105 protein-coding genes and 1 tRNA gene (2 of these 106 cut by a window edge) are annotated in these 115,343 nt (G+C 43.4%); 51 read left to right on the top strand and 55 right to left on the bottom strand.

All coding sequences use genetic code 11. From position 1 onward, the window contains the following. From NH462_RS06755 to NH462_RS06745, 3 genes are all read left to right on the top strand, one after another. On the top strand, positions 1-743 hold the 3' portion of the coding sequence (locus NH462_RS06755; RefSeq protein WP_010374031.1) for a LysR family transcriptional regulator. It extends 196 nt beyond the left edge of the window; the window shows 743 of its 939 coding nt (coding positions 197-939); its start codon lies beyond the left edge, outside the window; its stop codon occupies positions 741-743. Between the two features lie 99 nt (positions 744-842). After that, positions 843-1,226, top strand: a complete 384-nt coding sequence (locus NH462_RS06750; RefSeq protein ID WP_017219128.1) for a hypothetical protein — start codon at positions 843-845, stop codon at positions 1,224-1,226. A 273-nt stretch (positions 1,227-1,499) separates the two neighbouring features. Then, positions 1,500-2,108, top strand: a complete 609-nt coding sequence (locus NH462_RS06745) for a MarC family protein (protein WP_253105020.1) — start codon at positions 1,500-1,502, stop codon at positions 2,106-2,108. Positions 2,109-2,145: 37 nt separating this feature from the next. Here NH462_RS06745 and mltG read toward each other — a convergent pair whose 3' ends face one another. The 9 genes from mltG to yceD all read right to left on the bottom strand — a co-directional run bounded on the left by mltG (position 2,146) and on the right by yceD (position 9,277). Continuing rightward, on the bottom strand, positions 2,146-3,117 hold the full coding sequence (gene mltG, locus NH462_RS06740; RefSeq protein ID WP_253105017.1) for an endolytic transglycosylase MltG: 972 nt from the start codon (positions 3,115-3,117) through the stop codon (positions 2,146-2,148). 14 nt (positions 3,118-3,131) lie between these two features. Further along, positions 3,132-3,962: an aminodeoxychorismate lyase gene (pabC, locus tag NH462_RS06735; RefSeq protein WP_253105014.1), complete on the bottom strand. Its 831-nt coding sequence runs from the start codon at positions 3,960-3,962 to the stop codon at positions 3,132-3,134. Between the two features lie 33 nt (positions 3,963-3,995). Next, positions 3,996-5,234 (bottom strand): beta-ketoacyl-ACP synthase II, encoded by a 1,239-nt coding sequence (gene fabF / locus NH462_RS06730; protein ID WP_010374022.1) that lies wholly within the window; start codon positions 5,232-5,234, stop codon positions 3,996-3,998. Between the two features lie 86 nt (positions 5,235-5,320). Next, positions 5,321-5,557, bottom strand: a complete 237-nt coding sequence (gene acpP / locus NH462_RS06725) for an acyl carrier protein (protein ID WP_010374019.1) — start codon at positions 5,555-5,557, stop codon at positions 5,321-5,323. Positions 5,558-5,773: 216 nt separating this feature from the next. Continuing rightward, a complete protein-coding gene (gene fabG, locus NH462_RS06720; protein ID WP_017219124.1) occupies positions 5,774-6,520 on the bottom strand; it encodes a 3-oxoacyl-ACP reductase FabG in 747 nt (248 codons plus the stop codon). A 13-nt stretch (positions 6,521-6,533) separates the two neighbouring features. Next, positions 6,534-7,460, bottom strand: coding sequence for an ACP S-malonyltransferase (gene fabD, locus NH462_RS06715; protein ID WP_039497519.1), 927 nt, complete (start codon positions 7,458-7,460; stop codon positions 6,534-6,536). A 53-nt stretch (positions 7,461-7,513) separates the two neighbouring features. Next, the gene (gene plsX / locus NH462_RS06710) at positions 7,514-8,560 is read right to left on the bottom strand and encodes a phosphate acyltransferase PlsX (RefSeq protein ID WP_010374011.1); all 1,047 of its coding nucleotides are present in this window, start codon (positions 8,558-8,560) and stop codon (positions 7,514-7,516) included. An 11-nt stretch (positions 8,561-8,571) separates the two neighbouring features. Further along, positions 8,572-8,742 (bottom strand): 50S ribosomal protein L32, encoded by a 171-nt coding sequence (rpmF, locus tag NH462_RS06705; RefSeq protein WP_010374010.1) that lies wholly within the window; start codon positions 8,740-8,742, stop codon positions 8,572-8,574. Between the two features lie 10 nt (positions 8,743-8,752). After that, a complete protein-coding gene (gene yceD / locus NH462_RS06700) occupies positions 8,753-9,277 on the bottom strand; it encodes a 23S rRNA accumulation protein YceD (RefSeq protein WP_010374009.1) in 525 nt (174 codons plus the stop codon). 119 nt (positions 9,278-9,396) lie between these two features. On the opposite strand from yceD, the gene NH462_RS06695 reads away from it, so the two are divergent. After that, positions 9,397-9,999, top strand: a complete 603-nt coding sequence (locus NH462_RS06695) for a nucleoside triphosphate pyrophosphatase (protein ID WP_253105012.1) — start codon at positions 9,397-9,399, stop codon at positions 9,997-9,999. On the opposite strand, the gene NH462_RS06690 is transcribed toward NH462_RS06695, so the two are convergent. Continuing rightward, positions 9,985-10,629 carry an HAD-IIIA family hydrolase gene (locus tag NH462_RS06690; protein WP_253105009.1) on the bottom strand — a complete coding sequence of 215 codons (645 nt, stop codon included), beginning with the start codon at positions 10,627-10,629 and terminating at the stop codon, positions 9,985-9,987. The genes NH462_RS06695 and NH462_RS06690 overlap by 15 nt on opposite strands. A 1-nt stretch (position 10,630) precedes the next feature. Then, entirely contained in the window at positions 10,631-11,581 is a 951-nt protein-coding gene (gene rluC / locus NH462_RS06685) for a 23S rRNA pseudouridine(955/2504/2580) synthase RluC (RefSeq protein WP_010374006.1), read from the bottom strand. Between the two features lie 610 nt (positions 11,582-12,191). Here rluC and rne point away from each other — a divergent pair. Next, positions 12,192-15,593, top strand: a complete 3,402-nt coding sequence (rne, locus tag NH462_RS06680) for a ribonuclease E (RefSeq protein ID WP_253105006.1) — start codon at positions 12,192-12,194, stop codon at positions 15,591-15,593. Positions 15,594-15,741: 148 nt separating this feature from the next. Beyond that, a complete protein-coding gene (locus NH462_RS06675) occupies positions 15,742-17,400 on the top strand; it encodes a SulP family inorganic anion transporter (protein WP_253105003.1) in 1,659 nt (552 codons plus the stop codon). Here NH462_RS06675 and NH462_RS06670 read toward each other — a convergent pair. After that, entirely contained in the window at positions 17,387-18,262 is an 876-nt protein-coding gene (locus NH462_RS06670) for a LysR substrate-binding domain-containing protein (RefSeq protein WP_253105001.1), read from the bottom strand. The genes NH462_RS06675 and NH462_RS06670 overlap by 14 nt on opposite strands. Positions 18,263-18,357: 95 nt before the next feature. Here NH462_RS06670 and NH462_RS06665 point away from each other — a divergent pair, with 95 nt between their 5' ends. Further along, positions 18,358-19,479: an S-(hydroxymethyl)glutathione dehydrogenase/class III alcohol dehydrogenase gene (locus NH462_RS06665; protein ID WP_253104996.1), complete on the top strand. Its 1,122-nt coding sequence runs from the start codon at positions 18,358-18,360 to the stop codon at positions 19,477-19,479. Positions 19,480-19,535: 56 nt separating this feature from the next. Next, the gene (fghA, locus tag NH462_RS06660) at positions 19,536-20,378 is read left to right on the top strand and encodes an S-formylglutathione hydrolase (RefSeq protein WP_010374002.1); all 843 of its coding nucleotides are present in this window, start codon (positions 19,536-19,538) and stop codon (positions 20,376-20,378) included. A 365-nt stretch (positions 20,379-20,743) separates the two neighbouring features. Here fghA and NH462_RS06655 read toward each other — a convergent pair whose 3' ends face one another. Next, a complete protein-coding gene (locus tag NH462_RS06655) occupies positions 20,744-22,642 on the bottom strand; it encodes a beta-ketoacyl synthase (RefSeq protein ID WP_253104993.1) in 1,899 nt (632 codons plus the stop codon). Between the two features lie 117 nt (positions 22,643-22,759). On the opposite strand from NH462_RS06655, the gene NH462_RS06650 reads away from it, so the two are divergent. Further along, a complete protein-coding gene (locus NH462_RS06650) occupies positions 22,760-23,752 on the top strand; it encodes a helix-turn-helix domain-containing protein (RefSeq protein WP_253104990.1) in 993 nt (330 codons plus the stop codon). 30 nt (positions 23,753-23,782) lie between these two features. On the opposite strand, the gene NH462_RS06645 is transcribed toward NH462_RS06650, so the two are convergent. Together NH462_RS06645 and NH462_RS06640 are read right to left on the bottom strand one after the other, a co-directional pair. Then, the gene (locus NH462_RS06645) at positions 23,783-24,259 is read right to left on the bottom strand and encodes a hypothetical protein (RefSeq protein WP_010373999.1); all 477 of its coding nucleotides are present in this window, start codon (positions 24,257-24,259) and stop codon (positions 23,783-23,785) included. Beyond that, positions 24,256-24,690: a hypothetical protein gene (locus tag NH462_RS06640; protein ID WP_010373998.1), complete on the bottom strand. Its 435-nt coding sequence runs from the start codon at positions 24,688-24,690 to the stop codon at positions 24,256-24,258. The genes NH462_RS06645 and NH462_RS06640 overlap by 4 nt, the downstream gene beginning before the upstream one ends. A gap of 306 nt (positions 24,691-24,996) precedes the next feature. Here NH462_RS06640 and ccoN point away from each other — a divergent pair, with 306 nt between their 5' ends. From ccoN to uspE, 10 genes are all read left to right on the top strand, one after another. After that, a complete protein-coding gene (gene ccoN, locus NH462_RS06635; protein WP_010373997.1) occupies positions 24,997-26,430 on the top strand; it encodes a cytochrome-c oxidase, cbb3-type subunit I in 1,434 nt (477 codons plus the stop codon). A 12-nt stretch (positions 26,431-26,442) separates the two neighbouring features. Beyond that, positions 26,443-27,117 carry a cytochrome-c oxidase, cbb3-type subunit II gene (gene ccoO, locus NH462_RS06630; RefSeq protein WP_010373994.1) on the top strand — a complete coding sequence of 225 codons (675 nt, stop codon included), beginning with the start codon at positions 26,443-26,445 and terminating at the stop codon, positions 27,115-27,117. A 5-nt stretch (positions 27,118-27,122) separates the two neighbouring features. After that, entirely contained in the window at positions 27,123-27,308 is a 186-nt protein-coding gene (locus tag NH462_RS06625; protein ID WP_010373992.1) for a cbb3-type cytochrome c oxidase subunit 3, read from the top strand. Further along, on the top strand, positions 27,305-28,270 hold the full coding sequence (gene ccoP / locus NH462_RS06620) for a cytochrome-c oxidase, cbb3-type subunit III (RefSeq protein ID WP_010373990.1): 966 nt from the start codon (positions 27,305-27,307) through the stop codon (positions 28,268-28,270). The genes NH462_RS06625 and ccoP overlap by 4 nt, the downstream gene beginning before the upstream one ends. 118 nt (positions 28,271-28,388) lie before the next feature. Continuing rightward, a complete protein-coding gene (locus NH462_RS06615; RefSeq protein ID WP_010373987.1) occupies positions 28,389-28,880 on the top strand; it encodes a FixH family protein in 492 nt (163 codons plus the stop codon). Positions 28,881-28,886: 6 nt separating this feature from the next. Beyond that, positions 28,887-31,262, top strand: coding sequence for a heavy metal translocating P-type ATPase (locus NH462_RS06610; RefSeq protein ID WP_253104987.1), 2,376 nt, complete (start codon positions 28,887-28,889; stop codon positions 31,260-31,262). Continuing rightward, the gene (gene ccoS, locus NH462_RS06605; protein WP_010373983.1) at positions 31,259-31,459 is read left to right on the top strand and encodes a cbb3-type cytochrome oxidase assembly protein CcoS; all 201 of its coding nucleotides are present in this window, start codon (positions 31,259-31,261) and stop codon (positions 31,457-31,459) included. Before NH462_RS06610 ends, ccoS begins: the two co-directional genes overlap by 4 nt. Before the next feature lies 1 nt (position 31,460). Then, positions 31,461-32,132, top strand: coding sequence for a sulfite exporter TauE/SafE family protein (locus tag NH462_RS06600; protein ID WP_017219107.1), 672 nt, complete (start codon positions 31,461-31,463; stop codon positions 32,130-32,132). Between the two features lie 185 nt (positions 32,133-32,317). Then, complete coding sequence (locus tag NH462_RS06595; protein WP_010373979.1) at positions 32,318-33,052, top strand: FNR family transcription factor; 735 nt, start codon at positions 32,318-32,320, stop codon at positions 33,050-33,052. 118 nt (positions 33,053-33,170) lie between these two features. Beyond that, a complete protein-coding gene (gene uspE, locus NH462_RS06590) occupies positions 33,171-34,094 on the top strand; it encodes a universal stress protein UspE (protein WP_010373977.1) in 924 nt (307 codons plus the stop codon). Positions 34,095-34,147: 53 nt separating this feature from the next. On the opposite strand, the gene NH462_RS06585 is transcribed toward uspE, so the two are convergent. From NH462_RS06585 to NH462_RS06560, 6 genes are all read right to left on the bottom strand, one after another. Continuing rightward, a complete protein-coding gene (locus NH462_RS06585; protein WP_253104984.1) occupies positions 34,148-35,344 on the bottom strand; it encodes a PepSY-associated TM helix domain-containing protein in 1,197 nt (398 codons plus the stop codon). A 74-nt stretch (positions 35,345-35,418) separates the two neighbouring features. After that, positions 35,419-37,572, bottom strand: a complete 2,154-nt coding sequence (locus NH462_RS06580) for a TonB-dependent siderophore receptor (RefSeq protein WP_253104981.1) — start codon at positions 37,570-37,572, stop codon at positions 35,419-35,421. 289 nt (positions 37,573-37,861) lie between these two features. Then, entirely contained in the window at positions 37,862-38,755 is an 894-nt protein-coding gene (gene ttcA / locus NH462_RS06575) for a tRNA 2-thiocytidine(32) synthetase TtcA (RefSeq protein ID WP_010373971.1), read from the bottom strand. 163 nt (positions 38,756-38,918) lie between these two features. Further along, a complete protein-coding gene (locus NH462_RS06570) occupies positions 38,919-40,055 on the bottom strand; it encodes an ABC transporter permease (protein ID WP_010373969.1) in 1,137 nt (378 codons plus the stop codon). Then, complete coding sequence (locus NH462_RS06565) at positions 40,052-40,786, bottom strand: ATP-binding cassette domain-containing protein (RefSeq protein WP_010373966.1); 735 nt, start codon at positions 40,784-40,786, stop codon at positions 40,052-40,054. The genes NH462_RS06570 and NH462_RS06565 overlap by 4 nt, the downstream gene beginning before the upstream one ends. Positions 40,787-40,789: 3 nt before the next feature. After that, positions 40,790-42,274 (bottom strand): alpha/beta fold hydrolase, encoded by a 1,485-nt coding sequence (locus tag NH462_RS06560; protein WP_253104978.1) that lies wholly within the window; start codon positions 42,272-42,274, stop codon positions 40,790-40,792. An 89-nt stretch (positions 42,275-42,363) separates the two neighbouring features. Here NH462_RS06560 and NH462_RS06555 point away from each other — a divergent pair, with 89 nt between their 5' ends. The 3 genes from NH462_RS06555 to NH462_RS06545 are packed head-to-tail and all read left to right on the top strand — an operon-like array spanning position 42,364 to position 44,818. Continuing rightward, positions 42,364-42,735, top strand: coding sequence for a GntR family transcriptional regulator (locus NH462_RS06555; protein WP_010373963.1), 372 nt, complete (start codon positions 42,364-42,366; stop codon positions 42,733-42,735). Continuing rightward, positions 42,735-43,568: an ABC transporter ATP-binding protein gene (locus tag NH462_RS06550; protein WP_253104975.1), complete on the top strand. Its 834-nt coding sequence runs from the start codon at positions 42,735-42,737 to the stop codon at positions 43,566-43,568. The genes NH462_RS06555 and NH462_RS06550 overlap by 1 nt, the downstream gene beginning before the upstream one ends. Further along, positions 43,565-44,818, top strand: a complete 1,254-nt coding sequence (locus NH462_RS06545) for a hypothetical protein (RefSeq protein ID WP_253104973.1) — start codon at positions 43,565-43,567, stop codon at positions 44,816-44,818. The genes NH462_RS06550 and NH462_RS06545 overlap by 4 nt, the downstream gene beginning before the upstream one ends. A 132-nt stretch (positions 44,819-44,950) precedes the next feature. On the opposite strand, the gene NH462_RS06540 is transcribed toward NH462_RS06545, so the two are convergent. Continuing rightward, positions 44,951-45,511, bottom strand: a complete 561-nt coding sequence (locus tag NH462_RS06540; RefSeq protein WP_253104969.1) for a TIGR00645 family protein — start codon at positions 45,509-45,511, stop codon at positions 44,951-44,953. Between the two features lie 173 nt (positions 45,512-45,684). Between NH462_RS06540 and NH462_RS06535 the strand changes: the two genes are divergently transcribed. Beyond that, complete coding sequence (locus tag NH462_RS06535) at positions 45,685-45,927, top strand: hypothetical protein (protein ID WP_010373953.1); 243 nt, start codon at positions 45,685-45,687, stop codon at positions 45,925-45,927. A 362-nt stretch (positions 45,928-46,289) separates the two neighbouring features. Here the strand turns inward: NH462_RS06535 and topA are convergent, their stop codons facing one another. Continuing rightward, the gene (topA, locus tag NH462_RS06530; RefSeq protein ID WP_010373951.1) at positions 46,290-48,935 is read right to left on the bottom strand and encodes a type I DNA topoisomerase; all 2,646 of its coding nucleotides are present in this window, start codon (positions 48,933-48,935) and stop codon (positions 46,290-46,292) included. A 251-nt stretch (positions 48,936-49,186) separates the two neighbouring features. Next, positions 49,187-52,180, bottom strand: a complete 2,994-nt coding sequence (locus NH462_RS06525; protein ID WP_253104967.1) for a hypothetical protein — start codon at positions 52,178-52,180, stop codon at positions 49,187-49,189. Positions 52,181-52,351: 171 nt separating this feature from the next. Here NH462_RS06525 and NH462_RS06520 point away from each other — a divergent pair, with 171 nt between their 5' ends. After that, positions 52,352-53,686, top strand: coding sequence for a dicarboxylate/amino acid:cation symporter (locus NH462_RS06520; RefSeq protein WP_010605027.1), 1,335 nt, complete (start codon positions 52,352-52,354; stop codon positions 53,684-53,686). A 341-nt stretch (positions 53,687-54,027) separates the two neighbouring features. Here the strand turns inward: NH462_RS06520 and NH462_RS06515 are convergent, their stop codons facing one another. The 3 genes from NH462_RS06515 to NH462_RS06505 all read right to left on the bottom strand — a co-directional run bounded on the left by NH462_RS06515 (position 54,028) and on the right by NH462_RS06505 (position 58,470). Next, a complete protein-coding gene (locus tag NH462_RS06515) occupies positions 54,028-56,694 on the bottom strand; it encodes a TonB-dependent receptor (protein ID WP_253104964.1) in 2,667 nt (888 codons plus the stop codon). Between the two features lie 314 nt (positions 56,695-57,008). Next, the gene (locus tag NH462_RS06510) at positions 57,009-57,629 is read right to left on the bottom strand and encodes a DUF2987 domain-containing protein (RefSeq protein ID WP_253104962.1); all 621 of its coding nucleotides are present in this window, start codon (positions 57,627-57,629) and stop codon (positions 57,009-57,011) included. A gap of 19 nt (positions 57,630-57,648) precedes the next feature. Further along, on the bottom strand, positions 57,649-58,470 hold the full coding sequence (locus tag NH462_RS06505) for a glucosaminidase domain-containing protein (protein ID WP_010373940.1): 822 nt from the start codon (positions 58,468-58,470) through the stop codon (positions 57,649-57,651). A 255-nt stretch (positions 58,471-58,725) separates the two neighbouring features. On the opposite strand from NH462_RS06505, the gene NH462_RS06500 reads away from it, so the two are divergent. Continuing rightward, on the top strand, positions 58,726-60,021 hold the full coding sequence (locus NH462_RS06500; RefSeq protein WP_253104959.1) for an anti-phage deoxyguanosine triphosphatase: 1,296 nt from the start codon (positions 58,726-58,728) through the stop codon (positions 60,019-60,021). Positions 60,022-60,164: 143 nt separating this feature from the next. Next, complete coding sequence (locus NH462_RS06495; RefSeq protein ID WP_253104956.1) at positions 60,165-61,823, top strand: hypothetical protein; 1,659 nt, start codon at positions 60,165-60,167, stop codon at positions 61,821-61,823. A gap of 8 nt (positions 61,824-61,831) precedes the next feature. On the opposite strand, the gene NH462_RS06490 is transcribed toward NH462_RS06495, so the two are convergent. Both NH462_RS06490 and NH462_RS06485 read right to left on the bottom strand, forming a co-directional pair. After that, a complete protein-coding gene (locus NH462_RS06490) occupies positions 61,832-63,220 on the bottom strand; it encodes a HAMP domain-containing sensor histidine kinase (protein ID WP_253104953.1) in 1,389 nt (462 codons plus the stop codon). After that, entirely contained in the window at positions 63,217-63,894 is a 678-nt protein-coding gene (locus NH462_RS06485; RefSeq protein WP_253104951.1) for a response regulator transcription factor, read from the bottom strand. Before NH462_RS06485 ends, NH462_RS06490 begins: the two co-directional genes overlap by 4 nt. Before the next feature lie 204 nt (positions 63,895-64,098). On the opposite strand from NH462_RS06485, the gene NH462_RS06480 reads away from it, so the two are divergent. The 3 genes from NH462_RS06480 (at position 64,099) to NH462_RS06470 (ending at position 68,089) form a co-directional block, all read left to right on the top strand. After that, positions 64,099-66,000, top strand: coding sequence for an LTA synthase family protein (locus NH462_RS06480; protein WP_253104948.1), 1,902 nt, complete (start codon positions 64,099-64,101; stop codon positions 65,998-66,000). A 75-nt stretch (positions 66,001-66,075) separates the two neighbouring features. After that, a complete protein-coding gene (locus NH462_RS06475) occupies positions 66,076-67,719 on the top strand; it encodes a phosphoethanolamine--lipid A transferase (protein WP_253104945.1) in 1,644 nt (547 codons plus the stop codon). Beyond that, complete coding sequence (locus NH462_RS06470; RefSeq protein ID WP_010605037.1) at positions 67,709-68,089, top strand: diacylglycerol kinase; 381 nt, start codon at positions 67,709-67,711, stop codon at positions 68,087-68,089. The genes NH462_RS06475 and NH462_RS06470 overlap by 11 nt, the downstream gene beginning before the upstream one ends. 67 nt (positions 68,090-68,156) lie before the next feature. On the opposite strand, the gene NH462_RS06465 is transcribed toward NH462_RS06470, so the two are convergent. After that, the gene (locus NH462_RS06465; protein WP_253104943.1) at positions 68,157-69,392 is read right to left on the bottom strand and encodes a DEAD/DEAH box helicase; all 1,236 of its coding nucleotides are present in this window, start codon (positions 69,390-69,392) and stop codon (positions 68,157-68,159) included. Positions 69,393-69,554: 162 nt separating this feature from the next. Here NH462_RS06465 and NH462_RS06460 point away from each other — a divergent pair, with 162 nt between their 5' ends. Continuing rightward, a complete protein-coding gene (locus NH462_RS06460) occupies positions 69,555-69,839 on the top strand; it encodes a hypothetical protein (protein WP_010373926.1) in 285 nt (94 codons plus the stop codon). Positions 69,840-69,880: 41 nt separating this feature from the next. On the opposite strand, the gene NH462_RS06455 is transcribed toward NH462_RS06460, so the two are convergent. Then, positions 69,881-70,315 (bottom strand): hypothetical protein, encoded by a 435-nt coding sequence (locus tag NH462_RS06455; protein WP_010373924.1) that lies wholly within the window; start codon positions 70,313-70,315, stop codon positions 69,881-69,883. Between the two features lie 265 nt (positions 70,316-70,580). On the opposite strand from NH462_RS06455, the gene xthA reads away from it, so the two are divergent. The 3 genes from xthA to rlmA all read left to right on the top strand — a co-directional run bounded on the left by xthA (position 70,581) and on the right by rlmA (position 72,892). After that, the gene (gene xthA / locus NH462_RS06450; RefSeq protein WP_010373922.1) at positions 70,581-71,390 is read left to right on the top strand and encodes an exodeoxyribonuclease III; all 810 of its coding nucleotides are present in this window, start codon (positions 70,581-70,583) and stop codon (positions 71,388-71,390) included. Between the two features lie 81 nt (positions 71,391-71,471). Next, positions 71,472-72,095, top strand: coding sequence for an energy-coupling factor ABC transporter permease (locus NH462_RS06445; RefSeq protein ID WP_010373920.1), 624 nt, complete (start codon positions 71,472-71,474; stop codon positions 72,093-72,095). Next, positions 72,092-72,892, top strand: coding sequence for a 23S rRNA (guanine(745)-N(1))-methyltransferase (gene rlmA / locus NH462_RS06440; protein ID WP_010373918.1), 801 nt, complete (start codon positions 72,092-72,094; stop codon positions 72,890-72,892). The genes NH462_RS06445 and rlmA overlap by 4 nt, the downstream gene beginning before the upstream one ends. 67 nt (positions 72,893-72,959) lie before the next feature. On the opposite strand, the gene yfbV is transcribed toward rlmA, so the two are convergent. Beyond that, positions 72,960-73,406: a terminus macrodomain insulation protein YfbV gene (yfbV, locus tag NH462_RS06435; protein WP_253104940.1), complete on the bottom strand. Its 447-nt coding sequence runs from the start codon at positions 73,404-73,406 to the stop codon at positions 72,960-72,962. A gap of 152 nt (positions 73,407-73,558) precedes the next feature. On the opposite strand from yfbV, the gene NH462_RS06430 reads away from it, so the two are divergent. The 8 genes from NH462_RS06430 (at position 73,559) to NH462_RS23005 (ending at position 80,738) form a co-directional block, all read left to right on the top strand. Continuing rightward, positions 73,559-74,758 carry an acetate kinase gene (locus tag NH462_RS06430; RefSeq protein ID WP_017219084.1) on the top strand — a complete coding sequence of 400 codons (1,200 nt, stop codon included), beginning with the start codon at positions 73,559-73,561 and terminating at the stop codon, positions 74,756-74,758. A gap of 2 nt (positions 74,759-74,760) precedes the next feature. Further along, complete coding sequence (gene pta, locus NH462_RS06425; RefSeq protein ID WP_026001076.1) at positions 74,761-76,908, top strand: phosphate acetyltransferase; 2,148 nt, start codon at positions 74,761-74,763, stop codon at positions 76,906-76,908. Between the two features lie 148 nt (positions 76,909-77,056). Next, entirely contained in the window at positions 77,057-77,437 is a 381-nt protein-coding gene (locus NH462_RS06420; RefSeq protein ID WP_010373910.1) for an ACT domain-containing protein, read from the top strand. Continuing rightward, a complete protein-coding gene (locus NH462_RS06415; protein ID WP_010373908.1) occupies positions 77,434-77,946 on the top strand; it encodes a PTS glucose transporter subunit IIA in 513 nt (170 codons plus the stop codon). The genes NH462_RS06420 and NH462_RS06415 overlap by 4 nt, the downstream gene beginning before the upstream one ends. Further along, positions 77,943-78,290: an ArsC family reductase gene (locus NH462_RS06410; RefSeq protein ID WP_010373906.1), complete on the top strand. Its 348-nt coding sequence runs from the start codon at positions 77,943-77,945 to the stop codon at positions 78,288-78,290. The genes NH462_RS06415 and NH462_RS06410 overlap by 4 nt, the downstream gene beginning before the upstream one ends. Then, positions 78,290-79,417: a succinyl-diaminopimelate desuccinylase gene (gene dapE, locus NH462_RS06405; protein ID WP_010373904.1), complete on the top strand. Its 1,128-nt coding sequence runs from the start codon at positions 78,290-78,292 to the stop codon at positions 79,415-79,417. Before NH462_RS06410 ends, dapE begins: the two co-directional genes overlap by 1 nt. Beyond that, positions 79,410-80,102, top strand: coding sequence for a M15 family metallopeptidase (locus tag NH462_RS06400; protein ID WP_010373902.1), 693 nt, complete (start codon positions 79,410-79,412; stop codon positions 80,100-80,102). The genes dapE and NH462_RS06400 overlap by 8 nt, the downstream gene beginning before the upstream one ends. Positions 80,103-80,495: 393 nt before the next feature. Continuing rightward, positions 80,496-80,738, top strand: a complete 243-nt coding sequence (locus NH462_RS23005; RefSeq protein ID WP_366033427.1) for a hypothetical protein — start codon at positions 80,496-80,498, stop codon at positions 80,736-80,738. Here NH462_RS23005 and NH462_RS06395 read toward each other — a convergent pair. Beyond that, entirely contained in the window at positions 80,660-81,547 is an 888-nt protein-coding gene (locus tag NH462_RS06395) for an NAD(P)-dependent oxidoreductase (RefSeq protein WP_029215781.1), read from the bottom strand. The genes NH462_RS23005 and NH462_RS06395 overlap by 79 nt on opposite strands. A 128-nt stretch (positions 81,548-81,675) precedes the next feature. Here NH462_RS06395 and NH462_RS06390 point away from each other — a divergent pair, with 128 nt between their 5' ends. Both NH462_RS06390 and NH462_RS06385 read left to right on the top strand, forming a co-directional pair. After that, a complete protein-coding gene (locus tag NH462_RS06390) occupies positions 81,676-82,191 on the top strand; it encodes a glutathione peroxidase (protein ID WP_010373899.1) in 516 nt (171 codons plus the stop codon). Continuing rightward, positions 82,157-83,137 (top strand): 2-hydroxyacid dehydrogenase, encoded by a 981-nt coding sequence (locus NH462_RS06385; RefSeq protein ID WP_253104937.1) that lies wholly within the window; start codon positions 82,157-82,159, stop codon positions 83,135-83,137. Before NH462_RS06390 ends, NH462_RS06385 begins: the two co-directional genes overlap by 35 nt. A 78-nt stretch (positions 83,138-83,215) precedes the next feature. On the opposite strand, the gene NH462_RS06380 is transcribed toward NH462_RS06385, so the two are convergent. Both NH462_RS06380 and NH462_RS06375 read right to left on the bottom strand, forming a co-directional pair. Continuing rightward, positions 83,216-83,803 carry an ABC transporter substrate-binding protein gene (locus NH462_RS06380; RefSeq protein ID WP_010373895.1) on the bottom strand — a complete coding sequence of 196 codons (588 nt, stop codon included), beginning with the start codon at positions 83,801-83,803 and terminating at the stop codon, positions 83,216-83,218. A 322-nt stretch (positions 83,804-84,125) separates the two neighbouring features. Next, the gene (locus tag NH462_RS06375) at positions 84,126-85,106 is read right to left on the bottom strand and encodes a zinc-binding dehydrogenase (RefSeq protein WP_253104934.1); all 981 of its coding nucleotides are present in this window, start codon (positions 85,104-85,106) and stop codon (positions 84,126-84,128) included. Between the two features lie 155 nt (positions 85,107-85,261). On the opposite strand from NH462_RS06375, the gene NH462_RS06370 reads away from it, so the two are divergent. Beyond that, positions 85,262-86,233, top strand: a complete 972-nt coding sequence (locus NH462_RS06370) for a LysR substrate-binding domain-containing protein (RefSeq protein WP_010605058.1) — start codon at positions 85,262-85,264, stop codon at positions 86,231-86,233. Between the two features lie 61 nt (positions 86,234-86,294). Here the strand turns inward: NH462_RS06370 and NH462_RS06365 are convergent, their stop codons facing one another. Together NH462_RS06365 and NH462_RS06360 are read right to left on the bottom strand one after the other, a co-directional pair. Continuing rightward, a complete protein-coding gene (locus NH462_RS06365) occupies positions 86,295-87,797 on the bottom strand; it encodes a bifunctional diguanylate cyclase/phosphodiesterase (RefSeq protein ID WP_232288107.1) in 1,503 nt (500 codons plus the stop codon). A gap of 252 nt (positions 87,798-88,049) precedes the next feature. Continuing rightward, a complete protein-coding gene (locus NH462_RS06360; RefSeq protein ID WP_010373888.1) occupies positions 88,050-88,292 on the bottom strand; it encodes a DUF465 domain-containing protein in 243 nt (80 codons plus the stop codon). 386 nt (positions 88,293-88,678) lie between these two features. Between NH462_RS06360 and purM the strand changes: the two genes are divergently transcribed. From purM to NH462_RS06345, 3 genes are read left to right on the top strand one after another with little or no spacing between them, the layout of a single operon-like run. Next, entirely contained in the window at positions 88,679-89,731 is a 1,053-nt protein-coding gene (purM, locus tag NH462_RS06355) for a phosphoribosylformylglycinamidine cyclo-ligase (RefSeq protein ID WP_010373886.1), read from the top strand. Further along, complete coding sequence (gene purN, locus NH462_RS06350) at positions 89,731-90,381, top strand: phosphoribosylglycinamide formyltransferase (RefSeq protein ID WP_253104931.1); 651 nt, start codon at positions 89,731-89,733, stop codon at positions 90,379-90,381. Before purM ends, purN begins: the two co-directional genes overlap by 1 nt. A 13-nt stretch (positions 90,382-90,394) precedes the next feature. Continuing rightward, positions 90,395-91,090: a DUF3108 domain-containing protein gene (locus tag NH462_RS06345; RefSeq protein ID WP_019647394.1), complete on the top strand. Its 696-nt coding sequence runs from the start codon at positions 90,395-90,397 to the stop codon at positions 91,088-91,090. Positions 91,091-91,154: 64 nt separating this feature from the next. Here the strand turns inward: NH462_RS06345 and NH462_RS06340 are convergent, their stop codons facing one another. From NH462_RS06340 to NH462_RS06320, 5 genes are all read right to left on the bottom strand, one after another. Next, positions 91,155-91,919: a class II glutamine amidotransferase gene (locus tag NH462_RS06340; RefSeq protein WP_010605063.1), complete on the bottom strand. Its 765-nt coding sequence runs from the start codon at positions 91,917-91,919 to the stop codon at positions 91,155-91,157. A 332-nt stretch (positions 91,920-92,251) separates the two neighbouring features. Then, positions 92,252-92,452 carry a YbaK/EbsC family protein gene (locus tag NH462_RS06335; protein ID WP_253104928.1) on the bottom strand — a complete coding sequence of 67 codons (201 nt, stop codon included), beginning with the start codon at positions 92,450-92,452 and terminating at the stop codon, positions 92,252-92,254. Positions 92,453-92,483: 31 nt separating this feature from the next. Beyond that, entirely contained in the window at positions 92,484-92,684 is a 201-nt protein-coding gene (locus NH462_RS06330; RefSeq protein WP_253104925.1) for a hypothetical protein, read from the bottom strand. Between the two features lie 198 nt (positions 92,685-92,882). Continuing rightward, positions 92,883-93,167, bottom strand: a complete 285-nt coding sequence (locus NH462_RS06325) for a hypothetical protein (RefSeq protein WP_010373877.1) — start codon at positions 93,165-93,167, stop codon at positions 92,883-92,885. Between the two features lie 119 nt (positions 93,168-93,286). Then, a complete protein-coding gene (locus NH462_RS06320) occupies positions 93,287-94,174 on the bottom strand; it encodes a LysR family transcriptional regulator (protein WP_010373875.1) in 888 nt (295 codons plus the stop codon). Positions 94,175-94,321: 147 nt separating this feature from the next. On the opposite strand from NH462_RS06320, the gene NH462_RS06315 reads away from it, so the two are divergent. Together NH462_RS06315 and NH462_RS06310 are read left to right on the top strand one after the other, a co-directional pair. Then, entirely contained in the window at positions 94,322-95,038 is a 717-nt protein-coding gene (locus NH462_RS06315) for a haloacid dehalogenase type II (protein ID WP_010373873.1), read from the top strand. Positions 95,039-95,152: 114 nt separating this feature from the next. Next, on the top strand, positions 95,153-96,796 hold the full coding sequence (locus tag NH462_RS06310; protein WP_253104922.1) for a HAMP domain-containing sensor histidine kinase: 1,644 nt from the start codon (positions 95,153-95,155) through the stop codon (positions 96,794-96,796). Between the two features lie 61 nt (positions 96,797-96,857). On the opposite strand, the gene NH462_RS06305 is transcribed toward NH462_RS06310, so the two are convergent. Then, a complete protein-coding gene (locus NH462_RS06305; RefSeq protein WP_253104919.1) occupies positions 96,858-98,378 on the bottom strand; it encodes an aldehyde dehydrogenase family protein in 1,521 nt (506 codons plus the stop codon). Between the two features lie 158 nt (positions 98,379-98,536). Here NH462_RS06305 and NH462_RS06300 point away from each other — a divergent pair, with 158 nt between their 5' ends. Next, positions 98,537-99,448, top strand: a complete 912-nt coding sequence (locus tag NH462_RS06300) for an AraC family transcriptional regulator (RefSeq protein ID WP_253104916.1) — start codon at positions 98,537-98,539, stop codon at positions 99,446-99,448. Here the strand turns inward: NH462_RS06300 and NH462_RS06295 are convergent. From NH462_RS06295 to NH462_RS06285, 3 genes are all read right to left on the bottom strand, one after another. Next, on the bottom strand, positions 99,384-100,901 hold the full coding sequence (locus NH462_RS06295; RefSeq protein WP_253104913.1) for a trehalase family glycosidase: 1,518 nt from the start codon (positions 100,899-100,901) through the stop codon (positions 99,384-99,386). The genes NH462_RS06300 and NH462_RS06295 overlap by 65 nt on opposite strands. Positions 100,902-100,909: 8 nt before the next feature. After that, positions 100,910-102,172, bottom strand: coding sequence for an MFS transporter (locus tag NH462_RS06290; protein ID WP_253104911.1), 1,263 nt, complete (start codon positions 102,170-102,172; stop codon positions 100,910-100,912). Positions 102,173-102,301: 129 nt separating this feature from the next. After that, complete coding sequence (locus NH462_RS06285) at positions 102,302-103,303, bottom strand: substrate-binding domain-containing protein (RefSeq protein WP_010373864.1); 1,002 nt, start codon at positions 103,301-103,303, stop codon at positions 102,302-102,304. A 253-nt stretch (positions 103,304-103,556) separates the two neighbouring features. On the opposite strand from NH462_RS06285, the gene NH462_RS06280 reads away from it, so the two are divergent. Next, complete coding sequence (locus NH462_RS06280; RefSeq protein ID WP_253104907.1) at positions 103,557-105,809, top strand: TonB-dependent receptor; 2,253 nt, start codon at positions 103,557-103,559, stop codon at positions 105,807-105,809. 123 nt (positions 105,810-105,932) lie between these two features. Here NH462_RS06280 and NH462_RS06275 read toward each other — a convergent pair whose 3' ends face one another. The 9 genes from NH462_RS06275 to rlmE all read right to left on the bottom strand — a co-directional run. Next, a complete protein-coding gene (locus NH462_RS06275) occupies positions 105,933-106,337 on the bottom strand; it encodes a PaaI family thioesterase (protein ID WP_223193607.1) in 405 nt (134 codons plus the stop codon). Positions 106,338-106,634: 297 nt separating this feature from the next. Then, the gene (locus NH462_RS06270) at positions 106,635-108,878 is read right to left on the bottom strand and encodes a TonB-dependent receptor (RefSeq protein ID WP_045990182.1); all 2,244 of its coding nucleotides are present in this window, start codon (positions 108,876-108,878) and stop codon (positions 106,635-106,637) included. Between the two features lie 554 nt (positions 108,879-109,432). Continuing rightward, positions 109,433-109,517 (bottom strand) — tRNA-Leu (locus NH462_RS06265). Between the two features lie 23 nt (positions 109,518-109,540). Beyond that, positions 109,541-109,888 carry a preprotein translocase subunit SecG gene (secG, locus tag NH462_RS06260; protein ID WP_010373860.1) on the bottom strand — a complete coding sequence of 116 codons (348 nt, stop codon included), beginning with the start codon at positions 109,886-109,888 and terminating at the stop codon, positions 109,541-109,543. Positions 109,889-109,892: 4 nt separating this feature from the next. Continuing rightward, a complete protein-coding gene (gene tpiA, locus NH462_RS06255) occupies positions 109,893-110,633 on the bottom strand; it encodes a triose-phosphate isomerase (protein ID WP_010373859.1) in 741 nt (246 codons plus the stop codon). Positions 110,634-110,712: 79 nt separating this feature from the next. Continuing rightward, positions 110,713-112,053: a phosphoglucosamine mutase gene (gene glmM / locus NH462_RS06250; RefSeq protein ID WP_253104905.1), complete on the bottom strand. Its 1,341-nt coding sequence runs from the start codon at positions 112,051-112,053 to the stop codon at positions 110,713-110,715. Continuing rightward, complete coding sequence (folP, locus tag NH462_RS06245; RefSeq protein WP_010373857.1) at positions 112,050-112,895, bottom strand: dihydropteroate synthase; 846 nt, start codon at positions 112,893-112,895, stop codon at positions 112,050-112,052. Before folP ends, glmM begins: the two co-directional genes overlap by 4 nt. 147 nt (positions 112,896-113,042) lie before the next feature. After that, positions 113,043-114,995: an ATP-dependent zinc metalloprotease FtsH gene (gene ftsH, locus NH462_RS06240; RefSeq protein WP_010373856.1), complete on the bottom strand. Its 1,953-nt coding sequence runs from the start codon at positions 114,993-114,995 to the stop codon at positions 113,043-113,045. A 67-nt stretch (positions 114,996-115,062) separates the two neighbouring features. After that, positions 115,063-115,343, bottom strand: partial view of a 23S rRNA (uridine(2552)-2'-O)-methyltransferase RlmE gene (rlmE, locus tag NH462_RS06235; protein ID WP_095728537.1) — the end only. 349 nt of this gene lie beyond the right edge of the window; only the last 281 of its 630 coding nucleotides appear in the window; its start codon lies beyond the right edge, outside the window; it ends in the stop codon at positions 115,063-115,065.

The raw sequence follows: 115,343 nt of genomic DNA, 5'->3' as shown, positions 1-115,343 counted from the left end.
CGCTTGAGCTGCAGCCTGTGATCCGTGGCATACTCATGACTTTGGAAGAAACCTTAGCCCCTAACAGGGAGTTTGAGGCAGCGAGTAGTAATCGAGTATTTAGGATTATGGCCAGCGACTATGCTGCAAGTACGCTTGCGCCAAAACTTCTAACTAAACTTCATGAAGAAGCCCCAGATACAACCCTTGATATTCTCACCCCGAGTGATGTTACTTTTCATGATGTAGAAAATGGCAAGGTAGACATGGCAATTAACCGCTTCGAAAACCTACCGCAATCGTTTCACCACAAACGAATTTGGAAGGATAGTTTTTGCTGTCTGGTGAAATCCGATAACCCCGTTATTACCAACTTTACGCTTGATGCCTATTTAAAATCTCGCCATATTTGGGTAAGTAAAACTGGATTTGGCGTTGGGGTCGGAATGGATCCTGCAGATGTACAGAAGCTTGGCTGGGTTGACGAAGCGCTTGCACACTTTGGAAAACATAGAAACATCGCAACTTTTACACGTAATTATCATGTTGCAATTCATTTAGCAAAAGAGCAGAACTTAATCGCAACATTGCCGTCAAAAGCCGCGAATATCTATCGTGATGATCCGACCTTAGCGGTTCTGGAGCCGCCATTCCCTATTCCGCCGTTTGAGTTAGATATGATTTGGAGCCCGCTATTACACCGCGATGCGAGCCACATTTGGTTGAGACAAAAAATTGCCGAGGTAGCTGAAGAGCTAGCATAGCGATATAACTAAGCTTTGCTTTGGTGCGCTTTTTGAAATTGGTATCGCCAGCTAATTGAACTATCCTTTTATCTATATGCATAAAAGGTGCAATAGAGCATGGCGAAATTCTCTTATAGAGCAACGGTTGATAGTAAAGAGAAACTTATCCACGCAGCCGCATACGGGGAATGCGTGGAAGCCAATATTATTGAGATGTACAAAAATTTAGGGCTTGCACTTAAATCGAATCAGCTAAAGAGTTTAGTTATCGACGTATCTCAATTACATATCACCTACGATTACCCAAGCGTCCTAACCGTTTTACAAAAACTCAATCAATTTGTCGATGGGATCACTCTTGCTCGAGTTATCTCCCCCTCAGACACCAAAAGTGGATTAATTGAAGCATTTGCTGACAAGCACGGTTTAACGATTAAGAACTTCGAGAACTACAACGACGCAGTGGCTTGGGTACATACTGTGAATCCAAAAAATAATTAAGAATATTCAGAATAAAGTCATGATATCAGTGATATTATTTTCCGTTGGTCAATAACAAATGGCCAACCATAAGTAATACCAATTGAATTAATTCTCTAATCAATTTGAAGGGTGAAATAGCATATTAGCTTCGTTAAAAATTTCTCATTTAGAACAACTAAATAGCAAAATTTTTGCCTTGCTACTAAAGCTATTTCCCCGCTTCAAGATAGATCATTTACTTAATACAACTGGTATAATTTGTGAACAACCTTTATTTCATAATAGGGAACTATGGAACACTATATCTCAACGTTCATTTTTTTCTTTGCGGTCATCGACCCCATTGGCACTATACCGGTATTTATCGCAACTACCACAGGCTTTGATATCGCGACAAAACGAAAAATAGCGGTTAAAGCCACACTGGTTGCAGCCATTGTATTGCTATTTTTTATTATTGCAGGTGAAATCATTTTAAACGCAATTGGTACTCCCCTACCTGCATTCGCGATTGCCGGAGGCATCGTACTGTTCATCTTTGCCATGACAATGATTTTTGGCGAGGGTAAGCCAAGTGAAGAAATTAAGTTAGACAGTAAAGCATCCGACACCGCTATTTTCCCTTTAGCAATGCCTTCTATCGCAAGTCCTGGGGCTATGTTGGCAGCCGTTTTGCTTACCAAAAACAGCGAAAACAATGTATTTGAACAACTCCAAACCTCGATTATTATGCTCAGCGTATTGGCTATCGTGTTGATATTTTTACTGGTTGCGACAAAAATTCACCAATGGATTGGTGATAGTGGCGCAAGTATCGTCAGCCGAGTAATGGGACTTATCTTAGCTTCCGTTGCAGTATCTAGTGTATTGGCAGGTATTAAAGAGTATTTTATGTTGTGATAGAGAGTAACGAGAGGGTTAGCCCTCTCTTTCGATGTCATTGTTTCAAAATAAATTTCTTCACCGCTTTATTATGTTCAGTCAGTGTTTTCGAAAAGTGATGTCCACCATCTCCTGATGCAACAAAGTAAAAGTATTCGGTTGTTGCTGGATTAAGTGCCGCATGGATAGCAGCACGAGACGGCATTGCAATGGGTGTCGGTGGCAAGCCATCAATTCGATAAGTGTTATATGGCGTCTTTTCACGGATATCTTCACGTTTAATATCACCATCAAAGTGCTCACCAATACCATAAATAATGGTTGGATCTGTCTGTAAACGCATACCTTTACGTAAGCGATTGATAAAAACGGAGGCTACTTTATCTCTTTCTGCAACTACGCCCGTTTCTTTCTCAATAATCGAAGCCAAGATCAAGGCTTCATAAGGCGTGTTTAAAGGAAGATCAGGCATTCTATTTTGCCATTCCTTTTCAAGCACACTCTGCATTTTGGTATGAGCACGTTTAAGTAAGCGCAGCGCTGAGTCATTTCCATGATAGTGGTAGGTATCAGGGTACAACCACCCTTCAGCTGAACTCTGCGATATATTCAGTTGTGCTGTCAGCTTATCAATGTCTTGCTTTAAGTAGGGGGCACTGAGGAGCTTGTTTTTGACTTCCCAAATGGGCATCCCTTCAATGATTGTAAAGCTAAAGTTGTGTTGATCCCCGCGACTAATCTTGCTGATGGCATCAAGCACAGTTAACCCTTTAAGATCGTAAAAGCCCGCTTGTAACGCGAATAATTTAGGCTCTACCTTACTATAAAGTTGGTAAGGAAAGCAGCTAGATAATGCCCCGCTACGCTGCCATAGATGACATAGCTGATTAAATGTTTGCCCAGCCTTTATCTCAACTAATGCCTCAGAGATATTAAGTGGTTCAAATTTAACCTTATTTATTTGTTGAGATAACCACCATGACGCTGCTGCTATCAAAAATGCGACTATGATAAACAGTTTTTTCATTTATATTACTTCCCTTAAAATCGCCTTTTCAAATCATGTAAGTCGGCGATATCGAAATGTTTATTCTCAATTCTTACTACGGGTACCAACTGCATTAAACTATTACAAATAAAGACACCATCAGCTGCTTTTAACTCGTCAAAAGCAATATTTTTGACCCTAATATCGTGCTTACTTTCAAGTGCGGTTAAAAACACACCTTTAATGCCTGAGCCACTAAGATCTGGCGTATATAGATTGTTTTCTTTAATCATGATGATATTTGCCGCTGACGCTTCAATCACCCTATCATTGATATCCGTCACAATGACATCGTCGCAAACCAATGTCTGTGCATCTTGTTTAATAAGTACTTGTTCTAACCGATTCAGTGTCTTTAATCCGGCTAATAACGGCTGAATACCCAGTTTAACTCGGCTTAATCCGACCTCAATCCCATTCTGCTGCCAAGTTGTATAGTGTGAAGGATAAGGTAACACCTGAATACTCACACTCGGCTGAGGCGTCTCAGGAGCTTGGTAACCTCGACCCCCTTCCCCTCGAGTAATAAGGATCTTCAGAACTGCTGCCGCTTTATCTTTAACTTGCTCTTGAACCAAAAACTCGATTTCGTCTAGTCGTAACTCAGGAAAGCCCAATCGCTGCTGACATTCCACCAGTCGATTTCTATGAAGTGGCCACAAATCAACATTTCCATCACGGACTAACGCAGTGGTAAAAAAGCCATCGCCATAAGCCAATCCTCTGTCAGTGTTAGAAAAAAGCTGTTGATTATCCACATCACTTTCCTTTTTAAGGGTTTCCAAAACATAAAAAAACTCGGCAATGCCGAGCTTTTTTATCATAACCTACTTTGCTATCAGATTACTAAGGCTAATCTACACCTTTTTAAATAGCAACGAACCGTTTGTTCCACCGAAACCAAACGAGTTACACAAAGTGTACTCTAGTTTCGCATCACGGGCAGTATGAGGCACATAATCTAAATCACAGCCTTCATCTGGGTTATCCAAGTTAATGGTCGGCGTTACTTTTTGGTCTTGCAGCGCAAGAATCGAAATAATAGATTCAACTGAACCCGCAGCACCAAGTAAGTGACCCATCATTGATTTAGACGAACTCACCATTACATCTTTTGCCGCAGAACCAAACACCGACTTAACAGCATGCGTCTCTGCAACGTCACCCGCTGGAGTGGAAGTGCCGTGTGCGTTGATATAGCCAACCTGCTCTGCATTGATCCCTGCGTCGTTCAATGCATTAACCATGGCCTGTGCAGCGCCAGCACCATTTTCTGGTGGTGATGTCATGTGGTATGCATCACCACTCATACCAAAGCCAACTAGTTCAGCGTAGATCTTCGCACCGCGTGCTTTCGCATGCTCATACTCTTCTAGTACGATCACACCGGCTCCATCAGCTAGCACAAAACCGTCACGGTCTTTATCCCAAGGGCGAGAAGCCGCTTGCGGATCATCGTTACGCGTAGAAAGCGCACGAGCCGCGCTAAAACCGCCCATACCAATTGGGGTTGACGCTTTTTCAGCACCACCGGCTACCATCGCATCTGCATCGCCGTATGCAATCATACGGGCCGCATGACCAATATTATGAAGGCCAGTTGTACATGCAGTCACAATCGAAATATTTGGACCTCTCAAGCCATGCATGATGGACAAGTGACCAGAGATCATATTGATAATGGTAGAAGGAACGTAAAACGGAGAAAGCTTGCGTGGACCGCTATTTAATAGCTTGACGTGGTTTTCTTCAATTAGCGTCAAGCCACCGATACCAGAGCCGATGGCTACACCAACTCTAGCGGCATTCTCTTCGTTAACTTCAAGACCTGAGTCTTTTAAAGCCTGTACACCTGCAGCGATACCATACTGGATGAAGACATCCATTTTTTTAGCATCTTTAGGGGAAATGTACTCAGTGACATCAAAGTCGTTAACTAAACCAGCAAACTTAGTTCCGAAACCTTCTGTGTCAAAATGCGTGATATTGCGAATGCCACTACGGCCTTCTAATAAGCCCTGCCAGGTAGATGCAACATCATTACCCAGCGGCGTCAACATACCTAAGCCAGTTACTACGACTCGACGTTTAGCCACGGTGTCCTCCAAAAAGGGATTATTATAATAATTGGGGGGTCTAGAAAGAGTTAGGGCAGCGAGTGCTGCCCTAATAGAAAAGCTAGTTACTCAGCGTGAGCAGTAACGTAGTCGATAGCTGCCTGAACAGTAGTGATTTTCTCAGCTTCTTCATCAGGGATCTCTGTATCGAACTCTTCTTCTAGCGCCATTACAAGCTCAACAGTGTCTAGAGAGTCAGCACCTAAATCATCAACGAAAGACGCTTCTGATTTAACTTCTTCTTCTTTAACACCTAGTTGTTCAACAATAATTTTCTTTACGCGTTCTTGGATGTCGCTCATTCTTCTTTCCTTTATTTAAACGCTACTGCGTTAATTTTCAGATTGCGGCGCAGTTTACGACGCATCATTCTGGGATTCAAGGATTGACCCGTACTTTTTTTTCTGGTCAAACCTGTTACAAAGCTTTGGATCTTTTTATCGCCTATTTTCGCGACGATTTCAAGTACGTTGTCGACAAGATCACAAAAATTTCAATTGATTTGTGATCTTAGCGGGTTAAACCATGTACATCGCACCATTTACGTGCAAAGTTTCACCAGAAACATAAGCTGCCGCATCTGATGCTAAATAAACCACAGCCGCTGCGATTTCTTCAGGCTGACCTAAACGACCTGCTGGTACATTTGCCAAAGTCGCTGCTTTTTGCTCATCAGTTAGCTCATCCGTCATGTCTGTCTGAATGAAGCCAGGTGCTACAGTATTTACCGTAATACCACGAGATGCAACCTCACGCGCCAATGATTTTGTAAAACCAATTACACCCGCTTTTGCAGCAGCATAGTTAGCTTGACCCGCATTACCCATAGTGCCCACTACTGAGCCAATGTTAATGATACGGCCATTTTTCTTCTTCATCATTGGACGAAGTACCGCTTTTGATAAGCGGAAAATGGATGACAAGTTAGTATCGATGATGTCATCCCACTCTTGATCTTTCATGCGCATCAGCAAGTTATCGCGTGTGATACCAGCATTGTTTACCAACACATCAATATCACCTAAATCTGCTTTGATTGCATCCAAAGTTGCTGTGATTGAGTCGGCATCTGTCACGTTTAGCGCATAACCTTTACCATTTTCGCCTAGATACTCTGAGATACGCTCTGCACCAGACTCACTCGTTGCAGTACCCGCAACTTTTGCACCTTGCGCTACTAAGGCGTTAGCGATTGCTTTACCAATACCACGGCTAGCACCCGTTACTAGTACAACTTTTCCTTCTAAAGAAAATAAATTACTCATAATGCTCTCGTTATTATTCTGCTGCAGCAATGGCAGCTAAATCATTTACCGACACACACGACACTGAGCGGTCGATGCGTTTCACAAGACCCGAAATCACTTTACCAGGGCCGAACTCAAAAGTTGTTGTAACACCTTCTTTCGCAACCGCTTGTACAGTTTCAGTCCATCTTACTGGACTATAAAGCTGACGAATAAGCGCATCTTTTATTGCTGCAGCATCTTTTGCAACAGCAACGTCAACATTGTTGATCACATCAAACTTTGGCTCTGAAAATGCAAGTGCTTCAAGATCTTTCGCTAATTTATCAGCCGCAGGTTTCATTAATGCACAATGAGAAGGAACGCTAACTGCAAGTGGTAATGCGCGCTTAGCTCCTGCTTCTTTACACGCTTCAGAAGCTCGATTTACTGCTTCGACGTGACCCGCAATCACCACTTGACCTGGTGAGTTGTAGTTTACCGGCGAAACAACATCCCCCTGTGCAGATTCGGCACAAACTTTAGCAATCACGTCATCATCTAAACCAATAATTGCCGCCATTGAACCCGTACCAGCAGGAACTGCTTCTTGCATGTATAAACCACGTTTTTCCACTAATTTAACGGCATCAGCAAGGGTTAATACTTCTGCACATACCAATGCAGAGTATTCACCTAGACTATGGCCAGCTAGTGTCAGTTCAGCTTCAACACCTTTCTCTTGCCACGCTCTAAAGATAGCGACACTTGCGGTTAATAATGCCGGTTGAGTACGGTGCGTTTGGTTTAATTCTTCTTCAGGACCGTTTAGCACAAGTTCGGCTAAATCGTAGCCTAGTGCTTCTGACGCTTCAGCGAAAGTCGCTTTAACGATATCAGAAGATGCTAATAATTCAGATAACATGCCCACGCTTTGTGAGCCCTGTCCTGGGAAAAATAATGCGATTTTTTGTGACATATTGTGCTCTTATTTTCTCTGTTGTCGCCACGTCCTCATGTCACTTAGCAGTGTTAGGGATGCGGACCTGACGGTTGTTTTTCTGTGTCGACCTGAGCAAACACCGCTTGGATCTTTTCAGGGATCTTGCGTTGTACTTCTTGCGCAGCTTCTTCAATCGCGGCTAAAAATGCCTTCGTTGTGGCATTTCCGTGACTTTTCACAACAATACCGCGCAATCCTACCAGACTTGCGCCGTTATACTGGTCGGGGTTCACCCTTCTATACAATTTTTTTATAACGGGTCGAAGTAAAAAGGCCAACGCTTTATAAAAAAAGTGCTTTTTTAACGCTTTGCTAAACTTATGCATGATGAGTTTGGCAATCCCTTCACAGGTTTTCAAGGCGACGTTACCGACAAATCCCTCACATACAATTACATCGGCTTTGCCAGAGAACATATCGCTCCCCTCACAATAGCCTTGATAATTAATAACAGATGAGGATTTCATTAATTTTGCAGCTTGCTTGATACCATCATGGCCTTTGATTTCTTCAGAGCCAATGTTTAACAAACACACTTTAGGTGAAGGAATATTTAAAGCCTCTCCAGCTACGATTGAGCCCATAATACCAAACTGATAGAGGGTTTCAGGATCACAATGCACATTCGCACCAAGATCAAGCAAATAAACGGGCTGCTTTTTCTCTGTTGGAACGGCTGAAATTAATGCGGGACGCTTGATGCCAGGCAACATTTTTAACACATAGTGGGCCATAAAAAAGAGCGCACCTGTATTTCCTGAACTAACACAAGCCTGCGCTTCGCCAGATTTCACCAAATCAAGCGCAATACGCATTGAGGACTGCTTTTTATTTCTAAGTGCAGAGGCAGGTTCACAACCGTTAGTGACGACTTCTTTACAGTGTTTAATTTTGAGTCTTGGATGATCCAGCATATTTGCTTTAGTCAAAGCACTTTCAATAACTTGCTGATTACCACAGAGGATTAAATTTAGATTTGGGTGCTTAAGCACAGCAGCGATAGCTGCGGGGATAGATGAACGGGGGCCGTAATCGCCCCCCATCATATCTAACGCAATGGTTAGATCGGTCAGCATAAAGTAATCTCTTACTTAGAAATTACTTTAACGCCTTTGTAGTAACCGTCAGCAGTCACGTGGTGACGACGATGAGTCTCGCCAGAAACCTGATCTACAGTTAGAGCTGGTCCACTGATCGCATCGTGTGAACGACGCATACCACGACGTGCGCGTGACTTCTTGCTTTTTTGTACCGCCATTAGCCTTCTCCTAAGAATCTTTCTTAAGTTGTTTCAAAATTTCAAATGGATTTGGTTTGCTATCTTCTGCTTCAATTTCACCAAAGCTCTTTGGCTTATCAGAATAAGAGCATAGTGCTTCATCATGCGTCGGGACTATCGGAATTGCGAGTAATAGTTCATCTTCGACGATCTGTCTTAGATTAACCTCACCCTCTTCATCCAGTTCCAACACATCATAACGCTCGGGAAGATCATCCGACTCTGCACCTAATCCGACTGGCGAATACGCAAAGTCTTGTTCCAAATCCAACCCTAATTCATCATTACAACGCTGACATACAACAGTTAGATGGGCTCGGACTTTGCCTTGCACAACAACCAAACCTTGTTCGTCGATGTTGAAATGAATGTCTACCGCTATTTCACTATTTTGATCACGCACAACTTGCTGCAATCGAGAAAGTTCTTCAAGCATTACAACACCGTCATAAGATGCTCGACGTTGCGCTGCTCTGCATGGATCAATAGTGATGGGAATTTTCACCTTTTGCATAGGGGCTGCATCATATAGATAGTTACTGTGTTAGTCAAAGTAAAAATACACTTTCCCTTTGTTTTTCGCGTTATTGCGCATTATCCTGTTGGCAATGTTGTCACAAATATAAAAATCTCATGAAAACGCCCCTTATTCTAGCCTCAAGTTCGCCATTTAGGCAGTCAATTTTGAAAAAATTAATGCTTCCTTTTGCATCTTTTTCACCGGATGTAGACGAGCAAGCACTCGAAGGTGAATCAGCACAGCAACTTGTTGCACGATTGAGCGAATCAAAAGCCAAAGCAGCAATAGCAAAATATCAACAAGGTGTGGTGATTGGTTCAGACCAAGTTGCGCTATTCAACGGTGAGATCCTAGGAAAGCCACATAATAAAGAAAACGCGATTAAGCAACTAAGCCTATTTAGCAATAATCGCGTGACTTTTTTGACTGGTTTAACCGTTTTTGACATAGAAAGCGGCAAAACGGTCACTGAAGTGGTACCGTTTCATGTTTACTTTCGCCAACTTACCCAAACACAGATCAGTAACTATTGTGATGCGGAAACACCTTACGACTGTGCTGGAAGCTTTAAAAGCGAAGGATTAGGGATCTGTCTGTTTGATAAGCTTGAAGGAGAAGACCCCAATACCCTGATTGGCCTTCCCCTTATTCAACTCACTAAAGCACTGCTCACGTTTGATATTGATGTGCTCGCCGAGCAATCAGGCCAACAATAGGTTAGACAAGTCATGATAGTTATCGCAAATATGGGCAGCCGACGTTTGCGATAGCTGCTCTCTTGTTGCAACACCCATAGTGACGCCGATCGCGTCAATGCCTGCATTTTTCGCTAAATTCATATCAATAATCGTATCGCCTACCATGACAGCCTCTGTAGCTTCCACATTTAGTTCAGCCAAAATCTGAAGCAACATATCGGGATGCGGTTTAGACTCCGCCTCACATGCTGTCCGTGTCGTAACGAAAATATCACTCAACCCGCTTTCTGCCATCAGGCGGTCAAGTCCTATTCGGCTTTTTCCTGTTGCAACCGCAACTTTGATACCACTGCCATGTAATTGCTTTAAAAGCGTTTCAGCACCTTCAAATAGAGGCGCTGGGGTTTTGTCTTGATGCTTATAGATATATTTATAAGCCGCAATTAAAGACGCTAATTTGTCTTCATGATTTGGAAAAAGTGTCAGTATCGCTTTATCGAGAGACAGGCCGATAATACTTTTCGCCGCTTCGTTACTGACGGGTGCAATTCCACAAGATTCAGCAGCCAAATGAATGGTATTTACGATTTTTGGCACAGAGTCCATGACGGTGCCATCCCAGTCGAAAATCACACACTTGTACTGCATGTTACTTCCTTAATTTAACTAAGCATGCTTCCAAAGCCCCATCCAATGGTGCCTCTACATGGTGTGTCGTTTCTGTTTTCGGGTGCATAAATCTGAGTTCTTTAGCATGCAAAAACAGCCTATTTAATCCCACTTCACGCATTTTGGCATCAAACACCTGATCGCCATACTTATCATCACACGCAATCGGATGTCCTTTACATTGAGTATGCACTCGGATCTGGTGCGTTCTACCTGTTACTGGTGACGCCTGCACTAAAGTTGCGGACTCAAAACGCTCGACGACTCTAAAACGAGTATGAGAAGGCTTGCCTTGCTCATGATCCACTCGCACCACTCGCTCACCTGACTTTAAGGTATTTTTACGTAGCGGTTCGGTGACATTTTTATGTTTGGCATCCCATTGCCCTGAAACCAGCGCAAGGTAATTTTTCTCCATGGTCTTTTCTCTTAGCTGCTCATGAAGTCCTTTAAGCACAGCGCGGCGCTTTGAAATCAACAAACAACCCGACGTGTCGCGGTCCAAACGGTGCACCAACTCCAAGCTTTGCTCTTGTGGGCGTAATGCTCTTAATGCTTCAATTAAGCCATAGCTTAAGCCGCTGCCACCATGTACCGCCATACCGGCTGGCTTATTTATAACTATCAGATACTTATCTTCATAAAGAATGGCATCTTCTAGGTTTGCGACTTTATCTAGGTTTTTAGGCACAAACTCTGTTTTCTCTGCAACACGCACAGGTGGGATACGGATTTCATCATTGATCTGTAGTTTATATACAGGCTTCACCCGCTTTTTATTTACGCGCACTTCCCCTTTGCGAAGAATTTTATATACGGCGCTTTTTGGCACCCCTTTCAAATGCGTAACTAAAAAGTTATCGATCCTTTGGCCTTCTTGGTCTTCAGTCACGGTAACGAAGCTAACTTGTAATGCGGGTTTCTCTGACATTGCCTAATCACTGATTTGAGTAATAATTTAGTTGCTATCTCGACATTATTAGTGGGATAATCAGGCCGCAAATTTTTGCGAGGTGCTTTTTATCGCAAAAACAATGTCGTGATGCACATCTTGGATGGCAGATCATACAGATTAGAGCTAATATTTCCAAAGCTTTTATCATGCATCTAAGATAAACACGTGCGAACAGTCAGTGCGAAGCGCGTAATATTTCGTTTAATGACTGGACACGATGAACAAACCAAAAAGCAAGAAATTAAAATTTGTCTGATACGTTTACCACAGTTGCAGTAATACCCGTGCATAGCAGGCCGCAACTCGTGAATAATCACAAAGCAATCAAGTCAAAAGATGGTGATAGCCAAGCTTGGCAAACCAAGCTCAACTTACCCCGTGCATGACTACTTTGTGAAACGAATAAACGTGCAAAAAGCGAACGATGGATCAGTGATTTTACCCTGATTTAAAGCGGAAACTGTGAATATGTTCCCTTTCCCCCAGTCGTGAGACTGCATCATTTAATAGGAACATCCAAGGCGTAGCACGCTGTCGCTGGCAAGACGTATCAGGCGCTGTAAATAATTAAGTAGAGAATTACAATATGAAACGTATGCTGATCAATGCAACGCAGCAAGAAGAAATGCGCGTGGCACTGGTTGACGGCCAGCGTCTATACGATCTAGATATAGAAAGCCCTGGTCACGAACAGAAAAAAGCCAATATCTATAAGGGTAAAATTACCCGTATCGAACCATCCCTAGAAGCCGCATTTGTTGATTATGGCGCCGAGCGTCACGGATTCCTTCCTTTAAAAGAAATCGCTAAAACGTATTTCCCTGATGGTTATACATTCAATGGTCGCCCTAACATCAAAGACGTGATCAAAGAAGGTCAAGAAGTCATCGTTCAGGTTGATAAAGAAGAACGTGGTCAAAAAGGCGCGGCACTCACAACGTTTATCAGCGTCGCTGGTAGTTACTTGGTATTAATGCCTAATAACCCAAGAGCTGGCGGTATTTCACGTCGTATCGAAGGTGACGAGCGCATTGAGCTAAAAGAAGCATTGAGTCGCTTAAACGTACCTAAAGGTATGGGTCTTATCGTTCGCACCGCGGGCGTAGGTAAATCTTTCGAAGAACTAGAGTACGATCTTAAGGCGCTACTTGTTCATTGGGACGCAATCCAAAATGCGGCAAATAGCGGTAAAGCACCTTTCTTAATTCACCAAGAAAGTAACGTTATCTTCCGTGCAATTCGCGATTATTTACGTCGTGATATCGGTGAGATCCTAATTGATAAACCGCGTGTTTTTGAAGAAGCGAAGGCGCATATCGAGCGTTTCCGTCCAGATTTCATCAATCGTGTTAAGCTTTATCAAAACGATGTGCCGTTATTTACGCATTATCAAATTGAGAGTCAGATTGAGTCAGCTTTCCAGCGTGAAGTGCGTTTGCCTTCAGGTGGTTCTATCGTCATTGATCCAACAGAAGCACTCACTTCTATCGATATCAACTCGTCAAAAGCGACAAAAGGTGGCGATATAGAAGAGACGGCGCTGAACACTAACTTAGAAGCGGCTGACGAGATTGCGCGCCAGTTACGTTTACGTGACTTAGGTGGACTAATCGTTATCGACTTTATCGATATGACTCCGCCTCGCCATCAACGTGAAGTAGAGAACCGCTTGAAAGAAGCCGTTCGTACTGACCGTGCTCGCGTGCAAATCGGTAAGATTTCTCGTTTCGGCCTGTTAGAAATGTCGCGTCAACGTTTGCGTCCGTCGTTAGGTGAAGCGAGCCAGCATACGTGCCCACGCTGTGACGGCCAAGGCACCATTCGCTCAAACGAATCCATTGCTTTGTCTATCTTGCGTCTAATCGAAGAAGAAGCGATCAAAGATAATACCGCTCAGGTCAACGCCCAAGTGCCTGTCGCTGTTGGTGCTTATCTGTTAAATGAAAAGCGTCGTTCTGTGCAACGCATCGAAAAGCGCCATGAGTGCCACGTTGTTATCATTCCTAACCAACATCTAGAAACACCGCACTATGAAGTGGTTAGATTGCGTAAAGATGAAACAACAGAAGCAGCAAGCTATGAGCAGATCATCGCGCCTGAGCCTGAAGTCGTTGAAATTGCTCGAGCTCAAGCGATTGTGAAAGAGGAGCCAGTGTTAAAAGGTGTCGTTATGCCTGATGCACCAGCGCCTGCGCCAGCCCCTACTCCAACTCAAGCTGCAAAACCACAAGCACGTAAGCCACAAGCACAACCAGCTCAAAACGGCACCAGCCTGTTTGCAAAGATTGGTCAATGGTTCAAGAGCCTATTTGCTAGTGACAGCGATAACAAAGAAGAAAACAAATCTTCTGAAGAAAAATCATCACGCGATAACAACCGTGATAATCGCCGTCGCAATAATAACAATCGTCGTCGTAACAATAACCGCCGTCGTAACGATCAACAAAAAGAAACAACGGTTGAATCGAAAGACGAAAACAACGGTAACGAGCAACGTGGTGATAACCGCAAACGCCGTCGTCCAAATAACAGAAAGCGCCAAGATCAGGACAAAGCAAACCGTCCGGCTAAGGAATCTGTAAACGATAACGTTGAAGCGGTCGAGGCTAACGACGCGCCAGTTAAAGAAGCGACAGTAAAACCACGCAGACAAAGACGTAATCTTCGCAAGAAGGTACGTGTGGAAGAAACCAACGCACAGGATACTAACACATCAGAGCAAGCTAGCACTGAAGAAGTGAAAGTAGAAGCAAAGCCGCTTGAACAACCAGCGAAAACGGCGGCTGAGCCTAAAGCTGAACAAAAGCCGAGGCAAAGAAAAGCGAAACCTGTCGCGGATAAGTCAGAGCAAGAGTCTGCAACGAACGAACAAGTAGCTGCACCTTCTGAACAAGCTGACGTACACGCTCAAGCAAAGCAGCAAGAAACTGCTAACACTGAGCGCCACGAACAAAACGATGTTACCGAGGTGGTATCTGCTGAACTTTCAGAATCGCAAATTGATGATGAAAATAAAGAAGGCCGCACTCGCTCTAGACGTTCTCCGCGTCATCTGAGAGCAGCTGGTCAACGTCGCCGTCGTCAGGATACGCCTGAAAAAGGTCAAGCTGCTGCATTTGTGCCCGTTGCAGATCAAGCCGCTGCAGAATACGAAGCAGAGCTAAAAGCAAAATCTTCTTTTGACACTGACGTTCAAGAAGGTGTACAGCAAGAAGCAAGTACGATTGAGACTCAGTCGTCACCTGAAACGGTAACTGAAGATAATGCACCAGCGGCAGAAGCGACTGTTTCTGAGACGCACACTGATGCAGAGCAAGATGTCGCAGCTAAGCCAGCCGAAGCACCGGTTGACGAAAATGAAGCACAAGAAATAGAGCCTGCAAACGAAGTTGAGGCAACCACAGCTGAAGCACCAATGCAACAAGCTGCACAGCCCGAAACGTCTGCAAGCGCTGACGAAGTAGTCGCAGAAGAAGTAGAAGCTGCACAGCCAGAAGAAGCAAAAGTGGTTAAAGCTGAGCCAATCGCTGACACAGTAGAGACTGAACAAGTTGAAACTGCGAAGGCTGAAGATGAAGCTGAAACTGCAATTGTAGAAGAAACTCAGGCTTCTGACACTGAGGCAACACCTGAAGTTCAGGAGCCAGCAGTCGAGGCACAGGCAACAGAAGCGGTTGTGGAAACAACAGCAGTTGAAGCAGTTACTGAATCTTCAACTGAAGAGACTCCAGCCGCTAACGCTATTGAGGCACCTACTCAACAGGTAGTAAACGGCAACTCTGTACAAAGCCGTGTACGCTTCAACCAAACGGCTGCAGCGCCAATGACAAAAGCACAAAGCGTGATTGAGGATGTCGTGGTAGAAACACCGTCTGCGATGCCACATGAACAGCGTCAGGCTGTGGCGAATAGCGGCTTGGGTGTTGGCTCTAAGTCACCAACAGGCAGAGCAAGCGCCGACATGGCCTCTCCTGCTCAGGTTGACTAAGCAGTAATTGAAAAGCCAGTCTCTTAAGACTGGCTTTTTTGTGTCCGAATTTTACTGAGCAGACAAATGGTAATACCAGTCCTTCGTAGCACTCCGTGCTATTTATCAGTAGAATGCCGTCAATTCTTTGATCGTTAAAGTCAAAAGTATGATCACACTTAAGAGATTTAAAAACGCCTCTTTAAAAGGTGACCTATTCGGTGGTGTAACCACTGCGATTATTTCTTTACCACTCGCACTCGCTTTTGGTGTTGCCTCTGGTGCTGGCGCAGAAGCTGGGATGTGGGGCGCAATTTTGGTTGGCTTATTTGCCGCACTGTTCGGTGGTTCAACCTCCCTCATTTCTGAACCAACCGGCCCAATGACTGTTATCATGACAGCAGTACTCACCGCCATGATGAGCAAGTATCCCGAAAATGGTCTTGCGATGGGCTTTACTGTTGTCATGATGGCAGGTGCTTTTCAGGTTTTACTCGGTACGCTCAAGTTAGGTAAATACGTTACCTTGATGCCTTACAGCGTCATCTCCGGATTTATGTCTGGTATTGGTGTTATCCTCATTATTTTGCAGCTTGCTCCTTTACTTGGACACCAAGCGCCTGCAGGTGGTGTTATTGGCACTTTATCTAACTTGCCCAGCCTGCTGATGGACTTACACTTTTCTGAGTTGTTCCTCGGGGTGATCACACTTGCAATCTTATTCAAAATGCCAAGTAAGTGGCGTCAATACGTCCCCGCTCAGCTGGTCGCACTCGTCGCCGTTACACTGCTTTCAATCATTATTTTTGATACAGATAGTATTCGCCGCATCGGTGAAATTCCAAGTGGCCTACCAAGTATTATGTTTCCAGTATTATCACCAGAGCTATTAGTTGAAATGCTTATCGATGCACTGGTATTGGGCACTTTGGGCTGTATAGATACGTTGCTAACAGCAGTAATAGCCGACAGTTTAACGCGAACCGAGCATGATTCTGATAAAGAGCTCAGAGGCCAAGGTATTGCCAATATGATAGCTGGCCTTTTTGGTGCATTGCCAGGTGCTGGCGCAACGATGGGAACAGTGGTCAATATCCAAGTGGGTGCTCGCTCGCCAATTGCTGGGATATTCAGGGCACTCATTTTAATGGCAGTAGTCTTTATCGCGGGCAGTTTGACCGAGCCAATCCCAATGGCGGTGCTTGCTGGTATTGCAGTGTATGTTGGTTTTAATATTCTGGATTGGAGTTTTATCCAGCGTGCTCATAAGCTTAGTGTCAGTCAAATGGCGATTATGTATGGCGTAATGCTACTTACCGTTTTTGTTGACCTGATTGTTGCTGTGGGCCTTGGCGTATTTATCTCTAATGTGATGATCATAGAGAGATTAAGCCGAGTGCAAGCTAATCACGTTAAAGCAATTAGCGACAGTGATAGCGATGAAGATGTACCACTGACGAAAAAAGAAAGCGAGCTGTTAGATAAAGCCAACGGTAAACTATTATTCTTTTATCTTTCCGGGCCAATGATTTTTAGCGTCTCAAAAGCAATCGCAAGACAACACCGCAAGATTAGTGAATACAAAGCCATGGTATTAGACTTAAGCGACGTAGCTATGATTGACGTCACCGTGGGCTTAGCCATTGAAAATGCGATTACAGATGCGCTTGATGCGAACTGTAGCGTGTTTATCTATTCACCGAATCTGGAGACCACCGATAAACTCAAGCGCTTAAACATTCATGACCGTCTAGGCGACCGTGCGTTTTGTGATAGTCGCGAGATAGCGCTCAGCCAAGCCATTGATACTATGGCTAAAACTTATTAAAGTGCGCACTTAGGTGATCTAGTAACAATCGTAAACTGGTCGCGACAAATTGTCTGGGTGGATACAGCGCCCAGACGCCCTCTTCCTCAGGTCTAAAGTTGGTGAGTACCTCTGTTAACTCTCCACTCTCTAGCGCCTCTTGCACGTAATAATGCGGTAACTGTACCAAACCTAAGCCTTGCTTTGCTGCTTCCAAAAGCCCCCAACCACTGTTGCAACGAAGTGGCCCCGCCACTTTAATTTGTCGCGCTTTACCGTGCTCAACAAAGCGCCATTCGCTACTATTGCCAATCAAACATTTATGATTGCTAAGCTCAGCGAGCGTATGCGGTTGGCCAAATTGATTTAAATAGATATTTGCACCACACACCATGGTTTTACGTGTGGTTAGCCGTTTGGCGCGCAGTGATGAATCCTGTAACTTACCGAGTCGAATTGCCAAGTCAAAGCCTTTATCGAGTAAGTCGACTTGGTTGTTCGTCAAATGCATTTCAACCTCAACTTTGGGATACAAACGCATAAAGTCAACTACGGCAGGCATGACATAAGATTCGCCGTACATTACTGGTGCGGTAAGCTTAAGTTTGCCTGTTGGCTGTCTATCACGTTGACGGATTGCAGCAGTGGCGTCATCTAATCCATGCTGTAAATGCTTTGCGTGAGATAAAAACACTTCACCTTCCTGAGTCAGCGCTAATTTTCGGGTGGTGCGCGTCAAAAGTTGTATGTTGAGCCGCTCCTCTAACATTTTCACTCGGCGACTAATTTGCGCAACCGAAGTCTTTAACTGAGTTGCAGCCCCACTAAATGAGCCATTACTTGCGACCGCAACAAACTCATCAATGCCAATCCATCTATCCATTATTACATATACGTAAAAGTCTTTATGATTTTTATAGATTATCAAAAATCATAATGTAGTTATACTGCTATCAACTTTTAAGAAAGGAACAAACCATGTCTGAATTTATTAAATCTAAAGCAGCAATCGCTTGGGGCCCAGGTCAACCGCTTAGTATTGAAGAAGTTGATGTTATGCCACCCAAAAAAGGCGAGGTCTTAGTTAAAATCACCGCAACGGGCGTATGTCATACCGATGCTTTCACTTTGTCTGGCGACGATCCTGAGGGCGTGTTTCCTGCAATTTTAGGTCATGAAGGCGCAGGTATTGTTGAAGCAGTTGGTGAAGGCGTTACTAGCGTTGCCGTTGGTGACCACGTGATCCCATTGTACACACCGGAGTGTGGCGAATGTAAGTTCTGTAAGTCTGGTAAAACGAACCTTTGTCAGCAGATCCGTGAAACCCAAGGTAAAGGCTTGATGCCTGATGGCACAACCCGCTTTTATAAAGACGGCCAACCAATTTATCACTACATGGGCACGTCAACGTTCTCTGAGTACACTGTACTGCCAGAAATCTCTTTGGCTAAAGTAAACAAAGCAGCGCCTCTTGAGGAAATCTGCTTGCTTGGCTGTGGTGTTACCACGGGAATGGGCGCAGTAATGAATACCGCTAAAGTGCAAAAAGGCGATACCGTTGCCATTTTCGGCCTAGGTGGGATCGGCTTGTCTGCTATCATTGGCGCGACAATGGCTGGCGCGAGTCGGATCATCGGTATCGATATCAATGAAGATAAGTTTGAGCTGGCGACAAAGCTTGGCGCAACCGATCTTATCAACCCGAAAAAATTCGACAAACCTATCCAAGAAGTGATCGTTGAAATGACCGATGGCGGTGTGGATTTCTCATTCGAATGTATCGGTAATGTAGATGTCATGAGAAGTGCCCTTGAGTGCTGTCACAAAGGCTGGGGTGAGTCGGTGATCATCGGTGTTGCAGGCGCAGGACAAGAGATTTCAACACGCCCATTCCAATTGGTTACTGGTCGCGTATGGCGCGGTAGTGCTTTTGGTGGCGTAAAAGGTCGCTCAGAGCTTCCTGAGATTGTTGAACGCTATATGGCTGGTGAATTCAAGCTCAATGACTTTATCACTCATACCATGAAGCTCGAAGATATTAATGAAGCCTTTGATTTAATGCACGAAGGCAAGAGTATCCGCTCGGTGATCCATTACTAGTACCCGCTCAAGGACGCACAGGTTGCGTCCTATTTCACTTAATTAAGGAGCACTTGATGGAACTGATTTCCAGCAACAAAGTATCCGGCGGTTGGCATAAGCGCTACACACATACCAGCCAGTCGACACAGTGTGAAATGACCTTCGCCATTTTTTTACCTGAAATCGTCAATGAGGGACAACAAGTCCCGGTTTTATATTGGCTCTCAGGGTTAACCTGCAGCGATGAAAACTTCATGCAAAAAGCAGGCGCGTTTAAAAAAGCCAACGAGCTTGGCATCGCGATTGTCGCACCAGATACAAGCCCGCGCGGAGAAGGCGTTGCAGACGACGAAAATGGTGCTTATGACTTTGGTCTAGGTGCGGGGTTTTACGTCAATGCGACACAGGCGCCGTATAGTCAACATTATCAAATGTATGACTACGTGACAGAAGAGCTGCCTCAGTTAATCGAAACGCACTTCCCTGTTAGCCCACAAAAAGCTATTAGTGGTCACTCCATGGGTGGGCATGGTGCGTTAATTATTGGGCTTAGAAACCCTGACGCCTATACGAGTATCTCTGCGTTTAGCCCAATCGTTAACCCAAGTAACTGTCCCTGGGGTCAAAAAGCGCTAACAGGATATTTAGGGGACGACAAACAGTGTTGGCAACAATATGACGCGACCGAACTATTGTCGCACTATGTTAGTCCAACAAAACGTCCGATACTCATTGAGCAAGGTTCAAGTGACCAGTTTTTAGACGAGCAGCTAAAGCCTTGGTTATTCGAACAAGCTGCAGAAAAAGCAGGCTACCCTATCACGCTAAACATGCATGAAGGTTACGATCATAGCTATTTCTTTATCTCGAGCTTTATTGAAAATCATCTTGAGTTTCATGCTAACTATATGAGGTGAGCCTGACTGACGTTTGCGCATTTAAGCACTAAGCTAAAAATAAAAAAGGCGTACTCCCTGTACGCCTTGCTTGCTTAACATTAGGGCCTGTTTATCTTTCAAGTTTGTTTTTGCAGCAGTTTGATTGGTATTAATACAAGGCAGAGCCTGCGTAGCATAGTTGTTCTATGTGAGTCAGGCGAGAACACAGTAGAAATGCCAAGCAATCGCTGCCCTTTGGGTTCACCTGAGTGCGCTTTGTTCATTGTTGCTCAACTTTTGTCTAGATTACTAGGCGGCAAGTCGAGCGCCGCGACCAAAACACACTCAGGAGAACAAAAATCAAACAGCAAAGGTCAACAGGCCCTATTCTTTGTATCAAATCATCAGATTAAATCGCCGTATGGATTCGTTGGACAAAGCTGTATGCTTTGCTCGAACCCAGGAATGGCTAACTCTTGCTGACTTAAATTCAATTCAGACTCATCAATCATGCCATTGCCAAAACGATAAATCAGCTCGTATTGGCCATAATCGGCCGCTTGCTGATATGCAATTTGTCTTTGTGTTGTAATCGCAAGTTGTTGCTCGTAACTTGCAAACTCAGCTTGGCTATAACGCTTGCTTAGTAGCTGCTTCGTAAGATTTGGAGAAAGTACTGTTGCTGTTGCATTGTTACCACCAAAGCCCTTTGAATTTATAAAGGCGATATCCATTGGCTCGCACTCATAGTGCTCGGTACGAATATCTAAATGCTCGGCGTGAACATCCTCTGCTACTGCATTGATTGTAGTGATCCCAGGCATAATATTGTATTCAAACACCCCAAGTGCCATCGCTAGCTGATCGCCAGATGCCGGCGCGATGGTATGACCAACATAGGCTTTTGGCGCCGCCACTTTCCAACCATTAATCGCAAAGGTTTCTGCAATTTTGTGGTAGATGAGCGACTCTGTAACCCGGTTTTGTGGTGTACTTGAGCCATGTGCCAAAATAAAGCTGCGTTTCACTAACGCCTCGGTGCCTGCGATTTGCTGAGCCAGTGCGACCGATTTTGCCATGGTAATATAGTTACCAGGTCCGGGTGCCGTAATCGACTTTTTCACGCCGTCTGCGTTGACATATACATCGGCCACAGAACCCATAATCTGCGCGCCAAGCTCAAGTGTTAAGGCGTCATCCATCAAAATCGCCACTTGTGCCCCTTCACCAATTGTAAAGCCACAGTTTTCACCAAAAGGACGACTTGTTTTGCGATAATCTACACACTCAGTATCATCAAGTTTACGCAAGCCTTCTTCATTTGCGAGTGCGCCCATATTACCGAAGCCTTCGATGATCTCTGGTGTAATAGCACACTCGACACTGGCTACAATCGCCACTCGAGTACGGCCAGCCTGAATATCATTCACTGCAGCGCGAAGGTTATATAGAAACGTTGCACAGGCACCTGATGTCGTAAACGTTGTGCCAACGCTGCCAGTAACATAAGCATTGATAAAGTCAGTGGACATGGTATTGAGTCCTAACGCCAACTGCTTAGTGCTTACTCGGTCGCCACGTAAACGACTACCTACTAATCCACCTAAGCCCTCATCATTCATTTGCCCCGCCACAGAGGCAGAGTAAGTGCCGATTTGGTCCGGTCGTACGCTGTTCATTATCTTATCCCACTCAAGACCCGTTGAGCGGATAGCGTCGGTTGCAGCAAAAATCGTCGCCTGAAGGCCGCGTGGTTGGTAACGGCTGTTATACATGAGCGACGGCTCAAAGCCCGTTGGTAATTGGCCTGCGGCTTTAATTGGATTGTCTCTATAGCTATCGTGCTTAACTTCAATCTGGTCCGCAATGGTTACCTCAACCGTTTTTGGATCAAGCTCAATCACTTGCCAAGCTGCAGGGACTGGCTCTGGTAAGTCACGCTTACGACAACTGAATACTATCTTGCTGTCATCATTTGCTTTCATTGTGAGCTTTTGCTGCCAAGGGGTCGCATCTACATCAAAATGGTTTTTTTCGATTTTACGGATCAACGTACCCGCTAAGATCTGCTCACCAAAACGCGACTCAATCTCCACCTCTGGAATGACTTGGTCGTTTTGGTCAATTAGCTGGCCATCTTCATAACGCACTAAGTTCATTAAACTCGCAAGGCCCAAATAGGTCTCTTGTCGGTCTTTAGCATTTAGCTTATCAAGTACAATACGTTTGTAGCCTTGATGGAAAGAGGTGCGCCCCGCGGCGTTAATACCCCCCATTCCTACAATAATTGGCAATGCTGTCATGTCGTTCCTACTTCTGAACTAAGATAATGACTTGATTTTAATTGCATTCGAATTTAAGTTTTTACAAAATACGCCACATATAAATCATTTTTCGCCAAACCAAAGAGGTCGGAGCAGATGAAATCCTGTACAAAGGTCGCCATTGTGCTTTACAAGCATATGCTCGTTACCAGTGTCACCTTACCGCTGGAAATGCTCAAAGCCGGACAAGCCTTTGCTAAAGTGCATCTAAAAAAGGCTTATGTTCCTTTAGAAGTTCTCCTTTGCAGCAGCCAAGGCGAGGCAGTCAACGCCGATAATTACATGACACTTGAGGCACAAAGTGACTTTAGCTCCTTGCCTTTATATGACTACATTATTGTGCCAAGCATATGGCGAAATCCAAGACCTATTGTAAGACAAAACCAAGCGCTGAGTGAGTCACTTGCCGATGCATGGGGAGCAGGAAGCACACTGATAGGTGTAGGTACGGGTGTTTGCTTTTTAGCAAGTTCTGGCCTGCTTGACGGGCATTCAGCAACGACCCACTGGCATTTTGCCAAACAATTTTCTCAGCTATATCCCAATGTTGAATTAAAACCGGATTACTTTATCACTCAATCAGAGCGGATCTACACTGTAGCCAGCTTAAATGCGCTGGCCGATGTGATTGTTCATATTATTGAGTTACTGTACGGGATAGAAGCCGCACACCATGTGCAGCAAAACTTCTCTCATGAAATTCGTAAACCGTACGAAGAACAGCGCTATTTAGAGGGTGCTGTTGACCGTCATGCTGACGAGCAAATTGCTGCAATTCAATTTTGGCTGAAAAATAACGCCGCATCGGAAATCTCTTTACCTGCTGTTGCGGCGCAATTTGATTTAAGTTATCGCACCTTTAACCGCCGCTTTAAACAAGCAACAGGACAAACTGCCGTTGCCTACTTACAACAGGTGCGTATTGAAATGTGTAAAGAGCTGCTCGCAAGCAGTAATCTCTCCATTCAAGATATTGCTCTTGCTTCTGGATTTAATTCACAAGGGCAATTAAGCAGAGTATTTAGGCAATTAATGGGAAGATCACCAAGCACATATCGGGCAATAGTAAGAAAGAAATTGTTCTCGTAGCAACTCGTAGCAAAACGAGAGTAAACCACTCTACAGTATTTGCATCACGGTTAACGTTTGCTGTTGGCCGTTGAAGAAAAACGAAATATCTTCGTCTACCGTTAACCCCTTTAGCCGCTTGCCAAGAGGCGCATCAAACGTTAACACCAACACAGGTATTTCTTTATATTGGATTTTTAGCCCGCCTTCGCAAGGCGCAAAATAGAACCAATGACAGTTGCCCTGCTCGTCTTCAATTTCAACTAGTGCGTTATGTGCAATTGTATTGCTCACAGCTAGAGCCAACTGATTCAATATTGTTTGTTTTGCCAAATGCATGGCATCAACGCGCTCACTTTGCCCTTCTGCTAGGTAGCCATACTCGATACTCAACGAGTCGTATTGTGTTTCAGCAGCACTTTGCTCGTGAGTCGCGTCAGCACGAGCACTGTTTGCCGCTTCAGTGGCTTCAATCAGCTTTTGTTCAAGTGCAAACTTGAGATATTCGATAAAAACAGATTTATTCATTGGTAGTTTACAGCTATTGGATGACTGGTAGTAACAGACTGGCCGTTAACGGTTAGCGCCAAACGTAAAATCCAACGCATAGATTTATCCGTGCAAACACCGACCATGGTTTTTGCTATCAGTGTGTTTTTGTCAAAGAACACGGGAATTCTCCCCATGTTCATATTTTCTCCCTCAAGCCATGCCGAAACGACCTCTACTTTAGTCGCACTTTTTAGCCCAATGGTAAATTCTGTTTCAGGTTGAACCTGCTTTGAGCCTAGATAAATCTGCACTTGTGGAGTTAAATCACAGGGCGTTGAAAAATTACAGACATTTCTTGTTACTGAACTTTCACTTTTTTCTGAACTTTCATGTATAATAATAGTCGGGTCTGAACAGGCCACGAGGAAAACACCTAGCAACCCGATTGTTAATTGCTTTGCAATCATGAGGGATTTACCGTCACTTCTGAATCCTGCGCAGTGTACGCAAGTTTCAGGGCAAATGCTAGGTTGCTTAAGAAGCGAACAAAAAGCGCGTGAAAACTTGATTGATGTCATAATTTTAGGCGTTTTAGGTATCTTTTCATAAGCAAAAAAATTATCATTTCCTCGCAAAAATAAAGGTTTCTCGGGCTGGTTAGGTTTTCACTCATCTTTTGAGTTAAAACATGACGGGCTTGAAGAAATATAACTAGGGCCTGTAATTCAGGTAATTCATTTCTAATCGCAATAAATTGCAGCGGAATCCAGAAAATGAGCCAAACAGTAGCATCACAAACTGAGTACAATTATAAAGTTGTACGCCAATTCGCTATCATGACAGTGATTTGGGGCATTGTTGGCATGGGTGTAGGTGTATTTATCGCAGCGCAACTTGCGTGGCCTGCGTTAAACTTCGACATTCCATGGTTAACTTACTCTAGACTTCGTCCGTTACACACGAACGCAGTAATCTTTGCATTTGGTACAAGTGCACTATTTGCAACCTCTTACTATGTTGTTCAGCGCACGTGTCAAACGCGCCTGTTCTCTGACAAACTTGCCGCATTTACCTTCTGGGGTTGGCAAGCCATCATCGTATCTGCGGCTATCACGCTTCCTCTAGGTATTACTTCTTCAAAAGAATACGCTGAACTAGAGTGGCCGATTGATATCGCAATCGCGGTAGTATGGGTTACTTATGCTGTAGTATTCTTTGGTACTCTTATCAAGCGTAAAGTGTCACACATCTATGTAGCAAACTGGTTCTACGCTGGTTTCATTATCACTGTTGCAGTGCTTCACATTGTAAACAGTATGGCTATTCCTGTATCACTTACTAAATCTTATTCAATCTACGCAGGTGCAGTAGATGCGATGGTTCAGTGGTGGTATGGTCACAACGCAGTAGGTTTCCTACTTACCGCTGGTTTCTTAGGTATGATGTACTACTTCGTACCAAAACAAGCAGGTCGTCCAGTTTACTCTTACCGTCTATCGGTTGTTCACTTCTGGGCACTTGTTTCTCTATATATTTGGGCAGGTCCTCACCACCTTCACTACACAGCACTACCTGACTGGACACAGTCTCTAGGTATGGTGATGTCAGTTATCCTATTCGTTCCTTCTTGGGGCGGTATGATCAACGGTATCATGACGCTGTCTGGCGCTTGGCACAAACTACGTACTGACCCTGTACTGCGTTTCTTAGTTGTATCTCTATCGTTCTACGGTATGTCTACGTTTGAAGGCCCAATGATGGCTATTAAGTCTGTAAATGCGCTTTCACACTACACAGACTGGACAGTAGGCCACGTACACTCGGGTGCACTAGGTTGGGTTGCGATGATTTCTATCGGTGCAATTTACCACCTAATCCCAGCCCTATTTGGTCACGGTAACATGTACAGCATAAAGCTAGTTAACACGCATTTCTGGCTACACACAGTAGGTGTTGTGCTTTATATCGTTGCAATGTGGATCTCTGGTGTTATGCAAGGCCTAATGTGGCGCGCAGTAAATGCTGACGGTACATTAATGTATAGCTTTGTTCAGTCACTAGAAGCTTCTAAGCCTTTCTATATCATGCGATTCCTAGGCGGTGTATTCATCGTAGTTGGAATGCTGGTAATGGCTTACAACGTATTCCGTACGGTTACTGCAAAAAGTGGTCAACTTGCCACTGATGCAAACCCGCAAGTGGCTTAAGGGGTATTGAGTATGAGCAACAATAACTCAACAAACAAACACGAAATCGTTGAAAAGAACGTTGGCCTGATGGCTATCTTAACGGTATTCGCAATTAGCTTCGGTGCACTAGTCGAAATTACTCCACTAATGTTCCAAAAAGATACCACTCAGCCAGTAGAAGGCTTACGCCCGCTGACCGCGCTTGAAATGGAAGGTCGTGATATCTTCGTACGCGAAGGTTGTTACAACTGTCACTCACAGATGGTTCGTCCATTCCGTGATGAAGTTGAGCGCTACGGTCACTACTCTGTAGCCGGTGAGTCGGTATGGGATCACCCATTCCAGTGGGGTTCTAAGCGTACAGGTCCAGATTTGGCTCGTGTTGGTCAGCGTTATTCTGACGACTGGCACTATGCGCACTTAATGGATCCTCGCTCGGTGGTACCTGAGTCAAACATGCCAGGCTACCCTTGGCTTGATAGCACTAAAGTAGATACCACTTATACTCTGAAAAAATTACAAGTGTTCCGTGATGCATTTGGTATTGATAAGTCGTCAGACCGCTACAATGGCAAAGGCTACGGTGATGATGCTGAACTACAAGCGCAAGTGGATGAAATCCACGCGATGAACGGTGGCGAAGGTGCAACAGAAATGCAAGCACTTATCGCTTACTTACAACAACTTGGCACACATTTGAAGTAATTGTTATGGATTACGGCACATACAGAGGCATTTTGACTCTGGTAATTTTGGTACTGTTTATAGTGATTGTTGTGTGGGCATATAGCAAGCGGTCTAAGCGCCGTTTCGACGACGCTGCTAATGCCATTTTTGAAGATGAGAAAAAACATAACAACACTATCTCTAACGAGGAAAAGGAGTCTGAAAAATGACTAGCTTTTGGAGTATTTGGGTTATCGTACTAACCCTAGCGTGTCTAGCTCTGATTTTCGGCCTGCTAATTTGGAACCTGAAAAACTACACAGGTGTCAAAGAAGGCGAAAGCTGTGGTCACGAGTTCGACGGAATTGAGGAATTAAATAATCCACTACCAAAGTGGTGGACTTACATGTTCTTCGCGACTTTTGTTTGGTCAGTATATTATCTTGCTGCTTACCCAGGTCTTGGTAACTTTAAAGGTTTCTTAAACTGGACGAGCTCTAACCAAGGTATTACTACCTTGGCAGAGTCTAAGAAAGCAGTCGCTGAAGCACATGAAAATGGCCAGTGGGTACAACTTGATAAAGAAGTTGAAGCTGCTGAAGACCGTTTTGGCCCTATCTTCCAAGAATTTGCAAAGCAAGACGTACTTGCGCTTGCAAAGAATGAAGAAGCCCTAGAAATCGGACAGCGTTTATTCTCGCAAAACTGTGCTCAGTGTCATGGCTCTGACGCTCGTGGTGGCGCAGGCTTCCCTAACCTAACTGATAAAGATTGGTTATATGGTGGCACGCCTGACAAGATCAAAGAAACACTGCTTAACGGTCGTGTTGCAGCGATGCCAGCTTGGCAAGATGCACTTGGTGATCAAGGCGTAAAAGAAATGACTGCTTATGTACTAAGCCTTTCTGGACGTACCGTTAACCAAAAAGATGCTGATGCAGGTAAAGCTAAGTTTGCAATGTGTGCGGCTTGCCATGGTATGGATGGTAAAGGTTCTGTTGCACATAACCTTCCGTTCGGTGCACCAAACTTAACCGATAATATCTGGCTATACGGTGGTTCTCAACGCGCAGTTGAAGACACACTTCGCCACGGTCGTGCGGGTGTAATGCCAGCATGGAAAGATATCTTAGGGGAAGATAAAGTACACCTTCTAACAGCGTATGTTTATAGCTTGTCACAAGACCAATAAGCTTAGCTTTTAGAACATTATTTGAGATCAAAAAAGCCTCCATTTGGAGGCTTTTTTTTAGGTATTTACCGCAACTTACGGTAGAATACGGGCAAGTTTTATAGCCATGTGAGCAACTATGACCCCTACCCCTTGGTATAAGAATTTTTGGCCTTGGTTTTTAATTTTTTTCCCACTCGTTACTGTCGTTGCCTGTGTTTTTCTCATCACGTTTGCAGTCGGTAATGGTCCTGATATGGTCGTTGATGACTACTACAAAAAAGGTAAAGCCATCAATCTAGAGCTGAGTAAGTTTGATAAAGCAAAAGCGCTCTATTTACATGGTGACCTGCAAGTAGCAGAGCAAAAAGTCACCTTTAAATTTACCAAGGGCGACGCTTCTAAAGTTCATGCATTAAAGCTCTCGTTTTACCACCGCACTATTGAGAAATACGATTTTGCAGTCACACTGACTAAAAACGCCAGCGGCGAGTTTACTGGTTTATTTGATGAACCACATAGCGGTGTGTTCTCGGTATTTATAGAGCCTATGGATAACAGTTGGAAAATGAAAGAAAAAATCCAACTGCCACATGATGGTATTATCGCGGTCACTCCACAGTATAAGTAAGCTGCCATGGCAAATTCGTGTTTTCATTGTTTGGAGCCTATTCCTAAAGGGTTTGTAGGCTCGGTTACCTTTGAGGGTAGCGCACAACCGGTTTGCTGTATTGGCTGCCAGGCCGTTGCCGAAACCATTATTTCTCAAGGTATGAGTGACTACTATACTTACCGCACAGAAAGTGCAGGTAAAGTTGAAGAACTCGTACCTGAGCAACTAAAAATGCTACTCAGCTATGATAACGACGAGATCCAAGAGGACTTCGTCGAAATTAGTGGTGAGCACAAAGAGGTACTGCTCAGTGTTGAAGGAATAAGCTGCGCCGCTTGTGCTTGGCTTATCGAAAAACAACTACTGGCGCTCGGCGGTATCGTTCGTGTTGATGTTAACACCTCCACCCATCGTGCCATGATTGTATGGCAAGATAAACACGTTAAGCTAAGCGATATAATCAAATCCTTGATGGAAATCGGCTATAAGGCCTACCCATTTCAGGCCGATGAAGAAGCCGCACAGAAACAAGCCGTAGCGAAAGCATATATTCGTCGTTTAGGTGTAGCAGGCCTCATGACTATGCAAGTGATGATGTTTGCATTTGCCATGTACTTTGGCATGTTTTCAGGCATGGAAGAGGACTTTGAACAGTACTTCCGTTGGATAAGTCTCGTGCTCGCCTCTCCTGTTATTCTATATTCAGCGATGCCATTTTTAACGAATGCGGTTAAAGGACTGAAAGCTAAACAACTGAATATGGATCTCCCTGTTTCACTTGCTATATTCGGAGCTTACGGCGCCAGTACTTACGCGACTTTTATGGAAGTCGGCGAAGTCTATTTTGAATCCATCTGTATGTTTACCTTCTTGCTGTTGTTAGGTAAATACCTTGAGTTCAGGGCCAGACTCAAAGCCAGTGAGTTCACTGCAAACCTGCAAAAGCTGCTGCCATTGACCGCCAGAAAGGTTGATGAGAATAACAATGAACAACATATTGCCGCCAAAAAGCTAAAGCTGAACGATCTGATATTAGTTAAGGCTGGAGAAACTATCCCTGCGGATGGCTTAGTGATCAAAGGACATACCACCGTTGATGAGTCGATGATGACAGGCGAACATTTGCCTGTGAAGAAATATCAAGGCCATCAAGTGTATGCGGGAACCGTGAATCACGATGGTGTAATTACGTTAGAGATCAATAAAATTGGGCAAAATACCCTGCTCAACCAGATTATTCGACTGCAACATAACGCACTTACCAAACGCCCTAAGTTGGTGGAAATCACCGATAAAGTCGCGCAGTGGTTTGTTGCCTGTCTATTAGTTTTTGCCTCAATTACCGCCATTGGCTGGTACCCGATTTCACCAGATAAGGCTTTTTGGGTCACGATTTCGGTGCTAGTAGCAACCTGCCCTTGTGCGTTAAGCCTTGCGATACCAACCGCGCTTACCTGCGCCGTTGCGTCACTTACGAAAAAAGGGATCTTGATTAAAGAAGCCCATGTATTAGAAACGGCAACCAAATTAACGCGTGTTGCCTTTGACAAAACAGGCACACTGACCGAAGGACGTTTCTCAATTAAACACATTGAGTTACTACAAACGGAATATAACGAGCAACAAGTCTTGGATTTCGCAGCAGCGTTAGAGCGCTTTTCTGAGCACCCAATCGCTCGCGCATTTGCACATATCACCCCAACAGAAAACCTAGTCCAAGATGTTGAAGTTGTGGCTGGTTCAGGGATCCGTGGTCACTGGCAAGGAGTCACTATTGCCCTTGGGAAGAGCCATTGGTTTAATAACCACGCGTCATTTGCTCAAGCTACCTTGTTCATTAACAACAACGCAGTTGCAGATTTTTACTTCAATGACAAAGTAAAAAGCAATGCTGAAACAGTTGTTGAACAGCTACAACAAACAGGCCTTACATGCCACATGCTAACTGGGGATAGCTCCAATGCAGGCAAAGAGTTATCGCAGCAGTTAGCATTAGATAGCTACCAAAGTGCTTGCACACCAGAAATTAAGCAACAAGCCGTTGAAACTTGGTCCAAACAAGGCGAAATTGTCGCTATGGTTGGTGATGGCATCAACGATAGCCCAGTATTCAATAGCGCTCACTTGTCAGTTGCGATGGATACCGGCGCTGATATCTCAAAGAATACCGCTGATGTGGTGTTGTTAAATAGCGATTTGAATGCCATTCTAGCCCTTCAGCAAGTAGCGAAACAAACGCGCAGAATAGTAAAGCAAAACTTAACCATATCACTTTTGTATAACGGCTCCATTTTGCCACTCGCTGCACTTGGCCTCATTCCACCTTGGATAGCAGTTATTGGCATGTCAGCTAGCTCGATCATCGTGATCGGTAATTCATTAAGGTTATTAAAGCTATGAGTATCATCTACGTATTAATACCTATCGCCATTTTATTCGTCATTATTGCTATTGGTATTTTCTTTTGGGCAGTAAAAAGCGAACAATTTTCAGATTTGAATAAACAGGGCCACAGCATCTTATTCGATGATGATAAAGCGCAAACGGGTGATAAGTCCGTAAAACCATCAAATAATAAGAGTAATAACGACAACTAGCATGAATGAGATAAGCTTGCTAAGTGCATTTGTGATGGGGCTTGCGGGAAGTGGTCACTGCTTGGTGATGTGTGGCGGTATTGCCAGCTCGCTACAACTGGCGAGCAAGCAGCTTTCTGCAGTGGTTGTTACCCTGTTGTATAATATCGGACGTATCTCCAGCTATGCGCTTGCTGGCAGCCTTGTTGCCCTACTCGGGGCAAGTCTCGCCAAACAAAACACATCACTCGCCATTATATTACAATTGATGAGTGGTATTTTTATGGTGCTTGTCGCTATCTACGTAATGCGCTTAGCCAGCACCTTAAAATGGCTAGAGTCGTTTGCTAAAAGCTTAATTTGGCAACATATTGTTAAGCTCAATCGCTACTTAGTCCCGGTCAATACAAAAACCAAAGCGTTTTGCTACGGGGCCTTATGGGGATGGCTACCCTGTGGCCTAGTTTATTCGGCTTTAACTTGGACATTACAAGCAAAATCAGCAACTGAAGGCGCACTCATTATGCTCGCCTTTGGTGTCGGCACAATGCCTGCATTGATTGTAATAGGGCAATCGGCTCAGCTGCTACAAAAGTTTATAAATCATTTAGTTACACGTATTATTATGGGTAATTTATTGATTTGGTATGGTGTTTATTTAATTATTATTGCAACTGATAAGTTAGTACATTAACCTATCCTTATCTAAGCAAACTCATCATTTAAGATTATTGGTTAGCGCTTTGAGATTAGGAGCTCCAATTGATAACCAAATTTTCTTTTGCGTGTCATATGAGTTTGTGGCGATCTGTAGTACCAAAACCGTTATGCTTTGATACTAGGTTGCCTTCACGTGCGTCATAGACTTATGGAAATTTTATGGACTTAAGTAATCAAAACCGCTCAAAGAGCCAATGCACAATCAGCTGCAATAATTGCAGTATCAGTCAACTTTGCCTCCCATTTTCGCTCAATGGCAGCGAAATGGACAAGCTAGATGAGATCATTGAACGTAAAAAGCCGCTTCATAAAGGGGATTTTCTTTTCGAGTCAGGTGCGCCATTAAATGCTATCTTTGCCGTTCGTTCCGGCTCATTTAAAAGCTACACACTGTCTGAGCAAGGCGACGAGCAGATCACAGGATTTCACCTTGCGGGCGATCTTGTGGGTTTTGATGCCATCAATAAAATGCAGCACCAGAGCTTCGCGCAAGCTTTAGAAACCTCTATGGTGTGCGAAATCCCATTTGATACCCTAGATGAATTAGCCGGTAAGTTGCCAAAGCTACGCCAGCAGATCATGCGATTAATGAGCAGTGAAATTAATTACGACCAAGAAATGTTGTTATTATTGAATAAGAAGACTGCTGAAGAACGCTTAGCAACTTTTATCTATAACCTCTCAAATCGCTTTGGCGAGCGTGGTTTTTCTCGTAAAGAATTCCGCTTTACGATGACGCGCGGTGAAATTGGTAACTACTTAGGTCTTACTGTAGAAACCATTAGTCGTTTACTCAGCCGTTTCCAAAAAGCGGGAACAATAAAGGTCGAAGGCAAGTTTATTACCATTATTGATGCTGCAGCCCTAGCTGAGACAGCCGCAATTGCATCTTGATTTAGAACAAACTATTTATCGTTAAGACTTTATCCTTAGATAGGATCGGTTACACTCAATAAGGTCAGAGGTGAAAAAGCTTCTGATCTTATTTGTATACCGTTTTAAGGAGATAGTCGTGGATAAAATCAAAAGTATACTCACCGTAATTGATCCAACCAAAGAGCGCCAAAATAGCTTAGAACGCTCTATCAATCTTGCCAAGCGTACCGGTGCAGCCATCACTGCATTTATGTCTATTTATGACTTCTCCTATGAAATGACCACGATGTTGTCTAAAGACGAACGTGAAGCAATGCGTGAGGCAGTAATTAAAGACAGAGAAGCATGGCTTGCCGATATGGTTAAGGGCTTTTCTGATGTGAGTATCCAAACTAAAGTGTTGTGGCACAATCGCCCCTACGAAGCGATCATCAAAACCGTGCTTGCACATGACTATGATTTGGTCATTAAGTCCACCCATCAGCACGATACCCTAAAGTCAGTTATCTTCACCCCAACCGACTGGCATTTAATTCGCAAATGCCCTGCGCCACTATTACTGGTTAAAGATCACGCTTGGCCAGATCAAGGCAACATTATTGCAGCTGTAAACTCTGTCAGCGATAACGAGCAACATCAAGAACTCAATAAACGTATCATTACGGATGCTCAGTTTTTATGTGAATTAGCCAATGCCAAATTGAGCCTGGTAAACACCTATCCAGCAACGCCTGTTAATATTGCGATTGAAATTCCCGAGTTTAACCCATCGCAATACAATGAAGCCGTAAAAAAACACCATGAAGACGAAACATTTGCACTCGCAGAGACTTATTCAATAGATAAAAGCGATTGCATCATCAAAGAAGGTCTACCGGAGGACGTTATCCCCTACGTTGCTAAAGAAAAAGACGCTGAGTTAGTGGTCATTGGCACTGTCGGTCGCACTGGACTGAGTGCAGCGCTTGTTGGCAATACCGCTGAGCATGTAATTGATAGCTTAGACTGTGATGTCTTAGCACTAAAGCCTGATGGCTATAAATCCCCATTAGAAGACTAACTCTGCGCTCAAATTAATTTAATGTGCGGCAAATAACCAGCCGCACATCCCCTTTATGTATATCTGGCAAGCCAGAAATAAAAGTAAAATGCTGATAAACAAAATATCGGCAACGTTGCCAACTGTGCGCCCGTTATACTTTTAGACTTAGTGCGCTTGTATGTCATCATCACGCCGGTAAATGACAGTCCGGCTAACGCTAGACCAAACACAAACCATATAAGCTTAGAGGTGATCCCAGCAAAATAACCAAAGTGTAATGGATCTGCATATTCGTTAAGATAATTGCCCCACGCCATATTTTCAGGTTGCTGTATTGCTAAAACCTCTAGCGTTGTTGGGTCCATATAAACTTTGTGCGCTCTATCACGAAGTAAAGGGTTTGTACTCATTCCTTGAAAACGCAGCACCGCATTATCTGCTCTTGGCAGCTGTACGGTTGTTATCGTCCAATTAGGAATGGCATGCTGCGCCTTCTCAAAAGCGCTTTCAAAGCGCCCTGCAGATAGCATGTTGGCGTCTTTTACCGCTGTAACATGCTCAACTTTTGGAGCTGGAGGCTCCAAACTCACACCGGCTACCCGTGCAGAAAACTCAAACAGATACCAAATACTGGTGATAATAATAAGTGTGGTAAACCACAGTCCCCATAAGCCAAAGGCCTTATGCAAGTCACTCAAAAATACTCTTGTACCTTGCGCTACTCTCAAACGCCACAGCGCGACTTTCCAATTCCGGGTGGTTTTCAACCCAGTGTAGAGAGAGATCATTAAAATGAAAGCAAAAGCGGTGACTATTGGCAGCCCGGGCACCGCAGGCATAAATAGATAACGGTGCAAATCTCTAAAAAATCGTTGAATTGTAAGTAATGGGATGTCGCCGGTTACTTCATAAGTCCATTGATCGACGTGCACATACCTGTCACTTTTAGCCTCGAAAGCCACCCGTGCTCGATAGGTAAAGTAGTCGCTTCCCATTGTACCTAACGTAGTAATACGACCTTCTGGATAGCGCTCAGCTATCGACGCATACATGTTTCTCCAAGATACAGCCGTTTGCTCTTTTACTTCTTTGGGCTTTTGACTCGCACGCATTTGGTCAAAAACCAGCCAATCTAATTCATTTGAAACAGTTGCGATTGTGCCCGTTGCGAGGATCACAAACATAACGGCCGCTAATTGAAAGCCTACCCAGGCATGTAAATCATATAACTTGCGTAGCCGCTTTCTTTGTCTAGCTTTGTCAGCCATCTTGATCCTCATAAAGGTAGACTTTTATTTCCACAAGCTCGGATAACTCACCGAGCCTCAGATTAACTTAAGCATTACCAATTGTAGGTAAACTCAAGGAAAGCATTTCTTGGATCGCCTGGAAAGTGCCCTGTACGCTCTAAAAAGCCCGACTCTGCATATTCCTTGTCGAATACGTTTTCAACTCTGAATAGCACACTGTAGTTATCTAGTTCCCAAATAATTGAGGTGTCAGCGACGAAATAGGAATTTAGTGTTTGGCCAGATAAACTAAGCTGCTCATCCACATAGTTTCCGCCAACTGCGAAAGCCAAATTCCACTCAGGGATCTGATATCGAGTCCACACCCCAAACTGATTTTCAGGGGCGTTGGCAAATTTATCGCCAACACTATTGCGGATCCCTCCAGCGCCATTGTCAGCGGTGATAGTCGCATCATTATAGGCATAGGCCAGACTTACTACCCAGTCAGGGGTCACATCGGTGATCAATTCAATTTCTAGGCCTTTACTCGTGATTTCTCCGATTGACGCTAAATTATCAACACCATCTTGCTCAGGATCTGTGCCTGTATTTTGTAGCAAGTTTTGCCTTGTTATCTGATAACCAGCCACTTTTAGCAATGTACTTCCGTCAAATAACTCTGCGTTAAGCCCAACTTCAATGATATCACCCGTCGTTGGCTCAAATGGACCACCCGCTTTTTCGTCCTGGCTGGATACGCCTTGAGGTTCGTAAGAGTCAGCCCACTGTGAATACAATGAGATGTCATCAGATAGCTTGTAGATACCACCAATTCTGAAGCTAACATTGGTATCATCAAACTTACTGCCGTTGGCATCGTCTTCAAACTGGTCATAACGTATGCCTACAACAAACGTTACTTTCTCCCAAGCGAGTTCGTTAAGGACATACGTGCCATTACGCTTTTGTTTCGTTGTACTTTCTGGCGCAAACTTCACATTGTATTGGGTTGGCTGCGTTTCGCCATAATTAGGATTGTAGAGAGACAAAGGCAAAATATCCGAGCCTAACGACGTACCATTTAAGTAACGAGTGACAAAGTCATTAGATGCTGACGCTCGACCTAATAATGCATCTTCTTCACCAGAATATATATCTAGTCCAAATGCGGTACGCTGCTCAGCGCCAAGTACTTGTGTTTCGTAAACAAAGTTAGCCGCAAAAGAGAGTTGAGATTGGGCTCTTAGTTGATCTCGGAACTCACGTGCGACCAAATCGATTTGACCATCTTTATTGCTGTCGATGAGTGCTCTTGGTTCATGATAGTTTTGTTCTTGCTCATTATCTATATAGCGAAGCGCAACGTTGTAACTTAGCGATGGGCTCAAATCCCCAGCAACACTCGCTTGCAATACATCTGAGGTTAGATTTAAAAAGTCTGTAGGCTCATTATGATTCCACGATGGTGTCGTTAGAAACTCACCGTCATCGCCAGCGGGGACACCGCGTAAGCGATTCGCGTCCAAGTCCTGCTTGTAGTGCGTGTATTGCAAAATCAAGCGGGCATCATCAAAATCATAAGCGTAACCAGCATCCACAATTGCCACTTCGCTGGCACTATTATCACGGTAGGTATCTTGTTGTTCGTAAAAAGCTCCCAAGCGAATGCTTTGTGCTTGTGCTACTTCACCAGTCACCTCACCAGAAGCACCATAGCGGCTATCTGTGCCCGCGATAATACGAGTGTTGGCTCTAAACTCAGATTGCGGCTTTTTAGTTACATAGTTGAATAATCCACCAGGAGCACCGGGGCCATACAGCATACCGGCGGGACCTTTTAAAAAGTCGACACGCTCAACATTAAATAGCTGTGGGACATTAAACCCAACATATGGGTCGCCTCTTAGACCATCAAAATAGATTTCTTCTTGACGAAAGCCACGTGCAGTCACCCCTGCGTAGCTAAATTGGCTTACTCCCGCGATATTACGATAGAGATCTTTAGCATCTCTTGCTGCTAAATCACGGATCAAATTTGCATTGAGAGAAGTCACCATCTGGGTCGAGTTAAGTGGATCAACCGCAAGCTTTCCCGTTGAAGATTCACCATTACGATATAAATTTAATGTTCGGCTAACGACGGTTATTTTTTCTATGTCTTGGTCTTTAAGCTTATCTTCTGACACTTGCTGCTGAGCTGATGCATGCAAAGAGGGATACATAATCGCTAAAGCGATAAGGGATAGTTTTGATACTGTTTTCATTAAGAGCCACAATTCGGTTATTATTAAAGCGCAGACAAATGATAACAATTATTAATTACATTTAAAATAACTAACCTACATTTAATTGCGTTTTTTGCAAAACTAAGAACAAAAATATCTCATGCAGAGATCATTTTCCCGACAGCATGTATAAATTAGGTGCGTAGAGTTAACAGGTAATTAAGAGTGAAAGATGTTGGGGAGCAAAAGTAGTTAAGTTATAGAGTACCAATTATTGAGTTTTAGACTAGGCCTATCAGACCTAGCCTGAAAAAATCATTGTTGAGAATTAAATATTGGTTACATCAATAAACAATGATTCATCAATGTTCGTCGAGGAAACCACTGCTTCATTAAAGTCATAAGCCTCACGTTCACCGTCTCTATCTAGAGGCAAACTTTCGAAGTCAAAGAGTTCAGTGTCAGCCAGCTGGCTTGGACTAACATTCTGAATTGATTTAAAAATGTTCTCTACTCGACCAGGTGTTTTCTTGTCCCACTCTACCAACATAGATTTAATATTTTGACGTTGCAGGTTTTCTTGCGAGCCACATAGGTTGCACGGAATAATAGGAAAATCCTTATGTTCAGCGTATTGAATAAGATCTTTTTCACGCGCATAAGTGAGCGGGCGGATCACCACATTACGGCCATCATCAGAGCGCAGCTTTGGCGGCATCGCTTTCATTCTTGCGCCGTAGAACATGTTTAAAAACAGCGTTTCAACAATATCATCTAAGTGATGGCCCAGTGCGATTTTAGTTGCGCCAATCTTTTCCGCAAATGAGTACAAAGTACCACGACGCAAGCGTGAACAAAGACCACAAGTCGTTTTGCCCTCTGGTACTTTCTCTTTAACGACTGAGTATGTATCTTTATCAATGATGTAATACGGAATGTCTAACGTTTCGAAGTACTCAGGCAAAATATGCTCTGGGAACCCAGGCTGCTTTTGATCCAGATTGACCGCCACCACATCAAAGTGAATTGGTGCTGCCTTTTTTAGGCTAAGTAAAATATCCAGCATGGCGAATGAATCCTTACCACCGCTGATACAAGCCATCACCACATCGCCTTCTTCGATCATATTGTAATCTTTGATGGCGTTGCCGACATTACGGCGCAGACGCTTTTGCAGCTTATTAAACTCTAAAACTTCTTTGCGATTATCTTGCTCTGTCATGGTGTTAGGTGCCGTATTCATACTTACTCAACTGTGTACTGTGGGCGTTATCGCGCTAGTACATTACTACATCAATTATGGGGCGCCGATTATACGTGAAATTGAGATGAGGTAAAATACAAAAATGGCGCCGCTTCGGGCGCCATTGTTGGGAACTAATAAATTAAAGGCCGAACACTACCTTTTCACTTTTTAGCATACGACTGCTTAGGTAGGTGAAAATAGCAAACAAGCCCAGCGTTACCGCACTCGACAATAATAATTGTGGTACCGGTATCGCATTGCCTTTAATGATTTCAATCATTGCGTTTTGCTGCGCTGCGATCGGCATCCACTGCATAATATCGGTAGCAATATCATAGGTCGTTGCCATACTCATCATTACCGGAATGAACAGCGCCATCGCTACATAAGATTGCGCCTCTTTAAATGATTTAGCTAAGAAAGAGATAAATATCAATAAACTGGCTGACATTAGCGCAATAGGCAGGCCAATGATAATTGCCGAAATAATGAATTTAGGACCAATAATCACCGTAAAGCCCATCATTTCCCAAGGCACCATATTATACGCAAACTTTGATACTATGGTGGTTAACACTAAAGCAATGATAGAAAAACCTGCGATTGCCCCCACTTTAGCTAACACAATATGCATGGTACTGATCGGGTGGCTAAGTAATAGCTGTAAAGAGTTGCGTTCACGCTCCCCTGCACTACTGTCAATTGCCATACCCATCGCCGCATAAAATAGTGAAATAATAATAGATAACGTTGCAATACCTAATACGAAGCCCCCTTTAGAGGTTGGTGTCGCTTGGTCATGAGTTTGCACATCTATCGCACGTGCAATTGTCGGATCGATACCACGCGCGACTAACCGCAATGAAGCAACTTCGCTGTTGTATAACATGAGGTTACGCTCTAGTCGGTTAATTGATGAACGTAACTTTTGCTCCGATTTATCAGCGATGATAAATACCGTCGCGCTCTTACCTTGCATCATATTTTCTTGGTAATCTTCGCTTACCTCCAAGGTAATAGCTTTAACCTCTTCGCCTTCACCATGTTCAATTTCTTTACTCGCTAAAAATTGCACTAAGTTAGGCGCATTCTCTGCGTTATTAATGGTGATTTTGAGAGCATCAGGCGAAGCCATTTGCTTAAACATGACGGTAAATAATACACACATTAGAATAGGTGCACCGATGCAATAGTAAAGGCCAGCCATCACCGAACGTTTGTCGCGGCTTGCGTCTAACACTTCTTTTTTAAATAAAACCGAGATTAATTTCATCATGCTGCAATTCCTTCATCCGTGCCGATTAGGGTAATGAAAGCTTCCTCAAGCGACGCTTTACCTGTTTGTTCACATAGGGCTTGTGGAGAACCTTCCGCAACCACTTTGCCTTTCGCCATGACCACAACATGATCGCAAAGTGCTGCAACTTCTTGCATCACATGGCTAGAGAATAAGACACAGTGACCTTGCGCCTTAAGCATCAATAACAAATCTCGTAACACTCTGGTACTCATTACATCTAAACCACGTGTTGGCTCATCAAGTACAATGTTCGTTGGTTTATGCACAATAGCCTGCGCCAATGCTGTTTTCATTCTTTGACCTTGTGAAAAGCCTTTACAGCGTCTATCCGCGATATCCAGCATTTGCAGCTTTTCTAACACTTCTTGCGTCGCGGCAGCGGCCGATTTTGCGTCCATGCCACTTAGTTCAGCGTAAAATTGGGTATATTCACGCGGTGTCATTCGCTCGTAGAGTCCACACGGGTCTGGGAACAGCCCTAATTGTTGTTTTGCTCTGGTCGGTTCTTTGGCAACATCAATACTATCGATAGACGCCATACCTTGATCAGCTTGGAGCAGGCCAAATACGGTCCGTAAACAAGTCGTTTTACCTGCCCCATTTGGTCCCAATAGTCCCGTAATTTGACCATCACGAGCGGTAAATGACAGCCCGTCTAGCGCGTTCACTTCACCAATCTTTTTATATAAGTTATCTACTTGGATCATGAGTTACTCCTTATTTGCGGTTGCTGGGCCATTGATGTTCATAAAGAATTGTTTGCGCGTGTCTTCTTCAAGACAGCTAATATCAAAGTCTCCCACCGTCTTTTCATCGTAAAACTTAGCAATAAGCTTATTAGCACAGCTTTGCCCTGCGACAATATGCGTAGCGGTTGGCGCAACTAAGTGCGTAGCATTGCTTAGTTTTTCCATCGCAACTTCTGCCCACTTAGCAGGCGTTGCTGGGTCTAATCCGCCAGAAAGCAGTAAGGTTGGAATATCCGACGCAACGGGTTCATAATAACTACTTGGCACCGGACTCACATTCCAAATTGGACACGTCGCATCTAGTCCTGTGATCATCATCTTACCCATATAGTTTTCACTATATTTGGCTTTGTCCGCAGCCGTTAATCGTGGCCAATCTTCCCCACATACAATCGCCTGATGCATCCCCATGGCCAATCCCAGACCGTCTTCACTTGGTGCCATCATGCCAACAAGTGGAGCAAGGTTACCTTTAGTCGCTTCACTAATCGCAAGCGGCACCAATGCGCGGAAAGAATGAGAGTAAAGCGCCATCCTAATCGCGCTAAATAGCTTCATTTTGGTCATCGTCATCGCAAGCGGTTTGCTGGTTCTAGGGTGAAGTACAGACACCTCTATCGGCGTTTGCTCTACTTGATTAAGCAAGCTTTGCCATTGCTGCTTTAGATTCGGATAACTATTTGCACATCTTTTATCGGCCTCACATTGTGCAAAAAGGGCGTTCAATGAATCTTCTATCGCGCCACCAATCGCCATTAAGCTTTGGTTATTGGGCGCAAGACCATCTAACACGGCCGATGCAACACTATCAGGGAACTGTCTCATATACTCAAGTGCGATGCGTGTTCCATATGAGCCACCATATAGGTGTAATTTGCTATAACCAAGCGCGACTCTTACCGCGTCAAAATCTTTTGCAGCTGCAACCGTCGTATAGTCGGAAAGATCTGTGTCTAGTTTTTCTTTACACTTAAGGGCATCTTCTTTGTAAAAATCGAGACCCAATAAGGTATCATTCAGCGCAAACTGTTGCTCAAGATCATCCATATCGCATTGCAATAGATTGGACTTTCCAGTTCCCCGTTGATCAACAAGTATAATGTCTCTATTTTCTCTCGCGTATTTAAGAATTCTTTCAAAGTTTGCTGCAATTTCGGTGGCCGATTGTCCAGGTCCCCCTGCAAACGCAATAATCGCTTCTTGTGGGTAAAGCGGCTTTATTGCAGGAATAACCATAAAATGAATATCAATTTTTTGTTCTGTTTTGGTTTCACTTAATGGTTGCGAGATTTTTCCGCATTGCGCTCTGTCACTGAGGCCTTTTGCATAACAAGCGGATAATTCTGCTGTTGATGTTGCCGCTTGTAATGGCAGCCCAGTTCCTAAAACGAGAGGAAGCAGCGCTAGCTTTACTAAGCTTTTCTTAAACTTAAATGGCTTTTTCATAGTTATTTCCTTGTTGACTCACGGTCAGTATGCTAACTTTAAGTGAGTGTATCAGTGTATTATTGTATTAATACAGTAGAATTAGAGTAATGCTAGATCTTATTCATGTCAACCCCAACAGCGCAGAGCCGATTTATAAGCAGCTATTTGATCAGATAGTGCGTTTAATTGTGTCGGGTAAAGCACAAGCCGGAGAAGAGCTACCTTCTGTAAGAAAGCTAGCTGAACACTTCTCGGTAAATCCGATGACCGTCTCTCGGGCTATCGGGCAACTTGTCGATCAAGGTTGGCTTGAACGAAGACGCGGCCAACCGACACGCGTTGCACAGCAGCAAACTACACAACAGACCGATAATCTACTCCATAAAAACCTAGATATTTTAATTAGTGATGCGAAACAGCTTGGGATCAGTAAGACTGAATTGATATCATTAATTGATAAAAATTGGGGACAAGAATAATGACAAGCCCACTACTACAATTTACTAAAATCCATAAACAATTTGCCGACAAGCCGGTTCTTGAAGACATAAATCTTATTATTGAACCTGGCATGGTTATGGGTTTACTAGGACGAAACGGGGCCGGTAAAACGACACTACTGCGAATTGCACTTGGGTTAATCGAACAAAATAGTGGTGAGGTTAGCTGCCTCAACAGCAGCAACATAGAACTGAGCCCTACGTGCAAAAGCCAAATTGGCTATGTGCCACAACAGCCCTGTGGCTATCAAGGCTTTAAAGTCAAAGACGCCCTCGCACTGCATCGCAGCTTTTATCCAGATTGGGATATTACGCTTGAACAGGAATGGTTTTCTCGCTTCGAGTTAGACGAAAACAAGCTAGTAAGTAACCTCTCAGTTGGCCAACAACAAAGCTTAGCGCTGATAATGGCGATGTCATATCGGCCTAAGTTACTGATCCTTGACGAGCCAGTGTCAAGCCTCGACCCCATTGCACGCCGGGAGTTTATGTCGGACTTATTCGAGTTAGCGCTTGAGTCCGGCTCTGGAGTACTTTTCTCCTCGCATATTACATCTGACGTTGAGCGCGTCGCGAGTCATATTGCTATTATTAAAAATGGAAAGGTCTTGGTTACTGGTGAATTAGATACACTGAAGGAACAAATTAGGCTTGTTCCGCATCACCTTACAAGCAAACTGCCATCCGGAAACGTACTTCACCAATCTGAACGGTTTAGCATTTATCAAGCTCAAGACAGTGCAAACTGGTCAGCGGACTTACAGCAAAGCCATAGCAACCTTGAGCAGCTCTTTGTGGAGCTACACGCATGAGTACATTAACTCAGCGCAATTGGTGGACAGGGTTTTCCGGATTTTGGTTGCGAGAGTGCGGCTCAGCAAATTTTTTCATTCCAGGGATCTTAGCGTCTATCGCTTCACCTTTTTTAACCTTGATAGAAGATCAAAATATACAAGCATTTAGTTTGGTTTTCTCGATCAGTGCTTTATGGATGGCCTTTTGTTGGCAGTTAGTGAAATTACAAGCACAGGAAAGCGCCTTACTATTCCCTGCAATTAAACAGCACGTATACTTGCAAGGTACGATAATTCTAGTCATTGGCTACCTACTTAATGCGCTTGCTCTTATCAACCGCCCCGCGTCAGAAGTTGCTTATGCCATCCTGTTTGCAACGAGTTTTGGTGGTAGTTTCTTTTTACTATGTATTCGAAATAGCGTGTATTTCAAACATAATAGTTACGTTTTTATGCTCGCACTCGTGCTTGCTATGTTTTTTGGTAATAGCCCCCAAATTTTAGCACTGCTTGCCGTCCCCCTTATATTAATGGGAATATACCTGTTAGTGACACGGACTCATCACTGCCAATGGCATCATTTGGCATATCAAACCTACATAAATAATATTCAAACTGGGTGGCTACCGAGCAATACCTTCGCACCAGATTTCCTCACTCAGGGGTTTAGACAATTTTTTATGCCAATGAGCTATTTTGCGGGTAATCTGTTGATACAAACTTGTCAGATATTGCTTGTCTCAGGGCTATTAGCGATTGTGGCAAGTGGCTTTTTTGGTGTCACACTCCATTTTGTTATCGGCTTTACCGATATGCTTGTTCTGATGGTCGCTATTTTTGTCTGTTGGTCAAAACTACAAACAAAAATGACATGGGATCAACTATACCTACTCCCTATCTATTCAAGCCTTAAAGCGATAAAGCAGGCTTACCATGTCTCTGCGGTTAAACTTGGGTTTTGCCTAGCCTGGTTTCAGCTTTTAATATTGCTAGCTTGTAGCTTCTTTTCCACATTCGAAACTGTGACTTTCTACTTAGTAATATTTACAGGCTCTATCGCGGGGTTTGTTCTTTGCGTTGCGCTAGGAAGCATGATTAAAAGCGCCCTTACGTTGTCGCTTTCCTGCATGTTCGTAGTCATTTTGCATAGTGCATTTAAATCTTACCTGTTAAATCACGAACAATCAGCAACCACCGTATATCTATTATTAGGTTACGTTGTGATTGCCACCTCACTGCTTGTTTACAGTAATAAGAAATTTGATTAAGGAGTACTCGGATCCGAGATGTCTCACGAAGAGGCGTTGCGCTAGCGATTGAACCACCAGAGACGGTGCAGGATAGAATATAAGAGTGATAGTGAACATAAGTCGATTATCACTCCTTTACAGCTGCAATTTTTAATGGGAGTGGGTTCGACTATTAATAAAATCGGTGACCGAAAACAACACCCCAGAGATCACGAAAGTAATGTGTATGCCTACTTTCCAAGCAAGCTGCTCACTGGTTAAATCTTGAGAATGAATAAAGACCTTGAGCAACTCTACGGCAGATATCGCTACTATGGCGCTGATCAGCTTGATTTTAAGCCCTGAGAAGCCAACTTTCCCCATCCAAGTCGGTTTGTCTTCTTGTGGTTCGACATTAAGCTTAGAAACAAAATTCTCGTAGCCACTAAAAATAATAATGATCAACAACCCAGCCAATAAAGCCGTATCAACCAATGTTAAAATACCAATGAGTAACTCTTGATTTGTCGCGGTAAGCGCACTGATGGTCATCACATAAAGCTGTTTAAAGAACTTAAGTAACAGCAACACAATCGCGAGTAGTAGGCCAACAAAGAACGGCGCTAACAACCATCGTCCTTTAAATAAGGTTCTTTCTAAGAGATGTTCATAACGATTAAATTGCTCATTCTCGGACTTGGTTTCTTGCTCCATGTTTTTGATTTGCACCATCTTTAGTAAGTTTGACTGAACCTATAAATGTAGCATCAACGCTTATATTTCTCACTATTTATTGACGTAAATTTGAATCAATTTTCTGCTCTTTAAGAGAAAATAAATTCGTTTTCCTTATTTTAAATTTTGCTTTAAAACATGCTTGTTCTTTCAACTAACAGGTAACACGAATGAAAACCTTAGTTTCATCATTAATCGCTCTATCTCTTTTTGCTTGTGTACAAGTACAAGCCGATGAAGAGTTACCAGTCGCGCCTGCAGATTTGGTTCAAGAGTTAACTCAAATGTGCCTTGATTGGGCAAAAGATGATGATGTACAAGCATCTGAGATGAAAAAATATGTTTTGAATTGCGTTAACGACGAGCTAGAAGCAACTGGCTATCAAAAAGTCAAAGACGTAAACATTAAGTAATACCAGTTCGCTTATTTAACCTGAGCTGCGGATAATTAATGCCTTTCTAGCAGCCAGTTTTAGCGCTAACTGCGTTGAATTCACTTCCAATAGCCAGCTATTGGTGCGTAAATTCGCCTTGCCTACAGGATGTAGGTACCTTAGCGAGAGCAGGACGCGGAAGCGGTGTTTTCCCTAAAACTCTCTGGCTAGACAAGGAGAAAACTAAGTTGTGCTTTAGCAACAATGAGTTGGAACATTCCTTATCCAAACCTCAGGTTATTTAAGTGATGGCATTCATGATGAAAAAGGCCGCTCAATGTGTTGAGCGGCCTTTTATTTTCAATAACACCTGAAAGCAATTATCGATGTTTGGCTAGCTGTTAAGCTTTCTTTTTCTTGGTAGTTTTCTCTTCTTCTACCCATTTACCATTGCTATACGTCGCTTTCCAACCCGTCGCTTTACCATCCACTTCTGTCATCACATATTGTGTCTTGGTTTTTCTAGAGTAGCGAACAATCGCAGGATTACCATCCGAGTCTTGCTCAGGCGCATCAGCCAAATAATAGAATTTAGGTGAAATTCTATCTCTAAAGCGTTTTAGCTCTGATACTTTCGGGGCTCTTGTCTCACGTGATTTCGGGAATGTGTGCGCCGCTAAGAAAATACCTGAAGCGCCATCTCGAAGCACAAAATGTGCGTCCGACTTTTCGCATTCTAGTTCCGGAAGCGGAACTGGATCTTCTTTCGGTGGTGCAGCTTCACCGTTTTTCAATAGCTTACGTGTATTTTTACAGTCTTCATTTGTACAACCAAAATACTTACCAAAACGACCAGATTTAAGCTGCATATCCGAGCCACACTTGTCACACTCAATTAGTGGTCCATCATAGCCTTTGATCTTAAATGCACCGGTCTCAATGACATAGCCCTTACACGCCGGGTTATTACCACATACATGGAGCTTTTTCGTTTCATCGATAAGGTATGAGTCCATTGCCGTTTCGCAAATTGGACAACGTTTCATATGACGCAGCGATTCAGCTTCCGCCTCTTCATCCGCATCCGCGGCAACCGCTTCATCACCAGACACTAGATTAATTGTGGTGGTACAACGCTCTTTTGGCGGCAAGTTATAGCCTGTACAACCAAGGAATACTCCAGTAGAAGCAGTACGAATACCCATTTTGCGTGAACATGTGGGACAATCTATGTCCGTTTCAACCATCACATTTTGTCGCATGCCGCCTTCACTTTCATCGCCAGCTGCGATTTCTAGCTGGTTAGAAAAGTCGGCGTAAAACTTATCAAGTACCTGCGTCCATAAACGTTCGCCCTCTGCGATATCATCAAGGCGACCTTCCATTTTTGCGGTAAAGTCAAAGTCCATTAAATCGTTGAAATTCTCAACGAGTCTGTCAGTTACGATCTCGCCCATTTTTTCAGCGTAAAAACGGCGGTTTTCAACTCGAACATAACCACGGTCCTGAATTGTTGAAATGATAGCTGCATAGGTAGATGGGCGACCAATACCACGCTTTTCTAATTCTTTAACTAAGCTTGCTTCGCTGAAACGTGCTGGTGGTTTAGTAAAGTGCTGCTTAGGATCAATCGCAATAAGATCAAGCTTGTCGCCAACTGAAACACTTGGAAGCGCCTGCTCTTCTTCATTCTTCTTACGAACGGCTGGTTGTACACGTGTCCAACCATCAAAACGTAGCACGCGACCTTTCGCTTTTAACGTGTAATCTTCCGCGGCGACGGTCAGCGTCGTGAGATCATACTCTGCTGGCATCATTTGACACGCCACAAACTGACGCCAAATAAGCTCATAGAGCTTCTTAGCATCTGCCTCTACGCCGTCTAAATGACCTGATAAGATCGTCACGTCAGAAGGACGAATTGCCTCGTGCGCTTCTTGTGCGTTGCCTTTTGCGGAATAACGCAGTGGTGCTTCTGGAAGATACTTACTACCGAATTCACTATCGATATAGCCACGACACATTTCTAACGCGTCGTTTGATAAATTCGTCGAGTCCGTACGCATATAGGTGATGTAACCCGCTTCGTATAGACGCTGCGCTAACATCATAGTTTTCTTTACGCCATAGCCTAAACGAGTACTTGCCGCTTGCTGCATTGTCGAGGTAATAAATGGCGCACTTGGCTTACTCTTACTTGGCTTTTCTTCAACCTTGACTACTTCGTAAGCACTGTTTTCAAGCACTTGTACAGCAGTATCAGCCTGCGCTTTATTTACAGGCTTAAATGCTTCGCCTTTAAACTTAGTAACCGCTAGGCGAATATCATCTTTTGTTGCTTTAACATCGGCGTGAATATCCCAAAACTCTTCTGGAATAAACGCTTTAATCTCACGCTCTCGCTCAACAAGTAATCTCACAGCAACAGATTGTACGCGACCTGCCGACAACCCTCTTGCTACTTTTTGCCAAAGCAGCGGGGAGACCATAAAGCCAACAACACGGTCAAGGAATCGTCTTGCCTGCTGGGCATATACCATGTCGGTGTTAAGGTCGCCAGGCGCTTCAAACGCTTGGGTTATCGCGTTTTTGGTGATCTCGTTAAAGACCACACGCTTATATTTGCTCTCATCGCCACCGATAATCTGTTCAAGGTGCCAAGCAATGGCTTCCCCTTCTCTATCCAAATCGGTTGCGAGATAGATATGGTCAGCATCTTCAGCAAGTTTCTGTAGCTCTTGAACTACTTTTTCTTTACCCGGCAAAATTTCGTAATGCGGTTCCCAACCCTTCTCAGGATCAATCCCCATCCTCGCAACTAAATTTGCATAATCTTTTTGCTTTTTATATTGCGCTTTTTCTTCAGGTGACATTTTACGTACTTCAGCTGGCGACTTAGTTGCCAAGCCTTTCGTTTTACCTGCCCCTGAGGTAGGAAGATCTCGAACATGGCCTACACTGGATTTAACAATGTAATCCTTGCCGAGGTATTTATTGATTGTTTTTGCCTTCGCGGGAGACTCTACAATTACTAGCGATTTGCCCATAGCTGCCTATTTTTGACCGATTCTGTCTGATGTTTGCCCTTACTTGGGCGTTAAATTACTTATAGGTATATCTACAAACACCTATTGTTACAAGCTAAAAATACTAACTTTTCCCTGATCACCGAATTATTATCCAATTTATGTACAATATTCAGCCAATTTAGGGACGCATTCATATATATAAGGTTAAGGCACGGGAATATAAAGGAATAGAAACAAAAATGCCAACCCGAAAGTTGGCATTTGTTGAATTATCCAGCGTCTGTAACGCTTATTCCGATTGATTGTGTCTTTCGTTCGTCATCATCATCTCCCAAAGCTGGGAAAGTAAATTTGATCCCTAATACGCCAGAAAGTTTGTTGTTTGGCTCAGCTTCCCTCGCCAAAGTAACGTTGAAGAAGTTTGGCTTATCACTTGTGTAGTTCCCTAAGGTGCCAGACACACTACCACTGGTCAACTCACCGTTATTTGTTGAAATTTCGACTTCTGTACCTGCTGGAAGCGGGTTACCAAACTCATCAGTGAAATAAATTGTAATAGGAACGGCTGATGGGCTGCCTGCCGCCGTGAAATCTACACTGGCGAGGTCGCACACACCGTCTACTCCAGATGGTTCAAGCACTAGGCCATTGCCACTTGGACACGCATTAGAACCAGCAAGCGAAGCCGGCACTGTAAACCGCACAAAAGCATTATCGCCAGACATTATCAATTCAAATTGTCTGTAAACATTAACTAGCTCTTTAGTACATTCTCCAGCGGCTTCGGCGGCTTCTGAACAAAGCAAACCATTATATTTGCCGTCCCCTTCATAAATATTGTTGCCATCGTTATCAAAATCAAAGCGACCATTATTATTGCTATCCACCCACCAGTCGTCATGACCGCCATTTACAGTTCCCGTTGGAGAACAAGGTCCAGTGTTTGCGGCAGAATCACAATTCTCTTTATCAAAACGACCATTTTCATTGGTATCTAGGAATGCTTCTGTAAGGTCAAACTCTTGACGATATTCGCCAATGTCGAACCGACCATTACGGCGCTCTACTCCACCGCTCGATTGCTCATCTCTGAAATTTTCTTGGCCCTTAACAAAAGCCAACACACTTACACGCCCACCCATAACAATTCGTCTAAGCGCAGTTGTAGCACCATCGTTCGACGAAGCGTCTTTTTGTCTCAGCATGCCATTAATACATGGTGCTGCATTACCAAAATATGGGTCACAGTTCCAATTAGCTGAACTTTGCTTTTGAGTATTTGATAATGTAGCTGCTAGCCTAGGTGCTACCGCTTCAAAGGTATTCGCATTACCGTCTATATCACCAATGCGGTTACCCCAACGATATTCATAGAAAGGTCTATCTCCTTGGCTACGCCACACCACAGTACAAGCAGCATTATTCGTTCTACAATCGTAAGTGTCCTCAGACTCAGTACTACCTATAGCACCGGCCTCAGCAATCACAGTTGCAGCAACGCCATCAGCATTAAACTGATTGAATTGATCACCAAAGAACAAGGTAATATTTGTTGTTACTCCATTATAATTAAGCGAGTTGGTATTGAATGTAACGGGGGAAGCGTCAAACGTATCCTGATCGGTGACACCTGAGCTTAAAATTAATCCCGACGATACACCAAATATCTGCTCACTTAACGGAATAGTATGCATTACGCCTGTAGGGCAGCGGGCATCGTCGTTTGATGCATTTGCATCATTACAAGCGTTAGCAATATCCGTCCAACAGGTAATCGCATCACCTTCAGGCAAATTCACGTAAGATTCTTCTGGGATATAACACGCACTGACAACAAGCGGTCCTGGCACAATACCAGACTTAACGGTTGTTCTTACAATACCATTTGCATTGGTGTTTCCGGTAATTTGCGTAAGTGAGGCTAGGCCTTGCTCATCTGACAATCTAAAGTCGACTCGCGCTCGTGGAATTGCAAGGTTATCTTCATCTACCAGTTTAAAGCTCACAACAGATTGGGTTGGTAAACCGCCTTCACCAGGGGGTAAAGCAATAAACTGATTAAACCCATCTTCTTCAGGTAAAAACTGTACCGCTTGTGCAAGCGCGCTATCCACTTCAATAATCGTTTCTTGATTTATTGGAGAGCTGCCGTTTTGGATAGTAACAGAAATTCTATCTTCGCCTTGGCAACCTTTAGCACGGTATGTAGAACGGGCGATACCATTTGAGGTATTTACCGTTTCATCTAATTCTGCAAGCGCAGGGGTCGCTACGGAACAAGCTGAGCTGAATGCAACTTCAACAGCGCTGTTGATTAATGCCCCATTCTGATCCTTTAACGTCACGGTAATAACCGTACTTCCACCTGCGGAAAGCTTTTGTTGGACGCCATTACTATCAACCAAACCATTGTCAATCGTAACATTCAACTGAGCAACACCAACATTAAAATTGATAGCCTGAGTGACATCAACATAATCAGGAGAGTTTACCGTAATAGTACCTGCGCCACCTTGGTTACCAGGCTGAAACTTTAGGATTGCAATACCAAAAGAATCCGTTAGCGCGGTGCCTGTCGATGGTAAAATAGCCCCTAAAGTAGTCTCAGCGCTAATTAACGCGTTGGCAATAGCATCACCTGTTTGGCTAGATGTCATTTTGATGAATACATCAGCAGTCTCGTTTGACGATACTTGATTGACACGAGTACACCCAGCAGCGATCGGATCTATCATTGCCTGATTTCGGCTATCATCCCAACCTGCAGGGCATTTACTTAACAACATAACCTCAAGTTTTGCTGACGCGGTTACATTACCGTCATCACCACCACCTTGAGAGGTAAAATCAAAAGATCTCGTTGCACTATTATCACCTTGAGTGTAAGTCGCCGTAATACGTCCAGCACCTACAGTAGCCGTCACTTTTAAAGTAATTGACGCTTTACCCTCAGTATTTGTAAGTACAGACCCTGAGCTGGGTTCCATGGTCGCAAATTCGTCGCTCTCAAAAACGACTCGACTATTTGCCAGAGGGCTACCATCTTTTGTTAACGTGGCAGTGATTACTAGAGGAGATGAAGATGAAAGTGTATTCGTTGAATTACCACTAGTATCCGCTCCTGAAAGCGTAATGGCATAAGTACCATCGCTACCATCATCACCATTACCATTATCTGTATCTTTTTGGATACTGCCGCCGCCACCGCACGCGGTCAGTAAGAATGCTAGCATCAGTATGCTAAAATAGCGCATTAAGGGCATTCACCTATCTCCCTAGCTAAGTTAATTTTATTATTGCTCAATAGTAACCCAATTTTAGCGATAAAATCACAATTTTTTATTAGATTAGATAGATTTTCTATCGTGAAATGCTGTTCATCTGCGCCAAGCCTGTTAAGCTTTAGCAGTTTTAAGATACATAGTGTTAGGACAATGTCAGAAAATCAAAAAATGGGCCTAACGGCGCGCATTATGATAGGCATGGTGTTGGGTGTTGTATTAGGCCTCACTCTTCAAGCCATCCTAGGTAAGAATAAAGAAATACTCATTCCTTTAGGTCTTTTCGACCTCCCCATTAAAGGTTTTTTCGTTGACGGTTTATTCCACATTGGTGGGCAAATCTTCATTGCAAGCTTAAAAATGCTTGTTGTTCCTTTAGTGTTTATTTCCCTTGTATGTGGCACATGTAGCCTTAGTGACCCAAAGAAATTAGGCCGCTTGGGTGGTAAATCCATTGGTTTGTATCTCATTACAACAGCAATCGCAATCACGGTTGCAATCACGCTCGCACTACTCATTGCACCGGGCGGTGGCGTTGAAATTCCAAGCAGCGCGTCATTTGACGCAAAGCAAGCGCCGACACTTGTGCAAGTCATAATCAACATGTTCCCGACCAACCCAATTGACGCGATGGCCAATGGTAACATGCTTCAAATCATCGTCTTTGCGCTGCTATTTGGTATTGCTATGGCACTAAGCGGAGACGCAGGTGCTCGCCTAGCATCTGTATTTGAAGATCTAAATACAGTAGTACTTAAGCTAGTGACTTTATTAATGAATGTCGCTCCATATGGTGTATTTTGTTTGATGGCCAAGTTGTTTACAACCATCGACATGGGTTTAATTGCCGAGCTCGGCAAATACTTCATGGTAGTACTAGCAGCGCTGCTAATTCATGCATTCATTAACTATTCAATCTTATTTAAGCTGTTAACAGGTTTGAGCCCAATCATCTTCCTAAAGAAAATGAAAGACGCATGTATGTTTGCCTTTAGTACCTCAAGTTCAAGTGCGACTATGCCTGTAACATTAGAGACTGCGACTAAGAAGCTAGGTGCACATAACTCAGTTGCTTCTTTCACAATCCCTCTGGGTGCAACCATTAATATGGATGGCACAGCTATTATGCAAGGTGTTGCAACAGTCTTCATTGCTCAGGTATTTGGTGTAGACCTCACCATTAATGACTATCTCATGGTTATCTTGACTGCTACTCTTGCCTCTGTTGGTACGGCAGGTGTGCCTGGTGTTGGTTTGATCATGCTTGCAATGGTGCTTAACCAAGTTGGATTGCCAGTTGAAGGTATCGCGCTTATCATTGGTGTAGACAGACTACTAGATATGACAAGAACAGCCGTTAACGTCACTGGTGACTGTATGGTAACTTGTGCTGTCGCTAAGTCTGAAAACGAATTTGATATTGATGTTTTCAACGACCCTGATGCAGCAAAAGAACTAGAAGAAACCACTTCAAAAGCAAAAGCGTAAATATCAATAACGCAGCTAGTTATAATAGCTGCGTTATTTTCCTCAATAAGCTAACTCAATACTCTCCTAGCGACATATCTGCTATCCATACCCTCTTCTTCATTGCCATTTTTTCCTAGGTACAGAATAGGGTTAAGCAGAAGATTGTCCGTGTCTAAGCATATGAGTACTTTAGTTATAGCAGGATTTGGACATGGAGTTATCGGTAAGCCTCTCACCTCAAAGCTAGACCACTTATCTAAACATTTGCTCGGCTGAGTCCGGTTCGACAAATGCATTGTTGTGGATAAGAAAAAACCGCGCTATAAAGCGCGGCTTTCATTTTAATAAACGTTAACCTATTAGAATTGGTATGCAAACTTCACGTATGCTTGACGACCAAGGATACTGTGCGTTTTATTGTCAATGCCCATAGACTCTGAAGGAGCAAGCGGCGCTTCCTCATTAAACAAGTTAGACGCACCAAGCGTTACTGTCAGCTTTTCTACGCCAATATAACTGACGCTTGTATCAACGGTAGTCCATGAATCAATCTCATATTTATTGCCATCACTATCGGCAAGGTCTTTATACGAATCAACATAGTTTACGCTGATATTTGCAAGCCAATCATTCTTGGCCCAGTCCATGCCTGCGGTCCAACGGAACTGTGGATGCTGGTATTCTCCATTGAGATCTTCTGCAACATTGAATGTGTTACCTTGATCGTCACTTTCAAATGATTGCTCTTCAAAGTTAAGTGCGTAAGTTAAGTTGTAATTGAACTTAAACTCACCCATTTCACGTGTAGTTAATGCGTAGGCTAAGTTAACATCGAAACCGTCTGTTTCACGACCACCAATGTTAACAAAGGTGTCGTTAATAGTCAGAATACGACCAAGTGTGCTACCTTGATTCGGCGCACGCACCACCAAATTAGGATCGGTACCGCAACAATCAACTAACTTTTGTGCACCAATTTTCTTAATGAGATCTTCCTGATCATAGTTCCAGTAATCCACACCGATACTAAAGTCATCGGTCGCTTGCCACACAACACCTAAGTTGTAGTTTTCGGACTCTTCTGGTTGTAGGTTTTTGTTACCAGACACAATCGCAGTGTATTCATACGGGCTACAATCATCATCAGCGCCAGTTTGGCGACAACGCTCGCGGTCTATCACGCTTGGAGATTCGTCTGTTCTACCTAGATGTAGCTGCACAAGAGAAGGTGCTCTAAATGCTGTCCCCCAAGAACCACGAACCACAAGGCTATCAAGTGGTGACCAACGGAATGCTACTTTTGGATCGGTTGTTGTCCCAAAGTCACTATAGTCTTCATAACGCAATGCTAATTGTAGCTCTAGCGTATCTAGCACTGGTACGCTAAATTCTGCGAATATCGCAGTGTTGTCGCGATCACCGTTCGCTTGCGTCGCTTCTGTACCAAAAATTTCACCTCTGATGTATTGGCTATCTGGGTTATCTTCGATTTTCTCGTAGCGATGTTCGAAACCAAACGCTGCAGCAACGTAGCCTGCACCCAATTCAAACAGTTCACCTGAAATGGTACCGTCTAATGATTGCATGGTTGATGCACCATAACGTGTGGTCGTGGTCTCAAAAAACGCCAGACCTGCTTCTGTATTGGTGCTTGGTTCAAATGGGTTCCAAAGACCCTCATCAATCGCTTGCTGCGCTCTTAGCTTGTTAGGGAAACCATCAAAACCCTTTTCAACTGCACTTGAACGAATAGCAGAATATGCAACTTCCCAAGACCACGCATTCCACTCACCACGAGCACCAAGGACTGCGCGGTAGTATTCAGAATCAACATCTTTTTTACGGTTACCGATATCAACCGTACGACGACGCATTGAAATATCTACACCATGTAAGAAATGGTCTGGGTCGTTAAATAGTGGATGGTTTGGGTTATCACCATCCATAAACAGTTCTGTAAAGCTTGGACTACCTGCACCTTGAATGAAAGTTGTAGAATGCTGTGCCGAAAGTTCAGCAAAGCCTTCAATACCATCGGTGATCTCTTGTACACCGTTATAGTTAAAGCTAATACGTTCTGTCGAAGGAATTGCGGTCATGTGTGGCGCGTAGTCGTAGCGACAAATATCACCAATATCTAAAGCAGGATCGCATTTATCATTACCCCATACGTCCGTAAAGATAGTCTGTCTTACCTGAGTGCCATCGTCTTCAACACGAACAACAGGTAATCTCGCCCACTGCTCGTCTGTTAACATGCTTCTCATTACTTCAACACTACCAGGAACACCAGCAGAACTTAATGAGTTATTACCACCACGAAAACGCTGATCAGCAGATGCCGTATAGTCACGATCTGCATACGTTAAGTGACCGCGTTTAAAGTAATCTAGTGAAAAATTATGGTGACCATTTTGTGTTGATGAGCCCCAAAGAAGGGTAAAGTTTTGTTCTTCGGCACCACCATCTGCGGTGTCTGAGATTTTACCTGCAACTTCAAAACCGTCGATATCATCACGAAGAATGATGTTAATAACACCCGCTACTGCATCCGAACCATAAGTCGCAGAAGCGCCATCTTTTAGAATATCGATACGTTTAACCGATGACACCGGAATGGTATTTAAGTCCACAAATGATGTTTCGATATCTTTTGCAAATGGGCTAACCGCAACGCGGCGGCCATTGATTAATACAAGTGTCGATGATGCCCCTAACCCTCTTAGAGCAACACTAGATCCACCATTTGCAGTGTCATCGCTTGAGTTACCTTGCGTACTAAAAGTACCAGTACCCGATACCGGCAGCTTTTGCAACGCGCCAATAAGGTCCGTTGATCCCGTTGAAGCTAGATCAGCTGCTGATAAACTTTGGATTGGTGACGGGCCTTCTAAATCTGTTCTTTTAATGTGAGAACCGGTCACTTCAATACGTTCAACTTGCTTCGTTTCTTCAGCCTTAACTTGTTGATTCATGCCGATTAAAACGGCAATAGAGAGCGCACTGAGTGGTAATTTATAGGTCATCCTGTTTCCCCTTAAGTTGATAATTACACTGTAGTTTTTTTAATAATCCAGCCATTATTAGCATACCGAAGCAACTTTAACAATGCATTTATTTAACATTAAGTTTCCAATTTAGGTGTCTAATAGCAGAAATTCACGACGAATAGATATCGTTATTTGCCGGTGTGAATTATTGTCAAAAGAAGGATTAAAGGTGATAAGAGAGGGTTTTATCTGTAAAAAATGCAAGGGTGAAGTAACGTCCAACGAATTTGGTTAGTCTGAATAGCTCCGACTAAAGTCTATAGACGTTACTTTATATTATGATGGGCTAATTATAGTGCCAGCCAAGGTTGCACTGACTTCACATTAGCAGAGTCAGCAAAATGTGTATTGTCGTTTGACCACGTCTTCGGGACGCTGATTTGACAGACTTGCAACTCACACTTCATTGTAGCGTCGCTAACGGTTTGACTTCTGCCAAAGGTCACAATAACTCCCTGTTGCTCAGGCAGCAAAAATGACAGTAAGTTTTTAATAAAAAAGCCTGAGAGATCAGCCAGTAGCTCTTCAAATTCCTGTTGCATCTTATAAAGGTCAGCTTTGCTCAAAGATGTTGTGTTAAATAACTCAGCTTCAATCTGCATTTTTAGCTGGCAGTCCGAGTTTGCGCCCTTCGTTTCAATCACTACTTTTGCTTTGTCTTTGTCCAATTCTTTGTCAAATGGCAGCAAGAGCTGCGCTTCATCAGTGTACGACAATGGAAAGCTCGCTTCCTCGGTCACAATATTACCCGTCGTGATTTTACAGGCTTGCATACTCACTGTATCAACAAGGTAAAAACCCACACGTGCAAACTCAAACTCGCCTTTACTTACCACTTTTAGTCTGTCGTAAAAGCTGTCGTATGCAAAGGTGACCGTTTTGGCAGAGGCTATCGCACTCCAAAGTGCCATTATCAGGACAACTACAATCTTACTCTTCATCAAAATACGCTCGGTTATGCCTTATCATATCGTTAAGTTCGTTCACGTAGTCTTCACCACGCTCTGAATAACTCAACAGACCACTTGTTAATACTGTCGCGTCAATCGGCGCTTTTTGAGCTCGCAGCTCTGCTCGTACCGAACGCAACTCCCTGTATGCATCATTGGTGTTAATATTTCTAAAGTATGACTTGACCGCGGCTCTTACCGACTGAAATGCTCTAACTTCGTGATCGGCCGCATCTTCTCGCCGCTTCGGCACCATGCCGCAGCCTTTGGTGTAACACCATTGGCCAAAAAAGTTTAACCCAATCCGTGCAAACCGTGACGTGCCCCAGGCAGATTCATTAGCAGCTTGCATCAGCGCCAGCTCTTTAGGAATAATATCCACTCGGCGCAGTGCTCTTTTGAGCGAAGATTCATTGATGGCTTCGCCTTTTAAATCATACTTGGTGAAAATCATCGCAATCTTTTCTATTTGTTTGCGTGTTAGCGTTTCATCAAATTGCACCATCATCAGAGCGATTTCAAGCGTTGCCCGCTGCTCTAAGATCTGTTTATTTTCGGCTTCTACGTGCGGTTTAATAAAGTCGAAAAACGCCGTTTTCTTTTCCTTAATGTCACGAATGGCTGAAAAATTAGGTAGCTTTACGCTATGGAGTGGCTTTTCCGGCACCTTAGGTACAACCTCTGCACCGGTATCCTCTTGATCTAAGGTAGAATCTTGAGGACCTTTATCTTGGATAAAAGGATAAATTAACGCCCAAATGGTCACTAGGGCAACAATGAGTTTAATCAGTTTAGCTTGCATACTTCTCCTCGCAGTGGCGTTGTTCTGGAAACGGAGTCTCTTTCCTTAAGTCTCTAAGAACTTTTCTCAAGCTCGCTCAATAACAGTTTTATTCTGTTACTATAGTTTGATAGAGCGTTGATAAATTGCGCCAAAATAACAGTATTCAAAAATAGCGGCTGATAATATCAAAAGCCACAATTAAACGCGAATTTTCGTTCAGTTATCGTACATAGTTTAGACGAGTTTGAGATATAAAGAAAAAGGAACAGAAGTATGACGTCTAACGCTTGGCAACAGCGTCTGCTATCGCAGCAAAAAAACCGCCCTAACGACAATCGCTCAGCATGGCAAATAGATCGTTCTAGGATCATACATGCCGCGGCTTTTAGGCGCTTGCAAGCCAAAACCCAAATTATGGCAATCGGCGTCAACGACTTTTACCGGACTCGCTTAACGCACTCTTTGGAAGTATCGCAAATAGGCAGCGGTTTACTGCGCCATTTAAGAAAACAACACCCCGAATTTGAACACTTTCCTTCGACAAGTCTTATTGAAACTTTGTGTCTAGCGCATGATATCGGCCATCCGCCTTTTGGCCATGGTGGAGAAATAGCGCTTAATTACCTTATGCGTGATCACGGAGGGTTTGAAGGAAACGCTCAAACCTTGCGTATCGTCACCAAGTTGGAACCATACACTAAAGGTTATGGCATGAACTTAACGCGCCGCACCTTATTAGGTTTTATTAAATATCCTGCATTAATCGACACACTTTGGTATCACCAACCGACGCAAACACAAACTCGAAAATACATATTATCTAGTGATTGGCTGCCTGCTAAAGGCATTTATCAATGCGACCAATCGGTATTTGATTGGATCCTCTCGCCATTTTCTCAAAACGACCAAATAAAGCTGCAAGAAACCGAGATAAAAGACACCTTCCGTCGTAAGACTAAGTTTAAATCGTTAGATTGCGCCATTATGGAATATGCCGATGATATCGCCTATGCAGTTCATGATTTAGAAGATGCGATTGCAACCGAGACCCTTAACGAGGCAGCATGGCATGATTTCGCGCTGCCTGAATTACAAAAGTTAGACTCTCCTTGGCTAAAGCACAACTTACAACGCGTAAGCGAGAGTTTATTTTCAGAAGATGAATCTAATCGTAAAGATACCATAGGTGAGCTCGTCAACCTGTTTATTGTGCACTGTAAACTCACCGTTCAAGACTCAGATTTTGACTCAGCCCTACTTCATTTTACCGTTGAGATGGCACCCGAATTTCAGGAAATCCTGCAAGTATTAAAAGTGTTCGTATATCGAAGATTAATTCGTGAACCTAAAATGCAGCAAATTGAGTTTAGCGGTCAAAACCTGCTTATTGATTTATTTGAAGTTTTTGCCAGTGATCCCATGCGATTATTGCCGTATACAACCCAAACATTATACCAGCATGCAACCGACGAAACGCAGCAAATGCGTGTGTTAGCGGACTATCTTGGTGGCATGTCTGATGAGTATGCAAGAAAAACACATCGACGCTTATTTACCGGGGAATTGTAAACTCTATTCGTAGAGCCAAGACTTAATCATGAGAAATTCGCATACATTGGCGATTAACTCATTCTTTAATTTTTCTTAAGCCTTTCTTAAGTATCGGCATATATGTTTTCAGCGTAGCTTGATATTTTTCAGTTGGAGCATATATGCCAGCCAAAGCCGTTGCGGTATTCGTGTTAGCCTCTTCAATCACTCCTGCGTTTGCTGGTGACCCATTTAGCATCGTCTCTCTTTGCAATAATAACGCTGAACATCGTAATAAAATGGCTCGACAGACGGATAAAGCAAGCCAAGAGAAAAACATCAAGATTGAGTCTATCGAAATAAACTCAAACCCTATTTTTAACCCAGACGACCCAGAAACGACCTCTTTCCATGACTTCGTAAACTGGCTGCATATAGAAACCCGAGATGCGACTATCGCCTCTCAACTCCCTTTTCAGGCTGGTGACCTAGTCAGCGAGGCCGATATTTTAGAGGCTGAGCGGATCTTGCGTGCTAAAAAATACATCAGAGAGGCGAAAATCAACTACGCCAAGCCATGCAACAGTGCCGAGCCACAGAAAATATCAGTGCAAACGTGGGACACCTGGAGTTTGCTGCCCAGTGTAAACTTTGGCCGAAGTAGTGGAAACAATAAGTTAAGTTTGGGGTTTAAAGAGGAAAACTTGTTAGGGTATGGCGTTAGGGCATCCGTAAAATACAAATCTGACCATGAACGCTCCGGTTACCATAGCGTGTTGCAAATGCCTGCGCCATGGCAACCATATGCCATGATCACGGTGCAAGCAGATGATTATGATGACGGTCAAATATTTATGACTGACATTTATCAACCTTTCTATCAGCGCTCCAGCTCTTTGTTATATAGAGCTTATATTAATGCACAAGACCAAACGACTTCTATCTATCATAACGGTCAAACAGAAAGTCAGTTTCGATATAATGGTACATCTGCGCAGTTTGCTTATGGCCGTTTATGGCAGCAAACCAATAGCACCACACTAAGGTGGATAGCTGGTGTCGATTACAAAGATGTAAGCTACGACGACTCGCGCTTAGCCATAAGAGATAACCTTAATGACTTCAAGCTGTTAGCGCCTTGGATTAGCCTTCAATATATTGAAGATAATTACATCGTGCTGCAGGATGTAGACTTAATCAATCACAGTGAAGATTTCAACCTAGGATGGTCACTTGCGGCCAAGGCAGGTATTGATACCGAAGCGGACGGAGTTGGCTCAATTTGGGAGTTTTCAGCCAACAAAGCATGGTTATTTAATGAGGATGTTTTATACCGATTTAAAGCATCAACCAATGCCCAAATCGGCACGCAGCAAGGTGATAGAGTATGGTCTACTCTCGCTGCTAAGGTAAATTATCGCTGGACCGATAGTTTTGCTTTTTATGCTGATGTCATTGCTGCGTGGCAAAACAAGGAGTTTGCCGAGCGTCCTCTTGCACTCGGTGGAGATGAAGGGATCCGTGGCTTCCCACAAAGCTATCAACAAGGTACGCAAACGGTCAAATCCTCATTCGAACTCCGCATGTACCCTAACATTAATATTTATCAGCTTGTTGATTTAGGGTTCGTTGGCTTTGTTGATATGGGAAAAGCATCCGGGAATATACAACATCCTAATATAAGCAATAACATGCTCGGCAGTGTAGGGCTCGGAGTTCGTTTATATTCCGCACGTTCAAGTAACGAAAACGTAGTGCATATAGACTTTACTAAACCATTAAGTAGTTACCCTGAAGTTGACAGCTGGGAACTAGGTTTATCAGTAGAGACTCACTTTTAAATAGCGCCTCAAAGGGTCAATGTAAAGGTGATGGTGCTCCCTTCCAACGTAACAGTGAGTTCCGCGTCAATGGCTTCAGCAAAGGCCCTAGCAATAGGCAACCCCAAGCCAAAGCAATCATTCGCGCTTCTCGATTGGTCGCTTTGCCATAGTGGTTCAAATAATTGTGCTAAATTCACACTTTCGAGCTCGCCGGAAACCTGATTGCTCACTCGAACATTTATTCCATCCATCGCCCCTTTTTCAACAACAATAAGTGCTTTTGAACCCAGTACACGGTGACGCTTGGCATTTTTTAGTAAGTTACCAATGATACTCTCGACTGCCATTAAGTTGGTCTGAATTGGACATTCTGAGCGAGTTGTCTGAATCTCAACGTTATCAAGTGCTATCTCACCTATCGAGCGGTTGACGACTTGCAATACATCAACAACATCGTCTTTGGGTAGCTTTATCTGCTCGTATTTATGTAGCAACATTACATTGGTGACGATGTTTTTCATCCGCTGACTTATTCTTAATACTTCTGGCACAAAGTCATCCGCCAGTTCATTGTCTTCCGGGAAGCGTGAAATAACTTCCGCCAAATTAATAAGCTCCGTAATGGGCGTTTTTAATTCATGCGAAATATCTGAGGTTAAGCGCTTTTCTCGCAAGTACAATTGTCTGTTTTCAACAATAAAACGGTTTAAGCTTTGCTCAACGGGTAATAACTCAAAGACTGGCTTTTCTAATATTAAGGTGTCTGAATCGTTAGAGAAATTTAGTTTGGCTATCTGAGCATTCATACTATTCAACGGCGCGAGACCAACATCGACCGTTTTACGCACAAAGACACGAATAAACACCACAACACATACGATAGTCACGATAAAAACGATATCGATGAGCCAAAGAATAAAGTCCAGTCCCTCCGACGAGGCCGCGTAGGCAATAACAAGCTCATCATCAAAAGATTTTTTTTCCCCTTTTAGGGTATGGATCTGCGGAATAAAACGGGTATATATGATCCGTCCCGCACGACCATCTGGCAGGGTTTCACTTACCACTTTACTTTCACCAAGTGATAGCGACAAATAGGGTAACTCGTGTTGCGAAAAAAGATCTAAGCTGTCAGAGCGTGCAAACACTCGATCGTTCAACCAGATTTGATAATATTCAGGCTCGATATTACCTGTAAACTCAGGTAAAAACTCACCGGAAAAGTGTAGCTCTAGATGATCTTCATCTTCAGAGACTAGCGTCATCAGCATACCAACTTTTGTATGCATCGCTTTGTCGAATTGTGAGTCAATCCAAGAGTCAACAGCCAAATCTGTGGCGAGTAAAATGGCAACTACAACACCTGTGATGGTAATTGATAATGTGCTAACTAAGTTCCCTCGGATCGACTTCATGGTAGTTGCTCAACATAATATCCAAACCCGCGTTTAGTTTTAACTGGCAAGCATTGACCCAGCGCTTTGACCTTTTTGCGTAGCGAAGAAAGGTGAGCTTCGATGGCATTTTTCGACACACTATCGAAATTGCCGGTAATATAAGTGCTCAATTTTTCTGGTGTAATAATCTTATTTTGATTAGTAAACAAACATTCCAAAATTTTATACTCATTGGGTGTTAAGTCTATCCGCTGCCCTGCAATTAACGCCGACTTTAGCTGCAAGTCAATGGTCAAGAAGCCATGCACGATTTCATCACCATCTTGTTTAAATGCCCCTCTTCTCATTAGCGTTAATAGCCGTGCATGCAGCTCATCAAACGAAAAGGGCTTGGCGAGATAGTCGTCTGCACCACTTAATAAACCCAGCACTCGGTCTTCAGGTTGTGACTTTGCTGACAACACCAACACTCGAGTGTCGTTCTTCTGTTGTCTTAGCGCTTTAAGCACACTTATGCCATCCAAACTGGGCAACATGATATCTAAAATAATTACATCATAGTTATCCATCAGCGCCATACTCAAACCGCTAGAGCCATCCGCCGTATCATCTACCGTAAAACCCAGTTTAGAGAGTCCTAAGGTTAAGCTGCGACGCAAGGACTCAGAATCTTCAATCAGTAACACATTCATAAATAAACCTTTGGCTAGTGCTTAATATCACATAGCTTAGTTGCTCAAACTTAAGATTCGCTAAAGAGAACTTCAACTTTCATCAATTCCGAAGGATTTCCTAAGCTTTTCTTAAGTTTCGTCGGATAGTCTTGTGATAAATGCAGCTATTCTTAACACTCTATGAACAAAGTACACTTTTCAACTCCTTATGCAAAACCCTTCATGGTGTTTTTTCTTTCCTTGTTGATGATTTTGACGCTTAGCCGTTTAGGACTATCAGCTTGGATGTTAGAGAGAATGGCAGGCTCTGATCCTTTGACCTTTGTGATATCAGGCCTGCGAGTTGATTTGAGCACTACCGCTTATCTCGCAATACCGCTCTTATTATTAATGGTCGCGCACTATTTTATACCTAAACCACTGAAGCCTTTACTTACTGCGCTAGTAACGGGATATATTGCATTGAGTATTGCATTTGTCCTACTACTCGAAGCTGCAACTCCGGCATTTATTTTGCAATACGACATCAGACCAAATCGTTTATTTATTGAGTATTTGATTTACCCCAAAGAAGTCATTTCAATGCTGTTGAGTGGTCACTTGGGCACAGTGATATTCACCCTACTTTTATGTACTTTGGCTTTAATAACCACCTTGAGATATTTTCCTCGCATTGGCAACGATGTGCCATCAAAACGGAATATAGCTATCTCCACTTTTTGTAGTCTTATCTGTTTAGCGCTGTTAGCAAGAGGCACTCTGGGTCATAGACCGCTTAACCCTGCTACCGTCTACTTCTCACAAGATGCATTGGTTAATTCGCTGACCATCAACTCGGCTTATAGTGTTGCGTTCGCAGCAAAAAATATGGGTAGCGAAAAAAGTGCCAGTGCGCTTTATGGTTCGCTATCCAAAGAAAAGGTTTTTGATACAGTAAGAAAAGCAAGTTACAAACAAGGTTTTATCTCAAATACACTTCCTACCTTAGCCACTAATCCGGCATATCATCAGGGCAAAAAGAAAAACTTAGTGATTATCTTAGAGGAAAGCTTAGGCGCACGTTTTGTAAGCTCGCTAGGGGGAGCAAACCTAACCCCAGAGTTAGATAAACTGTATCAAGAAGGCTGGGGGCTGGAGAATCTCTACGCAACGGGCACCCGATCAGTTCGCGGAATTGAAGCCGTGATCACCGGCTTTGTACCCTCACCATCACGCTCCGTCGTTAAGCTTTCAAAGTCTCAGCAACAGTTTTGTACGTTGGCGGATATTTTAGCCAAAGAAAACTATACCACACAGTTTATTTATGGTGGCGAAAGCCACTTCGATAACATGAAAAGCTTCTTCTTAGGAAATGGCTTTCAACGTATCATTGACTTTGATGATATTGAAAACCCGGAATTTGTTGCGTCTTGGGGCGCCAGCGATGAAGATCTGTTTAATCAAGCGGATAAAGAACTAACTCAGCTGAGTGAAGAAGAAAAGCCATTTTTTAGTTTGATCTTTACATCTAGCAATCACGACCCGTTTGAAATTCCTGACGGAAAAGTAATGTTACCAACAAATCATAAAAGTGATAAACCTGCGCGAGATCTCGCTATCAAGTACGCCGACTATGCCCTCGGAAAGTTTATTGATAAGGCCAAGCGAAGTCGTTATTGGCAAGATACTATCTTTTTAGTCGTTGCAGATCATGATGTCAGGGTGTATGGATCCGAGCCCGTCCCTATTAAGTCTTTTCATATTCCAGCCGTTATTTTGAATTCAGACTTTAATCAAAAGCAAGATAAAAGATTGGTCAGTCAAATTGATTTACCTGTCACTTTGCTTTCTTTAATAGGGGTTGAACGCCCAACGCCTATGCTTGGTTTTGACTTAACCAAACAATATCCAGTGCAAAGAGCGATGATGCAATATTACGATAATTTTGCCTACATTGAAGATGACAAAGCCGCCATTTTGATGCCAGGCAACAGAGTGAGTTATTGGCAATATGACACGGCGACTAAGATGCAAAAACCACTGGTGAATACAACGCACACCGTTGATTTGAAAGAAAAAGCACTATCTCATGTATTATTTAGTAATTTGGCCTATCAGGAGCGAATTTATCGACTAAAAGAGTAAAGCATAAGGTTGTCTTAAGTATTTCTATAGAAAATAAAGATAACTTAGTTTTTATTTTCTCATCAGGAGTTGGATATGTTTAAATTTTTAAAACATATCTCCCCATCAGGCTATACCAGCCTGATGGTTCTCGCCACCTTTTATTGTACCTTTGCTTTTAATAGCCTATTTTTTATCAAAGTATTTAATGTTGCTACAATACAGGACTGGTCCGATTGGCTATTTTTAGCATCTGTCCCTATCCTTTTGTTTTTCCTGACACTGTTACTATTTAGTTGGTTTTCTTTAATCACCTTCGTACGGCCTTTTCTATTCATTACCATTGTGCTATCCAGTGTGTTGCTATACGCATCAATAAACTACGGCGTAATATTTGATAAAAGCATGATGCAAAACGTTATTGAAACAGACACGGGGGAAGCATTTTCATATTTAAATATAAATCTAGTTATTTTCGTAATAACTTTGGGTTTAATTCCTGCTTATTTAATGACAAAAAACAAAATAAGACAGCCACTAAAGCAAAGACTAAAATCCTTTATTCTCATTAATTTTGTTTCAATTACCTTCATCTCTTTGATAGCATTTAGCTTTTATCAAAACTATGCCTCCGTTGGTAGAAACAACAAAGAAGTCGCAAGCTATATCACGCCATTTTCATTTTATATTGCAGGATATAAATACCTGAGAGATAACTATTTTTATCCTCCATTACCATTTCGATTACTAGATAAAACACCTGCTTTAGCTTCCAAGTCAGGTGCTAATATTACCGTTGTTGTTGTTGGTGAAACTGCACGTGCAAGCAACTTTTCATATGGAGGCTATAAAATAGATACTAACGAATACACTAAACAGGACGGCATCAAATATTTCAGTAACATGTCATCTTGTGGCACAGCGACAGCAATTTCAGTACCCTGTATGTTTTCACGGCTAGATAGAGCAGGTTACAATAGCCGTCTTGCTCAGAGCCAAGATAACGTGCTTGATGTGATCCACAGGGCTGGCGCCGAAGTGTTTTGGATAGACAATAATAGTAGTTGTAAAGGTGTATGTAATCGGGTTGAGAATTATCGAATTGATACTAACAAGGATAACCCGCTGTGCGACGGTAAGTATTGCTTTGATGAGGTACTAATCCCATCACTTATGAATACCATAAACAACGCGCAAACAAGCAATATTGTTGTTGTCTTACATATGATTGGCTCGCATGGCCCAACTTATTATCGCCGTTACCCTAAAACACAGCAAAAATTCCTCCCAGATTGCCAACGCAGCGATATCCAAAATTGTACGCCTCAAGAATTAGTGAACACCTATGACAATACCATCGCTTATACAGATTTAGTGTTGCACAAAATCATTACACAACTGTCTTCGTTAGACGCAGAAACTGTCAACATGCTCTATGTTTCCGATCATGGCGAATCACTTGGTGAAACCGGATTATATTTACATGGCTTTCCATATCGTCTAGCGCCTAAAGAGCAAACTCAAATCCCGATGATTTACTGGAGTAATCGGCTAACAAATAAAAACTATAGTGGTTGCATTGACGCTGTAAAACAGCAACTCCTTTCTCATGACAATATCTACGATACGTTACTTGGCTTAACGCAAGTTAAGTCGAAAACCTATCAGTCCAAAAAAGACATATTCGCAACCTGTCGAACTCAATTACTCGCAACTAATGGAGAAACTAATGCATTTTGATAACACCAATAAGCCAACTGGAGCAAAACGACTATTGCTGGCGCTTGGACACTCATTTAGAGCGTTTAATTGGCTCACAAAAAATGAATCCGCCTTTCGGCAAGAGCTTATTCTATTGCTGGTTACTATCATTTTGCTATTTACACTTGAACTTTCACTCTATGAGCGCGTTATGTTGTTTTGTGCAACGCTGTTTGTGATGTTTGCAGAGATAGTGAATACCGCTATTGAAGCAACAATTGATAGAGTCGGTTTAGAGATCCATCCATTGTCGGGGCTTGCCAAGGATTTGGGCTCGGCTGGCGTGTTGATCGCACTTATCGTTTTTATCTGTATCTGGGGCAGCTGTTTATATCAAAACCTCTACTAGCAAGTAATGGCCAATCAAGCTTATGTTTGGATGAGAGAAGCCAAACATAAGCTTTAGCGCTAACCTATTACTTCCGTTTACGCTTTGTTCTTGTTCCTAAAATACGTTTTTTGTCTCTTTGCTTCTTAGACTTACCAGAATTACGGCGAGTGTCTTTAGGCTCTTTGGTTAAATCAGGTTCATAGCCTGGTAGCCATTGCGGTGCAAATCGCTCATCTAGAAAAATTTCTATTTCTTCTAGTAGCCACTGCTCATCAATACTCACAAGCGAAATGGCTTGGCCGTTTTGTCCAGCACGACCACTACGGCCGATACGGTGCACATAGTCTTCAGCAACATAGGGTAACTCAGCATTGAAGACATAGTTTAGCGAGTCAATGTCAATGCCACGAGCTGCTACATCCGTTGCGACCAAGACGCGAATTTCACCTGATTTGAATTGAGATAGCGCTTTGTCACGCGCGCCTTGAGACTTATCACCGTGGATCGCTGCAGTTTTAAGGCCATCCTTATTCAATTCTTTTGCGTAGCTATCAGCACTATTTTTTGTGCGAGTAAACACCAGTACCTGATGCCAATTATTTTTGCCAATCAAGTGGGAGATCAATTCACGTTTGCGATCTTCGTCTACCGAATAGAAAGTTTGCGTAACTGTACTTGCGGTGCTGTTCTGGGATTCAACACCTACTCGCTTAGGGTCGTTCAACCAAGGCTTTACTTGGGATAACACAGCATCGTCAACCGTAGCTGAAAATAGCAACGTTTGACGCTTAAGCGGCATAGTACGCATGATCCGCTTAATTTCCCCCATAAACCCCATATCTAACATGCGATCAGCTTCATCGAAGACCAGGTGTTGAATATTTTTGAGTGTTAATGTGCCTTTGATTAGGTGATCAAGTAAACGCCCAGGTGTCGCCACCACTACATCTACACCCGCTCTTAAGCGCTTTTCTTGCGGGCCAATATTTGCACCGCCATATAAGCACACGACATTTAAGCTGGTGTTCACCACTAACTTTTCAGTATGCTCTGCAACCTGTTGTGCCAGCTCACGAGTCGGCGTTAGTATCAATGCCCTAACCGATTTCTCACCTTGCGCGCCGCCCATCAGCATGGAGTGCAAAATCGGCAGCATGAAGGCAGCAGTCTTACCGGTTCCAGTTTGGGCACTTGCAATTAAATCAAAACCACTGAGCAGAAGTGGAATACTCTTTTCTTGGATTGGTGTTGGTGACTCAAACCCAAGCTCAGTAATTGCGCTTAGTAGTTCGGGGTGAAGTTGTAGCTCGCTAAATGTCATTGGAGATCAGTGTCTATTACCAAAATTGTGCGGATTATAGCAAATAATTATCTAAGCACTGTAATGTTCTAATACTGATTTTTATTTAGCCAGAACAACTTCTCAGATAAGATTAATCACGCTAACGCACAATCCCCAAAAGTGATAAATAAGGAGATGTACATGTCACAAAAGCAATTGAAACTTTTAGCGGTGAGCCTAGGATTTCTCGCCATTGCGCCTTTATTTGGTTTACTTATTGCTGAACTTAGTGTTGCAGTATTAGATTGTCGGGTTGCAGAAAGTGGTCATTCTGATTGTGTTATCGGCGGTATCGATATTGGCATGCTACTGGCCATTTTATACACAGGTGGTTGGGTAAGTATGATTTCTATCCCTGTGGCAGGCTTGGCGGCTTTGGTCTGTTACGCAAAATACCGAAATGCAAACCTAAATAAAAACCAATAAAAAAGGGGCTAAATGCCCCTCTTCTCTTCACATCAATTTGATTAAATTGCTGCGTTTCTGAATTCTTTAACAAATTGCTTAACAGGCATATCATTACAACGTAAGTTGCGAACCTGTTGGTTGTTCAAACGTAAGTGATTAACGCCGTGACGTACTGCATCTAAACATAGCTCAGTTGCGGTATCTGTTTTTTCAGCGATTAGCTCAACTTTCTTTTCTTGCTTTTGCGAGCGCTTTGCCGCTTTTGCAAACTCACGAATATCTTCACCATTACAGTGGATGCTTGGTGAGAAGCGAGAAATAAATAGGCCTAGTGATGCAGCTTCTTTACGTGCTGCACTGAAACCTTGCTCTGCTGCAACAGCACATACTTTCGTCGCTGGTGATGCGTCAGCTTGAGTGAACTCAACCTGTGAAGCGAAAGCCGTTGTAGAAACCAAAGAAACAAGACCAAAGAAAGAGAGAGATTTAAGCATAATATACCCCAATTGAACGATTCGGCGCGGATTATAATTACAACGATGAATAAGTAAACAGCTAAATCATGCAATTTTGGTTATTTAATGATCTATTTACACTAAGCTAAAATCCTCGTTATCATCTCGCTAAACTTGTGCAAAATTTAACAACTGCCACCATGCTTCTCAGCTGACTAAATAAGTAATTTCACCCAAGCGCTGACCCTCTCGTTTTTAAGTGATAAACTTTGCCAAATAACAGCAAGAATCTAAAGAGCGCGCTATGAAAATTGTTTCGTTTAATATAAACGGCCTCAGAGCTAGACTGCATCAATTACAGGCATTGATTGAAAAACACCAACCTGATGTCATTGGACTGCAAGAAATTAAAGTCCATGACGAAGCTTTTCCTATCGACGATGTAGAAGCACTTGGCTACCATGTTTACTTCCATGGTCAAAAGGCGCATTACGGTGTGGCACTACTCTCCAAGAAACCTGCAAAAGCTATCCAAAAAGGCTTCGCTACGGATACTGAAGAGTCACAACGTCGCATGATCAGCGGTACGTTTGAAAGTGATTCAGGTAACGAAGTTACCGTTATGAATGGTTACTTCCCTCAAGGTGATAACATCAGCCATGAAACTAAATTTCCGTATAAAAGACAATTTTATGCAGATCTCATGACCCACTTGAATGATTTTGCCGATCCTCAATCTAACCTTGTTGTCATGGGCGATATTAATATTTCTCCACTGGATGCGGATATTGGTATTGGTGAGCAAAACCGCAAGCGTTGGTTAAAGACGGGTAAGTGCTCGTTCCAACCAGAAGAGCGCGAGTGGTTAAAAACACTGCTAGATTGGGGCTTTAAAGATACATTTAGAGTGCTGACACCTGATGCAACCGAAAAGTATTCGTGGTTTGACTACCGCTCAAAAGGGTTTGATGATAACCGTGGTCTACGCATAGATGTGGTTTTAGCAACCGCGCCATTAACTGCGAAATGTATCGAAAGTGACATAGATTACGAATTGAGAGGAATTGATAAGCCCTCAGATCACGCACCAATTTGGGCAACTTTCGACATTTAATCGTCTGCTTTTTCCGCCGAGACTGTGAATACAGTGCTCGGCATAGAGCAAAATCACCAAATTTAAAAACTGGATAGAAACGTGACGTTTATCGCTGCCCTTGGGTTATTTTTACTCAGTTTTCATCGCAAAGAATACCAGCAATTACTACAAGTACCAGCCAGACAAACCGGCGTATTAAGTTGTGCGGTTGTCCTCACGTTACTGTGGCAAATAAAGGCAGGTATTTTACCTGAACTGAACATTCATATTCTTGGAATAACCGCAGTAACGTTAATTTTAGGTTGGCGACTGGGTGCGTTGAGTGCAACTTTGGCATGCCTCGTCCATAGTTACTTTAGTACTTTTACCTTGGTGGAGTTTGGTAATTTTTGGCTGTTTACTGCACTGTTCCCTGTCTACTTAAGCTATGGACTCTTTGCCCTTTGCTATCATCATTTACCGCGGCACTTTTTCGTTTATATTTTTGTTTGTGCATTTATTTTCGCAGGTACGGTTGGCTGTTTAAAGATACTTCTAAGCGCATTCTATTATTATGCAATCGATGCCTATACTTGGTATCAGTTAGCAGACAATTATCTCCATTTTGCCGTAATAATGTGGTTCCCTGAAGCCATGTTAAATGGCATGGCTATCACCTTACTCATTACATATCGCCCACATTGGGTAAAAACTTTTTTTGATAGGGAATACTTAGACAAATGATCTCCCACTACCGCTGTCCACTGTGTAAACTGCCATTATATCAAGGCGGTGCAAGCTACAGCTGCAATAATAATCATCAATTTGATATTGCCAAAGAAGGCTATGTCAACTTACTACCCGTGCAAAATAAAAAATCAAAACAGCCGGGCGACAACCAAGAAATGGTTGCGGCGCGTCGGGCATTCTTCGAAACCGATCATTATCACTTTCTACGTGATAGACTTGCACAAATCGTCTCTGAAAAAGCGCCGACTACCCTGCTGGACTTAGGATGTGGTGAAGGCTTTTACACCCATGAAATCGCAAATCGCTGCGAGAATGCCAAAGTCTACGGGGTCGATATCGCAAAGCCTGCTGTCCGTTATGCAGCTAAACGCTATCCTCAAGTAGAGTTTAGCGTAGCCTCCATCAAAGAGGCTCCTTTTGAAAATGAATTTGCAGATGTGATTGTGAGTATTTTTGCGCCAGTGTTCGCCGAGGAACTCGCTCGCCTGTGCAAACCATCAGGCAGTTTGTATGTCATCTCACCTGGTGAACACCATCTATTCGAACTCAAGTCTCTGATTTATGACAATGTAAAACTACACAAGGCACCAGAAACACCACAAGGGTTTGAATTGGTTGAACGGACTAAATTGCAACAAACACACAGAATGGAATTTGAGTGTGTTGAACACTTAATCATGATGACGCCATTTGCATGGAAATTTAAGCAACAACACATGGATAGATTACAAAAGATGGACCATATCGAAATCACGCTCTCGTTTTTGATAAACCAATATCAGCGCAAGTAACCCAACATCAGATCACCAATTATGAGCAAATCGCTGCCTACTTGCTTGGTAGGCAGGCAAACAGGAATTACAGATTTTCTTGCGTAAACGCTTTGTCCATTTTATCGAACATATCTTTTAGCAACCGCGCTAAATCTCTGTATCTAGGCTTTCTTGAAGACATGGGCGAATCATAGCCGTTGGCAACCATCTTCTGATGCAGTTCTGTATACCAAGAATACAAAGCCGGATTTAACGGCGTTTCAGCTCTTTTACCAAGCCATAATAACCCTTGGACAGGAAGCGATAAAAAGAATAAAGCAATCGCAATGGTTTGCGGCAAATATTGAAAACCCAATTGGCTGGTCTGCAAAAACAGAGTAAACACCGCCAGCATAGGCATTGTATTTAAAGCAAGTTCTGTCGCCTTGATCACCCTAAATTCAGGGAACAACGGTGCTAGCTCCTTGCGCATAGGCCACTCTTTCGAGTATTGACGTCCAAGTTGCACTTGCGAAATAAGACTTTTTTGCATCATAACTCCTAGGTGCTAACTTTTATATAAAAAATGAGGTAAAATCGACGTCTTTACTGTCAACTATACCTTAGTCTAAATGCGTAGCTTATATGCGCTATAGCTTTAAGCTTAATACGCAATAACTGTTATTGTCAAAACGGAAAGTCATTATGTCATCTCAGCATGTTTTGGTTCTTAATTGTGGAAGCTCCAGTCTTAAGTTTGCAATCATCGATAACGCAACGGGAGAGGAGATATTATCAGGTCTGGCTGAACGCCTAGCTGAACAATCACCACAAATTAAATATAAGTTCCAAGGCAACAAGGAAATCGTGCCCCTAAATAGTGGTGATGCGCACCAAGTTGCGATCACAACGCTTGTAAAACTTATCAAAGATCTCGCGTTAGACGCAAATCTTGTTGCTGTCGGCCACCGCGTGGTACACGGCGGTGAGCGCTTTACACAATCTGTCATTATCGATGACTCCGTTATAAATGCTATCCAAGAAACGGCTAGTCTGGCGCCTTTACATAATCCAGCTAACCTACTTGGGATCCGCGCAGCCCAAGCCGCATTTGCGCATCTACCGCAAATTGCTGTCTTTGATACGGCTTTCCATCAAAGTATGGATCAAACAGCGTACCTTTATGCCCTACCTTATTCACTATATCGTGAACATGGTGTTAGACGTTACGGTTTCCACGGTACCAGCCATGCTTATGTATCGGCGCAAGCCATCGAGATTTTAGGCTTAAAAGATAAGCCATCGCGTATTATTACCGCACACTTAGGCAATGGTTGTTCCGTTACCGCGATTAAAGACGGTAAATCGGTGGACACCAGCATGGGCTTAACACCATTAGAGGGGCTAGTGATGGGCACCCGAAGTGGTGATATTGATCCGGGCTTGTTCTCGTTTTTAGTTAATCACCTTAACTATTCAACACAGCAAATTGACACTTTGTTGAATAAACAAAGTGGCCTTTTAGGTATTAGTGAGCTTTCTAACGATTGCCGAACTATCGAAGAAGCTGCGCAGGAAAACCACCCTCAAGCAACACTGGCGCTTGATATTTTCTGTTATCGTTTAACCAAACAAATTGCTAGCTTCTTGGTACCACTAAACGGTTTAGATGCACTTGTATTCACTGGCGGAATTGGCGAAAACTCTGACGTTATCCGTGAAAAAGTAGTGAACCAACTTAACTTCCTTGGCATGCACATCAATAAAGAGCGTAACCTCAACGCACGCTTCGGTAACCAAGGGGTGATCACTGATGAGTCTCACTCCCCTGTCGCTATGGTCATCCCAACCAACGAAGAATGGGTGATTGCCAACGATGCAGCCACGCTTGCTAAAGGAGTGTAATGATGGGTCGTCGTATTATGCTTATTCCTATTTCAACGGGCGTTGGGTTGACGTCGGTGTCTGTAGGAATAGTCCGAGCACTGGAACAAAAAGCAGTAAAAGTAAACTTCTTTAAGCCAATCGCACAACCTCGTAAAGATGAAGTCGGCCCCGAGAAGTCAACACTCATCGTTCAGCAAGGTTCTACCATTGCCCCACCCACGCCGTTTGAGCTGAGCTACGCTGAGCAAATGATAGGTGATGGTAAAGGCGATGACCTGTTAGAAGAAATTGTGGAGCGCTTTGAAGGCACAGTACAAGATGATGAAGTTGCCATAATTGAAGGAATGGTTCCTACCCGTCGTCAACCTTACGCTGGCCGTGTAAACCGCGAAATTGCGCAAACATTAGGTGCAGATATCGTGTTTGTCTTAACGCCGGGTAATGACTCTATCGACGAGCTTGAAGACCGCTTAGAGATTGCTGCTGGCAATTATGGCGGTGTAAACCACCCTCGCGTATTGGGTTGTATTTTCAATAAAGTGAATGCACCGCTGGATGAAGATGGCAGAGCGCGCGCCGATCTGGTTGATCAATACAAACCAGAAGAGCTTGAAAATGAAATGAATCGTTTGGCATCGCTGCCTATTTTCAGAAAGCACCCATTTCAACTTTTAGGTGCCATTCCATGGGACTTTGACTTAGTAGCGCCGCGAGTTATCGACTTAAGTAATTATTTAAAAGCCGAAATCATCAATGCGGGTGACATGGAGCACCGTCGTCTGCGCCGTGTTACCTTCTGTGCAAGAACAGTATCGAACATTCTTAACCACTTCACACCAGGCGCCCTGTTGGTTACTCCTGGCGATCGGTCGGATATCTTAGTCGCTGCATGTTTGTCGGCCATGAATGGCACCAAGATTGGCGCCATCTTGTTAACTGGTGGATTCAAACCAGAAGAGAAGATCATGACCTTATGTGAGCAAGCGATGGATACCGGTCTGCCTATCCTTGCTACTGAGGCCGATACTTGGCGCACTTCTTTGCTATTACACAATTTCAATATGGAAGTGCCAAGCGATGACGAGCAGCGCATCGAGCGCGTAAAGCAGCATAACGCCCGTCACATCGATAGCGAATGGCTGGAAAGTTTGGCCAAAGGGGTCGCGAAAACCCGCAAACTCTCGCCTCCTGCGTTTCGTTACCTACTGACTGATTTAGCTAGACGAGCAAGCAAAACTATTGTGCTGCCTGAAGGTAATGAGCCGAGAACGATTAAGGCGGCTGCTATCTGTGGTGCGCGAAATATCGCTAAAACCGTACTGCTTGGAGACAGAGAAGAAATTGAGCGTATCGCCCAGCAACAAGGTGTTGAGCTGAATGAAAACGTGACTATCTTATCTCCTGAAGAAGAGCTGCAAAAGTACATTGCGCCTATGGTTGAGCTACGTAAAAACAAAGGCCTAACCGAGGTTGTTGCGGCAGAGCAACTGCAAGATAACGTCGTGCTCGGCACCATGATGTTAGCCGAAGGCCAAGTTGATGGCTTAGTATCTGGTGCGGTAAATACCACCGCCAATACTATTCGCCCACCACTGCAGTTAATCAAAACGGCACCAGGCGCGTCGTTGGTAAGCTCAGTATTTTTCATGTTGCTACCGGACCAAGTGTTAGTATACGGCGACTGCGCAATTAACCCAGATCCAACGGCAGAGCAGTTAGCAGATATTGCAATTCAATCTGCAGATTCCGCTGCAGCATTCGGCATTGAGCCTCGCGTTGCCATGATCAGTTACAGCACAGGAACATCAGGACAAGGTGCAGATGTAGAAAAAGTCCGTGAAGCTACCGAGATCGCACAAAAGAAACGCCCTGATCTCGATATTGACGGGCCGCTGCAATACGATGCTGCCATTATGGAAAATGTCGCACGTAAAAAAGCGCCAAACAGCAAAGTCGCTGGTAAGGCAACGGTATTTGTCTTCCCAGATTTAAATACAGGTAACACCACATACAAGGCGGTGCAGCGAAGTGCTGAACTTGTCAGCATCGGACCTATGTTACAAGGTATGCGTAAGCCGGTTAACGACCTAAGCCGCGGGGCTTTGGTTGATGACATCGTGTACACCATTGCCTTGACAGCTATTCAGGCAACACAAATCGAAGAATAATCTTTATCCCAAGGGTTCAATACATGAGCCCTTTTCTTTATCACATCACTAATCCTCTAGAATTCGGGCGAACCCTCTGGTCTTTAAATTGACTTCGCTATACTATGAATTATACCAATTGGTATTTTTCAAAAAACAAGGGTTGGTAATGTCAAAGCAAACGCTGCAATTGCTCAAACAAGAATTTACGATACATAGCTTGGATTGCGATGACGCTGTCCCGCAAGCTGTGTTAAACAGTAAAATCTTTTTTATTGCCAAAACAGAAGATGAACTCTCTATCGTTTGTGCGTCAGATATCGCAGTCAGTAGCCTCGCGGCTGAAAGTCATTGGAGAGCATTGGAAGTCGTTGGTCCGCTAGGGTTTTCATTAACGGGGATTATGGCTAATATTTCTGGTGTATTAGCAAAGTCCAACGTCTCTATTTTTACCTTATCAACATACGATACCGATTACATTCTGGTAAAAGAAAGCCAAATCCAGCAAGCGATGCAAGCACTTAAAAAAGATGGATATTTATTACTTTGATTGAACTCTCACCACCAATCCAATATCGGCCAATATCCCAAATCGCAAACCCGATTGCGCACATTCCAAGTCCTTTTTCCGGCAAAGTCTTACCGCTAAGTACGCATCCAAACGCGGCGATTGCGTCTGGTATGTTAGGAATAGGCGTTTGCGTACAAATGCGCGTGCCTTTGTTGCTATCTCCTTGTAACGGAAAACTAATCCAGATCAGAAAAAATAACTGCGAATACATTCTACACGCCAATAACGGCTTAAAAATGTTACTGAGCTTAGAGGTCGGCAATGAGTTTGCCAAACCCGAATATCTCAAAGCAAACAGCTTTGGCAAAACCACGATAAAGCTTGGAGAGCCGCTATGCTTTTTTGATATTCCACTCAGTGAAGCAAAAACCATGGCAGCCATTGTGCTACTCAATGCACAAAAGCTTGGTGCGTGTTATTATCCTTTAAAACAAGTATCTGCGGCCAAAGAGCCGATAATCACAATTGCAAGGGCGTGTGCTTTATGACAACCACCATGTATGGGATCAGCAACTGCGATACCATTAAAAAAGCCAAAAAATATCTACAAGACAACAATATCGAATTTACTTTTCATGACTATCGTAAAGATGGATTAGACGAAGCTCTACTCACTGCTTTTATTGACCAACTTGGCTGGGAAAACGTGTTAAACAAACGCGGAACCACTTATCGAGCCCTTAGCGAAGAACAAAAACAAAATCTCGACGCGCAGTCAGCGAAGCAACACCTTTTGGCAGCACCAGCCATGATAAAACGCCCTATTTTGCAGTACCAAGGTCAATATCACTTGGGTTTTAAAGCTGCACAGTATGATGAGATTTTTGCCTAATGAGCGAAGTAGTTAAGCTCGCTCAAGCTCTGATCCAAAGGGCTTCTGTTACACCTGATGATGCTGGCTGCCAACAATTAATGAATGAACGTTTGGCAAAGCTTGGCTTTACCATCGAAGAACACTTCTTTGTTGATACGCTCAATACGTGGGCACGAAAAGGCGACAGTGGACCACATTTTTGCTTTGCTGGACACACAGATGTAGTACCGGTTGGCGACGAGAGTCAATGGCAACACCCGCCATTTGCTGCTGTGATTGAAAATGACATGTTACATGGCCGTGGAGCTGCTGACATGAAAGGCTCACTTGCAGCTATGGTCGTAGCAACGGAAAGATTTATCGAAAAACACCCCAACCACAAAGGGTCATTGTCTTTTTTGATAACCTCTGATGAGGAAGGCCCTTTCGTGAACGGCACAACTCGAGTTGTAGATTTATTAGAAGCCCGAAACGAAAAAATTGATATGTGCTTAGTCGGTGAACCTTCATCACGTCATGAACTTGGTGACGTCGTAAAAAATGGTCGTCGCGGTTCACTTACCGGACACCTAAAAGTGATTGGAAAACAAGGTCACGTAGCCTACCCTCATCTCGCTAAAAACCCCATCCACTTATCTGCGGCGGCGATTGCTGAACTCAGTCAGACCGAGTGGGATCAAGGGAATGCATTTTTCCCCGCAACAAGCTTTCAAGTTTCCAATATCAATGGCGGAACAGGGGCTGGCAATGTGATACCGGGCTCTTTGCAAGTACAGTTTAACTTTCGCTTTAGCACCGAAGTTACAGCCGATGAGCTCAAACAACGTGTTATTACTATTCTAGACAAGCATCAACTTGATTATGAACTTAATTGGATACTGAATGGCCTACCGTTTTTAACAGAGCCAGGTCCATTGCTCGATGTGACGATTGCAGCCATCAAAGAAGTGACGGGAAGGCAAACCACACCGGAGACTTCAGGTGGCACGTCGGATGGTCGATTTATTGCCCAAACGGGATGTAAGGTGATTGAGCTTGGCCCAATTAATGCCACAATCCATCAAGTCGATGAATGTGTGAGTTGCAAAGACCTAGATCAATTAGCCTTAGTCTATGAAAAGATCTTGGAGAAGTTACTTGCCTAGCCGCTATATGCTTACAAGCGCTGAATGTAGCGCTTGTGGCGTCAACGAATCACATCTTGCTTTTTACCAGGGCCGCCATGTGCATAGCGCAATCGTTTCTGATCTCAACGCCCTCTCACAAGCTGCAAAAAAGGCCGGTTTTGAGTTCTACATGGCGTCCGCATATCGAGGATTTGAAAGGCAAAAAGCGATTTGGAATAGCAAGTTTGCGATGCGCCGTCCTGTTTTTGATATCACTAACCAAGAGATAGAGCTGAGTAATCTCTCAGACATCGACAAAGTAAAAGCAATTATGTTGTTCTCCGCCCTACCCGGTGCAAGTCGCCACCATTTGGGCACTGATTTAGATGTGTTCGCCAAAAACCTCGTACCGACAGGACAATCACTACAACTAGAACCATGGGAATACCAGCAAAATGGACATCAGCACGAATTTTCGCTGTGGCTTGACGCGCATTTAGCAACTTTTGGTTTCTACCGGCCTTATGATCGTTATCGAGGGGGAGTTGCCGAAGAACCTTGGCATATTAGCCACCAGCTAACGGCATCAAAGCTTGCCACGCTGCAATCCGTTGACGCAATTGATGCCGTGCTTAAACGCAGCGATATCAAAGGTAAAGACGCAATACTGGCGGATCTCAGCGCACTACATCAGCAATTTATCACCAATGTAGCGCAGCCATAACGACTGATCCGAGCTTAAGTTACTTAGACTAGGGTCTGTTGATCTTTCAAGTTTGTTTTTGCAGCAGTTTGATTGGTATTTATACAAGGCAGAGCCAGCGTAGCATAGTCATTCTATGTAACCTGAGGTTTGGATAAGGAATGTTCCAACTCATTGTTGCTAAAGCACAACTTAGTTTTTTCCTTGTCTAGCCAGCAAGTTTTAGGGAAAACAAGGCGAATTTACGCACCAATAGCTGGCTATTGGAAGTGAATTCAACGCAGTTAGCGCTAAAACTGGCTGCTAGAAAGGCATTAATTATCCGCAGCTCAGGTTATGTAAGTCTGGCTATAAAGACTTTGTGCTCCTGCAAAGTCACCTTACCCCACATCCTTGTGGGGCAACACAGAAGAAATGCTAATCAAGCGCTGCCCTTTGGGTTCATCTGAGTGCGCTTTGTTCATTGTTGCTCAACTTTTGCCTAGATTACTAGGCGGCAAGTCGAGCGTCGCGACCAAAACACACTCAGAAGAACAAAAATCAAACAGCAAAGTTCAACAGGCCCTAGAAACGAAAGGTTATTTGTTTTTGTCGTGGATAGCGTCAAGCCTAGCCAGTAGACTTGAGGTATCAAAACGGTTGCCGCCAAGCGCTTGAACATCCGCATAATATTGATCCACTAAAGCTGTAAGCGCCAAATTTGCGCCGTTACTTCTTGACTCGTCTAGTGCAATGCCTAAATCTTTTCTCATCCAATCGACTGCAAAACCAAAGTCATATTCGCCTGCCAACATGGTTTTATAACGATTCTCCATTTGCCAAGAGCCAGCTGCACCCTTAGCAATCGTTTCAATTACCTTTTCACCATCAAGACCCGCCTTTTTAGCAAAGTGTAAGCCTTCTGCGAGCCCCTGTACCACACCTGCGATACAAATCTGATTGACCATTTTACAAAGCTGCCCAGCACCCACTTCTCCAATTAATTGGCTAAAGCGAGCAAACGCGGCCATGATTGGTTGTGCTTTTTCAAACGTACTTTCGCCTCCTCCAACCATCACCGTTAACACGCCATTTTCTGCACCAGCCTGACCGCCAGATACAGGGGCATCTAAGAATTCAACTTGTAATTTTCTGGCTTCTTGCGCTATTTCACGGGCAACTTTTGCAGATGTTGTCGTATGGTCAACTATCACCGCTCCCGGCTTTACCCCCGCTAACACACCACTCTCGCCATATACGACTGAGCGTAAATCGTCATCATTGCCAACACACATAAACACAAAATCACAGTCAGTCGCTGCATCTTTAGGTGTAACTGCAAAGTTGCCAGCATACTCAGCGGCCCATTTTTCGGCTTTGCTGGTGGTACGATTGTATACCGTGACTTGGTAACCCGCCTTTTGCAAATGCCCAGCCATTGGATACCCCATGACGCCTAATCCTATAAATGCGACTTTCACTGACATATTTCTGTCCTATTTCGTTGTTATCTTAATAAGAATGGAGTTTTTATACCCGACCACCTCTGTCATAGCAAATGAAAAAACCGCTTTGATACCGAATAACATGAATAAATCACACGGAGCCTGAAAGGATGGAGAATATTTATCGTTTTAGTGCACAACTTATTGATGGCCAAGTTTTGCCATTACAGTCTTTAGCGGGAAGACCGCTATTGATCGTTAACATTGCGAGCAAATGTAGCTTTGCTCCGCAACTGTCTGCACTTGAAAAGCTATACAGCAAATACAAACCTTTTGGATTTGAGGTATTGGCCTTTCCTTGTAATCAGTTCGGTCGCAATGAACCACTTGAAGATGAAATGCTTAAAGAGTTTTACAATACACATTTCAATTTAAGCTTTAAGATCTGTACTAAAACACAAGTCAACGGACCTGATGCACATCCATTATTTAGCTATTTAAAATCTCACACCCGTGGTATCGCGCAAAACCGCGCAATTAAATGGAATTTTACCAAGTTTCTAATAAACTCTGAAGGCATGCTAGTATCAAGATATGCCCCAAGAACAAAACCAGAAACGCTTAAGTCAGTGATAGAGAGCCACATTAATCATGAGAATCGCCCTATTCAGTTCGCAAAACTATGAAGTGCCGTTTTTTGAGCAAGCCGTAAATACCTACTCAGAACTTGAAATAAGTTTTATTAGTGAGTCACTCAATGAAAAAACGGTTTCGCTGTGTCAGCACTATGACGCGGTTTGTGTATTTGTAAACGATACTGTAAATGCACAAGTGATTGATAAACTGGCTGACTATGACGTTAAAACCATCGCCCTACGCTGCGCAGGTTTCAATAATGTTGATATTCAACAGGCAAAACAGCGTGACATAAAGGTTGTCCGTGTCCCAGCCTACAGCCCAGAAGCGGTTGCAGAACACTGTATCGCGTTGATGCTAACGCTCAGCCGCAAGACACATAAGGCCTACAATCGAGTTCGAGAAGATAATTTTGATCTCAACGGCTTACTCGGTTTTAATATTTACAATAAAACGGTTGGTATCATCGGCTGTGGCAAAATTGGCCAAGCCTTAGTCAGTATCTTAAACGGCTTTGGTGCCAATGTGCTGGTTTATGACCCAAACATTGGAGAAGGTCCCTATACTTTGGTCTCTCTAGATATCTTACTAGCACAATCGGATATTATTAGCCTGCACTGTCCGCTTAATGAATATACCCATCATATTATTGATGATGCTGCGTTTGCCAAAATGAAAGCGGGTGTGATGCTTATTAACACCAGTAGGGGTGCCCTGTTAGATAGCAAAGCCTGTATCGCCGCGCTCAAGTCTAAACGCCTCGGTTACCTCGGCTTAGACGTGTATGAGCAAGAGTCAGAGCTATTTTTTAAAAACCACAGTGAAGAGATAATTCAAGACGATGTTTTCTCGCGTTTGGTTAGCTTTCCCAATGTACTAGTTACAGGGCATCAAGGCTTCTTTACCAAAGAAGCGCTAAAACAAATTGCAACAATAACCTGTGAAAACCTCGCCGCAGCAAGACTGGAAAAGCCGTTGATAAACCAAGTAGTCTGATTTCAGAACCAAAAAAAAGAGCATATCAATCATGATGTGCTCTTTTGGTTACTTCAAAGTCGGGGGAAGTAATTTGATTTATGCTTTACTCTTCAATTCAGCCGTAACCTGAGCTAAACCTACTTCTGAAATTCTCATCGTGATCTCTTTTTGCTTAGCACTCAATAAAGAAATACCTTCAGCAACCATATCATATACCTTCCAGTCTCCATCTTTGCTTTGACGAAACTTAAAATGCATGTCTATATCTGGTTTTGACTGCTCTCTTATTACCACCTTAACCGTCGCAAAATCAGCACCATCAGAAACCGGTAACTCTTCAAACAATACGTCTTGGCCTTTGTACTGTAAAAGTGCATTAGCGTAGGTAGATACAAGATAGTTATCAACCGCACCAATAAACTCGATGGCTTCGTCTCTTTTTAGCCCTTTAATATGTTTACCAAGCAATTTAAAAGATACAAACTTCACATCGATGTGTGGCATCAAGCGACTACGTACTATGCCCTTCATCTGAGTTTCAGTTGCCTTGCCATCTTGATTAACCGTTTTTATATCAGCAAATAGCTTATCGCCAACTTGGTTAATTAATTCATAAGGTGTGTCATTCGCAAACGCGACACCTGAGAAGATGAGAAAACTGAAAATAACAAGTAACTTTTTCATTGTTTAATCCTTATTAAACTGATGACACTAGTCTATCCAATTTGACGAGTGCAAATAAACATATCAATTCGCACCAAATTGATGCCCCTCTGACATCAATTAACGCAATGTAAAATTTTGCCTTGCGATGACAATGACTCTTTATGAAGTCGTAAAGAAAAGACGTATTCCCTTCATGGCGAGGCCTGTAGGGAAGTATACGGTGTTCAAGCGATGAAAAATGTCAGAAATTGTATCAATTTATTTGGACGCTGAGCCTAGCGAATGAAGCCAAGCCCAGTATTATTGCATAAAGGGGATAAGTTATTGTTGCTAGTGGGGACTACAGTTTCATATCTGCCGCAAAAAACGTGATGTTATCGTTGCTTTCTAGCTTTTTCAGCGTTTCAATTATCGCATCATGCTGCGGTGAAATTGATTCAAGTTGCTGCAAAGTAATTTCATTTTTTTCAAGCTTTTCAGCCAGGGTATTTCCGATGAATGCCATTCTCTGCTGCGCACAAACACTATTGGAAAGCCAACTACCACACAAAGAAACGATGCCTATGTTTGGCGCTTTCTTCATTAAGACGTGTTGCTCAATAGCAGGTAATCCCGCTAAGCAACTTACTCGACCACAAAATATCAAATGCGAAATCAATTGTTGGGTATGTGTTCCTGTTAAATCTAGTGCGCCTTGCACCTCTGCTGCACCAAAATGAAGCTGCATGGCATCGGCTAAGCCAGCGAAATCAGACTGGGTATACACGAGATCCGCACCTAGCTTTTCAAGCAGCTTTTTATATTTTGACTCGGAACATGCCGCCACCCCAAGCCCAACTTGTTTGGCAAATTGTATTGCCATTTGGCCAACTGGATGATGAGCAGATTCGATTAAAACCGTATCCCCTGCATTTAATTGCAGCTTGAATAGCCCTATTAATGCACACATTGCCGGTGCAATTGAAGCGGCAGCCAACTTTCCATCAACATTTTCTGGTAGTACAGTAAGTGCGTGACTTGGCACCAAGGCAAATTCACTCATCGTGCCTTGCTCTCGAATGTCACCATGCCAAAAAACCCGTGTACCAGGCTCTGGGAATCCCGTTTTACATGCTTTTTCCACAACACCCACAGCGTCAACACCAAACACTCTATTCGGTGTTTCTTCACAGGGACAATTGGCCACTTTGGTATCGATAAAGCTTAAACCAACGTATTCAACTTTGACCAAGACTTGATCATCGGTTGCCTCAGGTAAATTAATTTCTCCCTGCTCGAAGGTAAGTCCATTTGTGTGATTGAATCGGACTGCTTTCATCATATGCCTTTGCGTTATGTTAAAAATAAAGTAGTGAGACTAAATTCATTAAACCATTGTTAGCATTTTGCCACAACTTTATTAGTGTAAATATGCTCCTCGCAATTCCAATTGTTTAGTGTCACAATGGCATCAGTCTTAGTGAACTTTCTCGCATTATGGATATTAGCAGCAGATTATTAATCTTTTTAGACGTTGTGGAACGTGGTTCCTTTGCCAGTGCCGCACAACTGAGAAATATCGATCGTTCTGTCATTTCTAAGCAGATGACCAAGCTGGAAGAAGAACTCGGTGTAAGATTAATGAATCGTACAACTCGTTCCTTCTCGCTCACCTCTGCAGGTTCCGAAATGGTAAAAAAAGCAGAAGAGCTAAGGCTGCTACTAAACGACACTCAGCGCATCGCACAGAATTATCACACCGAGCCTAAAGGTTTGCTTAAAATTGCCAGCTCTACAGTGGTAGGTCGACGCTATGTACAACCTGTTATCAATGACTTTCAAAAACGTTTTCCTCATGTTGAGGTTGAGCTTAGGCTTGAAGACAGGCTCGTGGACTTAGTGGGTGAAGGTTTTGATTTAGCTTTTCGTGTCGGCGAGCCTAAAGATTCATCGCTTATCGCCCGCAGAATTGCACGCAATCGATTACTCATATTAGCAAGCCCAACGTTCTTAAAAACCCATGGCACGCCAAATTCGCTTGAGGAACTCAGCGAATTACCTGCAGCAACCTACGCCAGTGATGCATTAAGGTTTACCAGTATCACCTATCAAGACGAGCAAGGCATCGAACAGCAAATGCCTGTAAAGAGTATCTTCAGAACCAACGACGGAGATACATTGATGGAAAGTGTGCTATCTGGTACTTGTTATATTGTTGCACCAGCCTTTCTAGTCGGTAAAGAAATTACTGAAGGCAAATTACAACCGATTTTAACTAACACAAAACTGGTCGATTTTGCTGCTATGTATGCGCTCTACCCCCACCGCGACTTGCCTGTTAGAACAAGGCTCTTTTTAGATGCATTCAGGGCATATATCGGTGAAGAGACCCCAATATGGGAAACTGAGATCCCAGGGTTTGAACAAATGTACGGCTTTATCCCACCTAAACCCATGTTAACTTTCTAGTCGACAGCAATTTATTCGTATATCTGGGTATCAAGCTTTTAGCAGAAAAGGATTATTGACCTCAACCGTCTAACCTTTTCATCGCGCCTCTCACCATATTCTGGGAATTAATCCACTTTACGCATTCGCTTAGCGAGAGAGGTTCACATATCTGAAAGCCCTGAATATAAGGACAGTCTAAGCTATATAAATACTGCAAGCAGGCATCGCTTTCAACACCCTCGGCAACAATACTGCAGTTCAATTTACGCGCTAAAAACATGCTGGTTTCTACTATGGCTTGATCTTTTTCACTTTCATGACTTAGCCTTACAAACGAGCCGTCTATTTTAATCTGCGAAATTGGTAACTCTTTTAGAATAGAAAATGAAGAAAAGCCAGTCCCAAAATCATCAATACTCACTGCAAATCCCATATCTATTAATGTTTCAATTAGGCTTCTCGCTTTTTCCACTTCTTCCATCACGGTACTTTCTGTAAGCTCAAATACTATATGAGTTGGATCGACTCGATGAGTATCTAGCAGCATGGCAAGAGTATTAATTAGATTTTGTTCAGCAAAATCTTGGCAGGAAAGATTGATATGCACAACCAACTTGTCATCTATTTCAATCAATATTGCGAGGTCTTGGAATACACGGTTAATCACAAACGCACTCAATTGCCTGATCAAATTATTGCGCTCCGCTAACTCAATAAACTGATCTGGCATTATCATTGTGCCGTCGGACTGAGGCCACCTTAATAGCGCTTCTACTCCATGAATATCACCGCTTTGAGAACACACTATCGGTTGATAATAGAGCGTCAGTTCACCTCGGGCGAGCGCAACTTTGAGGTTAGCCAACAGTTGGAATTCAGCCTCAATTCCCTCATGGAGCTCTTCATCGAAGATGACGATGCTTTGACGGCTATGTTTAGCCGAATACATGGCAATATCAGCTTGTTTCAAAAGGTCAAACACATCAAGTTGGCGCGATTTAGTCCATAAGCTTGCTCCTGCACTATACGTCACGTCCAACTGCAACTCTTCAATTTCTATACCTGACTTTAATTCGCTCAGCAGTGCATTATTTTGAGAGTAAATACAATTTACGTCTGTCACGTCCATCAGGATGATAAATTCATCGCCGCCCATGCGATATAACTTGCTACGAGGAAGCAGTGCTGCGCGCATTTTGTAGGCAAGTTCCACCAGCAATTTATCACCAAAGAAGTGCCCTTTTGCATCATTGATCTGTTTAAAATTATTCAAATCAACCAAGATAACACTAAAGTCGAGCTGCTGATGTTTACGTTCATTAATGGCATCAATGCAGCGCTGACGATTCTCCAAATCCGTTAAAAAATCATGTTCAGCGTTATATTTGGCCTGCGTTGCAATTTCATTTAATTCTTGCAGGCTAGTTAGACTTAAACAATTCACCACAAAAACAAAAATGGAGCCAAGAAACAGGATTAAACTCAAGCCTTGCTCAATAAAACTAGCGCTATTGTGATCGTACAGGAAGTAGGCAAAGCTCAAGTATCCGAGTTCAAACAGAGCCATAAGAATTAACAACACTCGCCACCCGACCGACGAGGTTAATCGACATATTTTAAAGGCCGGAGAAAAAGCTAATCCCATGATAAAGCTGCCAGCTAATACTAATATAAGTGCAATCAAAGGAATCGTCGTGGATGGAATACAATGGTTAGAGTATAGATTATAAATATGCCCTTGCTCGGGACAGGCTAAATTATTCAACAATTGGCAGGGAATATAGTAGCGGACTTGACAGCCCGCTCACATAAACCGATTGGCCTTGATTAACAGTTAGTCTGCACTTTTTAGAATTCGGTAAAGTTGATCTTTTAACCACAGTCTCTTTTTCTTCAGTGATTCAAGATACTCATCACTTGAGTGCTCTACACCGTCTTCAATTCGAATAACTTCATTGTCTACTTCATGGTAATCTTTAAAGAGTTTTGAGAAATGTCCATCAGACAGTTTTAATTCGTGAATTCTGTCTTTAAACTCTGGCAGTTCTTTAGCTAGGCTGTGGCGTTCAATATTCATCGTTTTATTCCCATAATTAGCTAGGTAATCTGAGTTTGGGTACAAACCTCAGATTAAGGCTGAAAATGCATTTGAGTTTAGAGTAGACCCAATCAATGCGCCGTTAGTGACAGTGATTTCGAATACATTTTTTGAAGTTACTGTCTGATTGGGTCTGTTTCCATAGTACGCTGCTACCTTCCTTGAGTATTGATCTAACGCAAATCACATTCAGTTATAAACAATCAGAGTTTTTGTCGTTTCTTTATACTGTTCGAGATATAAAATCGAGGACCTTTGACCACATTCTTAGGGTTTCTCGCAAAGTCGCTAGCCGCCTAGATGCAATTGTTGTAAAATGTCGGCGTTTCTAAGCAAATCTATCTAGCAACTTTTGAGGAAAACCTGTGAGCGAACAAAAACAGTCTCTTAGTTATAAAGACGCTGGCGTTGACATCGATGCGGGCAACGCATTGGTCGAAAGAATTAAAGGCGTAGTGAAAAAAACTCGTCGCCCAGAAGTAATGGGTGGTATTGGTGGTTTTGGTGCACTATGCGAACTCCCAACCGGATATAAAGAGCCTGTTTTGGTTGCTGGCACTGACGGTGTTGGTACTAAGCTACGCTTAGCTATCGATTTGAAAAAGCACGACACAGTAGGTATTGACCTAGTTGCTATGTGTGTTAACGATCTTATTGTCCAAGGCGCTGAACCCCTATTTTTCTTGGACTACTATGCTACAGGCAAGTTAGACGTTGATGTTGCAGCGGACGTAGTATCTGGTATTGGTAAAGGCTGTGAACTATCTGGTTGTGCGCTTATCGGTGGTGAAACGGCTGAAATGCCAGGCATGTACGAAGGCGATGACTACGATATGGCTGGTTTTTGTACTGGTGTGGTAGAAAAGTCTAAAATCATTGATGGAACTAAAGTTGCGGCTGGCGATCAGCTAATTGCATTGGGTTCAAGCGGTCCACACTCAAACGGCTACTCTCTAATCCGTAAAGTACTAGAAGTATCTGGCGCAGATACTAACGCAGAGTTCGAAGGCAAAACTCTAGGCGAACACCTGCTAGAGCCAACCCGTATCTACGTAAAGCAAATCTTAGCGTTATTAAAAGAAGTTGATGTTCACGCGCTTTCTCACATCACTGGCGGTGGCTTCTGGGAAAACATCCCTCGCGTGCTCCCTGAGTCAGCAAAAGCGGTAATCAAAGGTGATAGCTGGCAATGGCCTGCAATCTTCAACTGGTTACAAGAAAACGGTAACATTGCAACGCACGAAATGTATCGCACATTCAACTGTGGTGTTGGCATGATCTTAGTTGTTCCTGCTGACAAGCTTGATCAAAGCCTTGAAATCCTGAAAGCACAAGGCGAAAACGCTTGGCACATCGGTGAAATTCAAGACGCTCAGGCTGGTGAAGAGCAAGTTGAGATCTTAGGTGGTGCCGAGTAATGGCACCCACTCGCCTTGTTGTTCTGATTTCTGGTAGTGGTTCAAATTTGCAAGCAATCATTGATGCTTGCAAAGCGGGCTATATTCAAGGTGAAATTGCTGCCGTTATTAGTAATAAAGCGGACGCATACGGCCTAACCAGAGCGCAAGAGGCTGGTATAGCAACATCTGTTTTAGACCATAAGCAATACGCTTCTCGTGAAGAGTATGACGTTGCGCTTGGTCAACTAATTGATAGCTTTACACCAGATTTGGTTGTATTAGCTGGATTTATGCGTATTCTAACTCCAAACTTGGTGCAAAAATTTAGAGGAAAAATGTTGAACATTCATCCTTCTTTGTTGCCTAAGTATCAAGGGCTGAACACCCACCAAAGAGCAATCGATGCAAACGATGCAGAACATGGTGCTAGCGTTCACTTTGTCACAGAGGAGTTAGATGGTGGTCCTGTGGTCTGTCAGGCCAAGGTCACTATTCTTCCAGATGATACGGCAGAGTCACTGGCGCAACGTGTGCATAAGCAAGAACACATTCTTTATCCTTTGGTGGTCAAATGGTTCAGCGAACAAAGACTAACAATGGAAGCAGACTATGCTGTTTTTGATAACAAAACCTTACCAGTTCAAGGTGCGCCGTACCCAGAAAAATAAAAAATGGAGCGCTGTGCTAATTGGTATTAGCGCTCTACTTTCCACTTCGACATTCGCAAACTCACTCACTGAATATCACGCCGAATACCAAGTTTCACGCAAAGGTAAGGTTCATGGAAGTGCCACGCGAGACCTTACAAAAATAGCGGACGCAACATACGCTGTACGTTACAAAAGCGATATCGAATGGATGATTTTTTCAGACGTAAGAACTGAAGAATCATTGTTTAAAGTCGCTGAACATACCGTCAGCCCACTACATTATAGTATGACCCGTGAAGGGACTGGTCCAGATAAAAGCTACAAAATTAAGTTTGATCACCAAAACCAAGCAATTACCTCCAGTGAAGAAAAGTATCCATTGAAAGTGAAATGGCTTGAGAATCAGCAAGATTTAATTAGTTATCAAGTACAGCTGCGAGAGGATTTAAAGGCGGGAAAGACCAAGTTTAGCTATCCTATCATAGACAAAAAAGGCGACCAGCGAAGCTATGATTTTGAGGTGGCCGGCGAGGAAATGATCACTCTACCTTTTGGCAATGTCAAAACCATCAAAGTTAAACGCGTTTATGATGATAGCGATCGTCAGGCCATTGCTTGGTTTGCACCAAGTTATGATCATATGCTGGTTAAAATGTACAAAGGTAAAGATGGTATGGAGCAGTTTCAGATTGAGCTTAAAACCTACCAACCTAAATCAGAGAGTTGATAGCAACATCGTTGATTCATCACGGCGGCTCAACTAAGCCGCCTTTACTTACAAAAACTCAGAACTACACCTTCTCACCTAATTTGAATAAAGCAAACTCACCGGGCTCAAGCTTCTGCCACTGTTCATCGTTGGTCAGCGGTCGAGTTGCAATAACAGTGACAACATCATCTGGTGTGGTTTCTTTTTGGAAATCTACCACCATATCCGCATCGATTAAGGTAGCCTTACCAAATGGGGCTCTACGGGTTATCCAATGTAGGTTATTGGTGCAATACGCCAACACATAAATGCCATCGGTTATCAACATGTTGAATACCCCTTTGTCTCTCAATGTGTGCGCTAGCTTTGCGATATACCTGAAAACTGAGACCATGTTTGACGGGCGACTTGGGTATTTTTCTCTTACTTTGTCCAAAATCCAACAAAAGGCAAGTTCACTGTCTGTGTTCCCAACGGGTCGATAGAAGTCAGTTTTTAAATCTTTATAGTCCGAAAGCTGACCATTGTGAGCGTAAGTGATCTCCCGACCCCATAATTCTCGAGTGAATGGGTGGGTATTTTCAAGACAAGTTCGTCCCCTATTTCCCTGTCGAATATGACTTATTACGGACACGCTTTTAATCGGATATGCTTTGACCAATTTAGCAATTTCAGACTGACAGCTAGGTTCAGGATCTTTAAAGGTTCTACATCCTTTCCCCTCGTAAAAGGTGATACCCCAGCCATCTTTATGAGGACCCGTATTGCCACCGCGCTCCAACAAACCAGAAAAGCTAAAACAAATATCCGTCGGTACGTTCGCCGACATCCCCAAAAGCTCACACATAAATCACTTAAACCCTAAATATCATAAAGTTATGATTAAAATACAAATCACAAATATCAAAAGATCACACGCTTGGTCACACTTATGACTAGTAGCTCGATTATCTTAGATAGTCATACTACTGAATTATTGGCGGTAAGTTTATCATGTATTTCTGTGTCTTTACTTTTTTAAATTCAACTACTTTGAGAGCGGTATTAATGCGATTATTTTAAATGACTATCGGGCTCTTCTCATCTAGAAAACACTTTATTGGTTGAGAACCTTAATGACCACCCCAAGTAAATTCCTAGTTGGATCACTTAAACATAAAGTAGATTACGAACTGAGAGTTACTTCGCAATATCTAACCAAGTGCCACCCGTAAGCGTATCTAGATCATGCGCTTTTAACTCAAAAACCGAGTTGGGCGTGCCAGCAGCAGCCCAAATACGATCGTATTGCTTTAAATCTCTATCTATTATCGTCAACACAGAGTCAGTGTGCGCCACAGGAGGCACACCGCCAATGGCAAACCCGGTTTTTTCCCGCACAAAGTTTGCGTTCGCTTTTTCGAGCTTTACATCAGGGCCTGTAGACCTTTTCTGTATTGCTATCTTTAAATATCAGAGACTTGGCGATTTGAGACTCAGTGCAACCAATCGCATTTGCAGCATCTTTCGCGGTACGAGTAGAGTCTGCAAGCTCTGTAACTGTGAAGTGATGCCCATGACTGGCTAGGAACTCTTGAACACGTATTGATGAGGGTTTTAACGACTGTGACATTCAATTGCTCTTCCATGCTGTGGTAGTTAAAACCAATCTAACAGCTAGTGAGCTGATTTTAAACATCCAGTATGTTTTATACTATTTGTGATATGAGGTTAACTCTATCTCGGGGTAGCATTGAAAAATATCCGAGTATCCCATTAATAGGAACTCGGATTATAGCTGTATATAAACACTCAAGGTATTAAGTAAAGTCTATATTGTTACCACATGCCACTGGTACGCAAGGCTAGCGCCAGCCAATGAGCATGCTAATAAAAAGTTCATTACCTCTTTTGAGCTAAGTGAGCGAGACTCCCGAGAAAAATGCTTAGCATGTAATCTCATACCTAATGGTTGCAATTCTTTTTCATGTTTTGGCAATGCAATCAATCCAGCAAGTAGCATGACTAAACAAAGCATATAACTACCTTGCACGATAAAGAATAGAGTAAGTGAAAATGCGGTGATAGAAAAAATCCAAGAAATGAATTTGAACATAGCAGCTCCGTTTGCTATCAGTGTTACCAGTTTGATTTTACAACCATCTCGCTGGCTAGTTTCTAATTTTAATACGGAGTTTAGAGTTATTAGTTTAAAAGCACAAGCAGACTAAAGTATTAGCCCTTATTTTCGAACAATGACTTCATAAACTCATAGAATGCCTCTGCTTTGCGTGTCTTCAGCGAGTGTTGAGGCCTGACAAACCAAATAGGTGCGTCGTCACTTTCGAGACAACCTGGAATTATAGGCACTAACTCACCTCTTTTTAGGTTATCTCTGATGGCAATGTGAGATTTAACTGCAATACCATGCCCAGCTAGGGCAGCAGAAGTCATATTGTCTGAGTTTGAAATCGTAAAACGAGTTTTTGCGTTAAAGTGTACAATTCTACCGTTTGGTTCTTTTAACTTAAATTCTCGTTGCCAAGGTAAGCATACAAAAAAGTGGTTTTGTAATTCGCTGATATTATCAGGCATGCCATAGCGGTCAATATAGCTCGGCGCTGCACATAATATCCGATGGTTATCGCATAGTTTTCTCGCCAACAACCCAGAATCAGCCAATTGTCCAACGCGTATCGCTACATCTTGAGCACCTTCAACTATGTTTACAAACTGATCGTTGATCAGGAAATCGAGTGCTAATTGCGGATGCGCTTGCTCAAATTGACTTAGATTTGGCATCACAAATTGTGAAAACACCCAAGGCGGCATAGTGACACGAAGTAACCCGCTCACCGCTGAGCCCCTTGCACCTATTTCGTGCTCAGCATCATAAAGCGCCTCTAATATATGCTCCACCCGCTCTCTAAAAGTACTTCCGGCTGGGGACAATGTTAGCGTACGACTATCTCTAAACAGCAAAGTCGTGCCTAAATGTTGCTCTAACTTATTAAGACGATGACTAACTGTCGCGGGTGAGAGTCTCAACTGCTTCGCAGCATTAACCACTCCTTGATGTTTAATAATAGCCAAGAATGTTTCGAGTTCAGCGATTGAATACATGTTGATTTAATTTTTTCGAATCTTGCTTTCGAATATGCACGCTTTGTTTAAATTTATCAAATAAATATACTGCTTCTCATCGCAACTAAATTGGAATTATCAATGAAGCGCACCTTAATTAGTCTATTCGTTATATTAGGAGGCCTAATGCCGAATATTAGCCAAGCCAACTCAAAGGTTGAACGCCCGGAAGTTATTTTCTTCGATGTCAATGAAACCTTACTTGATTTAGAGTCAATGAATAAACCGGTTAGCCAAGTTTTGGGTGGTGATGAGTCCCTATTACCCCTTTGGTTTTCCACTATGCTACATCACTCGTTAGTGACTACGGTAAGTGGTGATTATCAAGATTTTGGCAAAATAGGCGTTGCCTCGCTACAAATGGTTGCAAAGAACAAAGGCCTAACGATAACTGACTCACAAGCTAAACAAGCAATCGTGCCCGCCCTGCTCTCTTTGCCCCCGCATGAAGACGTCATTCCAGCGCTAAAGCGGCTCAAACAAGCAGGCTTTAAACTCGTGAGTTTAACCAATTCATCGAATGCAGGAGTTAAAGCGCAGTTTGAAAATGCCGGTCTAATCACCTATTTTGATCAACGCTTGAGTATTGAAGACATTAAAGTGTATAAGCCCGACCTTAGAGCCTATGAGTGGGCGTTACAGCAACTAAATATTCGCCCAGACCAAGCGCTAATGGTGGCGGCTCACGGCTGGGATGTTGCCGGCGCTAAAGCCGCGGGCATGCAAACTGCGTTTATTGCAAGACCACAAAAGCAACTTTATCCACTGGCAAAAGCACCAGATTACGTGCTACCGGACTTAACAAGTTTGGCTGACGAGCTCGCCACCTCTGGAAACGAGTAACATTGGAAATGTATCAGCTGGTACCTTAGTACTAGCTGATAAAAATGCTCGGCATGCTTTATCTACACAATAAATGTACTAGATTTAAGGAGGTAAATCGAAGGAATAGCCTAAATGAACATAAATAAAAACACCCACATTGTGATCTGGATAATCATAGGTGTTAGCTTAACTATCCACGGCGCATCCCTTTTACTGAGCAATACGCTTCTTAATAATATAACTTGGCCGCTGATAGAAGCGCATGCAGTGGTTGAAACCTTCGGCTCCGCTGTTGCCCTTTTTATTGCATTGGCCCTGTTATTTTTTGAAAAGTACAACACCGGTACAAGTTTTAATATCGAAATAGCCACGGCGCTGCTAGTAATGGGGATCTTAGATGGATTCCATGCCGCCGTAAATGTTGGCCAAACCTTCGTTTGGCTTCACAGTATCGCGACTTTCTTTGGTGGTCTCACTTTTATCACCCTGCTTGCTCACAACCGATTTACTTGGTTTAAAAACCGCTATTGGCTGATCAGCGCATGCACAGCCGCTATCATCATCGGCACCATGAGTCTAGCTTACCCTACGGATTTACCACACATGGTTGAGCAAGGTCACTTTACTGGTACAGCGATGGCACTCAACGTCATTGGCGGTACTATGTTTTTTGTCGCCGCAGTTAAAATTCTCCTTGTATATCGCGACTCTCATAATGTGAGCGATTTGCTCTTTTGCTTACATTGTTTCCTATTTGGCGCAGCCGCTATTATGTTCGAGCAATCCAAGTTGTGGGATACCGCATGGTGGGGTTGGCATATTTTAAGGTTAATGGCCTATATCGTCGCTTTAGGGTTTTTACTAGTTGAAGGAATGCAAATCTTACAAGAATTAAAACAACATAAAGAGCAGTTAGAAGAGTTAGTGAGTGAGCGCACTCGCTCACTCGTCGAGACCAATCAAAAGCTAGAAGAAACCGTTGCCTATCTCAACCGTACTCATACGCAATTGCTTGAGCGAGAGAAAATGGCATCGCTTGGCGATTTGGTTGCGGGTGTTGCACACGAAATCAATACCCCCATCGGGATTGGCATTACCTCTACCACTTATCTGCAGCAGCACTTAGACGACCTCACCATGAAGTACCAAACCAAAGTGCTCTCTACCGGAGTATTGGAGGACTTTATTTCAGATTCTACTGGCGCTTGCAAACTGCTATTAAAAAATCTCCAACGCACCGCTAATTTAATTAATAGCTTTAAGCAAGTCGCTGTCGATCAATCTTGCGAGCAAGTGAGGGCCTTTAATGTCCATGATTATGTTCAAGAGATCATCGCGGCGCTCAATCCAGAGATTAAAAAGCATGACCATAAAATCAAGTTTCATTGCGATCCCGGCCTTATCGCCACGACCTATCCCGGTGTTATTTTTCAGATCATTTCGAATTTAGTCGCAAATTCCATTGCACATGGCTTTAAAGAGTCAGAGCAAGGTGAGATCACCATTGAATTCTTTAAACATGATGAACACATTGAGCTTATTTATAAAGACAATGGTAAAGGCATGTCGGAGCTTGAATTAAGTAAGTTATTCGAGCCATTTTATACCACCAAAAGAGGAAGTGGCGGTATGGGACTTGGCGCTTATATTATCTATAACTTGGTGACTCAAGGGTTAGATGGAGATGTACACACCGTCAGCGAGCCCGGCAAAGGACTCGAATATAGGATAGCATTTGCTAATAAACAAGCAACGTCATTAAAAGTCGTTTCTTAACCGGATGACTGATTGAGTACTGCCACAATAGTCAGTACTCAATACTTCTATAATAATTAAATTAGAAAAATCCTAAAGGACTGGTGCTATAGCTCACTAAGAGGTTCTTGGTTTGTTGGTAATGATCCAGCGCTTTTTTGTGAGTTTCTCTGCCAATACCTGATTTTTTATAACCACCAAATGCCGCGTGTGCAGGATACATATGATAACAGTTAGTCCACACGCGACCCGCTTCGATTTGGCGACCAAATTGATATGCGCGATTCATATCTCTAGTCCACACCCCGGCACCTAAACCAAACTCAGAGCTATTCGCCAACTCCAACGCCTCCGCTTCATCTTTAAAAGTGCATAAAGAGATCACCGGACCAAATATTTCCTCTTGGAATACCCGCATTTGGTTGTGCCCTTTTAACAGCGTCGGCTGAATATAAAAGCCTTTGTGATAACCCTCGCCAAGCTCCGCGACTTCGCCACCGATTAACACTTCCGCCCCTTCCTTCTTGCCAATATCAATATAGCTAAGGATTTTATCAAATTGAGCTTGTGAGGCTTGAGCACCAACCATGGTCTCTGTATCAAGCGGATTGCCGCGTTTTATCGCCTTAGTGCGTTCGATGACTTTGGCTATAAAGTCATCGTATATATCTTCTTGCACGAGCAATCGCGATGGACAAGTACATACTTCGCCTTGGTTAAAGTAGGCCAGCACCGCGCCTTCAATACACTTGCTTAGGTAATCATCGTCAGCTTGCATCACATCACTAAAGTAGATATTGGGTGACTTACCTCCTAGCTCCACCGTTGAGGGAATGATATTTTCAGCAGCACATTTTAGAATGTGAGAGCCCACGGGAGTCGAGCCTGTAAACGCAATTTTTGCGATACGTGTACTCGTAGCAAGCGCTTCACCCGCCTCTTTCCCAAAACCGTTTACGATATTAACCACGCCATTTGGTAATAAATCAGCGATAAGTTCCATCAACAACAAAATAGACGCAGGCGTTTGCTCCGCAGGCTTTAGCACTACGCAGTTTCCAGCAGCGAGAGCGGGTGCCAGTTTCCAAGCAGCCATAAGTAATGGGAAGTTCCATGGGATGATCTGTCCCACAACGCCCAGAGGTTCATGAAAATGATAGGCCACGGTTGACTCATCAATTTCACCAATGGCTCCTTCTTGAGCACGAATACAACCTGCAAAATAGCGGAAATGATCAGCAGCGAGCGGAACATCAGCGGCTAGCGTTTCACGTACAGCTTTACCATTATCCCATGTTTCGGCTACCGCTAGGTATTCAAGGTTTGCTTCTATTCGGTCTGCGATTTTGAGTAATATATTGCTTCGTTCAGTGACCGAAGTTTTACCCCACGCCGCCTTTGCAGCATGGGCGGCGTCAAGTGCCAGTTCAATGTCTGCATCATTTGAACGCGGGATCTGACAAAATACTTCGCCATTAACAGGACTAATATTGTCGAAGTACTGGCCGTCAACGGGTGGCGTCCACTCACCACCAATAAAGTTTTGATATTGCGACTTAAAGCTGACGATTGCACCTTCAGTATTTGGATTTGCGTATATCATTTTTACCTCTGCAACTTGTGTTATTTATTTGGGCTTCATTCGTCCCAATTTTGTTTTTACTAATATTTGACATTAGCCAAGTTCACCTTTAAAAACTTAACTTAGGGTCTCGGAATGTATACGCACAGTCCAAAAATAACCGAGAAGGAGTGCATTGTTTGCAGATCTCTAAACATCGCAGTCGTGTCGAACGCTTAGTTGAAAACAAAATAAGTTTTGCTGCCAATCAGGTAGAGCTTAGCGTCTATGACACATACGAAAGTACCAATAGAGTCAAACTCGCCTCTAATGAAGTGTTGTTTTGTGCGATGATCACTGGTAAAAAAGTGATGCACGTAGACAGTTGTGACTATCACCAGCCCTTTTTACCTCATCAAAGCTTCGTATTGGCACCAGAACAAACCGTATTTATAGACTTTCCCGACGCCAGCTTATCCGCTCCCACCACCTGTTTAGCAATCGAGATCAGTCGAGAGAAAATTAATACCGTGAGCGAGAAGTTAGCGCTTTCGCTTCCTAGTGATTTTAATTATCAAAAGCAGCTGGTTCACACCGAGCATAACTGGCAAACCCAGCACTGCTTGGGGCGATTGCTCCATCTATTCAGTGAGAATGAGGCTGAGCGGGGGTACTTTATCGATTTGGCAATGGACGAACTAATTGCAAGACTACTACAGCAACAAAGCCGAGATCTGCTGTTAGGCGCAGTAAAACAAACACCTGATCAAAATGGTTTGTATCAAGCGATGCATTATTTGGAGACTCATTTAGACGAGCCACTAGATGTAGAGAAGCTTTGTAAACTTAGCTGCATGAGTAGAAGTCGCTTTTTCAATCAATTTAAAAAGTCATTTGCGACGACGCCACAGCAGTGGCTCCAAGCACGGAGACTAACTGAAGCAAAGGCAAAACTAAAAGCTGGAATTCAGATCACCGCAATTAGCTTTGCACTCGGCTTTAAGCATCCAAGCCAATTTAGTCGAGCGTTTAAACAAGCCTTTAATATCACGCCGAAGGACTATCAACTTCAGGCACTAAAAGCCGATAAAAACGACTGGTTACTCCGTTAGTCCAACCAAAGCCCTGTTGCACCACGTATTCTCCGCCACTTGCCTGTTTATCCGGTTCAACCACATTATACTTCTCAAGCAAACAACTGGCTTGCTCAAAGCCGGTTTCAACAGCATAAAGCCATGCTTGCATAATCTTCTTCGCGAGCTGATTTTGACCATATGCCCTTAAGCCTGACACCGCAAACCACTGCAGTGGTGCCCAGCCATTAGGACTGTCCCACTGCTGTGAAGTAGTGACTAAGGTACTAACCAATCCGCCTTGCTGCAAAAATTCTGCCTCGAGTTTTTTGCCAATATGCTCTGCCTGCTCAGGTGTAACCAACTCTGCAAACATAGGTACAACGCCCGCTAGAGATTCAACGGAGGTACGCGCATAATCATTAAGATCCACATCGAAAAACCAACCTTTTTTATCGCACCAACAATATTTCTGTATCAGTGCACTGCGATTTGACGCTAAATTGGCATAGTACTGCGCTTGCGTTAGCTCGTTTAATTTCTCAAAACAACGTGCAATTTGCGACTCAAGCAATACCAATAGTGCATTTAAATCCACTGGGATAATGTCTGTTGTACGAATGCTCGCTAAATCGTCAGCGTTTGCTAACCAACGGCTACTAAAGTCCCACCCCGACTCACAAGCCGCACGAATGTGCTGATAAAACGTTTCGCTGTCCGTAACCGCTGTGGCTAATTCTATATCCTCAATAAAAGACTCTGGGCGCGGCGCTGCAAGCGGATCCCAGTAGCGATTCAGTGTGCCCCCACATGGCATGTTGACGACTCGGTACTGCGCTTTTTTATCTGTGCAACTCAAACCCTCTCCGGTCTGCCAAAACTGATGTTCTTTCAGTAATGCCTGAGTAACTCGCGTCAGCCACCGCTTATCATGAGATTTTTCCTGCCACAGTAAATCAACCATTAATGCTGTTACAGGTGGCTGGGAGCGGCTTTGGTAATAATCTCGATTACCGTTAGGTACATGTCCAATACGATCAATAAGACTTACAAAGTTATCTAACATTCCCTCAACGAGATCGCTTCTGTTCGCATCCAAAAGCCCGAGTGCCGTAAAGTAGCTATCCCAGTAATAAATCTCATTAAAACGTCCACCCGGTACGACATACGGATGAGGTAAAGGTAGCAAGGAGCCTTTAGCAACGGTGCTCGGCTTTCTAGATAAACGCGACCACAGCGCACTGATATACTGCTGTGCACTAGGAAAATCGGGTAAGGCATCTAATTCTTTGTTGGCAACAAAGTCAAAATGCGCATGCACAAATCTAAGTAATGCCTCTCCCGTCGGCTTTTGCATCACATACTGGTTTTCTATCTCTGCGAGCGGAATTTTTGCGATGGCATCTGCAAAAACCTTACTGTCTGAAAACAGGCCAGCGCTTTGCACCGCCTTAAAAATCTCTGTGGAATAAAAGTTTGATTGGTACTGCATGTAAAACCTCAGCTCACCTTTTGTTGGCTTGGTGTGTGAGCATGATTTGATTGACTAGACTCACTCATCGATTTAAAGAAATATAAACACACAGCAATCACCAGCATGGGAATAAGTGCCCCATAAAACGCTTGTTGACCACCAAAATGTTGAAATACCAAACCTGTGATCATAGAGCCCGTGCTACCACCCAGCGCTGAAAATACAACGATTAGCCCTGTCATCGACGCGTGCTGTGTAGTGGGTAAACTACTTAGCATTACCGAATTAATCACTGGATAAATAGGCGCCATAAAAAGACCGATCAGCGGCATCAGAAAAGCCACAAGGGGTGCGTCAAATAACGAAGAAATAAGCGTTTTCTCAATACCCTCAGTCATCGGTAACGTTAAAATCACTAATCCTGCCATAGCGGCAAGGCAAACATTTAACACCACATACCAATGTACTTTGGTGAGCACAATGCCGGCACCGAGCCGACCGAGTGCTAAGCAAGCAGCAAAAACACTGGTAATTTGCACGCTAATATTCACCGGTAATGACAAGATCTCATTATTAAAAGTAGGCAGCCAAGTGCCTATACTCTGCTCTATCAATACGTATAAAAATGCGGAAATCACAAATACCAGCACAAGCGGCTTAGCCACAAGCTTTAGCATAGCCATAAATGCAGAGACACTAGACTCGGTGGCTTGCGTTGGCTCAGGCTTTGCAATTGGGGAAACCCAAACAATAAACGCGGTGAAAGCACTCAGCACAGCTAACACGAAATAGACGTTTAACCAGCCAAGAGAGTTATCGCCGCTGTCAATAAACGCCGCAAAAATCCAATAACCGCCGAGGACCCCTAACATAAACACGCCCTCAATAAAATTAAGCAGGCTTGAATGTTGATTGCTTCCTTCAGTGACTTGGCCAACGAGCGCATAAACCGACACTTTGACCACCGCAAATGCCGCACCCACGCAAGCAAATACTAGTTTAAGAATCCAAAACTCAGCGACCATAGGAGTGATACTGCAAATCAATGCTACACCCGCAAGCACAGCGGTCAGAGCGATTTTAAATCCGACCCTAGGGATAACCGACGCAACTAGAAATGAAACGATGGCGATGGGAAGATCTTTAAATGCCTCTAAGGTGGCGGCCTGCGCTTTTGTAATGCCAAAGCTATGAATAGACTGCAAGATGACCGTCCCTACGCTATTGAGCAAAATAGCAAATAGGAAGTAACTAACGGCCATGGCAAGTATGATACGTGCTCGATTCATTGTTATTCTCGTTAAAACACTGTGATTCCTTTTTAGTCTAGACAGACTTTCTTATTTTTGCAATCGTTTGCATTTCAAATCACATCAATACAATTTAAGCTAATGATTGTTATCGCATATTGTGCTGCGTTAACTAGATTGTCTGATCACCAATGAGGACGGCACCTCTTGAGAAGCACATGTCTCACCACTTAGCTGAGAGAGCAGCTTTTCCACCAATAACTGTGCTGCCGCGTTGGTGTCTTGTTTAATCGTAGATAGCGCAGGGAAGCTGATCTGTGCCATGGCAATATCATCAAAGCCGACTATTCGTACGTCATTCGGCACGCTAACATAACGCTCTTTTAGGGCTTTTAGTGCTCCAAGCGCGACCATATCACTACATGCAAAGATCCCATCAAAGGTTAATCCTTGTGCTCGCAACGAAGCGTTTATACTCGCGTAGGCAGCCTCTGAGGTAATGTCGATTTTAATCATTTTCGCTTCTACCTTGGCTTTTTCCACCGCATGGCAAAATCCGCGATAGCGCTCACCAAGTTCGGCATGACCCGGATCGCCCAAAAATAGAAGTTTAGACGCTCCCCTGGCAATTAAGTGCTCCGTTGCGTTAAGGCCACCAATAAAATTGTCACTCCCAACGATAGGATAATTTGCAGAAGTTTTAGGGTCGCCCCATACCACGATCGGCGTGCCAGCTCTTGCAGCACGCTCAATTCGTGCTTGCTCCTTGCCTTGGCCGACGACAATAACTCCATCGGCTCGACGGCCAGAAATAAAATAACCATGCCAGTCTTCCCCCGCCATATAAGAATTGGAGAGCAATAACTCGTAGCCTTTTCGGTTCACTGCACGATTAATATCGCTCACTACTTTAAGTAAAAATGGGTCGTCGACGGATTGTTTGGTTTCGGCTTCGAGATTGATAATAACGGCAATGACTTTGGTTTTTTGCATCCGTAAGCGACTAGCCGCCGCGTTAACACTAAAGTGATGCTCTTTTGCAAGCGCCTGAATGCGCTCTCGAGTTTCCTTTTTTATCAGAGGGTTATCATTGAGTGCACGGGAAGCTGTGGAGGTAGAGACGCCAGCTAGCCTTGCTAGATCCGATAGCTTTAATTGTGTTGTTCCCATCGCAAACCCCTTCTTAGCACACGTTATTACATCGCTATTCTTACAATTTTTTGATACTTAAACCATAACTAATTGAATCTCCTACCCTAACCAAGCAGAAAAGATAAGCAATCACTGTAAATTTGTAACGCCTTACATCATTTTATGACAAATTTTTAAACAACATCATTGCAAACGTTTGCATTAAGATCTATTTTAAAAAATAGACAGTCGTTAAATACCAGTCTATGACAACAACAAGAGGGCTTTAGCCGTGATAAAAACTAACTCCTTAAGCTTGATCGCTGCTGCTATAACGCTTGCGTTAAGTGCGTCAGCTCAGGCTGAACAACAACCGAACAATAACAAAGAAAAAGTAGAAACCATCATTGTCTCAGGTACACCTGGTGGCGCAGGGATCAGAAAAATTGATGCAAGCTTTGCTGTGACTAACATCGATGCCGTGCAAATTGATAAGCTCGCCCCCAAAAGTACCGCTGACTTGCTTAAAGCGGTGCCTGGTATCTGGGTTGAAAGTTCAGGAGGTGAATCCGGTGCCAACGTTTTTGTTCGCGGCTTTCCAGGCGGTGGTGATGCACCATTCTTAACGGTTAGTTTGCAAGGTAGTCCTATCTATCCCGCGCCAACGCTCTCATTTTTAGAAAACACCTCGATTTTCAGACTCGATGAAACCATCAGTATGATGGAAGGCCTGCGTGGTGGACCAAACCCCGTGGTGTCTAATGGCCAACCGGGCTTAACAACTAACTTTCAACTTAAACGCGGCCAAGCCGACACCGAAGGGACGTTTAAATACACCACCACAGACTATGGTCTAAACCGCATTGACGGCGTGTTAAGTGGTGAGATCTCCAATGACCTTTACTACATGGTTGGCGGTTATATCAAACGCTCTTCTGGGGTCCGTGATGCGGGCTTTACCTCAGAAAAAGGTCATCAATTCACCATAAACCTAACCAAAGAGTTTGCTGACGGTGAGTTTAACCTTTATACCCGTCAAACTGATGACAGAGGCGCATGGTATCTGCCAACCCCACTTAATGTGGAGGGTGTGGATGCAGGCTTTACTCAGCTGGGAACGAATAATCGCAAGGCGATTATTTATGTCGGTGATGAAAATGCACCGATGAGCGTAGATATGGGTGATGGTCGTGGCTGGAAAGGCCATGTTTCTGGAGGTAGCTTAAAAGTAGAATTCAAAAACGGCTGGCAATTAAATGACCGCTTTAGCTTAACGCAAGGCGATGCAAATACACTAGGCCTTGTGCCTGCTGGCAGTGCGATGCGTTTAAGTGAAGTGGCGGACAATGGTGAAACCGCAACAGGTAGCGTCACGGGCGATGAATACGCGGGCGATACTATGGTACAACAATATGGTCGCTGGGTTGTATTAAAGGATATCGAAGCTTTCACCAATGACTTAGCCTTAAGCAAAACCTTTGGTGATTGGTCAAGTGCCTTTGGTATTTATACAGCAACTACCTCAGCAAAAGATTGGTGGAGCTTAGGTAATACCGCCTACCATGTGTTGGAGCAAGGTGGCGAAGCATTGAATGGTATCGCGTGTAATAGCGATGTTGCGGGTTGTGCCTTCAACTACGACATTAACAGTTCTGGTGATGCGACAACATGGGCCATCTACACCACCCAAAGTTACCAAGCAACGGAAGCCCTTAAGTTAGATTTAGGCTTACGTAGCGAGCAACACGAGGTTGAGTATTCGGTCGACGAAGGTTTAGATGGGGCTATCACCAAAGCGGTTGACTATGATGAGCGCAAAACTTCATGGACCTTAGGTGCTGACTATAGTTTGAGCTTAGATTCAGGTGTTTTTGTGCGTATGAACAAAGGCTACAAAATGCCTTATTTCGACGACTTTAGAGACAATTATAGCACCTATGAATCGGGCGAGTCGCTGATTAAAGAAGTCACACAAGCTGAGCTTGGCTATAAATATATGGGTGAAACCGGCGACCTGTTTGTTACTTTATTTACCAACGAAGTAAAAGGCGACACGTTTGTAAGACGCCCAGGAGTACCTGCGGAAATTCTAACCAACGAAGCAACCGGTGTAGAACTTGATTACAGTTACAACCATGAGTCGGGCCTATCGGTAAACTTGAATGCCACATGGCAAGACACTGAAATTACTGAAAGCCCGACCAATGAAGGGAATAAAGCGCAGCGCCAACCTGACTGGATGCTGCGTATTACACCGAGCTATGACTTTGAAATGTCGGGTATGTACGCCACCTTGTATGGCACACTCTCTGCTGTAGATGACCGTTTTGGCGATAATGAAAATACTGTCGTGTTAGAGGGCTACGAAAAGCTTGATATTGGCCTTATCGTAGAGCCAACAGAGGGCGTAAAATTACAACTAGCGGTAGATAATCTTACTGATAAACAAGGGATCACCGAGGGGGATCCACGTAACCCAGATTCACCTAACGGCCGCTATATCATGCCAAGGAGTGTGAAATTTAGCGTTGCGTATACGTTCTAGTTGCTGTAACTAAGCGTTTAACATAGCGCTGCCTGCTTATATCAAATCTCTAAGGCTGGTAGCGCTAAAAAGACCTAATACGTTTATTGTGTGCAAATACACTTCAGAACACCGCCTGCGGCCCTAAACCTTAGTTATTGTGCCAAGAGAAACCGCCACCAACTTTTCTTCGTCACCGCTTTTCGCATATACCTTACATTCGCATGTCGCCTGACGTTTACCCGAATACAACACGGTTGACTTCGCGATTAGCTTATCACCAATAGCGGGTCTAACATAATTCACTTTATACTCTGAGGTAACACAGCTACCAAGCACCGACGCACCAGCAAAAGTAATACAATTATCAGCTAGATAGCTAACCACGCCGCCATGTGCAAAACCATAGTTTTGTTTAAGATCATCTCGAATAGCTAGGCTTAACTCAGCAACGCCAACCTCAAACACCTCCAACTCAGCGCCTAACAATAAACTAAAAGACTGCTGTGCTAGGATCTCCTTTCCTTCCTCTAACATAGTATTGCTCAACTTCTTCTCCTTCGTAATATTTACGCTCAAATAGACTCTAGGTCACGAATAGTCTTCACGTTTATAGGTAAACGAGTTACAGCGATATGATTAGCTCAACACGACTCAAAACTGGAATCGAGATATTGTCTATCACTAGACTCCCATAGGTTAACCACAATGTAAACAAGCAGTTATATCAATCGCTTTACGTTATGCTGAATGAGTTTCAATATAATTTAGGACGAGAGACTTAAAACAAAAAAGCCGCTTAGCTAGAAACTAAGCGGCTTTTTCTATCTTCAAATAAGGGTTGGATTAATCTAACCAGAACTCTTTTTTGAACTTAATACCAAACTCACTGCGGTCATTGCTGCGCATGACACCAACAAAGCCACTTTGCTGTAGACGACCTACATCGTACACTTCGTTTAGCACGTTTTCACCGTATAGCGTTACTTCCATATCGCCTTCAGCGTTGGTGTATGAGATGTTAAAGCCTAACAGTTCGCGAGAATCAATATGCTCGCTTGCACGTGTTACAGACTGACCTTGCATGTCTGAGCGGTACGAGTAGCTTGCGTTAACTGCAATCGTTGCACCATGCTCTAAGTCATGGAAGTAAGATGGTGCCACCATCACAGTCCATCGAGGTGTGAGTGCTGGCGCATCGCCTTTACCAATACCAATAACACCTTCATCAACATGGGTAATTTCTGAGTCTAGGTAACCGATTGAGCTGCGTACTGAGAAATCATCAGTAATTGCGATTGTCGTTTCAAGTTCAACACCTTGTGCTTTCGACTCACCTGCATTTTCCACGATAGTGACGAAACCACCGCCAGCAGTTGGGTCGTTGAAAGGTAACGCCAGATCGGTGTAATCCGTTACAAATGCAGCAACCATCATAGATACGTTTTCATGTACTTGGCCTTTGAAACCGATTTCGTAGTTAATCGCTTTAGTCTCATCAAACGCAGCGAATTGATCTGGGCCACCAAATGGACGTGGTGGGAAGCCGCCACTTTGGTATCCTTTTTGGACCTGGGCGTAAACATTGATGTCACGAGTTAACTGGTATGACGCATTCACGTCCCACGTCACTTCGTCAAAGTCTGCGCTGACGTATTTACGAGCACCAAAGCTTGGGAAGAGTGCGTTTGCCTCTTTTTTGTCTTCAGAGTAACGTAAACCACCACCAATGCTGAACAGCTCAGTCACGTCAAAGCTTGCATTGATGTAAGCCGCATAGGCATCGGTTTCTTGGTTGATATCAAAGTAACCGTAGCCACCAAAAGAAGCAGTCTGACCATCGTTTAATAAGCCATTTGGCGTGTTCCACGGGCTAAATACGAACGGACCAGAGCTGGTAAAACCGTCTTCGTTAAAGTAATAAAGACCCGATACAAAATCCCAAGAGTCATAAGTACCGTTTAGTTGTAGTTCAAATGAGTACTGATCTGCACCGCCCTCTTCCGGGAATTCAGATAGATTAAGTGCTACCGCATCGTCATCTAGGCCGCCGGTATATTCAGAGCTACGCTTGCTTGCGATAAATTTAACCGAGTAAACATCACTTGCTTGCCAATCAGCAGTCACTGAGCCGCCCCAACCAGAGTAGTCTGTGCTTTCAATGCCAGCAACCGTTGTTGCCAAGTCATCAGGATTGTTTGGCAGCATAGACTCATCTAGCAATGGGAAGTCACCATTGAAAGGGTCATTTGAATCAAGTGGATCTGTTAACTCGATAGTATACGGTGATTGACCAGACTCGTTCTCAACGCCATCAAATGCAGCAGTGACAACTAAATCATTCGTTGCTTGCCATCTAATTGCTAAGCGACCACTAAACTCTTGCTCTTCGCCGATTTCTTTTTCAGGATTTGCTAAGTTGATTGCTTTACCTACACCATCACGCTCTTTATAAGAAGCACTTGCAGAAAAGCTTAGTGTGTCTGTTAACGTTTGGCTTGTATAAAGATCAGTCGCTAAACGACCGCGAGAACCTATTTTAGCTTCAACGCGTGCAACTTCTTCAGCGCCAGGTTGTTTAGTGATCACATTTACCGCACCGCCTAATGTGTTACGGCCGTACAGTGTACCTTGTGGACCACGTAGTACTTCTACGCGCTCAACATTAGGCAGTGAAAGGTTAGAACCCATCTGACGGCCAAGATATACACCATCAACATAAACACCAACACCAGGGTCTGTTGTGATCACATGGTCTTGCAGACCAATACCACGGATAAATACAGAAGCATGTGCAGCATTACCTACACCATAGCGAGTAATATTTAAGTTTGGAACGAACTTACCAATATCGTCTAGATTGCTGATATTGGCTTTATCAATATCACTAGCACCGATAGAAGTAATCGCAGTAGGCGTTTCGAACAAGCTTTCAGTACGTTTACGAGCAGTCACTTCTATTTTTTCAAAAACTTGTTTTTCTTGCTCCACATTAGCTTGTTCAGCCAATGCAGTACTAGGAAGGGCTACTGCTGCTAACACTGCAGCTGAAATCGCAGATAAACCAAGGCGAGGTAAAACTGTAATCATATAATCTCCAAAGGAATCACCGTGTGTGTACTAGTCGCGAGAGGTCGCAAACTAGAGAAGCAACAAGCTCAGTGTTATTACTTCTAGCCCTGTAATCCGTAAAATCTAAATAGATTTGGACACTACAAATTTTGGGCATAAAAAAAGATGCACTAGGGGCATCTCTTTCCTCTGGAGGGGTATTATAGTCACAACGGGGATAAATTGAAATAATTATTTAATAAAAATTACTTTTGGGGTTTTTGTAACCAAAACAAAACCAATATTGGGAAATTAATTTTTGCAAAAAAACGTTATAGAACAAATAATTATACTAAATAGCAGGATGATATGTTACTAAAGTGAAACTTCTGTCTAGGTTCTTGCCGTGGTGCTAAGTTCGTCTGAAATTTTGAGGCGAGAAAATCTTGTCGATAACAGCGCTACCGCATCCTGCTATTGCCGAGGTACCTATATCCATTTAGCCAAGGCGAAAATTCTGCTATTTAGTTGTTCTACAGGCTTAGTGGCAAACGATAGACGAAAAAAAACCAGCATAAGCTGGTTTTTTTATTTGGTGCGAATGGGGGGACTTGAACCCCCACGGCCTAAGCCACCACCCCCTCAAGATGGCGTGTCTACCAATTCCACCACATTCGCAAATTCGGTGTATTTCCTAACGATTAGTTAGGTACGTCAGAAGCTGGATTTTCTTCTGTCGCTGGCACATCATTTGTTGCTGGAACTGTTGTTGCAGCAGCTGGTGCCTCTAGATTTTCCCACTCATTAGTCTTTTTAATCTGACCTGTAGTTAGGTTACCTAGAACAATACTTAGCACAAAGAAAATCGTTGCTAAGATTGTTGTTGTCTTAGTCATAAAGTTGCCTGCGCCTGATGAGCCGAAAACTGTCGCCGATGCACCTGCACCAAACGAAGAGCCCATATCTGCGCCTTTACCTTGCTGAATCAACACCATACCAATTAGTGCTAACGCCACAATTAAGTAAACAACCATTAGAATTTCGTACATTTACTTATCCTTTTGCACTTCTGCATATAGCTGCGAAACTCTCAGGTTTTAGGCTTGCGCCACCGATAAGTCCACCGTCTATATCGTCTTGTGCGAATAACAATTCACTGTTCTGTTCATTAACACTGCCACCGTAAAGAAGTCGCAGTGCTTGTGCGATTTGCTTGTCATTTTCTGAAAGCAAATCACGTATAAATTTGTGTACTGCCTGCGCTTGCTCAGGAGATGCTGTTTTACCAGTACCAATAGCCCAAACAGGTTCGTATGCTATCACAGAGTGAGTTAGCGCTGCTACACCTAATTTGGTAATAACCGCGTTTATTTGCCTAGCAACGACTTGCTCTGTTTGCCCATTTTCTCTTTCTTCTTCAGTTTCACCAACACATAAAATTGGTGTCAAACCTTGTTCTTGAGCATGTGCAAATTTATTAGCAACATCTTCATCGCTTTCGCCATAAATAGCTCGACGCTCTGAGTGACCAACTAAGGTATATGTTGCACCTAGCGATTTTGCTAGGGACGCCTGAATTTCTCCAGTGTATGCGCCTTCTTTATATTCCGAAACAGTTTGTGTTCCGACAGTAAGCCCTTTACTTGCTGCTTGCTCAATGAGCATGGCAGGAGGAAAAACAATTACATCTGCTTGAAATGCTTGATTGCTTACTGCTTCTGATATTTGGTCAACAAGGGCTTTTGAGCCATTCATTTTCCAGTTACCAGCAACAATTTGCTTTCTAGTTGTCATACGATACTCCGCAGTAGAAAGCGGGTGAGATACTAACTCTACTCACCCGAAGTTACAAGAAATAAATTTAACTTTTGGTTTAATTGCTCATAGATTCAACAACTTCAGCGATTTTTTGGGCAAAATCGATAACTTGCTTCTGTTGCTGAGCTTCAACCATGACGCGAACCACTGGCTCTGTACCAGATTTACGCAATAGCACTCTGCCCTTTCCGGCAAGCTGAGTTTCGACTTCAGCGACGACTGCTTTAACAGCGTCTTGCTCGGTTGGATCATCTTTAGTGCTATAGCGCACGTTAATCATCTTCATTGGGTATTTGCTAAAACCTTCACCCAAATCTTTTAATGTTTTATTCTGCGCAACCATGGCTGCAAGCACTTGTAAGCTAGAGACAATGCCATCTCCGGTGCTGATCAGATCCAGATTTAAAACGTGACCTGAACTTTCGCCGCCAATTTTCCAGCCTTTCTCACCAAGAAGCTCCATTACATAGCGGTCACCGACCTTACTACGCTCAAAAGCAATTCCGCGTGATTTAAGGGCGTTTTCGAGCCCCATGTTAGACATTACCGTACCTACAACACCGCCACCTAATGTGCCATCGGCATGAGCTTGGCAAGCGATAATATAGACGATGTCATCACCATCAAATACATGACCGTCGTGATCGACCATCATGACTCGGTCACCATCACCATCATAAGCAATACCAACATCCGCTTGATGTTCAAGCACGGCTTTTTTCAACGCTTCGACATGCGTTGCACCGCATTTTTCGTTGATATTGACACCATTAGGTTCACACGCAGTTGTGATCACGTCCGCACCAAGTTCACGCATGACACTTGGCGCAATATGATAAGTCGCGCCATTTGCGCAGTCCAGCACCACTTTCAATCCTTCAAGCGATAGCTCTTTAGGAAACTGGCCTTTACAAAATTCGATATAGCGACCATCCGCACTCTCTAGACGCTTAGCTTTACCGAGTTTTTCAGACGCGACACACGTCATCGGTTCATCCAGCTTTGCTTCTATTGCAAGTTCCACCTCGTCAGGGAGCTTTTTACCATCGCCACCAAAAAACTTGATGCCATTGTCATGGTATGGATTATGAGATGCACTGATCACAATACCAGCCTCAGCTCTGAACGTTTGCGTCAAATAAGCAACAGCAGGTGTCGGCATAGGCCCCAATAAAATCACATTGATCCCAGCGGCAATTAACCCAGCCTCTAACGCGGTTTCAAGAAGGTAGCCAGAAATGCGGGTATCTTTGCCAATAATTACCTTTTTGGTACCACGCTCAGACAGCACTTTTCCAGCTGCCCAGCCTAGTTTCATTGCAAATTCAGGCGTAATTGGGAACTCGCCCACCATGCCCCTTACACCATCCGTACCGAAGTACTTTCTTGTTGTCATTGAGTAACTCCATTGACCGACGCTAGCCATACATTAAGCGCGTCGCTTGTTTCTTTTACGTCATGAACACGAATTATGTGAGCGCCTTTCTGCGCACATATCAATGCACCAGCTAGACTCGCAGCTACGCGCTCATGCGTTTCCCGAGTGAGTAGTTGTCCAAACATGGACTTTCTAGAGAGGCCTGTCAGAATAGGCAAATCGAAAGCATGAAACTTGTCCAATCCACCTAATATCTGAAAGTTATGCTCTAGAGATTTACCGAAGCCAAAACCTGGATCTAAAATCAGCCGGTTGGTATCAATCCCAGCTTGCTTGCACGCACTGATCCTAGCTTCGAAAAACTGACTGATGTCTGAAAATAAGTCATCATAGTGAGGGTTATTTTGCATTGAGCGAGGTTGACCTTGCATATGCATTAAACAAATTGGTACATCACTGTATTGAGCTGCGACTTCAAGCGCACCTGGCTCTTGCAACGCTCGAACATCATTAATGATATCAGCACCAGCCTCTATTGCTTGTTTCATTACCTCGGCTTTACTAGTATCTACCGAAATCACACAGTTAGAGTGTGTGCGAATTGCTTTAATAATCGGTATTACGCGCTGTAATTCTTCTTCTAATTCTACGTCTGGCGCGCCGGGACGAGTGGACTCTCCACCTATGTCTAAGATGGTAGCGCCTTGTGAAAGCATTAAATTTGCTTGCTCGATTGCGCTATCAAGGTGAGTAAAATGTCCACCATCAGAAAATGAGTCGGGAGTAACATTTAAAATCCCCATTACCTGAGGCTTATCTAAACTAAGGGTGCGCCCTTTGGGTAAACGTAACTCGTACATTCTATACCTATTTTCTGTAGTCTAAGTTTGGTGATAACGAAAGGCTTATAGCAGTTGATTTAAGTTCTCGCATCGAATGTCATAAAACTTATATCAACTGATACAAAAAAGCCCCGATTGCTCGGGGCTGTCGTATTCTACCTAATCTTATGATTTGTCATCAAGCTCTGAGTTTGATGATGTGTCGTTTGACTGCTCTTCTGCTGGCTTTTCAGCTTTAGGCTCAGGTTTTATTTCTGTTACTTTCGCAGATTCTGCTTTTTTCTCTGGCTTAATGTCATGCGCATCCCTTGGTGGACGAACATCACGACGCTCCATTAGATCATCAATCTGCAATGCATCAATCGTTTCGTATTTCATCAACGCATCTTTCATCGTGTGAAGAATATCCATATTATCTTTTAGGATTTGCTCCGCCCGTTTGTAGTTGCGATCGATGAAATCTTTAATTTCAGCATCAATAAGCTTAGCGGTTTCATCTGACATACCTGACATGCGGTGAGAACCACCACCCATGTACATCTCGCCTTGCTCTTCTAAGTACATCTGTGGACCAAGTTTCGGACTTAAGCCCCACTGAGTAACCATTTTCTTAGCAATATCGGTTGCGCGCTCAATATCGTTGCTCGCGCCTGTCGTTACTTTGTCATCGCCGTAAATCAGCGCTTCAGCGATACGACCACCGTATAAACTCGAAAGCATAGATTCTAGGTGTTGCTTAGAGTGACTTACACGGTCTTGCTCCGGTAAGTACATTGTTACACCTAATGCGCGACCACGTGGAATAATCGACACTTTATATACTGGATCATGCTCAGGCACTAAACGACCAACAATCGCGTGACCGGCTTCGTGATAAGCCGTCATTTCCTTCTCTTGCTCGCTCATCACCATGGACTTACGCTCAGCACCCATCATGATTTTATCTTTTGCGGCGTCAAATTCCGCCATACTTACCTTACGCTTGTTGCCACGAGCAGCAAACAGTGCAGCTTCATTCACAAGGTTAGCTAAGTCAGCACCAGAAAAGCCCGGCGTACCACGTGCAATCACTGACGCTTCAACATTATCGTCTAAAGGCACTTTACGCATGTGAACGTTTAAGATTTGTTCACGACCACGAATATCCGGAAGACCAACCACGACTTGGCGATCGAAACGACCAGGACGTAATAATGCAGGATCTAGTACATCAGGACGGTTAGTAGCAGCAATAACAATAATACCTTCGTTACCCTCAAAGCCATCCATTTCTACAAGCATTTGGTTAAGTGTTTGCTCACGCTCGTCGTGACCACCGCCCATACCAGCGCCACGTTTACGGCCTACCGCATCGATTTCATCGATAAAGATGATACAAGGCGCAGCTTTCTTTGCCTGTTCAAACATGTCACGAACACGAGATGCACCAACACCGACAAACATTTCTACGAAGTCAGAACCGGAAATGGTAAAGAATGGTACTTTTGCTTCACCAGCAACAGCTTTAGCAAGTAGGGTTTTACCCGTACCTGGAGGACCAACCATTAACACGCCTTTCGGAATGCTACCGCCCAATTTTTGGAACTTTGACGGGTCACGCAAGAAATCTACTAGCTCAGTAACATCTTCTTTCGCTTCGTCACAACCAGCAACGTCCGCAAATGTTGTCTTAACTTGGTCTTCACTCATTAGTCGAGCTTTACTTTTACCAAACGACATTGCGCCTTTGCCGCCACCGCCTTGCATTTGGCGCATGAAGAAAATCCATACCCCGATAAGCAGTAGCATTGGGAACCAAGAAATAAAGATATTCGCAAGGAAAGATTGCTCTTCCGGTGCAACGCCTTTGATATTTACGTCGTTCTTAAGTAAGTCATTAACCAAATCCAAATCAGTTAATGGAATTACTGTTTGAAAACGATCTCCACTTGAACGAACGCCACTAATCACGCCGGTTTGACGATCAATACTGACTTCTCTTACAGAGCCATTGCGCACATCCTTTACAAATTGTGTGTAACTCGTTTGGCGATCATATTGTTCGCCACCGTTAAAGCTCTGGAACACAGTCATTAGCACTACTGCAATCACTAACCAGAGTATTAGATTTTTAGCCATATCGCTCAAGGAGTTAACCTCTTGTATCCAAAAAAATTCAAATTCAACTTGATGCTTTCCAACTGTACTACAGTTTGTAGCCCGTCGCCACTACATATACTTCGCGTGAACGAGGACGAGACGCTTTTGGTTTACGGATCTTTACGACCTTAAAACAATTACGTACCTCTTGTACAAATTGATCAAAGCCTTCTCCTTGGAAAACTTTAACCGCAAATGCACCGTTTGATTTTAGCACTTGATGGCACATATCTAATGCTAGCTCGACCAGATACATACTGCCAGATTGATCGGTTGACATATTTCCGCTCATATTTGGTGCCATATCAGAAAAAACCACATCAACAT

The organism is Pseudoalteromonas sp. OANN1, from assembly GCF_024124685.1.
GTDB lineage: Bacteria > Pseudomonadota > Gammaproteobacteria > Enterobacterales > Alteromonadaceae > Pseudoalteromonas > Pseudoalteromonas piscicida.
Note: the sequence above shows the minus strand (reverse complement) of the source record. Positions and strands in the feature narration are given on the sequence as shown.

What these genes read in the sequence shown, in the direction of transcription:
- dapE (WP_010373904.1), top strand. Translation starts at nt 78,290, where the DNA reads ATGAGCGAAGTAGTTAAGCTCGCTCAAGCTCTGATCCAAAGGGCTTCT.
- ttcA (WP_010373971.1), bottom strand. Translation starts at nt 38,755, where the DNA reads ATGACAGAGCAAGATAATCGCAAAGAAGTTTTAGAGTTTAATAAGCTG.
- rlmA (WP_010373918.1), top strand. Translation starts at nt 72,092, where the DNA reads ATGATCTCCCACTACCGCTGTCCACTGTGTAAACTGCCATTATATCAA.
- fghA (WP_010374002.1), top strand. Translation starts at nt 19,536, where the DNA reads ATGGAACTGATTTCCAGCAACAAAGTATCCGGCGGTTGGCATAAGCGC.
- NH462_RS06550 (WP_253104975.1), top strand. Translation starts at nt 42,735, where the DNA reads ATGACAAGCCCACTACTACAATTTACTAAAATCCATAAACAATTTGCC.
- NH462_RS06565 (WP_010373966.1), bottom strand. Translation starts at nt 40,786, where the DNA reads ATGATCCAAGTAGATAACTTATATAAAAAGATTGGTGAAGTGAACGCG.
- pta (WP_026001076.1), top strand. Translation starts at nt 74,761, where the DNA reads ATGGGTCGTCGTATTATGCTTATTCCTATTTCAACGGGCGTTGGGTTG.
- NH462_RS06665 (WP_253104996.1), top strand. Translation starts at nt 18,358, where the DNA reads ATGTCTGAATTTATTAAATCTAAAGCAGCAATCGCTTGGGGCCCAGGT.
- NH462_RS06310 (WP_253104922.1), top strand. Translation starts at nt 95,153, where the DNA reads ATGAACATAAATAAAAACACCCACATTGTGATCTGGATAATCATAGGT.
- acpP (WP_010374019.1), bottom strand. Translation starts at nt 5,557, where the DNA reads ATGAGCGACATCCAAGAACGCGTAAAGAAAATTATTGTTGAACAACTA.
- NH462_RS06380 (WP_010373895.1), bottom strand. Translation starts at nt 83,803, where the DNA reads ATGAAAAAGTTACTTGTTATTTTCAGTTTTCTCATCTTCTCAGGTGTC.
- NH462_RS06510 (WP_253104962.1), bottom strand. Translation starts at nt 57,629, where the DNA reads ATGGCACTTTGGAGTGCGATAGCCTCTGCCAAAACGGTCACCTTTGCA.
- NH462_RS06325 (WP_010373877.1), bottom strand. Translation starts at nt 93,167, where the DNA reads ATGTTCAAATTCATTTCTTGGATTTTTTCTATCACCGCATTTTCACTT.
- NH462_RS06420 (WP_010373910.1), top strand. Translation starts at nt 77,057, where the DNA reads ATGTCAAAGCAAACGCTGCAATTGCTCAAACAAGAATTTACGATACAT.
- NH462_RS06670 (WP_253105001.1), bottom strand. Translation starts at nt 18,262, where the DNA reads ATGGATAGATGGATTGGCATTGATGAGTTTGTTGCGGTCGCAAGTAAT.
- NH462_RS06515 (WP_253104964.1), bottom strand. Translation starts at nt 56,694, where the DNA reads ATGACCTATAAATTACCACTCAGTGCGCTCTCTATTGCCGTTTTAATC.
- NH462_RS06540 (WP_253104969.1), bottom strand. Translation starts at nt 45,511, where the DNA reads ATGGTGCAAATCAAAAACATGGAGCAAGAAACCAAGTCCGAGAATGAG.
- NH462_RS06560 (WP_253104978.1), bottom strand. Translation starts at nt 42,274, where the DNA reads ATGAAAAAGCCATTTAAGTTTAAGAAAAGCTTAGTAAAGCTAGCGCTG.
- NH462_RS06315 (WP_010373873.1), top strand. Translation starts at nt 94,322, where the DNA reads ATGCCGAATATTAGCCAAGCCAACTCAAAGGTTGAACGCCCGGAAGTT.
- NH462_RS06750 (WP_017219128.1), top strand. Translation starts at nt 843, where the DNA reads ATGGCGAAATTCTCTTATAGAGCAACGGTTGATAGTAAAGAGAAACTT.
- NH462_RS06695 (WP_253105012.1), top strand. Translation starts at nt 9,397, where the DNA reads ATGAAAACGCCCCTTATTCTAGCCTCAAGTTCGCCATTTAGGCAGTCA.
- yceD (WP_010374009.1), bottom strand. Translation starts at nt 9,277, where the DNA reads ATGCAAAAGGTGAAAATTCCCATCACTATTGATCCATGCAGAGCAGCG.
- plsX (WP_010374011.1), bottom strand. Translation starts at nt 8,560, where the DNA reads ATGCTGACCGATCTAACCATTGCGTTAGATATGATGGGGGGCGATTAC.
- glmM (WP_253104905.1), bottom strand. Translation starts at nt 112,053, where the DNA reads ATGACAACAAGAAAGTACTTCGGTACGGATGGTGTAAGGGGCATGGTG.
- NH462_RS06460 (WP_010373926.1), top strand. Translation starts at nt 69,555, where the DNA reads ATGTCACAAAAGCAATTGAAACTTTTAGCGGTGAGCCTAGGATTTCTC.
- NH462_RS06395 (WP_029215781.1), bottom strand. Translation starts at nt 81,547, where the DNA reads ATGTCAGTGAAAGTCGCATTTATAGGATTAGGCGTCATGGGGTATCCA.
- NH462_RS06625 (WP_010373992.1), top strand. Translation starts at nt 27,123, where the DNA reads ATGGATTACGGCACATACAGAGGCATTTTGACTCTGGTAATTTTGGTA.
- NH462_RS06430 (WP_017219084.1), top strand. Translation starts at nt 73,559, where the DNA reads ATGTCATCTCAGCATGTTTTGGTTCTTAATTGTGGAAGCTCCAGTCTT.
- NH462_RS06410 (WP_010373906.1), top strand. Translation starts at nt 77,943, where the DNA reads ATGACAACCACCATGTATGGGATCAGCAACTGCGATACCATTAAAAAA.
- fabD (WP_039497519.1), bottom strand. Translation starts at nt 7,460, where the DNA reads ATGTCACAAAAAATCGCATTATTTTTCCCAGGACAGGGCTCACAAAGC.
- ftsH (WP_010373856.1), bottom strand. Translation starts at nt 114,995, where the DNA reads ATGGCTAAAAATCTAATACTCTGGTTAGTGATTGCAGTAGTGCTAATG.
- NH462_RS06305 (WP_253104919.1), bottom strand. Translation starts at nt 98,378, where the DNA reads ATGATATACGCAAATCCAAATACTGAAGGTGCAATCGTCAGCTTTAAG.
- NH462_RS06675 (WP_253105003.1), top strand. Translation starts at nt 15,742, where the DNA reads ATGATCACACTTAAGAGATTTAAAAACGCCTCTTTAAAAGGTGACCTA.
- NH462_RS06655 (WP_253104993.1), bottom strand. Translation starts at nt 22,642, where the DNA reads ATGACAGCATTGCCAATTATTGTAGGAATGGGGGGTATTAACGCCGCG.
- NH462_RS06290 (WP_253104911.1), bottom strand. Translation starts at nt 102,172, where the DNA reads ATGAATCGAGCACGTATCATACTTGCCATGGCCGTTAGTTACTTCCTA.
- NH462_RS06340 (WP_010605063.1), bottom strand. Translation starts at nt 91,919, where the DNA reads ATGTGTGAGCTTTTGGGGATGTCGGCGAACGTACCGACGGATATTTGT.
- NH462_RS06320 (WP_010373875.1), bottom strand. Translation starts at nt 94,174, where the DNA reads ATGTATTCAATCGCTGAACTCGAAACATTCTTGGCTATTATTAAACAT.
- ccoO (WP_010373994.1), top strand. Translation starts at nt 26,443, where the DNA reads ATGAGCAACAATAACTCAACAAACAAACACGAAATCGTTGAAAAGAAC.
- NH462_RS06520 (WP_010605027.1), top strand. Translation starts at nt 52,352, where the DNA reads ATGTCAGAAAATCAAAAAATGGGCCTAACGGCGCGCATTATGATAGGC.
- NH462_RS06370 (WP_010605058.1), top strand. Translation starts at nt 85,262, where the DNA reads ATGGATATTAGCAGCAGATTATTAATCTTTTTAGACGTTGTGGAACGT.
- NH462_RS06270 (WP_045990182.1), bottom strand. Translation starts at nt 108,878, where the DNA reads ATGATTACAGTTTTACCTCGCCTTGGTTTATCTGCGATTTCAGCTGCA.
- NH462_RS06465 (WP_253104943.1), bottom strand. Translation starts at nt 69,392, where the DNA reads ATGACATTTAGCGAGCTACAACTTCACCCCGAACTACTAAGCGCAATT.
- NH462_RS06500 (WP_253104959.1), top strand. Translation starts at nt 58,726, where the DNA reads ATGACGTCTAACGCTTGGCAACAGCGTCTGCTATCGCAGCAAAAAAAC.
- NH462_RS06555 (WP_010373963.1), top strand. Translation starts at nt 42,364, where the DNA reads ATGCTAGATCTTATTCATGTCAACCCCAACAGCGCAGAGCCGATTTAT.
- NH462_RS06455 (WP_010373924.1), bottom strand. Translation starts at nt 70,315, where the DNA reads ATGCTTAAATCTCTCTCTTTCTTTGGTCTTGTTTCTTTGGTTTCTACA.
- folP (WP_010373857.1), bottom strand. Translation starts at nt 112,895, where the DNA reads ATGTACGAGTTACGTTTACCCAAAGGGCGCACCCTTAGTTTAGATAAG.
- tpiA (WP_010373859.1), bottom strand. Translation starts at nt 110,633, where the DNA reads ATGACAACTAGAAAGCAAATTGTTGCTGGTAACTGGAAAATGAATGGC.
- pabC (WP_253105014.1), bottom strand. Translation starts at nt 3,962, where the DNA reads ATGATAAAAAAGCTCGGCATTGCCGAGTTTTTTTATGTTTTGGAAACC.
- NH462_RS06580 (WP_253104981.1), bottom strand. Translation starts at nt 37,572, where the DNA reads ATGAAAACAGTATCAAAACTATCCCTTATCGCTTTAGCGATTATGTAT.
- NH462_RS06525 (WP_253104967.1), bottom strand. Translation starts at nt 52,180, where the DNA reads ATGCCCTTAATGCGCTATTTTAGCATACTGATGCTAGCATTCTTACTG.
- NH462_RS06360 (WP_010373888.1), bottom strand. Translation starts at nt 88,292, where the DNA reads ATGAATATTGAACGCCACAGCCTAGCTAAAGAACTGCCAGAGTTTAAA.
- NH462_RS06375 (WP_253104934.1), bottom strand. Translation starts at nt 85,106, where the DNA reads ATGATGAAAGCAGTCCGATTCAATCACACAAATGGACTTACCTTCGAG.
- NH462_RS06390 (WP_010373899.1), top strand. Translation starts at nt 81,676, where the DNA reads ATGGAGAATATTTATCGTTTTAGTGCACAACTTATTGATGGCCAAGTT.
- NH462_RS06595 (WP_010373979.1), top strand. Translation starts at nt 32,318, where the DNA reads ATGGACTTAAGTAATCAAAACCGCTCAAAGAGCCAATGCACAATCAGC.
- NH462_RS06645 (WP_010373999.1), bottom strand. Translation starts at nt 24,259, where the DNA reads ATGAATAAATCTGTTTTTATCGAATATCTCAAGTTTGCACTTGAACAA.
- NH462_RS06745 (WP_253105020.1), top strand. Translation starts at nt 1,500, where the DNA reads ATGGAACACTATATCTCAACGTTCATTTTTTTCTTTGCGGTCATCGAC.
- NH462_RS06485 (WP_253104951.1), bottom strand. Translation starts at nt 63,894, where the DNA reads ATGAATGTGTTACTGATTGAAGATTCTGAGTCCTTGCGTCGCAGCTTA.
- NH462_RS06505 (WP_010373940.1), bottom strand. Translation starts at nt 58,470, where the DNA reads ATGCAAGCTAAACTGATTAAACTCATTGTTGCCCTAGTGACCATTTGG.
- NH462_RS06285 (WP_010373864.1), bottom strand. Translation starts at nt 103,303, where the DNA reads ATGGGAACAACACAATTAAAGCTATCGGATCTAGCAAGGCTAGCTGGC.
- NH462_RS06330 (WP_253104925.1), bottom strand. Translation starts at nt 92,684, where the DNA reads ATGTCACAGTCGTTAAAACCCTCATCAATACGTGTTCAAGAGTTCCTA.
- NH462_RS06470 (WP_010605037.1), top strand. Translation starts at nt 67,709, where the DNA reads ATGCATTTTGATAACACCAATAAGCCAACTGGAGCAAAACGACTATTG.
- NH462_RS06385 (WP_253104937.1), top strand. Translation starts at nt 82,157, where the DNA reads ATGAGAATCGCCCTATTCAGTTCGCAAAACTATGAAGTGCCGTTTTTT.
- rpmF (WP_010374010.1), bottom strand. Translation starts at nt 8,742, where the DNA reads ATGGCGGTACAAAAAAGCAAGAAGTCACGCGCACGTCGTGGTATGCGT.
- NH462_RS06295 (WP_253104913.1), bottom strand. Translation starts at nt 100,901, where the DNA reads ATGCAGTACCAATCAAACTTTTATTCCACAGAGATTTTTAAGGCGGTG.
- NH462_RS06535 (WP_010373953.1), top strand. Translation starts at nt 45,685, where the DNA reads ATGAAAACCTTAGTTTCATCATTAATCGCTCTATCTCTTTTTGCTTGT.
- NH462_RS06650 (WP_253104990.1), top strand. Translation starts at nt 22,760, where the DNA reads ATGAAATCCTGTACAAAGGTCGCCATTGTGCTTTACAAGCATATGCTC.
- NH462_RS06480 (WP_253104948.1), top strand. Translation starts at nt 64,099, where the DNA reads ATGGTGTTTTTTCTTTCCTTGTTGATGATTTTGACGCTTAGCCGTTTA.
- mltG (WP_253105017.1), bottom strand. Translation starts at nt 3,117, where the DNA reads ATGAAAAAACTGTTTATCATAGTCGCATTTTTGATAGCAGCAGCGTCA.
- NH462_RS06640 (WP_010373998.1), bottom strand. Translation starts at nt 24,690, where the DNA reads ATGATTGCAAAGCAATTAACAATCGGGTTGCTAGGTGTTTTCCTCGTG.
- fabG (WP_017219124.1), bottom strand. Translation starts at nt 6,520, where the DNA reads ATGAGTAATTTATTTTCTTTAGAAGGAAAAGTTGTACTAGTAACGGGT.
- NH462_RS06570 (WP_010373969.1), bottom strand. Translation starts at nt 40,055, where the DNA reads ATGATGAAATTAATCTCGGTTTTATTTAAAAAAGAAGTGTTAGACGCA.
- NH462_RS23005 (WP_366033427.1), top strand. Translation starts at nt 80,496, where the DNA reads ATGCTAATCAAGCGCTGCCCTTTGGGTTCATCTGAGTGCGCTTTGTTC.
- NH462_RS06490 (WP_253104953.1), bottom strand. Translation starts at nt 63,220, where the DNA reads ATGAAGTCGATCCGAGGGAACTTAGTTAGCACATTATCAATTACCATC.
- xthA (WP_010373922.1), top strand. Translation starts at nt 70,581, where the DNA reads ATGAAAATTGTTTCGTTTAATATAAACGGCCTCAGAGCTAGACTGCAT.
- NH462_RS06495 (WP_253104956.1), top strand. Translation starts at nt 60,165, where the DNA reads ATGCCAGCCAAAGCCGTTGCGGTATTCGTGTTAGCCTCTTCAATCACT.
- purN (WP_253104931.1), top strand. Translation starts at nt 89,731, where the DNA reads ATGGCACCCACTCGCCTTGTTGTTCTGATTTCTGGTAGTGGTTCAAAT.
- NH462_RS06475 (WP_253104945.1), top strand. Translation starts at nt 66,076, where the DNA reads ATGTTTAAATTTTTAAAACATATCTCCCCATCAGGCTATACCAGCCTG.
- NH462_RS06615 (WP_010373987.1), top strand. Translation starts at nt 28,389, where the DNA reads ATGACCCCTACCCCTTGGTATAAGAATTTTTGGCCTTGGTTTTTAATT.
- NH462_RS06600 (WP_017219107.1), top strand. Translation starts at nt 31,461, where the DNA reads ATGAATGAGATAAGCTTGCTAAGTGCATTTGTGATGGGGCTTGCGGGA.
- ccoS (WP_010373983.1), top strand. Translation starts at nt 31,259, where the DNA reads ATGAGTATCATCTACGTATTAATACCTATCGCCATTTTATTCGTCATT.
- ccoP (WP_010373990.1), top strand. Translation starts at nt 27,305, where the DNA reads ATGACTAGCTTTTGGAGTATTTGGGTTATCGTACTAACCCTAGCGTGT.
- topA (WP_010373951.1), bottom strand. Translation starts at nt 48,935, where the DNA reads ATGGGCAAATCGCTAGTAATTGTAGAGTCTCCCGCGAAGGCAAAAACA.
- rne (WP_253105006.1), top strand. Translation starts at nt 12,192, where the DNA reads ATGAAACGTATGCTGATCAATGCAACGCAGCAAGAAGAAATGCGCGTG.
- NH462_RS06545 (WP_253104973.1), top strand. Translation starts at nt 43,565, where the DNA reads ATGAGTACATTAACTCAGCGCAATTGGTGGACAGGGTTTTCCGGATTT.
- yfbV (WP_253104940.1), bottom strand. Translation starts at nt 73,406, where the DNA reads ATGCAAAAAAGTCTTATTTCGCAAGTGCAACTTGGACGTCAATACTCG.
- secG (WP_010373860.1), bottom strand. Translation starts at nt 109,888, where the DNA reads ATGTACGAAATTCTAATGGTTGTTTACTTAATTGTGGCGTTAGCACTA.
- rluC (WP_010374006.1), bottom strand. Translation starts at nt 11,581, where the DNA reads ATGTCAGAGAAACCCGCATTACAAGTTAGCTTCGTTACCGTGACTGAA.
- NH462_RS06690 (WP_253105009.1), bottom strand. Translation starts at nt 10,629, where the DNA reads ATGCAGTACAAGTGTGTGATTTTCGACTGGGATGGCACCGTCATGGAC.
- NH462_RS06610 (WP_253104987.1), top strand. Translation starts at nt 28,887, where the DNA reads ATGGCAAATTCGTGTTTTCATTGTTTGGAGCCTATTCCTAAAGGGTTT.
- ccoN (WP_010373997.1), top strand. Translation starts at nt 24,997, where the DNA reads ATGAGCCAAACAGTAGCATCACAAACTGAGTACAATTATAAAGTTGTA.
- NH462_RS06585 (WP_253104984.1), bottom strand. Translation starts at nt 35,344, where the DNA reads ATGGCTGACAAAGCTAGACAAAGAAAGCGGCTACGCAAGTTATATGAT.